This is a genomic window from Streptomyces sp. NPDC047049, from assembly GCF_040643995.1.
GTDB lineage: Bacteria > Actinomycetota > Actinomycetes > Streptomycetales > Streptomycetaceae > Streptomyces > Streptomyces mooreae.
The window spans coordinates 56,949-168,829 of record NZ_JBEYVM010000016.1; the positions used below are offsets into that span (position 1 = coordinate 56,949).

The 111,881-nt window shown below is 71.6% G+C and carries 108 protein-coding genes, 2 pseudogenes and 1 riboswitch (2 of these 111 cut by a window edge); of the genes and pseudogenes, 60 read left to right on the top strand and 50 right to left on the bottom strand.

The features are described 5' to 3' along the window. The 6 genes from ABZ851_RS27855 to ABZ851_RS27880 form a co-directional block, all read left to right on the top strand. Nucleotides 1–110 carry the 3' portion of a TOBE domain-containing protein gene (locus tag ABZ851_RS27855; RefSeq protein ID WP_361132943.1) on the top strand. Its footprint begins 310 nt before the window's first position, so the window shows 110 of its 420 coding nt (coding positions 311–420); the start codon falls outside the window, past its left edge; the stop codon is at nt 108–110. A gap of 722 nt (nt 111–832) precedes the next feature. Further along, complete coding sequence (locus ABZ851_RS27860) at nt 833–1,018, top strand: hypothetical protein (RefSeq protein ID WP_018091704.1); 186 nt, start codon at nt 833–835, stop codon at nt 1,016–1,018. A 16-nt stretch (nt 1,019–1,034) separates the two neighbouring features. Beyond that, nucleotides 1,035–1,745, top strand: coding sequence for a hypothetical protein (locus ABZ851_RS27865; protein ID WP_361132947.1), 711 nt, complete (start codon nt 1,035–1,037; stop codon nt 1,743–1,745). Beyond that, nucleotides 1,742–2,725: a hypothetical protein gene (locus tag ABZ851_RS27870; RefSeq protein ID WP_361132950.1), complete on the top strand. Its 984-nt coding sequence runs from the start codon at nt 1,742–1,744 to the stop codon at nt 2,723–2,725. The genes ABZ851_RS27865 and ABZ851_RS27870 overlap by 4 nt, the downstream gene beginning before the upstream one ends. Further along, complete coding sequence (locus ABZ851_RS27875; protein WP_361132953.1) at nt 2,722–3,645, top strand: hypothetical protein; 924 nt, start codon at nt 2,722–2,724, stop codon at nt 3,643–3,645. Before ABZ851_RS27870 ends, ABZ851_RS27875 begins: the two co-directional genes overlap by 4 nt. Further along, complete coding sequence (locus ABZ851_RS27880) at nt 3,642–4,682, top strand: serine hydrolase domain-containing protein (RefSeq protein ID WP_361132956.1); 1,041 nt, start codon at nt 3,642–3,644, stop codon at nt 4,680–4,682. Before ABZ851_RS27875 ends, ABZ851_RS27880 begins: the two co-directional genes overlap by 4 nt. A 34-nt stretch (nt 4,683–4,716) precedes the next feature. On the opposite strand, the gene ABZ851_RS27885 is transcribed toward ABZ851_RS27880, so the two are convergent. From ABZ851_RS27885 to ABZ851_RS27900, 4 genes are all read right to left on the bottom strand, one after another. Further along, entirely contained in the window at nt 4,717–6,747 is a 2,031-nt protein-coding gene (locus ABZ851_RS27885) for an NB-ARC domain-containing protein (protein WP_361132959.1), read from the bottom strand. 94 nt (nt 6,748–6,841) lie between these two features. After that, nucleotides 6,842–8,668: an alkyl sulfatase dimerization domain-containing protein gene (locus ABZ851_RS27890; protein WP_361132962.1), complete on the bottom strand. Its 1,827-nt coding sequence runs from the start codon at nt 8,666–8,668 to the stop codon at nt 6,842–6,844. A 192-nt stretch (nt 8,669–8,860) separates the two neighbouring features. Continuing rightward, nucleotides 8,861–9,301 carry an SPW repeat protein gene (locus ABZ851_RS27895; protein WP_086719010.1) on the bottom strand — a complete coding sequence of 147 codons (441 nt, stop codon included), beginning with the start codon at nt 9,299–9,301 and terminating at the stop codon, nt 8,861–8,863. Between the two features lie 136 nt (nt 9,302–9,437). Next, on the bottom strand, nt 9,438–10,010 hold the full coding sequence (locus tag ABZ851_RS27900; protein ID WP_361132966.1) for a histidine phosphatase family protein: 573 nt from the start codon (nt 10,008–10,010) through the stop codon (nt 9,438–9,440). Nucleotides 10,011–10,110: 100 nt separating this feature from the next. Further along, a riboswitch (cobalamin riboswitch) is annotated at nt 10,111–10,276 on the top strand. Between the two features lie 43 nt (nt 10,277–10,319). Here ABZ851_RS27900 and ABZ851_RS27905 point away from each other — a divergent pair. Together ABZ851_RS27905 and ABZ851_RS27910 are read left to right on the top strand one after the other, a co-directional pair. Beyond that, the gene (locus tag ABZ851_RS27905; protein WP_088796318.1) at nt 10,320–10,538 is read left to right on the top strand and encodes a CbtB-domain containing protein; all 219 of its coding nucleotides are present in this window, start codon (nt 10,320–10,322) and stop codon (nt 10,536–10,538) included. A gap of 15 nt (nt 10,539–10,553) precedes the next feature. Beyond that, nucleotides 10,554–11,303, top strand: a complete 750-nt coding sequence (locus ABZ851_RS27910) for a CbtA family protein (protein WP_361132969.1) — start codon at nt 10,554–10,556, stop codon at nt 11,301–11,303. A gap of 173 nt (nt 11,304–11,476) precedes the next feature. On the opposite strand, the gene ribA is transcribed toward ABZ851_RS27910, so the two are convergent. After that, on the bottom strand, nt 11,477–12,157 hold the full coding sequence (gene ribA / locus ABZ851_RS27915; protein WP_361133225.1) for a GTP cyclohydrolase II: 681 nt from the start codon (nt 12,155–12,157) through the stop codon (nt 11,477–11,479). A gap of 115 nt (nt 12,158–12,272) precedes the next feature. Here ribA and ABZ851_RS27920 point away from each other — a divergent pair, with 115 nt between their 5' ends. Continuing rightward, a complete protein-coding gene (locus tag ABZ851_RS27920) occupies nt 12,273–13,028 on the top strand; it encodes a creatininase family protein (protein ID WP_361133228.1) in 756 nt (251 codons plus the stop codon). After that, nucleotides 13,021–13,659 (top strand): annotated as a pseudogene (locus ABZ851_RS27925) (RibD family protein); the annotation flags it as partial. The gene ABZ851_RS27920 and the pseudogene ABZ851_RS27925, both read left to right, overlap by 8 nt. Before the next feature lie 102 nt (nt 13,660–13,761). Here ABZ851_RS27925 and ABZ851_RS27930 read toward each other — a convergent pair. The 5 genes from ABZ851_RS27930 to ABZ851_RS27950 all read right to left on the bottom strand — a co-directional run bounded on the left by ABZ851_RS27930 (nt 13,762) and on the right by ABZ851_RS27950 (nt 18,218). Beyond that, a complete protein-coding gene (locus ABZ851_RS27930) occupies nt 13,762–14,769 on the bottom strand; it encodes a lysylphosphatidylglycerol synthase domain-containing protein (protein WP_361132973.1) in 1,008 nt (335 codons plus the stop codon). Continuing rightward, nucleotides 14,766–15,644, bottom strand: coding sequence for a class I SAM-dependent methyltransferase (locus tag ABZ851_RS27935; RefSeq protein ID WP_361132976.1), 879 nt, complete (start codon nt 15,642–15,644; stop codon nt 14,766–14,768). Before ABZ851_RS27935 ends, ABZ851_RS27930 begins: the two co-directional genes overlap by 4 nt. Continuing rightward, nucleotides 15,641–16,762: a glycosyltransferase family 4 protein gene (locus ABZ851_RS27940; RefSeq protein ID WP_361132979.1), complete on the bottom strand. Its 1,122-nt coding sequence runs from the start codon at nt 16,760–16,762 to the stop codon at nt 15,641–15,643. Before ABZ851_RS27940 ends, ABZ851_RS27935 begins: the two co-directional genes overlap by 4 nt. Next, entirely contained in the window at nt 16,759–17,157 is a 399-nt protein-coding gene (locus ABZ851_RS27945) for a 6-carboxytetrahydropterin synthase (protein ID WP_361132982.1), read from the bottom strand. Before ABZ851_RS27945 ends, ABZ851_RS27940 begins: the two co-directional genes overlap by 4 nt. Nucleotides 17,158–17,234: 77 nt before the next feature. Next, nucleotides 17,235–18,218: a zinc-binding alcohol dehydrogenase gene (locus tag ABZ851_RS27950; RefSeq protein ID WP_361132985.1), complete on the bottom strand. Its 984-nt coding sequence runs from the start codon at nt 18,216–18,218 to the stop codon at nt 17,235–17,237. A 166-nt stretch (nt 18,219–18,384) separates the two neighbouring features. On the opposite strand from ABZ851_RS27950, the gene ABZ851_RS27955 reads away from it, so the two are divergent. Continuing rightward, complete coding sequence (locus ABZ851_RS27955; RefSeq protein WP_361133231.1) at nt 18,385–19,122, top strand: CDP-alcohol phosphatidyltransferase family protein; 738 nt, start codon at nt 18,385–18,387, stop codon at nt 19,120–19,122. Here ABZ851_RS27955 and ABZ851_RS27960 read toward each other — a convergent pair. After that, nucleotides 19,091–19,486: a hypothetical protein gene (locus tag ABZ851_RS27960; RefSeq protein WP_088801881.1), complete on the bottom strand. Its 396-nt coding sequence runs from the start codon at nt 19,484–19,486 to the stop codon at nt 19,091–19,093. The genes ABZ851_RS27955 and ABZ851_RS27960 overlap by 32 nt on opposite strands. A gap of 103 nt (nt 19,487–19,589) precedes the next feature. After that, the gene (locus tag ABZ851_RS27965) at nt 19,590–19,970 is read right to left on the bottom strand and encodes a metalloregulator ArsR/SmtB family transcription factor (protein WP_361132987.1); all 381 of its coding nucleotides are present in this window, start codon (nt 19,968–19,970) and stop codon (nt 19,590–19,592) included. Nucleotides 19,971–21,014: 1,044 nt separating this feature from the next. Here ABZ851_RS27965 and ABZ851_RS27970 point away from each other — a divergent pair. Then, a complete protein-coding gene (locus ABZ851_RS27970) occupies nt 21,015–22,121 on the top strand; it encodes a right-handed parallel beta-helix repeat-containing protein (RefSeq protein ID WP_361132990.1) in 1,107 nt (368 codons plus the stop codon). Nucleotides 22,122–22,128: 7 nt separating this feature from the next. Further along, nucleotides 22,129–23,157, top strand: a complete 1,029-nt coding sequence (locus ABZ851_RS27975; protein WP_361132993.1) for a methyltransferase — start codon at nt 22,129–22,131, stop codon at nt 23,155–23,157. A gap of 113 nt (nt 23,158–23,270) precedes the next feature. Here the strand turns inward: ABZ851_RS27975 and ABZ851_RS27980 are convergent, their stop codons facing one another. The 7 genes from ABZ851_RS27980 to ABZ851_RS28010 all read right to left on the bottom strand — a co-directional run bounded on the left by ABZ851_RS27980 (nt 23,271) and on the right by ABZ851_RS28010 (nt 28,569). After that, the gene (locus tag ABZ851_RS27980; RefSeq protein ID WP_311625071.1) at nt 23,271–23,603 is read right to left on the bottom strand and encodes a TcmI family type II polyketide cyclase; all 333 of its coding nucleotides are present in this window, start codon (nt 23,601–23,603) and stop codon (nt 23,271–23,273) included. A 56-nt stretch (nt 23,604–23,659) separates the two neighbouring features. After that, the gene (locus ABZ851_RS27985; RefSeq protein ID WP_088796346.1) at nt 23,660–24,133 is read right to left on the bottom strand and encodes an SRPBCC family protein; all 474 of its coding nucleotides are present in this window, start codon (nt 24,131–24,133) and stop codon (nt 23,660–23,662) included. Between the two features lies 1 nt (nt 24,134). After that, complete coding sequence (locus tag ABZ851_RS27990; protein WP_336050960.1) at nt 24,135–24,422, bottom strand: acyl carrier protein; 288 nt, start codon at nt 24,420–24,422, stop codon at nt 24,135–24,137. Between the two features lie 15 nt (nt 24,423–24,437). Then, entirely contained in the window at nt 24,438–25,688 is a 1,251-nt protein-coding gene (locus ABZ851_RS27995) for a ketosynthase chain-length factor (protein WP_088796350.1), read from the bottom strand. Then, nucleotides 25,685–26,953: a beta-ketoacyl-[acyl-carrier-protein] synthase family protein gene (locus ABZ851_RS28000; protein ID WP_361132999.1), complete on the bottom strand. Its 1,269-nt coding sequence runs from the start codon at nt 26,951–26,953 to the stop codon at nt 25,685–25,687. The genes ABZ851_RS27995 and ABZ851_RS28000 overlap by 4 nt, the downstream gene beginning before the upstream one ends. Beyond that, nucleotides 26,950–27,384, bottom strand: a complete 435-nt coding sequence (locus ABZ851_RS28005) for a cupin domain-containing protein (protein ID WP_361133002.1) — start codon at nt 27,382–27,384, stop codon at nt 26,950–26,952. Before ABZ851_RS28005 ends, ABZ851_RS28000 begins: the two co-directional genes overlap by 4 nt. A gap of 66 nt (nt 27,385–27,450) precedes the next feature. Continuing rightward, on the bottom strand, nt 27,451–28,569 hold the full coding sequence (locus tag ABZ851_RS28010; RefSeq protein WP_361133005.1) for a SchA/CurD-like domain-containing protein: 1,119 nt from the start codon (nt 28,567–28,569) through the stop codon (nt 27,451–27,453). Nucleotides 28,570–28,822: 253 nt separating this feature from the next. Here ABZ851_RS28010 and ABZ851_RS28015 point away from each other — a divergent pair, with 253 nt between their 5' ends. After that, nucleotides 28,823–30,457 carry an FAD-dependent monooxygenase gene (locus ABZ851_RS28015; RefSeq protein ID WP_361133008.1) on the top strand — a complete coding sequence of 545 codons (1,635 nt, stop codon included), beginning with the start codon at nt 28,823–28,825 and terminating at the stop codon, nt 30,455–30,457. Nucleotides 30,458–30,699: 242 nt separating this feature from the next. On the opposite strand, the gene ABZ851_RS28020 is transcribed toward ABZ851_RS28015, so the two are convergent. Continuing rightward, nucleotides 30,700–30,906 carry a hypothetical protein gene (locus ABZ851_RS28020; protein ID WP_361133011.1) on the bottom strand — a complete coding sequence of 69 codons (207 nt, stop codon included), beginning with the start codon at nt 30,904–30,906 and terminating at the stop codon, nt 30,700–30,702. 47 nt (nt 30,907–30,953) lie between these two features. On the opposite strand from ABZ851_RS28020, the gene ABZ851_RS28025 reads away from it, so the two are divergent. Then, entirely contained in the window at nt 30,954–31,442 is a 489-nt protein-coding gene (locus tag ABZ851_RS28025) for a glutathione peroxidase (RefSeq protein WP_361133014.1), read from the top strand. Nucleotides 31,443–31,550: 108 nt separating this feature from the next. Here ABZ851_RS28025 and ABZ851_RS28030 read toward each other — a convergent pair whose 3' ends face one another. Then, a complete protein-coding gene (locus ABZ851_RS28030) occupies nt 31,551–31,976 on the bottom strand; it encodes an STAS domain-containing protein (protein WP_361133018.1) in 426 nt (141 codons plus the stop codon). Between the two features lie 609 nt (nt 31,977–32,585). Here ABZ851_RS28030 and ABZ851_RS28035 point away from each other — a divergent pair. From ABZ851_RS28035 to lnt, 4 genes are all read left to right on the top strand, one after another. Further along, a complete protein-coding gene (locus tag ABZ851_RS28035; RefSeq protein WP_361133021.1) occupies nt 32,586–34,013 on the top strand; it encodes a GAF domain-containing protein in 1,428 nt (475 codons plus the stop codon). Nucleotides 34,014–34,160: 147 nt separating this feature from the next. Then, entirely contained in the window at nt 34,161–36,104 is a 1,944-nt protein-coding gene (locus ABZ851_RS28040) for an ABC transporter ATP-binding protein (RefSeq protein ID WP_361133024.1), read from the top strand. A 61-nt stretch (nt 36,105–36,165) separates the two neighbouring features. Further along, nucleotides 36,166–36,648, top strand: a complete 483-nt coding sequence (locus ABZ851_RS28045; protein ID WP_361133027.1) for a nuclear transport factor 2 family protein — start codon at nt 36,166–36,168, stop codon at nt 36,646–36,648. A 130-nt stretch (nt 36,649–36,778) separates the two neighbouring features. Further along, entirely contained in the window at nt 36,779–38,386 is a 1,608-nt protein-coding gene (gene lnt, locus ABZ851_RS28050; RefSeq protein WP_361133030.1) for an apolipoprotein N-acyltransferase, read from the top strand. Here lnt and ABZ851_RS28055 read toward each other — a convergent pair. From ABZ851_RS28055 to ABZ851_RS28085, 7 genes are all read right to left on the bottom strand, one after another. After that, the gene (locus tag ABZ851_RS28055) at nt 38,355–39,263 is read right to left on the bottom strand and encodes a Gfo/Idh/MocA family oxidoreductase (RefSeq protein ID WP_361133033.1); all 909 of its coding nucleotides are present in this window, start codon (nt 39,261–39,263) and stop codon (nt 38,355–38,357) included. The genes lnt and ABZ851_RS28055 overlap by 32 nt on opposite strands. Before the next feature lie 160 nt (nt 39,264–39,423). Next, nucleotides 39,424–39,960: a hypothetical protein gene (locus tag ABZ851_RS28060; protein WP_361133234.1), complete on the bottom strand. Its 537-nt coding sequence runs from the start codon at nt 39,958–39,960 to the stop codon at nt 39,424–39,426. A gap of 139 nt (nt 39,961–40,099) precedes the next feature. Next, complete coding sequence (locus ABZ851_RS28065; protein ID WP_088801884.1) at nt 40,100–40,768, bottom strand: uracil-DNA glycosylase; 669 nt, start codon at nt 40,766–40,768, stop codon at nt 40,100–40,102. Nucleotides 40,769–41,037: 269 nt separating this feature from the next. Beyond that, nucleotides 41,038–41,808 carry an SDR family oxidoreductase gene (locus ABZ851_RS28070; RefSeq protein ID WP_361133036.1) on the bottom strand — a complete coding sequence of 257 codons (771 nt, stop codon included), beginning with the start codon at nt 41,806–41,808 and terminating at the stop codon, nt 41,038–41,040. 29 nt (nt 41,809–41,837) lie between these two features. Next, on the bottom strand, nt 41,838–42,599 hold the full coding sequence (gene fabG / locus ABZ851_RS28075) for a 3-oxoacyl-ACP reductase FabG (RefSeq protein WP_088796372.1): 762 nt from the start codon (nt 42,597–42,599) through the stop codon (nt 41,838–41,840). Between the two features lie 278 nt (nt 42,600–42,877). Then, complete coding sequence (locus ABZ851_RS28080; RefSeq protein ID WP_361133039.1) at nt 42,878–43,273, bottom strand: DUF3037 domain-containing protein; 396 nt, start codon at nt 43,271–43,273, stop codon at nt 42,878–42,880. Further along, nucleotides 43,270–44,094: a HipA family kinase gene (locus tag ABZ851_RS28085; protein WP_361133042.1), complete on the bottom strand. Its 825-nt coding sequence runs from the start codon at nt 44,092–44,094 to the stop codon at nt 43,270–43,272. Before ABZ851_RS28085 ends, ABZ851_RS28080 begins: the two co-directional genes overlap by 4 nt. Nucleotides 44,095–44,310: 216 nt before the next feature. Between ABZ851_RS28085 and ABZ851_RS28090 the strand changes: the two genes are divergently transcribed. Continuing rightward, entirely contained in the window at nt 44,311–45,051 is a 741-nt protein-coding gene (locus tag ABZ851_RS28090) for an SDR family oxidoreductase (protein WP_361133045.1), read from the top strand. A gap of 130 nt (nt 45,052–45,181) precedes the next feature. On the opposite strand, the gene ABZ851_RS28095 is transcribed toward ABZ851_RS28090, so the two are convergent. After that, nucleotides 45,182–45,886, bottom strand: coding sequence for a DUF4232 domain-containing protein (locus ABZ851_RS28095; RefSeq protein WP_361133048.1), 705 nt, complete (start codon nt 45,884–45,886; stop codon nt 45,182–45,184). A 332-nt stretch (nt 45,887–46,218) separates the two neighbouring features. Here ABZ851_RS28095 and ABZ851_RS28100 point away from each other — a divergent pair, with 332 nt between their 5' ends. From ABZ851_RS28100 to ABZ851_RS28110, 3 genes are read left to right on the top strand one after another with little or no spacing between them, the layout of a single operon-like run. After that, nucleotides 46,219–46,665 carry a hypothetical protein gene (locus tag ABZ851_RS28100; protein ID WP_336054418.1) on the top strand — a complete coding sequence of 149 codons (447 nt, stop codon included), beginning with the start codon at nt 46,219–46,221 and terminating at the stop codon, nt 46,663–46,665. 44 nt (nt 46,666–46,709) lie between these two features. Next, on the top strand, nt 46,710–48,773 hold the full coding sequence (locus tag ABZ851_RS28105; RefSeq protein WP_361133051.1) for an NACHT domain-containing protein: 2,064 nt from the start codon (nt 46,710–46,712) through the stop codon (nt 48,771–48,773). Continuing rightward, complete coding sequence (locus ABZ851_RS28110; protein ID WP_361133054.1) at nt 48,770–49,888, top strand: DUF6801 domain-containing protein; 1,119 nt, start codon at nt 48,770–48,772, stop codon at nt 49,886–49,888. The genes ABZ851_RS28105 and ABZ851_RS28110 overlap by 4 nt, the downstream gene beginning before the upstream one ends. A 53-nt stretch (nt 49,889–49,941) precedes the next feature. Here ABZ851_RS28110 and ABZ851_RS28115 read toward each other — a convergent pair whose 3' ends face one another. Further along, on the bottom strand, nt 49,942–50,817 hold the full coding sequence (locus ABZ851_RS28115; RefSeq protein WP_361133057.1) for an NAD(P)H-binding protein: 876 nt from the start codon (nt 50,815–50,817) through the stop codon (nt 49,942–49,944). A 96-nt stretch (nt 50,818–50,913) separates the two neighbouring features. On the opposite strand from ABZ851_RS28115, the gene ABZ851_RS28120 reads away from it, so the two are divergent. Further along, a complete protein-coding gene (locus tag ABZ851_RS28120; protein WP_361133060.1) occupies nt 50,914–51,135 on the top strand; it encodes a hypothetical protein in 222 nt (73 codons plus the stop codon). A 191-nt stretch (nt 51,136–51,326) separates the two neighbouring features. Here ABZ851_RS28120 and ABZ851_RS28125 read toward each other — a convergent pair whose 3' ends face one another. Continuing rightward, nucleotides 51,327–51,566, bottom strand: a complete 240-nt coding sequence (locus ABZ851_RS28125; RefSeq protein ID WP_361133063.1) for a hypothetical protein — start codon at nt 51,564–51,566, stop codon at nt 51,327–51,329. Beyond that, a complete protein-coding gene (locus ABZ851_RS28130) occupies nt 51,563–51,724 on the bottom strand; it encodes a hypothetical protein (protein WP_361133066.1) in 162 nt (53 codons plus the stop codon). Before ABZ851_RS28130 ends, ABZ851_RS28125 begins: the two co-directional genes overlap by 4 nt. 793 nt (nt 51,725–52,517) lie before the next feature. Here ABZ851_RS28130 and ABZ851_RS28135 point away from each other — a divergent pair. The 11 genes from ABZ851_RS28135 to ABZ851_RS28185 all read left to right on the top strand — a co-directional run bounded on the left by ABZ851_RS28135 (nt 52,518) and on the right by ABZ851_RS28185 (nt 65,099). Then, nucleotides 52,518–53,888 carry an aminotransferase class I/II-fold pyridoxal phosphate-dependent enzyme gene (locus ABZ851_RS28135; RefSeq protein ID WP_361133069.1) on the top strand — a complete coding sequence of 457 codons (1,371 nt, stop codon included), beginning with the start codon at nt 52,518–52,520 and terminating at the stop codon, nt 53,886–53,888. Beyond that, nucleotides 53,882–55,069 (top strand): amidohydrolase family protein, encoded by a 1,188-nt coding sequence (locus ABZ851_RS28140; protein ID WP_361133072.1) that lies wholly within the window; start codon nt 53,882–53,884, stop codon nt 55,067–55,069. The genes ABZ851_RS28135 and ABZ851_RS28140 overlap by 7 nt, the downstream gene beginning before the upstream one ends. A gap of 139 nt (nt 55,070–55,208) precedes the next feature. Further along, nucleotides 55,209–56,447, top strand: a complete 1,239-nt coding sequence (locus tag ABZ851_RS28145; protein WP_361133075.1) for an MFS transporter — start codon at nt 55,209–55,211, stop codon at nt 56,445–56,447. Beyond that, a complete protein-coding gene (locus tag ABZ851_RS28150) occupies nt 56,444–56,902 on the top strand; it encodes a MaoC/PaaZ C-terminal domain-containing protein (protein ID WP_088796419.1) in 459 nt (152 codons plus the stop codon). Before ABZ851_RS28145 ends, ABZ851_RS28150 begins: the two co-directional genes overlap by 4 nt. 135 nt (nt 56,903–57,037) lie before the next feature. Continuing rightward, entirely contained in the window at nt 57,038–57,559 is a 522-nt protein-coding gene (locus ABZ851_RS28155; protein ID WP_361133078.1) for a gamma carbonic anhydrase family protein, read from the top strand. A 102-nt stretch (nt 57,560–57,661) separates the two neighbouring features. Next, on the top strand, nt 57,662–58,192 hold the full coding sequence (locus tag ABZ851_RS28160; protein ID WP_336054429.1) for a winged helix-turn-helix domain-containing protein: 531 nt from the start codon (nt 57,662–57,664) through the stop codon (nt 58,190–58,192). After that, a complete protein-coding gene (locus tag ABZ851_RS28165) occupies nt 58,185–59,735 on the top strand; it encodes an AMP-binding protein (protein ID WP_361133082.1) in 1,551 nt (516 codons plus the stop codon). Before ABZ851_RS28160 ends, ABZ851_RS28165 begins: the two co-directional genes overlap by 8 nt. Continuing rightward, complete coding sequence (locus ABZ851_RS28170; protein ID WP_361133085.1) at nt 59,732–60,991, top strand: acyl-CoA dehydrogenase family protein; 1,260 nt, start codon at nt 59,732–59,734, stop codon at nt 60,989–60,991. Before ABZ851_RS28165 ends, ABZ851_RS28170 begins: the two co-directional genes overlap by 4 nt. Nucleotides 60,992–61,118: 127 nt before the next feature. Beyond that, nucleotides 61,119–62,252, top strand: coding sequence for an acyl-CoA dehydrogenase family protein (locus tag ABZ851_RS28175; RefSeq protein WP_361133088.1), 1,134 nt, complete (start codon nt 61,119–61,121; stop codon nt 62,250–62,252). A 464-nt stretch (nt 62,253–62,716) separates the two neighbouring features. Beyond that, entirely contained in the window at nt 62,717–64,600 is a 1,884-nt protein-coding gene (locus ABZ851_RS28180; protein WP_361133237.1) for an ABC transporter ATP-binding protein, read from the top strand. Nucleotides 64,601–64,718: 118 nt separating this feature from the next. Continuing rightward, nucleotides 64,719–65,099 (top strand): MazG-like family protein, encoded by a 381-nt coding sequence (locus tag ABZ851_RS28185; protein ID WP_361133092.1) that lies wholly within the window; start codon nt 64,719–64,721, stop codon nt 65,097–65,099. A gap of 95 nt (nt 65,100–65,194) precedes the next feature. On the opposite strand, the gene ABZ851_RS28190 is transcribed toward ABZ851_RS28185, so the two are convergent. The 3 genes from ABZ851_RS28190 to ABZ851_RS28200 all read right to left on the bottom strand — a co-directional run bounded on the left by ABZ851_RS28190 (nt 65,195) and on the right by ABZ851_RS28200 (nt 67,218). After that, on the bottom strand, nt 65,195–65,545 hold the full coding sequence (locus tag ABZ851_RS28190; RefSeq protein WP_361133095.1) for a hypothetical protein: 351 nt from the start codon (nt 65,543–65,545) through the stop codon (nt 65,195–65,197). A gap of 351 nt (nt 65,546–65,896) precedes the next feature. Then, complete coding sequence (locus ABZ851_RS28195) at nt 65,897–66,610, bottom strand: VC0807 family protein (protein ID WP_361133098.1); 714 nt, start codon at nt 66,608–66,610, stop codon at nt 65,897–65,899. Beyond that, nucleotides 66,607–67,218, bottom strand: coding sequence for a TetR/AcrR family transcriptional regulator (locus tag ABZ851_RS28200; RefSeq protein ID WP_361133101.1), 612 nt, complete (start codon nt 67,216–67,218; stop codon nt 66,607–66,609). Before ABZ851_RS28200 ends, ABZ851_RS28195 begins: the two co-directional genes overlap by 4 nt. 393 nt (nt 67,219–67,611) lie before the next feature. Between ABZ851_RS28200 and ABZ851_RS28205 the strand changes: the two genes are divergently transcribed. After that, nucleotides 67,612–69,060: a DHA2 family efflux MFS transporter permease subunit gene (locus ABZ851_RS28205; RefSeq protein ID WP_361133104.1), complete on the top strand. Its 1,449-nt coding sequence runs from the start codon at nt 67,612–67,614 to the stop codon at nt 69,058–69,060. Nucleotides 69,061–69,438: 378 nt separating this feature from the next. Then, nucleotides 69,439–69,924: an RICIN domain-containing protein gene (locus ABZ851_RS28210; protein ID WP_361133107.1), complete on the top strand. Its 486-nt coding sequence runs from the start codon at nt 69,439–69,441 to the stop codon at nt 69,922–69,924. Nucleotides 69,925–70,001: 77 nt separating this feature from the next. Here ABZ851_RS28210 and ABZ851_RS28215 read toward each other — a convergent pair whose 3' ends face one another. From ABZ851_RS28215 to ABZ851_RS28225, 3 genes are all read right to left on the bottom strand, one after another. Further along, nucleotides 70,002–70,691: a M24 family metallopeptidase gene (locus ABZ851_RS28215; protein WP_361133109.1), complete on the bottom strand. Its 690-nt coding sequence runs from the start codon at nt 70,689–70,691 to the stop codon at nt 70,002–70,004. Nucleotides 70,692–72,028: 1,337 nt separating this feature from the next. After that, nucleotides 72,029–73,204 (bottom strand): DUF6596 domain-containing protein, encoded by a 1,176-nt coding sequence (locus ABZ851_RS28220; RefSeq protein WP_361133240.1) that lies wholly within the window; start codon nt 73,202–73,204, stop codon nt 72,029–72,031. A gap of 8 nt (nt 73,205–73,212) precedes the next feature. Further along, nucleotides 73,213–73,620 carry a YciI family protein gene (locus ABZ851_RS28225; protein WP_361133112.1) on the bottom strand — a complete coding sequence of 136 codons (408 nt, stop codon included), beginning with the start codon at nt 73,618–73,620 and terminating at the stop codon, nt 73,213–73,215. Between the two features lie 294 nt (nt 73,621–73,914). On the opposite strand from ABZ851_RS28225, the gene ABZ851_RS28230 reads away from it, so the two are divergent. The 4 genes from ABZ851_RS28230 to ABZ851_RS28245 all read left to right on the top strand — a co-directional run bounded on the left by ABZ851_RS28230 (nt 73,915) and on the right by ABZ851_RS28245 (nt 76,898). Further along, nucleotides 73,915–74,286 carry a type VII secretion target gene (locus ABZ851_RS28230; RefSeq protein ID WP_361133115.1) on the top strand — a complete coding sequence of 124 codons (372 nt, stop codon included), beginning with the start codon at nt 73,915–73,917 and terminating at the stop codon, nt 74,284–74,286. A gap of 76 nt (nt 74,287–74,362) precedes the next feature. Then, nucleotides 74,363–75,961, top strand: a complete 1,599-nt coding sequence (locus ABZ851_RS28235) for a peptidoglycan-binding protein (protein WP_361133118.1) — start codon at nt 74,363–74,365, stop codon at nt 75,959–75,961. Between the two features lie 8 nt (nt 75,962–75,969). Further along, the gene (locus ABZ851_RS28240) at nt 75,970–76,467 is read left to right on the top strand and encodes a protease inhibitor I42 family protein (RefSeq protein ID WP_361133121.1); all 498 of its coding nucleotides are present in this window, start codon (nt 75,970–75,972) and stop codon (nt 76,465–76,467) included. Beyond that, nucleotides 76,464–76,898 carry a hypothetical protein gene (locus ABZ851_RS28245; protein ID WP_361133124.1) on the top strand — a complete coding sequence of 145 codons (435 nt, stop codon included), beginning with the start codon at nt 76,464–76,466 and terminating at the stop codon, nt 76,896–76,898. The genes ABZ851_RS28240 and ABZ851_RS28245 overlap by 4 nt, the downstream gene beginning before the upstream one ends. Before the next feature lie 15 nt (nt 76,899–76,913). Here the strand turns inward: ABZ851_RS28245 and ABZ851_RS28250 are convergent, their stop codons facing one another. Continuing rightward, nucleotides 76,914–77,909, bottom strand: a complete 996-nt coding sequence (locus ABZ851_RS28250) for a DMT family transporter (protein WP_361133127.1) — start codon at nt 77,907–77,909, stop codon at nt 76,914–76,916. A gap of 559 nt (nt 77,910–78,468) precedes the next feature. Between ABZ851_RS28250 and ABZ851_RS28255 the strand changes: the two genes are divergently transcribed. Continuing rightward, the gene (locus ABZ851_RS28255) at nt 78,469–79,392 is read left to right on the top strand and encodes a LysR family transcriptional regulator (RefSeq protein ID WP_361133130.1); all 924 of its coding nucleotides are present in this window, start codon (nt 78,469–78,471) and stop codon (nt 79,390–79,392) included. A gap of 17 nt (nt 79,393–79,409) precedes the next feature. Here ABZ851_RS28255 and ABZ851_RS28260 read toward each other — a convergent pair whose 3' ends face one another. Then, on the bottom strand, nt 79,410–80,300 hold the full coding sequence (locus ABZ851_RS28260; protein WP_361133133.1) for an SDR family oxidoreductase: 891 nt from the start codon (nt 80,298–80,300) through the stop codon (nt 79,410–79,412). Between the two features lie 378 nt (nt 80,301–80,678). Between ABZ851_RS28260 and ABZ851_RS28265 the strand changes: the two genes are divergently transcribed. The 6 genes from ABZ851_RS28265 (at nt 80,679) to ABZ851_RS28290 (ending at nt 89,511) form a co-directional block, all read left to right on the top strand. Further along, nucleotides 80,679–82,661 carry a hypothetical protein gene (locus ABZ851_RS28265; RefSeq protein WP_361133136.1) on the top strand — a complete coding sequence of 661 codons (1,983 nt, stop codon included), beginning with the start codon at nt 80,679–80,681 and terminating at the stop codon, nt 82,659–82,661. A gap of 36 nt (nt 82,662–82,697) precedes the next feature. Continuing rightward, nucleotides 82,698–84,245 carry an ABC transporter substrate-binding protein gene (locus ABZ851_RS28270; RefSeq protein ID WP_361133139.1) on the top strand — a complete coding sequence of 516 codons (1,548 nt, stop codon included), beginning with the start codon at nt 82,698–82,700 and terminating at the stop codon, nt 84,243–84,245. Nucleotides 84,246–84,698: 453 nt separating this feature from the next. Further along, complete coding sequence (locus ABZ851_RS28275; RefSeq protein ID WP_361133243.1) at nt 84,699–86,930, top strand: prolyl oligopeptidase family serine peptidase; 2,232 nt, start codon at nt 84,699–84,701, stop codon at nt 86,928–86,930. A 298-nt stretch (nt 86,931–87,228) separates the two neighbouring features. Further along, nucleotides 87,229–87,732 carry a Rieske (2Fe-2S) protein gene (locus tag ABZ851_RS28280; protein ID WP_336054274.1) on the top strand — a complete coding sequence of 168 codons (504 nt, stop codon included), beginning with the start codon at nt 87,229–87,231 and terminating at the stop codon, nt 87,730–87,732. 167 nt (nt 87,733–87,899) lie between these two features. Then, entirely contained in the window at nt 87,900–88,664 is a 765-nt protein-coding gene (locus tag ABZ851_RS28285; RefSeq protein WP_361133142.1) for a DUF2071 domain-containing protein, read from the top strand. Nucleotides 88,665–88,905: 241 nt separating this feature from the next. Further along, on the top strand, nt 88,906–89,511 hold the full coding sequence (locus ABZ851_RS28290) for a hypothetical protein (protein ID WP_361133145.1): 606 nt from the start codon (nt 88,906–88,908) through the stop codon (nt 89,509–89,511). 83 nt (nt 89,512–89,594) lie between these two features. Here the strand turns inward: ABZ851_RS28290 and ABZ851_RS28295 are convergent, their stop codons facing one another. Beyond that, nucleotides 89,595–89,846 carry a hypothetical protein gene (locus ABZ851_RS28295; protein ID WP_361133254.1) on the bottom strand — a complete coding sequence of 84 codons (252 nt, stop codon included), beginning with the start codon at nt 89,844–89,846 and terminating at the stop codon, nt 89,595–89,597. Between the two features lie 415 nt (nt 89,847–90,261). Here ABZ851_RS28295 and ABZ851_RS28300 point away from each other — a divergent pair, with 415 nt between their 5' ends. Next, the gene (locus ABZ851_RS28300; protein ID WP_361133257.1) at nt 90,262–90,453 is read left to right on the top strand and encodes a hypothetical protein; all 192 of its coding nucleotides are present in this window, start codon (nt 90,262–90,264) and stop codon (nt 90,451–90,453) included. Here the strand turns inward: ABZ851_RS28300 and ABZ851_RS28305 are convergent. Then, nucleotides 90,393–90,899, bottom strand: a pseudogene (locus ABZ851_RS28305) (helix-turn-helix domain-containing protein); the annotation flags it as partial. The gene ABZ851_RS28300 and the pseudogene ABZ851_RS28305 overlap by 61 nt on opposite strands. Before the next feature lie 9 nt (nt 90,900–90,908). Here ABZ851_RS28305 and ABZ851_RS28310 point away from each other — a divergent pair. Together ABZ851_RS28310 and ABZ851_RS28315 are read left to right on the top strand one after the other, a co-directional pair. Beyond that, nucleotides 90,909–91,472 carry a GNAT family N-acetyltransferase gene (locus tag ABZ851_RS28310; protein WP_361133148.1) on the top strand — a complete coding sequence of 188 codons (564 nt, stop codon included), beginning with the start codon at nt 90,909–90,911 and terminating at the stop codon, nt 91,470–91,472. Nucleotides 91,473–92,192: 720 nt separating this feature from the next. Next, nucleotides 92,193–93,308, top strand: a complete 1,116-nt coding sequence (locus tag ABZ851_RS28315; RefSeq protein WP_361133151.1) for a hypothetical protein — start codon at nt 92,193–92,195, stop codon at nt 93,306–93,308. Between the two features lie 189 nt (nt 93,309–93,497). Here ABZ851_RS28315 and ABZ851_RS28320 read toward each other — a convergent pair whose 3' ends face one another. After that, a complete protein-coding gene (locus ABZ851_RS28320; protein WP_361133154.1) occupies nt 93,498–94,145 on the bottom strand; it encodes an isochorismatase family protein in 648 nt (215 codons plus the stop codon). Between the two features lie 253 nt (nt 94,146–94,398). Here ABZ851_RS28320 and ABZ851_RS28325 point away from each other — a divergent pair, with 253 nt between their 5' ends. The 3 genes from ABZ851_RS28325 (at nt 94,399) to ABZ851_RS28335 (ending at nt 98,148) form a co-directional block, all read left to right on the top strand. Next, a complete protein-coding gene (locus tag ABZ851_RS28325; RefSeq protein ID WP_361133157.1) occupies nt 94,399–94,863 on the top strand; it encodes a pyridoxamine 5'-phosphate oxidase family protein in 465 nt (154 codons plus the stop codon). A gap of 260 nt (nt 94,864–95,123) precedes the next feature. Next, nucleotides 95,124–96,584 (top strand): acyl-CoA synthetase, encoded by a 1,461-nt coding sequence (locus tag ABZ851_RS28330; RefSeq protein ID WP_361133160.1) that lies wholly within the window; start codon nt 95,124–95,126, stop codon nt 96,582–96,584. A 223-nt stretch (nt 96,585–96,807) separates the two neighbouring features. Then, complete coding sequence (locus tag ABZ851_RS28335) at nt 96,808–98,148, top strand: carboxyl transferase domain-containing protein (RefSeq protein ID WP_361133246.1); 1,341 nt, start codon at nt 96,808–96,810, stop codon at nt 98,146–98,148. 105 nt (nt 98,149–98,253) lie between these two features. Here the strand turns inward: ABZ851_RS28335 and ABZ851_RS28340 are convergent, their stop codons facing one another. Continuing rightward, nucleotides 98,254–99,162: a LysR family transcriptional regulator gene (locus ABZ851_RS28340; RefSeq protein WP_361133163.1), complete on the bottom strand. Its 909-nt coding sequence runs from the start codon at nt 99,160–99,162 to the stop codon at nt 98,254–98,256. A 74-nt stretch (nt 99,163–99,236) separates the two neighbouring features. Here ABZ851_RS28340 and ABZ851_RS28345 point away from each other — a divergent pair, with 74 nt between their 5' ends. After that, nucleotides 99,237–100,328: a DMT family transporter gene (locus ABZ851_RS28345; RefSeq protein ID WP_361133166.1), complete on the top strand. Its 1,092-nt coding sequence runs from the start codon at nt 99,237–99,239 to the stop codon at nt 100,326–100,328. Between the two features lie 205 nt (nt 100,329–100,533). Here ABZ851_RS28345 and ABZ851_RS28350 read toward each other — a convergent pair whose 3' ends face one another. Beyond that, on the bottom strand, nt 100,534–101,865 hold the full coding sequence (locus ABZ851_RS28350) for an aminotransferase class I/II-fold pyridoxal phosphate-dependent enzyme (protein WP_361133249.1): 1,332 nt from the start codon (nt 101,863–101,865) through the stop codon (nt 100,534–100,536). A 35-nt stretch (nt 101,866–101,900) separates the two neighbouring features. Between ABZ851_RS28350 and ABZ851_RS28355 the strand changes: the two genes are divergently transcribed. Continuing rightward, nucleotides 101,901–102,578, top strand: a complete 678-nt coding sequence (locus tag ABZ851_RS28355) for a pyridoxamine 5'-phosphate oxidase family protein (protein WP_361133169.1) — start codon at nt 101,901–101,903, stop codon at nt 102,576–102,578. Nucleotides 102,579–102,587: 9 nt separating this feature from the next. Further along, nucleotides 102,588–103,250, top strand: a complete 663-nt coding sequence (locus ABZ851_RS28360) for an FMN-binding negative transcriptional regulator (protein WP_361133172.1) — start codon at nt 102,588–102,590, stop codon at nt 103,248–103,250. A 31-nt stretch (nt 103,251–103,281) separates the two neighbouring features. On the opposite strand, the gene ABZ851_RS28365 is transcribed toward ABZ851_RS28360, so the two are convergent. Both ABZ851_RS28365 and ABZ851_RS28370 read right to left on the bottom strand, forming a co-directional pair. Continuing rightward, the gene (locus ABZ851_RS28365) at nt 103,282–104,373 is read right to left on the bottom strand and encodes an EamA family transporter (protein ID WP_361133175.1); all 1,092 of its coding nucleotides are present in this window, start codon (nt 104,371–104,373) and stop codon (nt 103,282–103,284) included. A 173-nt stretch (nt 104,374–104,546) separates the two neighbouring features. Next, nucleotides 104,547–105,077 (bottom strand): Clp protease N-terminal domain-containing protein, encoded by a 531-nt coding sequence (locus ABZ851_RS28370; RefSeq protein WP_361133178.1) that lies wholly within the window; start codon nt 105,075–105,077, stop codon nt 104,547–104,549. A gap of 301 nt (nt 105,078–105,378) precedes the next feature. Here ABZ851_RS28370 and ABZ851_RS28375 point away from each other — a divergent pair, with 301 nt between their 5' ends. Continuing rightward, complete coding sequence (locus ABZ851_RS28375) at nt 105,379–105,807, top strand: SRPBCC family protein (protein ID WP_361133181.1); 429 nt, start codon at nt 105,379–105,381, stop codon at nt 105,805–105,807. A 91-nt stretch (nt 105,808–105,898) separates the two neighbouring features. Here the strand turns inward: ABZ851_RS28375 and ABZ851_RS28380 are convergent, their stop codons facing one another. Next, entirely contained in the window at nt 105,899–106,522 is a 624-nt protein-coding gene (locus ABZ851_RS28380) for a PadR family transcriptional regulator (RefSeq protein WP_361133184.1), read from the bottom strand. A gap of 212 nt (nt 106,523–106,734) precedes the next feature. On the opposite strand from ABZ851_RS28380, the gene ABZ851_RS28385 reads away from it, so the two are divergent. Further along, the gene (locus ABZ851_RS28385) at nt 106,735–107,556 is read left to right on the top strand and encodes a PhzF family phenazine biosynthesis protein (protein WP_361133187.1); all 822 of its coding nucleotides are present in this window, start codon (nt 106,735–106,737) and stop codon (nt 107,554–107,556) included. A gap of 120 nt (nt 107,557–107,676) precedes the next feature. Here ABZ851_RS28385 and ABZ851_RS28390 read toward each other — a convergent pair whose 3' ends face one another. Further along, nucleotides 107,677–108,519 carry a CPBP family intramembrane glutamic endopeptidase gene (locus tag ABZ851_RS28390; RefSeq protein ID WP_361133190.1) on the bottom strand — a complete coding sequence of 281 codons (843 nt, stop codon included), beginning with the start codon at nt 108,517–108,519 and terminating at the stop codon, nt 107,677–107,679. 173 nt (nt 108,520–108,692) lie between these two features. Here ABZ851_RS28390 and ABZ851_RS28395 point away from each other — a divergent pair, with 173 nt between their 5' ends. Then, on the top strand, nt 108,693–110,477 hold the full coding sequence (locus ABZ851_RS28395; RefSeq protein WP_361133193.1) for a substrate-binding domain-containing protein: 1,785 nt from the start codon (nt 108,693–108,695) through the stop codon (nt 110,475–110,477). Nucleotides 110,478–110,542: 65 nt separating this feature from the next. On the opposite strand, the gene ABZ851_RS28400 is transcribed toward ABZ851_RS28395, so the two are convergent. Then, a protein-coding gene (locus ABZ851_RS28400; protein WP_361133196.1) for a glutamate-cysteine ligase family protein crosses the window boundary here: on the bottom strand, nt 110,543–111,881 show its 3' portion. It continues 215 nt past the right edge of the window; 1,339 of the gene's 1,554 nt are visible here — the last part of the coding sequence; its start codon lies beyond the right edge, outside the window — the gene reads right to left on this strand; the stop codon is at nt 110,543–110,545.

The following is a 111,881-nucleotide window of genomic DNA, read 5'->3' on the forward strand; positions in this document are numbered from 1 at the left end:
AGCTGACCGCCGCGATCACCAGGGACGCGGCCGAGGACCTGGGCCTGGCCGCCGGTGCCGAGGTCACCGCGCTGATCAAGTCGACCGAGGTCGCGCTCGCCGCGGTCTGACCGCAGCCCCCGCCGAAGTCCCCCGCGCCGCGGGGGACTTCGGCCCCTTGGTCGACGGTTCCCTCTTCTGAAGCCGCTCAGGCGCCCCTGAGGCCGCGGCACAGACTGGGCCGCCGCGCCGGCCGAGCGGTCCGCCGATTCCGGCACCTCTGCCGACGACACCCCAAAGACCCCCGGTGCGGGGCGGGCGCAGACCTGGGGCCTGTCACACCGGGGACCGCTGTGGACGGCGAGGCGGGGCCGGGCCGGGGAGCTTGGGGCTGCCATATTCCGCACACGTACCGAAGGGGACCGACGCCCGCCCTGAAGGGGGCCGACGTCCGCCGAACGGGTCACACCCCCTCGGCCTTGCGCGCCCCGGACCCGGCCGGAGCGAAGTCCTCATCGCCGCCCACGGGCGGCGCTCCGCCGCCCGCCCCGGCACCACCGCGGCCCCCGGCAGCGCCACGGCGGGCACCCGCTCCGCGCCGTGCATCCGAACAGAGCAGTCCGATCCCCCATCGGGGCGGCCCCCGCGCCCTAAGAGCCCTCGCCCGCCGCACCCGCCTGCCGCGTCGGCAGGAACGCCACCATCCGGGCATCACACGGCAGTTGCGGATCACGAGGCCGGTCGCGAGGCATTCACCATCACCCGATGAGTGGCCGTTTGTCAGATTTTTCCCCTTGCGACGCAAATATGCCGATGTGAATCTGGGATCCCATTCGTCGAAGGAGTTGATCGCATGGTTACGGATCGCACAGCGCCGGTCGAGACGGCCGCCCTGGCCGCCGAGGTCGAGGGACTGCTTGAACCCGCCGAGGCCGACGGTGTCTTCCGCGATACCCGCGAGTGCGGGGGTGCGCTGCTGCTGGCCGCGCTGCTCCTGATCTCGCCGCCCACCCCCCGGCCCAAGACCGACGTGCGCTGAGGCTGAGGGGAAAGCGTTGGCTGAACAGACGCCGGGAGCAGTCCCGCTGAGCGCTGTGATCGCTGATGCCGCAACCGGGGTCGCCCTCGCCCTGCGAGGCGAGGGCGGCCCTTATGCGTTGTCGGCCGTTCTGCGGCAGAGCGATGCGCTGGCTCCGGCCGCCCTCCGGGTGCTCGGCGCCGATGCGCTCGCGCCATACGCAATGGACCATCCCGCGCATCCCGCGGCGCCCGTCGGCGGCGACGACGCCGAGGTCGTGCGGCAGGCGCTCTCGGCCTATCCACCGGGCACCGATGCCTCGGACGTGTCGGTGTGGACCTACCGGGGCCTGGTCGAGGCCTCGCACGCGTTCCTGTCCGCAAGCGCACAGCACTGGCCGCCGCCGCCCGAGGCCGCGGCCGGCTGGGTCGAAGCCGACCCTTGGCCGAAGCTTGCGCATCGCGTGTCACAACTCGCCGCGCTCGCGCTGCCCGGGCTGGCGCCCGGTCTCGCCGAGCAGCTGTCGGCACGCACCGACGATCTGGCCCGTGGCTTCGTCCGGGCGGTCCGCCGCCGCGACTGGCTGCAGGCGGCCGGTCTGGGCCGCTGGCTGTCCCGGCTGCCCGACGTACCGCAGACCCTGGGACTCGACAGCGGGCTGGCGTTCGTCCGCCACATGGGTGGTGCCGACCCCCGCGTGACGCTGCACATCGTCGCCGCCCAGCGTTTCTACGGGCGGGGCTGGTGAGCGGCGGCCGGGGCGACCCCGGGCTGCTGGACCGGTTGGTCCACGGCAGCCTGGGGTGGCTGGACCGAGCTCGCGACCAGTTCCGGCTGCCCCCGAACGTCACTACGGACGCCGACCCCAACCTGACCCTCAAACCCCTGGGTGAGCTGGCCGAACTGACCCAGCTGATCGGCATGTTGCACCCGTGTGACGAGATCCGGCAGACCGCCCGCGGGCTGTTCGCGTTCGCCTGGAACGAGACCCGCGACGGCGAGCTGTTCGCCGAGCTGATCCGCGGTGAGCCGTTCGCCACCTATCCGGTCGAGCTGTACGGCGTGTTCGCCCAGGCCGGGCTGCGCCATGCCGAGGCCGACAAGCTGGTGGACCTCACGACCCGGCTGCGGGGCTGGCGGGTGGCCCGCGAGGATCACACCCGGACGCTAGGTGTGCTCAACGCGGAGCGGCGGATCGGGCTGCGCCAGCACGCCGACTTCGGCGCCGTCCTGGCCCTGACCGGCCTCGGCGGGCTGCCGGAGCCCTGGGCGCTGGACCGCAAGGCGGCGTACGGCGTGACCCATGACGTCTTCCACCTCACCGACTGGGGGCGCAACCGGCAGCGGCTCTCCCCCGAGCTCGCCGGCTATCTGCGGCTGTGGCTCCCCTCCTGGCTGGAGAACTGGCTGGAGGAGGAGCTGTGGGACCTGGCCGGCGAGTTGCTGGCCGTGACGGCCTGCCTGCCGCAGGCCCCGTACCCCGCACAGGCCTGGCAGCGGCTGGCCGGCGCCCGGGCGGCCGACGGCAGCGTGCCCGAGATCGGCGCCGCGCCGCCCGCCGACGACCGGGCCGGGGCGTTCACGGCCTGCTACCACTCCACCCTGGTGACCGCGTTCGCCGCCACCCTCGCCCGTATCGCCTCCGACGAGGCCGAGACCGGGCCGCCGGCCGGGGATACGGCGATGGCGGGCGGGCGGACCTCCTGCGAAAGCGAGACAGCCCCGTGACCGTGACGGCCGCATCCCCCGCCTTGCTGCACGGTGTCGGCGACCGGGCCCTGACCTGGCTCGACGATCACCGTGAGCACTTCCGGCTGACCCCCGACGACTTCGCCGGCAACGGCGCGGTCGTCGAACGGCTCAAGCCCATCGGGGAGCTGGCGCTCAATATGCAGGTGCTGTTCCGGGAGGGTGTGGCCGGCTCCCGGCAGAAGGAACGGGCCGGGAAGCTGCTGGACTTCGCCTGGCGGGAGCTGCTGGACGGCGGCAATGTGCTGGCCCGGCTGCAGCACGACGAGCCGCAGTCCCCCGTGCCGCTGGAGGTCTATGCGACCTTCCACGAGCTCGGCCACCGCCACCCGGGGCTGGAGGCCGCCTTGGCGGTCTGCCGGCACACCGCCACCTGGACGGCGCTGGAGATGATGCCCAACCGGCGGCTCGGCGTGCTCAACGCGGAGCGCAAGCTCGGCCTGCCGCCCAGCAGCGACTTCGGCCAGGCCGTGGACCGCACCTGGCTGGGGCAGCTGCCCGAGCCGTGGACGGTCCAGCTGCACATCGCCTACGACCTCACCCACACCGTCTTCCACCTCACCAACTGGGGCGAAGCGCCCGAGCGCATCCCGCCGGCCCTCGCCGACTACCTCGCGCGGTACCTGCCCGCCTGGTCGGATGACTGGGCGGACCTCGAACACTGGGATCTGCTCGGCGAACTCCTGGTCGTCGACGCCTGCCTGCCGCGTCCCACCCTGGACGCGGACCTGTGGGAGCGGTACGCGGCGGCCCAGTCGCCCACCGGCGCGATGCCCATCCAGCGCGGGATGCCGGAGGGTGACCCGGCGCGGGTCTTCGACCTGGTCCATCACCCCACCCTGGTGGCCGCGTTCGCCTCGGCGATGGCCACCTCCCGGGCCCTGTCCGCCGTCGGATGACCGCCACCAGCCCCGGACCGGCGCTCGGTGACCGCCTCGCGGACGCGGTCACCGAGATCGACGCGCCGGACGTCGTGCTGGCGGTGACCCGCCACGGCCGCCGGACCGTGATGACCGGCGGCTCGGCGCTGGCACCGCCCACCCCCCGCCATGCGCTGCGCTACGAACTGGGTTCGCTGTCCAAGACGTTCACCGTGCTGCTGCTCGCGGCGCTGGCCAGGGACGGCGTGCTGTCCCCGGCCGACCGGCTCGTCGACCGTCTGCCCGAGCTGCCCCTGCCGCACCCGCACTCGCGCCGGATCACCCTGTGGCATCTGGCCACCCACACCTCCGGGCTGCCCCGGATCCCCCCGGACCTGATCGCCGGCGCGCTGGTGCACCCGTACGCCAACGGCTACGCCCGCTACGACACCGAGCGGCTGCTGCGCACCTTCGCCCGCACCCGGCCGCGGCACCGTCCCGGCACCCGCTGGCGCTACTCCAACTTCGGGTCGGCGCTGCTGGGTCCGGCCATGTCCGGTGCCGCGGGCGCCGGTTACCCCGCCCTGCTCGCCGACCGGGTGCTGCGCCCCCTCGGGCTGGCGGACACCACGCTGGGCCCCGGCACCACCGGCACCGACGCCGTCGGTCACCGTACGAACGGGGTGACGCCGGTGGGCAGCGCCGACATGGGCGCCTTCGCCGCCGCCGGTTCGGTCCGTGCCACCCCCGGCGACCTGCTCACCTACCTCGAAGCGCACCTCTCCCCCGACGGCACGCCGCTGGCCGGGCCGCTGCGCGACGTCCAGGTACCGCTGCTGCGCCGCGGCTGGCGCAAGCGCCACACCCACACCCTGACGTGGTACCAGCATCCGTCTCCCCAGGGGCCGTTGCTCTTCCACGTCGGGGCCACCTTCGGCCAGCAGGCGTTCCTGGGCTATCACCCGGCGTCGCACACCGGGCTGGTCGCACTGGCCACCCGCCGCGGCCGCACCTGCGGGATGATCAGCACCGCCTACGAGTTGCTGTACACGCTGGCCGGAGATCACTCCGCCTGAGGGGTCCTCGCACTGTGCCCGCCCGGCCCGCCGGTCACAGCTCGCCCGCCAGGATCCGGGCGAGCGCGGCCTGGGGCCGCTCCTCGCTGGCCCGGTGGAAGAGGTCCGCGTACGCCTGGTCGCCGATCGCCGCGCGGGCCCGCCGCTCGCACTCCTCGCGTACCGCGCGCAGCTCGGGGGTGCCGCGCTGCGGATGCCCGACGGTCCGCCAGAGGGCCTGGCCGCTGCCGTAGACCCGGGCGGCGGCCGCACCGTGGCCCTGGGCCGCCACCGCGGCCGCGAGCAGGTCCAGGCCGAGCGCGATACCGAACTTGTCGCCGATGCCCGCTTTGGCCGCGAGCATCGACCGGGCGTGCTCCGCCGATTCCTCCGGCCGGCCCTGGAACAGCGAGATCAGCGAGAGCTGGTAGTCGATATAGGAACGGGTCCAGTATTCGCCGCGCTGCACGCACCCGCGGCGCAGTGCGCCCGCCGCGGCCCGGGCCTCGGTGAGCCTGCCCAGGCCGGTCAGCGCGAAGAGCTGTACGAGGTGGCAGCGCAGCCGTCCGGGAGAGCCGAAGGGGGTGCACCGCGCGGGGCCGAGCGCCTGTTCCGCGACGGAGTGCGCGGACATCGGGCGGCCCGCCATCAGATGGGTGAGACCGGCGAGGTAGCCCGCCTGGAGCTGCGCCTCCGTATCGTCACCCGCCCGTGCCGCGCGTGCGCACTGCAGGCCCAGGTCGTCGGCGAGCGTCAGATCGCCCTGCAGCAGTACGGCCACGCCGAGCGCCCACAGCGCCCGGGTGCGTGCCGGGCCCGGCCCCTGGTGGGCGGCCAGGGCGCGGGCCACGTAGTCCCGGGCCTCGTGGAGGTGGCCGCAGCAGCTCCAGAAGAAGCCGATCGACGCGCTGAGGTCCTGGGCCCGTTCCGGGTCGGTGGCCAGCAGGTGGTCCAGTGCGGTGCACAGGTCGACATGGGCCTCGGCGACCCTGCCGTACCAGCCGACCTGTTCGGGGCCCAGCCAGCCGCGTTCGGCGCGGCGGCCGAAGGAGGCGAAGTGCGCGGCGTGCCGGTCCGCCAGCGCCGTCGTCTCGTCCAGTTCGGCCAGCCACATCCGGCCGTACTCGCGCAGCGTGTCGAGCATGCGGTAGCGCGGACCCTCGCGGGTGAGCACCGACTTGGCGGCAAGTGTCTCCAGTGTGCTGCGCACCTGTGCGGCGGCGAGCGGTCCGCCGGCGCACACGGCGCTCGCGGACTCCTCGTCGAAGGTGCCACGGAAGACGGACAGCCGGGCCCACAGCAGCCGTTCCAACGGTGCGCACAGTTCATGGCTCCAGCCGATGGCGCAGCGCAGCGTCCGGTGCCGTGGCAGCCGCACCGGACCGTCGCCGTCGAGGGTGTCGAGGCGCGAGGTGAGCCGCTCGGCGATCTGCTCGACGGAGCTGTTCGCCAGCTGGGCGCCGGCCAGCTCCAGGGCCAGCGGGATGCCTTCGAGGCGGCGGCAGATGACGGCGGCGGCCGTCGCGTGCGGGGGTGCGGTCAGCCGCAGTCCGGGGGCAGCGGCGGTGGCGCGTGCGGTGAACAGGGCCAGTGCGTCGTTGTCGCCCGTGCAGGGCAGCGGGCCGATCTCGGTGGTTCCTTCGCCGACGAGGCCCAGCGGCTGCCGGCTGGTGGCCAGCACGGTCACGCCGGGGGCGGCGGTCAGCAGGTCGGCGAGCAGGTCGCGGCAGGCGTCGACGAGGTGTTCGCAGGAGTCCAGCACCAGCAGCAGCCGTTTGCGGGCGAGCCCTTCGCACAGCACCGCCACCGGCGTCCGCGCCGTGTGGTCGGCCAGCCCGACGGCATCGCAGACGCTGGCCACCAGCCGCCCCGCGCCGTGCAGGGGCCACAGATCCGCCCAGCAGACCCCGTCGGGATACCGCGCCGCCGCCGCGCGCGCGGCCCGCATCGCGATCCGGGTCTTGCCCACACCGCCGGGGCCGGTCAGAGTGATCAGCCGGTGCTCCGTCAACTCGTCGTCGATCCGGCGCAGTTCGGCTCGCCGGCCGATGAAACTGGTCGGCTCCTCGGGAATGTTGCTCGCCACCGGGCCAGTTTGCCCCAGTCGCGGCGCCGGCCGGAGTCCGGTGCGGCGGTCGGGGGCACGAGGTTGACGGCCGCCGGCCGGACGGCGGCCCTCGTCAGGGCGTGACGACCGGGAAGGTGGGGTCCGGCGTACGGACCAGGCTCAGCAGCCGGTCCAGCGCCCCGGTCTCGCCGTGGGGTACGGCGTCGCCGGGACCGCGGCCGGCGAGCAGGTCGAGCAGCTGGGGCTTGGTGAGGGTGAGCGTGAGGTCCGGGGTGCGTCCGCCGGACGGTGTGGGGGCGCCGGGTGAGCTGAGGTGGGTGAGGGCTCCGTGGGAGAGGGTCAGCTGCCAGGTCCGGTCCTCTTCGGGGAGGTAGAGGTCGAGGGTGAGCGCGGTGGACCACGCCTGGGGGCCGTCGATGCGGATGGCGAGCGTGTCGAGGAGCTGGTCGACGGTCAGGGCCAGGGCGGTCTCGGGGTCGGTGGTGTCCGGGCGGGCCTCGGCCAGGGTGCCGCGCAGTTCCATGGCACCGGTGAGGTAGGAGTTCCGCCAGGTGCCGTTCTCGCAGCCGTGGCCCAGCCGTTCGTACACCAGGGCCAGTTCGCGCCGGGCGCGGAGGTTGTGGGGGGCCGCGAAGACCGCGTGGTTGAGCAGGGTGGCCGCGAACCGCAGATCGCCGTCGGCGGCGTACCGTTTGCCCGCGTCCACCGTGGCCTCGACGCCGCCCATGGTCTCGACATAGCGTCTGGACTGCTCGGCCGGCGGGTGTTCCCACAGGTGGGCGGGGTTGCCGTCGAACCAGCCCAGGTAGCGCTGGTAGATCGCCTTGACGTTGTGGCCGATCGCGCCGTAGTAGCCATGCAGGGACCAGTCCTCCTCCAGGGCCGGCGGCAGCCGTAGCTCCTCGGCGATCTCGGCGCCGGTGAGCCCTTCGTTGAGCAGCCGCACCGTCTGGTCGTGCAGATAGGCGTACAGGTCACGCTGGTGGGCCAGCAGGGTCTTGACGCGCTCCTTGCCCCAGGTGGGCCAGTGGTGGGAGGCGAAGGCGACCTCCGCCTCGTCGCCGAAGAGGGCCAGCGCCTCGCCCAGGTAGCGGGACCAGGCCCGGGCGTCACGGACGGCGCCGCCCCGCAGCGGCAGGACGGTGTGCAGGGTGTGGGTGGCGTTCTCGGCCAGGCACAGCGCCTCGTGCGCCGGGAGGCAGAAGTTCATCTCGGCGGGTGCTTCGGTGCCGGGAGTGAGCTGGAAGACGGTGCGTACGCCGTCGACGATCTCCTCCTGGCCGGTGCGGGTGATGTCCACGGTCGGCGGGATGAACGTCATGGTGCCGGTGGAGCGGGTGGTGCCCAGACCGCAGCCGATCTGGCCGTCGGGGCCCTTGGGCAGCCGTGTTCCGTACATGTAGACGGAACGGCGGGTCAGGGCGGTCGCCGCGTAGGCGTCCTCGCGGACCGCGTGCCGGAGGAAGCCGGCCGGTGCGAGGACGGGGACGGGGTGGTGGTCGTGCGGCAGGACGCCCCGCCCGCCGCCGAAGTGCTCGCCGTGTGAGTGGGTGTAGATCAGGCCGGTGACCGGCCGGTCGCCGCGGTATTTGCGGTAGAGCTCCAGGGCCGCGGCAGCGGTCTCGGCGGAGACCAGCGGATCGATGACGACGACACCGTGGTCGCCCTCGACCAGCGTCATGTTGGACAGGTCCAGGCCGCGGGCCTGGTAGATGCCCTCGGTGACCTCGTAGAGGCCCTGCCGGCACACCAGCCGGCCCTGCCGCCACAGGCTCTCGTGCGCGGTCTCGGGGCAGTTCCCGGCCAGGAACCCGTAGGCCTCGGCGTCCCAGATCACCGTGCCGTCGTCCGCGGTGACCTGGGGCGGGTCGAGCGCGGCGATGAAGCCACGGTCGGCGTCTGCGAAGTCCTGGTGGTCATCCACGGGTGCAGCGGTCACGGAACGCTCCCTCTCCGGGGCGGCGGGCCATATTCGGCGGACCCATGCAACCGATTTAACCGAATTTGCCGGGTTATCGCATGTGTGCAGAGATCGCTTCCCGGCGGGGTGCGCAGCGGTCGGCCGCCGACCGGCTCGCCCCTGTGAAGGGCCTGCGGTCGGCGGCTGTCGCCTGCCCTCGGGGAGGGCGCGTCACGTGCCGCGACGGCTCTTCGACGCTGCGGCGACACACATGGCACCCAGCAGGAACGTCAGGGCACCGATGACGACGTTGTTCCAGATGACACCGGCGTCCGGGCTGCTGCCCACGATCCAGGGCGAGATGATCATCCATACACCGATCGCGCACATCGCGCCGCTCAGGCCGTACATCCGCTCCGGGGTGACCGTGAAGCCGACCGCCAGGAGGGCGATCGCGATACCGAGGATGAGGTTGTGCGTCACGAGCGCCGGCTGTGCGGCGGTGAAGTGGAGGATCCAGGGCGAGACGGCGCAGTACAGACCGACCAGCAACACCGGCCCGTCGACGAGTACCACGTCACGCCCGCCGAGCACCCGCTCGTACCGAGCCTGCATCTCAGAAGCATCGGGGTGACCTGCGAGATCTCCCCTGTGGTGTGAGACGTCGGCCATGCGACTCGCCTCCTTCACTCGCGGTCTGGCCGTTCCGCGTGGCATCGGGCCTCGCACTTTTTATTCTGCGCTTATGTCGCCTTTATGTGTAGATGAAGTGGCAAGCGAATTTTGCCGGACAACGGCCGTACCGCCGTCACCTGCGGTCCGGCGCCCGCCCCAGACCCAGATTCCAGCGCCCGCCGCGGCCGCTCAGCTCGGTCACGGTCAGCGGCGGCACATCCAGCCGCCAGAACGCCTCCACGGGAACCCCGAGCGCGCAGACCGCCGCCGCGCGGACGACATCCGGCTCGACCACGGCCAGCACCCGGCCCGCGGCCGGCGCCATCCGCGTCAGCCAGGCCCCGACCCGGTCGCAGAGCTGCCGCAGCGACTCCCCGCCGTGCCCCGCGAAGTCCGGGTCCGACAGCCAGGCGGACACCGCGAGCGGTTCGGCGTCGGCGACCTCCGCCAGGGTGCGGCCGCGCCAGGTACCCATCGCACAGCCCGCCAGCTCCGGCGCGGGACGGACCGGAAGACCGAGTTCCGCGGCCGTGCTCCGGCACCGGGCGGAGGGCGAGACAACGGTCCGGCCGGCGGCGGCGAGCGTTCCGGCCGCCTCCCGGACGCGGCGCAGCCCGGCCTCGCTCAGCGGGCCGTCGTCGTCGAACCGCACCTCGCGCTGGGCGTCGCCCGCGGCCGGTGAGACCAACATCACCCGAGTTGTCATGACCTCTTCTTTCGCTGTTCACCGGCACCGGCAACGCCGTACCCGCACAAGGGAGTTGCCCGGCCCACGCGCCGCGCCCCGCACCACTCCGCCCCCTCCGCGGCCTTGGCCCGGGGTCGGGTTCGCGGTACGTTCCCGATGATATTGACGACGACATGACGGAAGCCGGTGGGATCCCGGCGCGGTCGCGCCACTGTATGTCCGGTTTTTTCCAGCCCAACAGGGCCGGAACCGGGCGAGCCAGACCCGGCATGTCGTTACGCACTTCCACGAACAGGGACGCGAGTTCCCCGCACAGGAGGTTCCGCCATGGCCCAGACCATCGCACCGCCGGCCACCGGCGCCGTCACCCCGGCCCCGCTCCCCCTCAAAGCCATTGCCCCCTGGGCGCTGTTCTTCGGCGTCCTGATGCTCGTTCTGCTGTACTTCATCGGCGCGGAGCAGGGCGCCACCTCGCTGCTCTCCGGCACGGAGGTCCACGAGTGGGTCCACGACGGGCGCCACCTGCTCGGCTTCCCCTGCCACTGATCGGACGGCGCATCCATGAACTCCGTCACCATCAGAAACCTCCTGGTGCGCGGGATGCTCGCCGGTCTGGCCGCCGGTGTCCTGGCCCTCGTCGTCGCCTATCTGCTGGGCGAACCGCAGGTGGACGCCGCCATCGCGTTCGAGGAAGCACACAGCCACGAACACGAGATGGAGGTCGTCAGCCGCGGTGTGCAGTCCACGGCGGGCCTGGCCACCGGCGTGCTGGTCTACGGCGTGGCACTGGGCGGCATCGCCGCACTCGCCTTCTGCTTCGCCCTCGGGCGGATCGGCAGGTTCGGTGCCCGCGCCACGGCCGCGCTGCTCTCCGGCGCGGCGCTGCTGGCCGTCTACCTCGTCCCGTTCCTGAAGTACCCGGCGAATCCGCCGTCCGTCGGTGACCCCGACACGATCGGCAAACGCACCGCCCTGTACTTCCTGATGATGCTGCTCGGCATCCTGCTGGCCGTCGCCGCCACGATCCTCGGCCGGCGGCTGGCTCCGCAGCTGGGCAACTGGTACGCGGCGGTCGCGGCCGGCGCCGCGTTCGTCGTCGCCATCGGCCTCGCCTATGCGTTCCTGCCGGCCGTCAACGAGGTGCCGCACGACTTCTCGGCCACGCTGCTCTGGCAGTTCCGGCTGTCGGCGATCACCATTCAACTGGTGCTGTGGAGCGCCTTCGGGCTGGTCTTCGGCCACCTCGCGGAGCGGGTCGTGCCGACCCGGTCCCGGGCCACCGCGGCCGAGGCGGCACCCGCCGTCTCCTGATCCCGCGTGACCGAGGAAGGGCCCGCGACGCCGGATGTCGCGGGCCCTTTCCCGTGGTGGGGGTTCCCGTGGTGCGGGTTCCCGTGGCGCGGTTCCCTGTGGTGCGTTTCCCGTGGTGCGGGGCGTGTCCTCAAGCGGCCGCACGCACGGGGCGCCGCGCCTCGTGAGGACCTTCAGGACAGGCCGGGGATGCCGTCCAGATGCGGCAGATCGTGGTCCAGGCGCTCCCGTTTGGCGCGGAGGTAGCGGATGTTCTCCGCACGGGGCGTCATCAGCAGCGGGACCTGTTCGGCGACGGCGATGCCGTGCCGCAGCAGCGCCTCGCGCTTGCGCGGATTGTTCGACAGCAGCCGCACCGACCGGACGCCGAGGTCCAGCAGCATCTCCGCGGCGACGGCGTAGTCACGGGCGTCGACCGGCAGCCCGAGCGCGATGTTCGCCTCGACCGTGTCCAGCCCGCCCTCCTGCAGCTTCATCGCCCGGAGCTTGGCCAACAGGCCGATCCCCCGGCCCTCGTGGCCCTGGAGATAGACCAGAATGCCGCGCCCTTCCGCCACGATCGCCCGTAGCGCGGCGTCCAATTGATCGCCGCATTCACAGTGGCTGGAGGAGAAGACATCACCGGTGAGGCATTCCGAATGCACCCGGGTCAGCACCGTCTCTCCCCCGACCTCACCGTGGACCAGAGCTACTTGCTCGATCCCGGTACGGCGGTCCAGATAGCCGACGGCGAGGAATTCACCATATGTGGTGGGCAGCCTGGCCGTCACCACCTGTTCCACATCGGGTTTGCGGCCGAGGGCATCATCGATTGCGACACGGAGGTCGGGGCGGGCATCGTTGTCGGCGTCCATCATGGCGCGATCGTACCCGCGGCGGGAATGGATCGACGGTAGTCACTCAGAACACAACAAGTATGCTGCGAGAACCATGACTCGGTGGGTCAGCGACGAAAGGCCGCAGCACACGATGACCGCTTCGGGACACCCGACTCCGGCGCCCGGCCTGTTGCCGGCGGACACCACACAGGACGTACGGACACGGCGGCCGACGATGGCCGTGCTGCCCATCGGCAGCTTCGAACAACACGGTGACTTCCTGCCGTTGACCACCGATACCGTCATCGCCTGCACCATCGCCCGGGAGGTGGCCGCCGGCCGTCCCGTGCAGCTGCTGCCGCCGCTGACGGTGTCCTGTTCCCACGAACACGCCGCCTGGCCGGGGACGGTGAGCATTTCGGCGCGCACCCTGCATGCGGTCGTCACGGACATCGCTGATTCGCTCCGCAAGTCCGGTATCGGCACGTTGATTCTCGTGAACGGACACGGTGGAAATTACGTGCTGCGCAATGTCGTTCAGGAATCCGCGGGGCGCGGCATGCGGATGGCGCTCTTCCCCGGATCGGCCGACTGGGACGCCGCGCGCACCCGGGCCGGGGTGCAGACCTCCGGGCACACCGATATGCATGCCGGAGAGGCCGAGACGTCCATTCTGCTGTACGCCCATCCCGAATTGGTCAAGGAAGGCTACGAATCGGCGGATTGCGTCGCCGATGACCGGAAGCACCTGCTCACGCTCGGCATGCCGGCGTATACCGAATCCGGGGTCATCGGGCGCCCGTCGCTGGCCTCCGCCCACAAGGGACGGGAATTGCTGGCCGGCCTGGTCGAGGCATTCGACGAATATGCCGCGCTGTTCGGCGCAGGAACGGAAGACCATGACTGAGGTACTCGACACGGCGGCCGCCTGGGAGCGGCTGCGGGCGGTCCGTACCGCAAAAGCGGCGCGGGCCGCCGGATGGGTGGCCGACGGGGACGGCGGGCCGCGCTGGGACCGGCCCGCCACGCCCGAAGCGGTGGAACTCGCCACGCGCTACCTGCCGTTGTGCCTGGCCGGACCCCGGGTCGCTTTCGCGCAGCTCGGGCAGAGCCTGGACGGCTTCATCGCCACCCGTACCGGCGACGCCGACTATGTCACCGGCCCGGAGGACCGCTGTCATCTGCACCGGCTGCGCGCGCTGGCCGATGCGGTGGTGGTCGGGGCCGGCACCGCGGAGGCGGACGATCCGCGGCTGACCGTGCGTGCCTGTACCGGGGACAATCCGGTGCGGGTCGTACTCGATCCGCGGGGACGGGTGCCGCTGCACAGCGGGCTGTTCACGGACGGCGCCGCGCCGACGCTGTGGGTGGTGGGTCCTGAGGTCACCGCCGTGCCCCGCGGCACCGGTGTCGAGGTGCTGGTCCTGCCGGACACGGACGCCTTCGCCCCGCGGCGCGTGCTGTCGGCGCTGGCGCGGCGTGGTCTGGGCCGGGTACTGATCGAGGGGGGCGGTGTCACCGTGTCGCGTTTCCTGCAGGAGCGGGCGCTGCACCGGCTGTATGTCACCGTCGCGCCGGTTCTGCTCGGCGACGGCGTGCCCGGTCTGCGGTTTCCCGGTAACCCGGTGATGCGGGAGGCGCTACGCCCGCCGCTGCGACGCGCCCTGCTCGGCGAGGACACGCTCTTCGAACTCGAACTGCGGGCGTTCGGTGCGCCGGACGGCGGACCGGCGGACCAGCAGCACCCCGGCGCCCGGGAGGCTCGCCACGAAGGCGAGCACACCGTAGATCACAGCGGTGGTGAGCCCCTGCGCCGCGCCTAGTCCGGCGGCGCCGAACGCCCAGGCGGCGGCGCCCTCCCGCGGGCCCCAGCCGCCGACGTTCAGCGGCAGCGCCATCGCGAGCAGCGCCAGCACCACGAGCGGCACCAGTTCGGCGGTCGGTGCGTCGGCTCCCGCGACCCGGGCGGCCAGCACGAACATCCCGAGGTAGCCCGCCAGGACCGCCGCGGAGGAGAGCAGGACGCCGGGCCAGACACCGCGGGCGAGCAGGCCCTGACGCGCTTCGGTCAGCACGGTGCGCAGGGCGCGTTCGGCCCGCGAGGCGCCCCGCCGCCGGCGCAGCAGAGCGGCGGCCGCCACCAGCAGCACGCCCCCCGCTGCCGCGGTCAGCGCGACGGCGGGTGAGGTGAGGAAGCGGGTGACCGGCGCCAGCACGGGCGAGGGCCGGGCGAGCAGCACCACCGCCCCGGCGACCAGCAGCACGACCTGGCCTGCGGTGCGCTCCAGGACCACCGCCCGCACGCCCCGGCCGAGATCACCGGAGTGCCGGCCGTGGCGTACGGCGCGGTGCACATCGCCCAGGACGCCGCCGGGCAGCGCCGCGTTCAGGAACAGCGCCCGGTAGTAGTCCGCGACGGCGCCGCCGAGCGGCAGCCGCAGGCCGAGACCGCGGGCCACCAGGCACCACCGCCAGGCGCTGAACACCGTGGTGAGCAGGCCGATGGCAAGGGCGGCCAGCAGCGTGGCGGCATCGATCCTGCGCAGTCCGTCCAGGAAGGCGTCGGAGCCCAGATGCCACACCAGCGCCACCAGGATGCCCAGCCCCGCGAGCAGCCTGAGCCATGCCGCCCAGCGGGAGCGGTTCACCCCGCGCTCCCGGCAGCAGCGGGCCCGGGCAGCGCCAGCAGATCCGTGTGGTGGACCACGACGGACAGGTCCCCCGCCGCGCACTCCTCCAGACGCCGGCGCAGATAGGCCACCGCCTCAGGAGCCAGCTCCGGCCGCTGGGCGTGCGCCGCGCCGACCCAGCCGCGCAGCCACTCCGCGGTCAGCGCGGATTCCGCGCAGCCCAGCCGCCAGGGGCTGGGCCGCACCAGCACGGTCGCGCCACGTCGCTCGAACGCCGTGACCGCCGCCGCGATCGCGTCCGGCCCGAGCAGGGCGCGGCCCTGGTCCGTGCGCCGCTGATGGTCGTTGAAGGCCTCGGCGATCTCGGCGTCGAACGGATCGGAGGGGGTCAGCTCGACCCGTCCGGCGACGGAGAGCGCCAGCAGCACCGGGGAGCCCGCGTCCACACAGGCCCCGGCAAGCGCCTCCACCTCCTCGCGGGTGAGCAGGTCGAGCAGCGCGGAGGCGGTCACCAGCGAGGTGCCGGCGAGATCGTCGGCGGTGAGGTCGGCCAGGTCGCCGCGCCGGGTCGTGGTGTCAACGGGCGTGCCGTCGGCAGCGGTGACGGGCAACCGCGCACCGGCGTGCGTGAGCAGCAGCGGGTCGAGATCGTGCAGGATCCAGTGCTGGGGGCCGGGCAGCCGGACGGCGAGCCATCGTCCCATCGAGCCGGTGCCGCAGCCGAGATCGCGGATCACCAGAGGGCCGGTGCGCCCGGAGCCGGCGGCCGCGGGCCGCCCGGACATCCACTGCAGCAGTGGCTGCAGCAGCTCGGGTGCGCGGGCGGCGGCATCGGCGCGCTCGCGCAACTCCAGCCACCGCGGGGCGAATCGGGGCCTCTCGAGCGCGTTCACCGTATGCTCCGGATCTCGTCCCGAAGCATTTCCAGCGCTCCGGCCAGACTGTGCGACGTCATCTCCCACCCCTCCAGCATGGCACGACGTCCGCGTGCCGCGGTCTTCAGCCGATCCCGCAGGCGCGGATCGCCCAGCCAGTCACGCAGCGCCCCGGCGACGGCCGCGGGCCGGCCGGCCGGTACGAGCAGACCGGGCACACTGCCGTCGGGCGCCCGCCCGACCGCTTCCGGTACGCCGTCAACCTCCGTCGCCAGCACCGGAATCCCCCGGGCCAGCGCCTCGGTGACGACCATGCCGTAGGTCTCCGCGTACGAGGTGAGGACCAGCAGGTCGGCCGCGGCGTAGCGGGCTTCCAGGTCGGCGCCCGCCCGCGGTCCGGTGAGGGCGATCCGGTCGTCGAGGCCGGACTCCGTGATCCGGCGCCGCAGTTGGGCGACGTAAGCGGGGTCCCGGTCGAGTCCTCCGACGCAGGCGCAGCGCCAGGGCAGTCCGGTGACGGTGGCAAGGGCCTCCACCAGCAGGTGCTGCCCCTTGCGCGGGGTGACCGCGGCGACGCACAGCAGCCCGGTGCCGTCGTCGGTGCCCGGCGCGAGGGGCGCGGCATCCGCTCCGGGCCTGGCGACCCGGACCCGGGCCGGCAACAGCCCGTGGTGGGCGACGAGCTTGCGGGCCGCCCACTCGCTGGTGGCCACGACGGCCCCCACGGCGTGCAGGGTGCGGCGTTCGAGGGCGTCCAGCTCCGCCGCCACGGCGGGGTCGAGTCCGGTCTCGTCGGCCAGCGGCAGATGGACCAGTACGGCGAGCCGCAGCCGTCCTGCCTCGGGTTCCAGGATGTCGGGGACGCCACAGGCGACCAGGCCGTCGAGGAGGACCACCGCACCGTCCGGCAGCGCCGCCAGGTGCCGCACGAGCCCCGCGCGGGCGGCGGCGTCCGGCCGCGGCCAGCTGCCGGGCGCCGCGTACGGGCGGACCTGCCAGCCCGCCGCCGGGAGGTCGCGGCACACCCGGCGGTCGTACGTGTTGCCGCCGCTGGGCACCGCCGGATCGTCGACGTCACCGGGGAGGACGGCATGCACCACACGCTCCGCCGCTGCGGTGGCGCCGGTCGGGGTCACAGGGTGCGCTCGTACGTCGCCCAGGCGATGTGCGACTCGTGCAGGGTGACCGATATCCCCGCCAGTTCGCGGGCGCCCGTACCGAAGTTGCCCGCCTCGATGCGGCCGGCGAGCCGGTCGGCGATGACCTTGGCCAGGGCCTCGGTCGAGGTGTTGATGCCGGCGAAGTCGGGCTCGTCGTCAAGGTTGCGGTAGTTCAGCTCACCGATCACGGCGCCGAGTTCCTGGGTGGCCAGGCCGATGTCGACCACGATGTTGTCGGCGTCGAGCTCCGCGCGGCGGAAGGTGGCGTCCACGATGAAGGTCGCGCCGTGCAGACGCTGCGCGGGGCCGAAGACCGCGCCACGGAAGCTGTGGGCGACCATGAGGTGATCGCGGACGGTGATGCTGAACAAGGCCGTTCCTCCGGTGTGATGTCGGTCTCAGTGAGGTGTCGTCGGGAAGCGGATTGCGGGCGGTTTCCCGGCGGTTGTCAGCCGTCCGCCGGCCCGTACCGGATGCGGTGGCAGAGCGCCGGGAGGTCGCCGGAGGAGAGCTCGGGCAGCACCCGCGGCAGATCCTCGAAGGCCGACTCACCGGTGATCAGCGCATCGAAGGCGGGGTCGGCGAGCAGGTCGAGGGCGACCGCGAGGCGGTCGGCGAAGGTACGGCGGGGCCGGGCCGGGGAGACCGTGCCCACCTGGCTGCTGCGGACGACCAGCCGACGGGAGTGGAAGGCCTCCCCCAGCGGCAGGCTGACCTGCCGGTCTCCGTACCAGCTCAGCTCGATCACGGTGCCTTCCGGCGCGAGCAGTTCGAGCGAGCGGGCCAGCCCCTGTTCGGTGGCGCTGGCGTGTACGACCAGGTCACAGTCGCCGCGGGCGTCCGCGGGCGGCGCGAAGTCCACCCCCAGTGCCCGGGCGGTGGCGGCGCGCGCGGGGTCGGCGTCGACCAACTGCACCCGGACCCCGGGGAAACGGGCCAGGACCGCGGCGACGCTGCAGCCGACCATGCCCGCGCCGACCACCGCGATCCGGTCGCCGACCAGCGGCGCGGCGTCCCACAGGGCGTTCACCGCGGTCTCCACCGTGCCCGCCAGCACGGCCCGTGCGGCGGGGACGGTGTCCGGTACCGGGGTGACGGCGCTCGCCGGGACGACGAAGTGCGTCTGGTGCGGATACAGGCAGAAGACCGTACGGCCCAGCAGGTCCTGCGGGCCCTCCTCGACGACGCCTACGTTGAGGTAGCCGTACTTGACCGGTGCCGGGAAGTCGCCTTCCTGGAAGGGCGCACGCATCACGGCGTGCTGACTCTCGGGCACGCCGCCACGGAAGACCAGGGTCTCCGTTCCACGGCTCACTCCGGAGCAGACCGAGCGCACCAGGACCTCGCCGGCGGCGGGCTCCGGAAGGGCTTCCGTCCGGATCTCGCCCTGACCTGGAGCGCTTAGCCAAAAAGCACAAGCGGCACGCGGCATCGGGATCCTCCTGGACGCTACGGCGATGGTTCATCGATGCTGGGGATCATGAGGACGCCGTCACCCTACGCGGCGCCCTTCGACTCCGCTACACATCCCGGGAGGCAGGGTGGCCGTACAAGAGCTCTACGACACAAGGCCGTTCGGGCCGGACATTACGGCCGGTATGGGTGTTCAACTGCTGGTTCTGGAAGTCCTGTGCCGGGTGGGCGGTCTGGGCACCGTGGGGTGGTTCACGGGGTGCCTCTTCGCCGTGGCCACCTGGGGCGTGCTCACCGTCGCCCTGCGCCGGACATGGACCACGTCGTTCGGTCCTGCCAACCGCGTCACGCTGGCCCGCACCATCCTCGTCGGCGGGGTGACCGCGCTGGTGGCGGACTCCTTCGCCCGGCACACACCGGTTACCGTGCTGATCGTGTTCGCCGCCGTGGCGCTGGTCCTGGACGCCGTCGACGGACAGGTGGCCCGGCGCACCGGAACGGCGACGCCACTGGGGGCGCGCTTCGACATGGAGGTCGACGCGTTCTTGATCCTGGTGCTCTGTGTCCATGTCGCGATCCCGCTGGGCGCCTGGGTACTGGCCATCGGCCTCATGCGGTACGCCTTCGTCGCGGCGTCCTGGGTGCTGCCGTGGCTGCGCGGTGACCTGCCGCACAGCATGGCCCGCAAGACCGTGGCGGCGCTGCAGGGTGTCGTACTGGTCGTGGCCGGTACGGGGATCCTGCCGCGGACCTCGGCGGCCTGTGCGGTGGCCGTGGCGCTGGGGCTCCTCGTGTGGTCCTTCGGACGCGATGTGGCGTGGCTGTGGCGGACCGGAGCGGGCGAGGCGTCCGCGGTGGGCATCGGCGGCCCTGTGCTCGCCGGCCTCCGTGTCACGTCCCGGCGTGCCGGCCCAGATAGATGACCAGTGCCAGGAAGACCAGCAGCAGATGGGTCACGACGATGGAGAGCAGCACCTGCCGCCACGGGCTGCGCCGTGGAGCCCGGTGGGCGAGCAGTACCGCACCGGGCAGCCGCGCCAGCTGTGTCCCGGGGCGCACCGCGGTGGCACGGGCCCGGCGGACGCCGCAGCGCGGCGGGGGGCGGTGGCGGGCGACGCTCTCCGGGCACGCCCGGCCGTGTCCGCGAGCGGTGCGCAGCGGCCCCCGTCCGGGGGGACGTCCCCGGCAGGGCCGTACGGTCCCCGGCCCGAGGGGCGTGGGTATGCAGGTACGGGAGCGGACCGCCCGCCAGGGCGGCGGTCCCTTACGCCGTGGTGATCCGGACATCCGCTTCACCCTTTTCCGCTGGTGAAGGGGCGGACCTTGCCCGGGCGGCCACCGTCCTCGGGGCGCGGGGTCCGAAGCGGCAGGAGGAGCCGGAAGAGGCGGATCACGAGACCGCCCCCACCCCGCCGGGCGCCGGCAGGGCGCCGGCCTCGGCCTGCCGCAGCTCGGTGAGGAGCGCGTGCTGCCCGGCAAGCACCTCGGTGAGGACCCGACGGGCGGCGCACAGCAGCTCCGCGACATCGCCTCCGGCCAGCTCGTAGACGACGGTGGAGCCGCTGCGGGTGGCCGTCACCATGCCCGAGCGGCGCAGCACAGCGAGTTGCTGGGAGAGCGCGGACGGCTCCACCTCGATCGCGGAGAGCAGCCCCCGCACCGGCATCGGCCCGTTCTGGAGCAGTTCCAGCACCCGGATACGGACCGGATGACCGAGCATCCGGAAGAAGTCGGCCTTGGCCTGACAGCGCGGAACCCAGGCACCGTTCATGCCCGCGCCCCGCTTCCGGGGCCGGGCCCGGACCGCGCCGCGCGCACCCGTATCCGTAGCCGTATCCCTACCGGTTCGGCGAAACCGCCCACGCATATCCTCCGCGTTCAGGCCGACCGGCCGTCGCGTCATCTGTTGAATTGCGGAATTCTGCAACTGTAGACGACGGGGTCGGGCAACTTGAATGGGTGTACCGGACAAACCGGGGGCACGCACGGCGCGGACGCCCCGGCGCCGCCCGCTCCACCGGGCCGACGCCACCCCGGCACCCTCCGTCCCCGTCGGCGCCGGGCCGCGGGTTCCGCCGTCCGCCCGGACCGTGGTGTCAGTCTCCGGACCGGCCGAACTCGACTGCCCACAAGGCAAGTTACCGCACACTCGGGCAGGCCCCCTCGCCGCCGGCACGTCCGGGAAGCCGCCGTCCGTGAGGCCGGACCCTCCGGACGCCGCCCCGTACGTTCCGTGTGGAGCGCAGCGCGGCGGAGCGGGCGGGCTGACTCCGGCGGCCCCCAAGGCCCGGGATGCCCCGGACGGCCCCGGACGCGGTGCTCCCCGGCAGGCTCCGAGCGGCCGCCGCCCCCCCCCGTTCGGCGCCATCTCCCGGGGCCGTTGGGGTGATCAAACGCGCCGGCGGCCCTGAGCGGGTGTCGTCGGGCGGGCCTGACGCGTTGGTCTTCCGTGACCCTTTCCCGCGTCCGTCCATGGTTTCTGCCGACCAGCCTCGCGGCCTTCCTGACCGAGGCATGGCCGGACGGATCGGCTGACGACCCGTCGGACGTCCGGCCCGACGCCCCGTCCGGCACGCCGTCCGATACCCGGTCAGGTGATGCCCCGGCCGGCCGCCGGCCGGGTGCCGGGGCGTCCGATGCTGCCGACGAGGACCGCCAGAAACCCGCTGACCGGCCCTGACCGGCCCTGACCGGCCCTCCGGTGCGGCGCCCGGCAGCGGACTTGACGGCGTGTCGAAAGCTGGCCTCTGCACGCACCGTCATCATCGGGTCACCACATGTGGCGAGCGGAAGTGATCGCCCATAGCTTCGCTTCATGGCGCTACGACAGATGAAATACATGGGCTGCGTCGCCGCGATGCTGGTCGGCGGACTGGGCGCGGCATCGCCGAGCGACGCAACGGAACGAATCGTCGTCCACCCCGGTCAGTCGATCCAACGGGCGGTGGACAGAGCGAAGCCGGGTGACACCGTCATCCTCCGGCCCGGCCTCTACCGGGAGAGCGTGGTCATCCGCAAGTCGCGGCTGCGCCTGGTCGGTGCGGGCCCCAAGACGGTGATCGGCCCGACCGGCAAGCGGGCCGGGAACATGTGCGCGAAGGCCGGCAACGGCATCTGCGTCATCGGCACGGCGGGCCGGCCGCTGCGGGACGTCAGCATCCGTTCGCTGACCGTCAAGGGCTTCAAGAAGACCGGCGTCTGGGCCTCCGGCACCGACCGGCTGGCCGTGCGCCACGTGTACGCACGGAACAACGGCGTGTGGGGCATCGCCCAGGAGAAGTCCGTCCGCGGACTGTTCCGGGACAACGTCGTCACCGGCAACGGCGACTCCGGGATCTTCCTGGCCAACACGGTCAAGGAGGAGGGCGGGGCCACCGACACCCGGGGGGCCGCGGTCACCGAGAACTACCTCGCGAGGAACCGGGTCGGCATCACGGTACGCCGCGTCAGAAACCTGGTGGTCGCGCACAACACCATCACCGGGAACTGCGCCGGCGTCTTCGTCGTCGGCGACGAGTCCCGGCCCCGGGCGGGAGCCCTGGCGGTCCGGAACAACACCGTCGTCAAGAACAACAAGTACTGCCCCGCCAACCCCCGCCTGCCGTTCCTCCAGGGGTCCGGCATCGTCCTCACCGGCGCCGAGAAGACGCTGGTGCGGCGGAACCTGGTCCGCGACAACGTCGGCAAGTCCCCGCTCTCCGGCGGCATCGTGCTCTTCCACAGCTTCGTGAAGGCGACCAACCAGCACAACCTCATCATCGACAACCTCGTGCTGCACAACAAGCCGGTGGACCTCGCCGACCGCGACCCCAAGGGCAAGGGGAACCGGTTCATCGACAACATCTGCCGGACCTCACAGCCGCCCGGTCTGTGCCGACGGCACGAGGCGCACGAGGCGCAGCCCTCTTCAATCGGAGAATAGAGGCGCAATGACCACCGTAAGTCCCACCCCCCAGCCGGCCATGCGGCTCAGGGAGCTCGTCTTCGGCGCCGCCTGTGCGGCGGCCGTACGGGCGGCGGCGCAGCTCCGCGTCGCCGACGCACTGGGCGACCGGCCCACCACCGCGGAGGAACTGGCCGCCGCGGTCAAGACCGAGCCGCGGCCGCTGGACCGGCTGCTGCGCACCCTGTCGTGCTACGGGATCTTCGAGGAGACCGACGACGGCAAGTACGTCCACACCGAGATGTCCCGGCTGCTGCGGGAGGACTCCCCCAACAGCCTGCGGTACATCTCGCTGTGGTGCACCGAGCCGTGGACCTGGGCGGCCTGGCCGCGGCTCGACGACGCGGTGCGCACCGGCCGCAGCGTCTTCGACGACCTGTACGGCAAGAGCTTCTTCGAGTACCTGCACCAGGACGCCGGCGACTCGGCCGAGGTCTTCAACCGCGCGATGACCACGTCCAGCAAGCAGTCGGCGCAGGACCTCGCGGACCTGCTCGACCTGAGCGGTGCGTCGTCGGTGGCGGACATCGGCGGCGGCCAGGGGCATGTGCTCGCCAGTCTGCTGGAGAAGTACCCCGCTCTCGAAGGCACCCTGTTCGACCTGCCCACCGTGGTGGCGAACCCGGACCCCCGGCTGCGCGACGGCGGCCCGCTCGCCCCGCGGGTACGGGTCGTGCCCGGCGACTGCCGCGAGGACATTCCGGTCCGGGCCGATGTCTACATCATCAAGAACATCCTGGAGTGGGACGACGAGAGCACCCGCCGGACGCTGCACAACGTCGTCGCGGCCGCCCGTCCCGGGGCCCGCGTCGTGATCATCGAGAACCTTGTCGACGACAGCCCCTCGATGAAGTTCACCACCGCCATGGACCTGCTGCTGCTGCTCAACGTCGGCGGCGCCAAGCACACCAAGGCGAGCCTGGTCAGCCGGATGACGGAGGCCGGCCTGAAGGTCGGCGAGATCCGGGAGGTCAATCCGTACCTGCACGCGTTCGAGTGCACCGTCCCCGAATGAACATGACCCGGCACGGCAGGCCGCCCGGTGAGGAGCGCTCTCCTCACCGGGCGGCCTTGCCCGTGTCCGGGACGGCGCGGGAACCGGGGGATCGCCTCGGCTCCGCGTACGCGTCAGCCGCTGCCGTCGCGCTGCCAGCTGTAGAACTGCTGGGCCATCGCGTCCTTGGGGCTTCGCCAGGTCTCGGGGTCGTACGCGCTGACGAAGGCGGACAGCTTGTCGCTGACGGCGCGGAACTCGGGGTGTTCCGTCACCTTGGCGATCTCGGGGCCGGGCGGCCGGTCGGATTCGATGAGGTGCAGATACACGTCACCGAACTGGAAGAGGGTACGCCGCGAGACGCCGACCAGATGCGGCAGTTCCGTACGGTCGGAGGCCCGGAAGACCTCGGCGATGTCCGGAGCCGAACCGGGCGCCATACGAGCGACGATCAGAGCGTGGTGCATCAAAAAGATCCCTTCATTGCCGCCGGGCGGCGGTCCGCACGCGGCCTGGCGTGCCGTCAGCTGACGGTGGTGGACCGGAGCTCGCGGTCCCGCTGCTCGATGCGGTCGCGGATGAGCTCCATCTGGATCCGGGAGTTGCGGTTGATGAGCTCGGTCATGCCCTTGTCGTCGACCGGGGCGTCGGGCTTCATCGCGAAGTCCTGGGTCCAGTGCATGGAGGTGCCGCCGGGGATCTCGGCGTACTTCCAGTGGATGTCCATGTGCGCGAACGGGCCGGTCTCCACGCGGCGGGCACGCACGGTGCGGTTTTGCCGGTCGATGACGCGCTCGGAGACCCAGCTCCAGACCGTGCCGTTGTCGTCCGGGTGCATCGTCAGCCGGAAGGTGGTCTTGTCACCCTCCCTGGACAGCACCTCGACCGAGGCGTACTCGCTGAACAGCTGCGGCCAGTTCTCGATGTCGTTGGTGATGTCCCAGACGAGGTCGAGCGGCGCCGCGATGGTGATGTCGTTCTCGGTGTGGCCGGACATGTCAGGCTCCTGTCGTAGACACGTTCTCATGGACGGTGGGGACGGTTTGAGCGGCGTTGACGAGGGCGAGGAAGTCGCGCGGCGTCTTGCAGCGCTCCGCGTCGGTCGGCATCGGCCGGCCCTGCCGGTTCTCCAGCTCGCCGACGATGCCCAGGAGGCCGAGCGAGTCCAGGCCGAACTCGTTGAACGTCGCGTCGGGCCGGTTCGCCAGCTCCTTCGGGTCGACGGTGAGCCCGGCGGCGGACTTCATCAGCGCGGCCAGCTCATTGAGCGTCAGTTGAGCGTTCATGTGCGGTTCTCCTTCTCACGAGGGGGACGGGGAGCCCTTCCGCAGCACCATTGCCGCGTTCGAGCCCATCAGCCCCCGGCTCAGCACCAGCGCCGTCCGCAACTCGGCGGGACGGGCCCGGCCGGTCACCACGTCGAGGTCGTGGCAGACGTCGACGACGTTGGGGGTGGGCGGCACGACGCCCTGTTCCATGGAGAGCACCGCGGCCGCGGTGTCCAGAACGGGGGCGCCGCAGTACGCCCGCCCGGTGCCGGTCTTGGGTGCGGTCACCGGGACCTGCGAGGCGTGCCGGCCCAGGGCGTCCGCGATCGCCAGCGCCTCGGCCCGGTCGGCCGCGGGCACGCCGAGCGCGTCCGCGAAGACCACATCGATCTCCTCCGGGGCGCACCTCGCATCCGCCAGTGCGCCACGGATCGCATGCGCGAGCCCGTCCCGGGACTCCTCCCACAGGGAGGCCCCGGTGAAGGTCGCGGCGTGCCCGGCCAGTACGGCCCGGACGCTCGCCCCACGGCTCACGGCCGCCGCCTCTTCCTCGACGATCAGCATCGCGCCGCCCTCGGCGGGGACGAAACCGCAGGCACCGCTGGTGAACGGGCGGTAGGCCCGGGCCGGATCGTCGAGCTTGCTCAGATCGTCGTAGCCGAGCTGGCAGACGACCGAGTAGGGGGCCAGGGGTGCCTCGGCGGCACCCACGACGACGGCATCGGTGCCGCGCCGGATGGTGCGGCCGGCGTGCGCCAGGGCGTCCAGACCACCCGCCTCGTCGCTGGCCACGACTCCGCACGGCCCCTTGAAGCCGCCGCGGATGGAGATCTGTCCGGTGCTCGCCGCGTAGAACCAGGCGATCGACTGGTACGGGCCGACGTGGCGGGAGCCCTGGCCCCAGAGCCGTTGCAGCTCCCGCTGGCCGAACTCGCCGCCACCGGATCCGGCGGCCGTGACGACGCCCACCGCGAACGGTGAGTCGTTGTAGTCGGCACGGCCGAGCCGGGCGTCGTCCAGCGCGAGGTTGGCCGCCGCCATGGCGAAGTGGGTGAACCGGTCGGTCTGGACGAGGTAGCGCTCCTCGATCAGATCCGCCGGATCGAACCCGCGGACCTCACCGGCAACCTTGAGCGGAAGGTGCTCGCACCCCTCACGGGTCACGCGGTCGAGGACGCTGATGCCCTCGACCGTCGCCTTCCAGAAGGTCTCGGTACTCACCCCGTTGGGGGCGATGACACCGATGCCGGTGACGACGGAACGACGTGTTTTCGGGGAGCTCATGATGCCCTCCCACCCTGTCGGGTCAGTACCACCGCTGACTGGAATCCACCGAAGCCGCTGCCGACCGAGAGCACCGAACGCAGCGGCAGCTCCCGTGCGGTCCTGGGCACGTAGTCGAGATCGCACTCCGGGTCCGGAGTCTCGTAGTTGGCCGTGGGCGGCACCACTTGATGGGTGAGCGCCAGCACACAGGCCACGATCTCGATCGCACCGATGGCCCCGAGCGAGTGGCCGACCATGGATTTGATGGAACTCATCGGGATGTTGCGGGCGTGTGCGCCGAGCGACCGCTTGACCGCGGCCGTCTCGTGCCGGTCGTTCTGCTGGGTGCCCGAGCCGTGCGCGTTGACGTAGTCGACCTGGGTGGCGTCGATCCGGGCGTCGCCCAGGGCCCGGTTGATCGCCTCGGCCATTTCCAGGCCTTCCTGGGTGAGACCGGTCATGTGGTACGCGTTGCCGAAGGTGGCGTAGCCACGGATCTCACAGTGGATCGTCGCACCGCGGGCGCGGGCGTGTTCCAGTTCCTCCAGGACGAGGACGGCGCCGCCCTCCCCCATCACGAATCCGTCGCGGTGGGCGTCGAACGGCTTGGAGGCGTGGGCGGGATCGTCGTTGTTCGCGGACGTCGCCTTGATCGCGTCGAAGCAGGCCACGGTGATCGGGGAGATCGGTGAGTCGGACGCGCCGGCGATGCACACATCGACCCGGCCCTCCTCGATCGAGTGGAAGGCGTACCCGATGGCGTCGAGACCGGAGGTGCAGCCCGTCGAGACGGTCTGCACCGGGCCGTGGGCCCCGATCCGTTCCGCCACCGCGGAGGCGAGCGAACTGGGAGAGAACGCCCGCTCCAGATAGCGGCCGGCCGGCCGGTGGTCGACATCCCACCGCGCACCGTGGTTGCTGACGGCGACATAGTCGTGCTCCAGGCGCGTGGTACCGCCGACCGCGGTGCCCAGGGACACCCCGATACGCCAGGGGTCCTCGGTCTCCGTGTCCAGGCCGGCGCTGCGCAGCGCCTCGTCCGCGGCGACCATCGCGAACTGGATGTACCGGTCGGAGCGGGCCACCTCCTCCTCGCTCAGCCCGTGGGCCGCGGGGTCGAAGTCGCACTCGGCGGCGATACGCGAGCGGAACCCCTCCGGGTCGAAGAGGGTGATGCCACGGGTCGCCGTGCGGCCTGCGGACAGCAGGTCCCAGAAGGCGGGCACACCCACGCCGCCCGGAGCGACGATCCCGACGCCGGTGACCGCCACGCGGCGGGTCATGACACCGGCTCCGTGCGTTCCGGTGGTGCGGCCGGTGTGCTCTCTTCCGTGCCCTCGGTGTCGACGTGGCCGAGCTCCGGGCGCGGGGCCAGCGGGCCGAGATGGAAGACCATCCGGGCCTCCACGTCTCCGACATTGCGGAAGCGGTGCCGCATGTACGGGGGGATCAGCAGCCCCTGGTCAGGGCGGAGCGGGTGCGGTTCCCCGTCGAGGTCCACTTCGAGCGAGCCCTGGACGACGTACACGAACTCCTCGGAATAGGGGTGGTAGTGCTCGCCGATGCGCTCGCCGGGCTGCACGAGTGCCATGCCCATGAAGCCGCTCGTGGCGCCCACCGCGCTGGGTGTCAGCATGGCGCGCAGATCACCTCCGCGCCGGCGGTTGGGCTGGGTCTCGCTGAGGTCCACGATGCGTGGGCGGTACGTGGTCATGGCTGCTTCCTCCAGGGGCTGGGGCCGGGGTGTTTGAGGGGAGAGACCTGCTGCGGCCGGGCCCGTTCAGGCGCCGGGTGCCCGGCGGTCCGTGATGAGGGCCATGTCGGCGCGCTCCAGGAAATGTGCGAGCTCCCGGTCGTTGGACAGACCGCCGGCCACTTCGGTGTCCAGCAGACGCCGCAGCACGGCCGTCTTACGAGGACCGCGCACGCCGAGCGCCAGCACGGGATCGCTCTCGATCGGGATCCGGAGATCGATGAGGCGGACGACCACGTCGTCACGCTGGAAGATGGTGCTGCCGGCGATGGGGCAGGCCGCATCGTCCGCTGCCAGCTCGTCCTGGCGGGCGAGCATCTGGGCCAGCGTCATACCGCAGCCTTCCTTGGCGGGGTAGAACAGCGCATGCCGCTTGATGCCGTCGGGCTGCTGTCCGCCCGAGGCGACGTGGTGCACCGCGGGCAGGGCCGCACGGGTGAAGAACACCCGGGCGGAGTTCGGATCGCTGAGGTCGCGGTCCTGCTCCAGATAGGGGTTGATGGCCTCCTCGACGGCCCGGACCTCGGGCTGCTGGGAGATGTGCCGCAGCGCCGCGACCAGGTCGCCCTGCACCTCGACGGCGCGCACGACGCGGTTGCCGTGCATGAAGAGAGAGGTGCGGCGCAGCCGGGTGGTGTCGTCGACCCGGGCCTCCGGGGAGGTGTACCCGGCGAGGATGTCCGCGACCATCGATTCGCTGCCCGGCTTCACGGTGAAGGTCAGCGCGTGCCGGACCACGCCGTCGCCGACGCGGGGGTTGGCCTGCAGGCGGCCCTTGGGAGGCTCGGGCGCGAGGCGGGCGACGTTCGAGGTCTCGCGCAGGACGCTGAAGCGCAGCGACCGGGTGTCACGGACACAGCCGTGCAGCGGCTGGACCATCTTGACGTGTTCCTCGCTGTTGACCCAGGCCAGGAAGGGCGGTGCGCTTTCCCATTCACTGGTGATGAGCCACTGGGAGGGGTTCTCGATGGACTGGCACAGCTGGTCGGTGATGTGTCCGGGGACGGACGCGACCTGGTTGCGCAGGTGCTCGTAGGCTTCGAGGAAGTCCTGCTGGGCTCCGTCGTGGAGGTCCAGAAGCAGCACGACCCTCAGCCGGGAGCCGTCGAAGGCCGACTGGGATATTCGTTCCGACAGCGTTGTCATCGTCTACGCATCTCCTTCGGGGCCCGATGGCCCCAGTGGTGCGTCGTCAGTTCCGGTGCGATCCGGGGGACTGAGCCGGTGGTGGGGGCGGCCCTTTCCGGGTGTTCCGGGGGACGTCCCGGATTCGATCGTCGCCGCGACCCACGGGTGGCGCGAGATCTGTGAGCCATGCAGGTGAACCGTGATCGAACAGGCTCTGAGCCGGGCATTCGTGCTCCATCTGCCGTAAGCGTCCCTGGAGCTGGAGCACGCAATGAATCCCACCGTCGAAGACCGGGTGCCGGTACTCGTCGTGGGCGGGTCCCTGGTCGGCCTGTCCGCGTCGCTGTTCCTGGGACGCCTGGGCATCAGACATCTGCTGGTCGAGAAGCACGCGGACACCTCCCGCCACCCGCGCGGGCGGGGCAACAACGTCCGCACCATGGAGCTGTTCCGGGTGGCCGGAGCGGAGCAGGGGATCCGCGAGGCCGCGTCGGTCCTGGCCGACAACCACGGGATCCTGCAGGCCCGTTCGCTCACCGGCGACGACCAGGAGTGGCTCTTCAAGGAGATCGACCCGGGCGGCGGGCTGGCCCGCATCAGCCCGTCCGCCTGGTGCCTGTGCAGCCAGAACGACCTGGAGCCCGTACTGGTGCGCTGTGCCCGCGAGCACGGTGGTGACCTGCGGTTCTCCACCGAGCTGAGCTCCTTCGAACAGGACGCGCAGGGGGTGCGGGCGACGCTGAGGAACCGGGAGACCGGCGAGCTGTCCACCGTGCACGCGGACTACCTGATCGCCGCCGACGGGCCCCGCAGTCCGGTCCGCGAGCGGCTGGGCATCGGCCAGACGGGGCCCGGCGACCTGTTCCACAACGTGAGCATCACCTTCCGCGCGCCGCAGCTCGCCGAGGTCGTGGGCGACCGCCGCTTCATCGCCTGCTACTTGACCCACCCCGAGGCCGACGGCGCCCTGCTGCCGGTCGACAACAAGGCGGACTGGGTCTTCCACGCCCCCTGGCACCCCGACGCGGGCGAGACCCTGGAGGACTTCACCGACGAGCGCTGCATCGACCACATCCGCCGGGCAACAGGCGTACCGGACATGGCAGTTGAGATCACCGGGAAGGCCCCCTGGCACGCTGCCGAGCGGGTCGCCGAGCGGTACGCGGACGGCCGGATCTTCCTCGCCGGCGACTCGGCCCACGAGATGTCCCCCACCGGCGCGTTCGGCTCCAACACCGGCATCCAGGACGCCCACAACCTGGCCTGGAAGCTCGCCGCCGTGCTCAACGGCGCGGCGGGCCCGGAGCTGCTGGCGACCTACGAGGCGGAGCGGCAGCCGGTGGCGCGGGAGACCAGCGCCCGCGCCTCGGCACGCTCGGCCGAGCACAGCCACCCGGGGTACGCACCGGCCCCCGGTGCGGCCGGCGGCCGGCAGCGCGGGGTGCTCACCGTCGCCCTGGGGTACTGCTACCCGCAGGGCGCGGTCGTCGGCGCCGACCCCGCGCTGCCGGTGGTACCCGACCAGATGCGGCTCACGGGCGAACCGGGCACCCGCGCCCCGCACATGTGGCTGCGGGCCGGCGGCGAACGGCGCTCGACCCTCGATCTGTACGAGAAGTCCTTCGTCCTGCTGACCGGTAGCGACGGCGAGATGTGGCGCACCGCGGCCAAGGGCGCCAACGAGGAGTTCTCCCTCGGGCTGGACTGCTACCTGATCGGCACCGGTCCGAACGACGACCTGGCTCCCGAGGACGGCGCCGACTGGGCCGAGAAGCACGGGACGACGCCCGAGGGTGCGGTGCTGGTGCGCCCCGACGGGTTCGTGGCGTGGCGGGCCGAGGGGCGGGTGGCCGACCCCGAGGCGGCGCTGCGGGAGGTTCTTGCCGCGCTGCTGTGCCGGAGCTGATCCGCCCGGCGCACCCCCGCCCCGTACCCACAGCGAGGGCCGGGCGGGGCGACGGACAAGACTGTCGTTGACGGAGGGGCCGGTGGAGCGTCCACCGGCCCCTCCGTCACGCGCGAACGTATCTTCTGCCCGTCACCACCGCAGGGGCATCTCGGGACCGCCCCGGCCGCGTCCCGCAACTCGGGGGCCGATTTCCGGTTGAGTCCGGACATGGACGCCAAGAAGCCCGCCGCACACCCCTTTCAGCGGATCTCCCTGCCCCACCAGCCGCCGGCCCTGCCGCCGCCGGCCCTGCCGCCCCCCGCCCCGCAGGCGCGCCGCCCGGCCGCGGAGGAGACACCGATCTTCGACCAGCTGCTCAAGGAGTGGCGCGCGGGGGCGATCCGGCCGGTCGTGTCCTGGCCGGTCGACGATCCGGGGAAGACCGGGACGGGCGGCGTGGTTGGCACGGATGATGGCCGTCCGTATCCGCGGCCCCGTGACGAGGAGCATGCCCGTGAGCCTGTACGACATCCCCCTGCGCACCCTGACCGGTGAGCCCGCTTCGCTCGCCGGCTACCGGGGCAAGGCCCTGCTGGTGGTGAATGTGGCGTCCAAGTGCGGGCTGACCCCGCAGTACTCCGGTCTGGAGCGGCTGCAGCAGCGCTACGCCGACCGTGGTTTCACTGTGCTGGGCTTCCCCAGCAACCAGTTCGCGGGCCAGGAGCCCGGCACCGCCGAGGAGATCGCCACCTTCTGCTCGGCGACGTACGGCGTGAGCTTTCCGCTGTTCGAGAAGACCGACGTCAACGGCGCGGACCGGCACCCGCTGTACACGGCGCTGACCGGCACCGAGGACGCCGAAGGGGCGGCCGGTGACGTCCAGTGGAACTTCGAGAAGTTCCTGATCGATCCCCAGGGCCGGGTCGCGGGCCGCTTCCGGCCGCGCACCGAGCCGGAGGCGGAGGAACTGGTCACCGCCATCGAGGCGGCCCTGCCGGCCTGAGTTCCGGTGCCGCGCCGCCGGGCCGTGGGCGGGGGCGGTCCGTCGGCGCTCTGCGGCATACGGCCCGGCGGCGGCATGGCGTCCGGCGGCCGGGCGGCGAGGCGCGGGTCAGGCGACGGCCGTGCCCGCGGCGTCCGTGGCCGTGTCCGGGATCGCGGCCGTATCCGTGACCGCGGCCGATCCGGAGGGTCCGGCGGCTCCGCCCCCGTCGTCGCCCCCGGTCTCGTCGGACAGGATCTCGAAGCTGCCGGTCAGCCCGGTCATCCGCAGCAGCCGGGCGACGCTGCCGCCGCCGAAGACGCCGGTCAGCCGCAGGCGGCCGCCGCGCTGCCGCGTCCGGTAGCGGGCGCGGCTCAGCAGGGACAGTCCGGCGCAGTCGATGAACGTGACCGCACGGACGTCGACCACGAGGTCGGTGCCCTGCGTACCGGTGATCTCGTCCAGCCGGTCGGACAGCACCGACACGGCGAGAATGTCCAGCTCACCACGGAGTTCCAGCACGGTCGTGCCGCCCGCGGCGCTGCTGGGTCCCACGAGTCTCGGGTAGTACTGACCTGTATCCATCGGCCCGGCCCACTTTCGTGCCGAGGCGCGGGATATGGCCACGCGTCTGCGGCGGAGATGTTCGGAAGGTGTGGGGGGCGCCCGGCGCGATCCGGGCGGTTCGGCCCGTTACCGGGTCGTCGGTGGTGCGGCGGTGTGTTGTCTGAGTCCCTGTGTTTCTGCTGCTGTGCCCGTAGTTGTCTACGGCTTACCCGCGGGCCGCGCCCTCAAAGTCCCGGCGTGCGCCTGAGCTTCAGGTTGTCTCAAAGTCGCCCCCGGCGGGCGTGGCCAAGATAGATGACCACGAGCCGGGCCGCGGGGTCTGACAGGCAGCGCGGGCCGCCGGATCCCGAGCACTCCCTGCACCGCCACCCAGGTGACCGGCCCGCCGACCGCCTTCCCGGCACCCACCCGGGCACGCATCCCGGGAGCCCCCAATAGCACTCTTTCGGGCGAATTACACTGTCCGGACCGCCGGAAAGTGAGAGGTGTGTCCTGAAGCCGCCGGAGCCCGCGGGAGATCTCCCCGACCGCACCGCGCAAAGCCTGCGCGAGCTCGCCGGTGGGCCGGCCTCCCGGCTTCCGCAGCTGCTGGAGGCGATGGCGGCCGTCGGCTCCGACCACGACCTCGGCCGCGCTCTGGGCCGCATCGCCGAGACCGCCGCCTCCCTCACGGGTGCGCGCCACGCCGCCGTCAGCCTCCGCGACGAGGACGGCGACGGGCCCGGCGAGCCGGTCACCCACGGCACACCCCCCGAAGGCGAGCCGCCCGCCGGAGGCTTTCTGGAGGTGCCCGTCCAGGTACAGGGCGAGCTGTTCGGCACGCTGTCCGTCGCGGGGAAGGGCGACGGCGGGCAGTTCAGCGACGCGGATCGGCACCTGGTGCGGATACTGGCCACCGAGGCCGGTATCGCCCTGAGCAATGCCCGGCTGCACTCCGCCGCCCGGCAGCGCCGGCGCTGGATCGACGGCGCGGCATCCATCACCACGGCCCTGCTGGCCGGGCCCGAGACCGGCTCGACGACCGCCAACGCCCTCACGGTCGTCGCGGAGAAGGGCCGGGAGCTGGCCGAGGCGGCGACCGGAGCGGTCCTGCTGCCGCACGCCGAGGGCGGTATGGAGGTCGTGGCGATCTCCACCGCGCTGTCCGAGGCCGTACGGACCGAGGCGTACCGCGGCAGGATTCCGCCACGGAGTCCGGTCGTGCACCAGATACGCGCCGGGCTCGCGGTCTTCTCCGACGACCTCGCCGACGACCCGCGCTCGATCTCCCCGATATCGCGGCACTACGGCCCGACGATGCTGCTGCCACTGCGCAGCAGCGGGCGGGTACTGGGCGCCCTCGCACTGTGCCGGATGTCCGGCGACCGACGCTTCAGCCACACCGAACGGACCCTGGGCACGCAGTTCGCCGCGCAGGCCGCGGTGGCGCTCGTGCTGGCCGACCGGCACCGGGACCGCGAGCGGCTGGCCGTCTTCGAGGACCGCGACCGCATCGCCCGCGATCTGCACGATCTGGTCATCCAGCGGCTGTTCGCCACCGGGATGCTGCTGGAGACCGCCCGGCGCAAGGCGCTGGTGCCGGAGGTACGGGAGGGGGTGGGCCGGGCGGTCGACGAACTGGAAGCCACGATCCAGGAGATCAGAACGGCCATCGTCGCGCTGCAGCAGGGGCCGCCCGAGGCGCCGCCCGGCCTGCGCACCCGCGTGCTGCGGGAGGCCGGCGCGGCCACCGCGGCGCTCGGCACCCGGCCGTCGGTCCGGTTCACCGGTCCGGTCGACACCCGGGTCGACGGCAAGGGCGCCCGTGAGCTGCTGGCGGCACTCCGCGAGGCGCTGGCGGACGTGACGGCCCCGGCCCCGGCCCCGGCCCCGTCACGGGCGCCGGCCCGGGTGGAGATCGCCGTGGACGTCACCGCCTCGCTCCCCGACGGCCGGCCGGGCATCCGGCTGACGGTGACCGGCCCGGACGGCGCCGGCCGGCCCCTGATCTGGGAGCGCCCGCTCCGCGGCGGGTGCGACGCCTGAGCCGCCCCCGGCCCCCTGTACGGCGCGCCCGGCGGGTGAAACCACCGGAATCGCTTGACCTCAACATTGGTTGAGGTCATACGTTCCTCGTATATCGCCGGTCACGCACGGCGATCCCGTGACGACCCGGCACACCGGAGGCCACCCATGGACATGGAAGTCACCGCCTGGCATGCGCTGCACAGCACGATGGCCGCGCAGCAGGGCAGACGCCGCTTCTCCCGCGGCACCCTGCGCCGCATCACGGCCTTCGCCCGGCCGCACCGCCGCCGTCTGCTGTGGTTCCTGGTCCTGAGCACGGTGACCGCGATGCTCGCGGTGGCCACCCCGCTGCTGGCCGGCCGGGTGGTGGACGCGATCGTGGGCGGCGACTCGGCGTCCCTCGTCCTCGGGCTGTCCGGGCTGATCGCCGCGATCGCGGTCGCCGAGGCCGGTCTGGGGCTGGTGACCCGCTGGCTGTCGGCGAGCATCGGAGAGGGGCTGATCCTGGACCTGCGGACGACCGTGTACGACCACGTCCAGCGGATGCCCATCGCCTTCTTCACCCGCACCCGCACCGGAGCGCTGGTCAGCCGCCTGAACAACGATGTGATCGGCGCCCAGCGGGCCTTCAGCGACACCCTGTCCGGGGTCGTCAGCAATATCGTGACGCTGCTGCTCACCCTCGTGGTGATGCTCGGTCTGTCCTGGCAGATCACCCTCATCGCGCTGGTGCTGCTGCCGGTGTTCGTGCTGCCCGCCCGCCGGGTCGGCCGGCGGCTGGCGGCTCTGCGCCGGGAGGGCGCCGACCACAATGCGGCGATGGGCACCCAGATGACGGAGCGGTTCTCCGCGCCGGGCGCCACCCTCGTCAAGCTGATGGGCCGCCCGGACCGGGAGTCCGCCGAATTCGCCACCCGGGCCCGCCGGGTGCGCGACATCGGGGTCCGTTCGGCCATGGTCCAGACGTACTTCGTCACCGCGCTCACCCTGGTCTCCGCCCTGGCACTCGCCGTCGTCTACGGCCTGGGCGGGTACCTCGCGCTGCGCGGACAACTGGAGCCCGGCGCGATCGTCTCCCTGGCCCTGCTGCTCACCCGGCTCTACGCCCCGCTGACCGCGCTGTCCGGCGCCCATATCGAGGTGATGAGCGCGCTGGTCAGCTTCGAGCGGGTCTTCGAGGTGCTGGACCTCAAGCCGCTGATCTCCGAGAAGCCGGATGCCCGCGCGGTCCCCGAGGGCCCGGTGTCCGTGGAGTTCGACTCCGTCCGCTTCGGCTACCCGTCCGCCGACAAGGTCTCGCTGGCCTCCCTGGAGGAGGTCGCCACCCTCGACACCCGGGGCGGCGAGGAGGTCCTGCACGGCATCTCCTTCCGTGCGGAGCCCGGCCAGATGGTCGCCCTGGTCGGCTCCTCGGGCGCCGGCAAGTCGACCGTGGCCCAGTTGCTGCCCCGGCTGTACGACACCGACTCCGGCGCGGTCCGGCTGTCCGGCGTGGACGTCCGCGAACTGACCGCCGCCTCGCTGCGCGACGTCCTGGGTATGGTCACCCAGGACGGGCATCTCTTCCACGACACGATCCGCGCGAACCTGCTGCTGGCCAGGCCGGAGGCGGCCGAGGAGGAGCTGTGGGACGCGCTGCGCCGGGCGCGTCTGGAGGACTTGATCGCCGGACTCCCGGACGGGCTGGACACCGTCGTCGGCGAGCGGGGCTACCGCCTCTCGGGCGGCGAACGGCAGCGGCTGACCATCGCCCGGCTGCTGCTCGCCCACCCCCGGGTGGTGATCCTGGACGAGGCCACCGCCCATCTGGACAACACCTCCGAGGCGGCGGTGCAGGAAGCACTCACCGAGGCCCTTGACGGCCGTACCGCACTGGTCATCGCCCACCGGCTGTCGACCGTACGGGCCGCGGATCTGATCCTGGTCGTCGAGGGCGGACGGATCGTCGAGCGCGGCACGCACGAGACGCTGCTGGCCGCGGACGGGCGCTATGCGGAGCTGTACCGGACGCAGTTCACCGACTCGGAGGAGCGGCGGGAGGCCGCCGGGGAGGCCCGGCGGGCGGATTCCGGTCCGGATGCCGTGCCGGAATCGGCGCTGGTGAACTGACGCCGCGCCGGACGGCCCCCGCCTCTTGGCGGGGGCCTCGCGGATGCCGAAAACTGAGATGATGACGCAGCGCGCGGAACACTCCACTGTCATGGACCGCCTCGCCCTCGATGATCTGATCACCGGGTACGCCATCGCCGTGGACGACGGCGACTGGCCCGGCTACCGGGCCCTGTTCACCCCGGACGGCCGGGCCGACTACCGCTCCGCGGGCGGCATCGAGGGCGGCGTGGACGAGATCGCCGTCTGGCTCGGCGAGATGCTGCAGCACTTCGCCATCCGGCAGCATCTGATCGTCAACCGCCGCATCACCCTCGCCCGCCGGGACGGTGCCTCCGGGGACTCCGCCACCGTCCAGGCCGACTACTTCAACCCGATGCGGCTCGCCGGGCCCGCCACGGAGGGCGGGGGCGGCCCGACCGCCCCCAATTACACCTGCGCCGGCCGCTACGAGTTCACCGCCCGGCGCACCGCCGACGGCTGGCGGCTGACCGGCGTCGTCGTCCACGAGAAGTGGCGTGAGGTATGGGTCGACGGTGAGTGACCGCCCCCGCCGGGAGTCCCCCGGTCCGGCCGTTGCGGCGGCCGCTCTTTCCCCGGTCGGCCCCGCCGCGCACACTGGCCGTCCGACCGGGCAGGACCGGAAGCGGGCCGGCCGCATCCAGGGAGGCCGCATGGACACACCGTCAGGCCGTCCGGCGCGGTGGCTCGGCTCCCCCTGGACCCGGGGCGTGGCCGCCGCGCTCGCCGGTGCGGTGCCGGCCCTCACCTTCCCCGCGCCGTCGTGGTGGTGGCTGGCGTATGTCGCGCTGGTGCCCTGGCTGCTGCTGGTGCGGTCGGCACCGACCCGCCGGCGGGCGGCGCTGGACGGCTGGCTGGGCGGCACCGGCTTCATCCTGGCCGTCCACCATTGGCTGCTGCCCAGCCTGCACATCTTCATCCTCGTGCTCGCCCTGCTGCTCGGTGCGTTCTGGGCCCCCTGGGGAGTGCTGGTGCGCGTGCTGCTGGGGGACGCGCCGGCGGCGGGCGGGGCGGCGCGCGGGGGGCCCGCGCGGACGAGGTCCGGGGAAGCCTCTGCGGCAGGGCGGCTGGCGACGGGCGCACGGTGCACCGCCGCGCTGGTGCTGGTGCCCTCGGGCTGGCTGATGGTGGAACTGGTCCGTTCCTGGGAGTACTTGGGCGGCCCCTGGGGGCTGCTGGGCGCCAGTCAGTGGCAGGTGCCGCCCGCGCTGCGGCTGGCGTCGGTCGGCGGGGTGTGGCTGGTGAGCCTGCTGGTGGTGGCGGTGAACACGGCGGTGGCCGAGCTGATCGCCCGCCCGGCGGCACGGCTGCCCGCCGTCGCCGGGCTGCTGGTGTGCGCGCTGGCGGCCACCGTGGCCTGGTTCTGGGCGCCGGTCCCCCGCATCACCGGCACGGTGCGGGTCGCGGTCGTCCAGCCGAACCGGACCGGCACCCCCGCGGCCCGCCTGGACCGCAGCGAGGCCCTGACCCGGTCGCTGGCGGGCCGCGGGGTGCGCCTGGTCGTCTGGGGCGAGAGCAGCCTCTACACGGACCCGGCGGACCACCCGGCGCTCGCCGCCCGCCTCGCCGCCCTCTCCCGGCGGACCGGCGCCGAGCTGCTGATCAACGCCGACTCCGCGCACGCCGAACGGCCGGGCATCTCCAAGAGCGCGGTCCTGATCGGCCCGGACGGACCCACCGGGGACCGCTACGCCAAGATGCGGCTGGTGCCCTTCGGCGAGTACATACCGTTCCGGTCCGTACTGGGCTGGGCGACGCGGGTCGGCAAGGCGGCCCCCAGCGACCGGCTGCGCGGCACCGGCGAGGTGGTGATGCCGGTCGCCGCCGCGGGCGGGCTGCGCATCGGGCCACTGGTGTGCTTCGAGACCGCCTTTCCCGACATGAGCCGCCATCTGGCGCGCGACGGCGCCCGTGTGCTGGTCGCCCAGTCCTCGACCTCGACCTTCCAGGACAGCTGGGCGCCCGCCCAGCATGCGTCACTGGCCGCGCTGCGGGCCGCGGAGACCTGGCGGCCCATGGTGCACGCCACGCTCACCGGCATCAGTGCGGTGTACGGCCCCCGGGGTGAGCAGATCGGCGAACGCCTGGGCACCGACCGCAGTGCGGCGGCCGTCTACGATCTGCCGCTGGCCGCGGGCACCAGCCCGTACACCCGGTTCGGTGACTGGGCGGTGTACGGGGCGATGGGTGCGCTGGTGCTCGCCGGCGGGTACGTGGGGCTGCGGGCGTTCAGCAGGCGGACTGCGCGAGCGCGTCGGTGATCACCCGTTCGCACAGCTCATGGGTGCGCAGGGCGTCCTCGGCGGACGCCTGCCGGCCGGCCCGGACGTCGTCCAGGAACGCCAGGACGATCTGCTCGATGCCGCGCTGCCGGGCGACCGGCACCCAGTCGCCGCGGCGCCGGATGCTCGGCTGCCCCTTGTGGTCGATGACCTCGGCGAGATTGACGACCTGGCGCTTGGTGTCCTGTCCGGAAACGTCCAGGATCTCCTCGGTGGATCCGCTCAGGCGGTTCATGGTGCCGAGAGCGGTGAAGCCGTCACCGGAGAGCTGCAGCACCACATGCTGCATCAGCCCGTCACGGATCCGGGCCCGCACATCGATGTGGTCGATCTCGCCGGGGACGAGGAACCGCAGGGTGTCCACGACGTGGATGAAGTCGTCCAGCACGAGCGTGCGCGGGTCCTCGGGCAGTCCGATCCGGTTCTTCTGCATCAGGATCAGATCGCGGGCGTGCTCGCGGCACTGGGCGTAAGCGGGAGCGAATCGGCGGTTGAAGCCGACGGTGAGCCCCACTCCACGGGCTTCGGCGAGCGCGACGAGGCGCTGGGAGGTGGCGAGTTCGTAGGAGAGCGGCTTGTCGACATAGGTCGGCACACCTGCTTCGATCAGCCGGTTCACGATCTCGGGGTGGGCGGCGGTGGCGGCGTGCACGAAGGCCGCGTCCAGACCGGTGGCGAGCAGCGAGTCCAGGTCGCCGTGGAGCCGTGCCCCGGGCAGCCGGTGAGCGGCGCCGACGCGTTCGAGGGTGGCCGGGGTGCGGGTGTGCAGATGCAGTTCGAGCCCGGGTTGGGTACTCAGCACGGGGAGGTACGCCTTCTGGGCGATGTCGCCGAGTCCGATGCAGCCGACCTTCACTCGTGCTCCTTGGGTTGCGCCGCGGCCCTGGTGCCTCGCGTGCCGGAAGCATACGTGCCGGCCATGGCCCCTACGGCGTCGCCCGCATCGTCCTGCGAGAAGCCGCCCGCCCCATCCGGCGGCGCCGAGCACGCCGCCTCACCGGGCGTAGACCACGGTTCTACGGGGTGTGGCGCGCGGTGCCGTCGAGCCGTAGCTGGAGCCGGTCGATGGCGTCCCGCAAGCCCTGGCGGTATTCGCCGTCGGCGAGGGCGTTGACCGAGGCCCGGGCGCGCCGCAGCTGCGCCCGCGCATCGGCAGGCCGGTCCAGGGCGGCGTAGTCGGCCGCGATATTGAGGTGCAGCGAGGGGAAGAATGCCCGGAGGGCGACGAGGGGGTGGCGGGGGCCGGGGCCGTCGGCCACCTTCGGCGCTTCCGGCGCGTCGGTGTTCCCGGGCCGTTCGGTGACAAAGCCCTCGGCCGCTTCCAGGGCCCTGAGGTCCCAGTCGAGCTCGTCCCTGGGGTCGTCCTGGGTGTCGGCCATGTAGTGGGCGAGAGTGCAGCGGTGGAAGGCGTCTCCGTGCGGCCCGATCTCGTGCCACAGCGCCGAGAGACGGTTGCGTGCCTCTTCCCGGTCGCCCGCGCGATGCAACATGATCGCCTGGCCGATCCGGGTCAGCATCCCGTCCTCGGGCGTCGCCTCCCGCCGCTTGTCCACCACCGTGCACTCCGTATCCGCTCACCACGGTCACTGCCGTTCCCCCGACGCTAACCGCCGGAGGGGACCTGCGCGCGGTGTGCGCGACGCACCGGGTGGTGGACTCCCCCGCCATGATCGGCCGGACGGGCCGGACGGCTCAGCCCAGGTCAGGGATCCGCCAGTCGATCGGGGTGTGCCCCTGTGCGGCGACCGCCGCATCGATCTGGGTGAAGGGGCGGGAGCCGAAGAACTTCTTCGCCGACAGCGGGGAGGGGTGCGCACCCTGCACCACGGCATGCCGCTCCTCGTCGATCAGCGGCAGCTTCTTCTTGGCGTAATTCCCCCAGAGCACGAAGACCGCCGGGTCGGGCCGGGAGGCCACGGCACGGATGACCGCGTCGGTGACCTTCTCCCATCCCTTGCCCTTGTGCGAATTGGGCTCGGCCTCGCGGACCGTGAGGACGGCGTTCAGCAGCAGCACTCCCTGCTGGGCCCAGGGCATCAGATATCCGTTGTCCGGAACCGGGTGGCCCAGTTCCTCCTTCATCTCCTTGTAGATGTTGCGCAGCGACGGCGGTGTCTTGACGCCGGGCTGCACGGAGAAACACAGTCCGTGCCCCTGGCCGGCGCCGTGGTACGGGTCCTGTCCCAGGATGAGCACCTTCACCTGGTCGTAGGGCGTCGCCTCCAGCGCCGCGAAGACCTGCTCGCGGGGCGGGTAGACGGGACCGGCGGCCCGCTCCTGCTCGACGAAGTCGGTGAGCTCCTTGAAATAGGGCTTCTCCAACTCCTCGCCGAGGACCCCGCGCCAGGATTCGGGCAGCATGTCGGTCACCACGTCAACAACCTCCGGTGTGCATTGCGTTCTCACTCCCAGAACCTACCGGCGACCACTGACAATGCCGTCCGAGGGCCGGTGGCCACGGTACCGGCCGCCCCGGTACCGGCCGCTGTGCCCAGCCGGTCCCCCGGCCATCTCCCCGGCAGGTCCGCCGGCGAACGAACGTGGTGCCGGCTCCCGACGGGGACCGGCACCACGGACGCTGTCTCCTGGAGCGCACACCACGGCAGGGCCTCCGGGCCCGCCCGGTGCCGTCAGACGCCGACGTTCAGGAACAGTCCGCCGTCCACGACCAGGGTCTGGCCGGTGATCCAGCCGGCGGCGTCGGACAGCAGGAAGGCCGCGGCCCCGCCGATGTCCTCCGGGACACCGAGCCGCCCCATCGGGTAGCCGGCCGCCGCCTCCTCCTCACGGTTCTCGTACAGCGCCGCCGCGAACTTCGTCTTGACCACCGCCGGCGCGATCGCGTTGACCCGCACCCCGGGGGCGAACTCGTGGCCGAGCTGCAGCGTCAGGTTGATCATGGCGGCCTTGCTGATCCCGTACGCACCGACGAAGGGCGAGGCATTGAGGCCGGCGATCGAGGCGATGTTGACGATCGCGCCGCCGTTGTCCTTCTGCCAGGCGTGCCAGGTGCGCTGCGCGAAGCCCAGTGCCGAGACGACATTGGTCTCGAACACCTTGCGCGCGACGCCCAGGTCGAGGTCGGCGACAGGGCCGAACACCGGGTTCGTACCGGCGTTGTTGACGAGGTAGTCGACGCGGCCGAAGGTCTCCATCGCGCGCTCGACGGTGACGGCCTGGTGGGCCTCGTCATGCGCCTTGCCGGCGACGCCGATCACCCGGTCCGCGCCCAGCTTCTCGGCGGCCTCCTTGAGGGAGTCCTCGTTGCGGCCGGTGATGACGACCCGGTCACCGCGGGCCACCAGTGCCTCGGCGATGCCGTAGCCGATGCCGCGGCTGCCGCCGGTGACCAGCGCCACCTTGCCGGTGAGCTCGGGGAGCCCGCTGTCCTGCTCGGTCATGTCCTGTACTCCTGGAGTCGGTGGGGCGGTCAGTTGAGCGGGCCGCCGGCGACGTACATGACCTGGCCGGACACGAAGCCGGCCGCCTCACCGGTGAAGAAGGCGATGGCGTTGGCGATGTCCTCGGGGCGGCCGACGCGCTGCACCGGGATCTGGGTGGCGGCCGCGGCCTGGAACTCCTCGAAGCCCATGCCGACGCGCTCGGCGGTGGCGGCGGTCATGTCGGTGACGATGAAACCGGGGGCGACGGCATTGGCGGTGACGCCGAACTTGCCGAGTTCGATGGCGAGGGTCTTGGTGAATCCCTGCAGACCGGCCTTGGCCGCGGAGTAGTTGACCTGGCCGCGGTTGCCGAGCGCCGAGCTGGAGGAGAGGTTCACGATCCGGCCGAACTTGGCGTCCACCATGTGCTTCTGGCAGGCGCGGGACATCAGGAAGGCACCGCGCAGGTGCACGTTCATGACCGTGTCCCAGTCGGTCTCACTCATCTTGAACAGCAGGTTGTCGCGGAGCACACCGGCGTTGTTGACGAGGACCGTCGGGGCGCCGAGCTCGGACGCGACACGGGCGACCGCCGCGTCGACCTGCTCGGCGTCGGAGACGTCACAGCCGACCGCGATGGCCTTGCCGCCGGCCTTGGTGATCGTCTCGACGGTGTCCTTGCACGCCGCCTCGTCGAGGTCCAGTACGGCGACCGCGCGCCCCTCGGCGGCCAGGCGGACGGCGGTGGCCGCGCCGATACCGCGGGCCGCGCCCGTCACGATGGCAACGCGCTGCTCGGTGGTGGACATGCGGGTTCTCCTCACCCTCGAAACCTCGACAAGCGGTCCGCCCCACCGATCCCGTGGGTGAGCAACCGCTTAGTACCCTGAGCAGGGCTGACGCTAGAAGCCCGGCAACCCGCTGTCAACGCCCCACCACCGCGCCGTTGCACACCTCACCTGCAAGGCAGGCCGGAGCCTGGCGCGATCACGTCACCCGACCGCGCCACGCGAAAGGGCGCCCGGTTCCGCACCGGAGACGGAACCGGGCGCCCTGACCGGCGGACCCGCAAGACCTCAGCGCACCCTCAGCGCACCAACAGCTCCATCAGCCGCTCGACCTCGGCAGCGGGATCTGCGGTCAGGCCGGTATGCACCGGGCCCGGCTGGACGATGGTGCTGCGCGGCGCCATCAGCCAGCGGAAACGGCGTCCCGCGTCGTCCCCCGCCGCCTGTCCGGCCCGCTCGCCGCCCCGGCAGATGCCCTCGACGGCACCGAGCGCGGCCCGCACCCCGGCCACGTCGGTCGTGGGGTCCAGGGCCAGCAGCCGGGCCTCGTCCAGATGGGTCCTGGCCTCGACGAAGCGCCGGGCGTGGCAGTACACGACCACACCGGCATTGATCATCTCGCCACGCTCGACCCTGGGTACGACCTTCAGCAGCGCGTACTCGAAGACATCGCGCCCGTTGTGCAGACCGGTCACTTCACTGCCCTCCGTACCAGCCGTGCGGCCAGCCATTCCGGTGCCTGCGAGGGCTTGTCCTCGGTGGGCTCCCCGAGGGTGATCCGTTCGCTGATCGTCCCGGCGCGGGCCAGCAGCGTGCTCACATATGCCTGGCGCAACGCGTCCGGGGAATCGAAGCCGGGCTCGCCGCCCAGCCATTCGTCCGGCACCTCGGCCGCGATCCCGGTCAGCAGCTCCTCGGTGATCAGCGGAACGAACTCCTCGGCAGCCGCCGCGATATCCGGCCCGAAGGTGGCCAGCACATGGTCGGAAGCGTTGTACGGCCGGGCCGAAGCCTTGTGCGCACTCGGCCAGTTGTGGTGCCAGATCATCGCCGCGCCATGGTCGATCAGCCACAGTTCGCCGTGCCAGACCAGCAGATTGGGATTGCGCCAGGACCGGTCGACGTTGTTGATCAGGGCGTCGAACCACACCACCCGGCCCGCCTCGCGCGCACTCACCTCGAAGGCGAGCGGATCGAAGCCCAGCGCCCCGGGGAGGAAGTCCATCCCCAGGTTGAGCCCCCCGCTGGCCTTCAGCAGCTCCTGGACCTCCTGGTCCGGCTCCCCCAGCCCGATGACGGGATCGAGCTGCATCCGCACCAGCTCCGGCACCCGCAGCCCGAGCCGCCGGCCCAGCTCTCCGCAGATCACCTCGGCAACGAGCGTCTTCCGCCCCTGCCCGGCACCGGTGAACTTCATCACGTAGGTACCGAGGTCGTCGGCCTCGACGATCCCCGGAAGCGATCCGCCTTCACGCAACGGCGTGACATAGCGGGTCGCCATGACTTCGGTCAGCATTTTGCCAGGCTATAGGACTGCAGGAGTGCTCGGCCTTTCCATTCGCACCGCCCCCTATGACGCACACGCCCGGAGCCGGCCACGCTCAGCTTTGGGGAGATTCTGGAGAGTTTGCTCCACGGTGACGTCGGGCCCCTGGGCCCGGTGACTGCAGCCGAGTTGCTGCTTGTGATGAGCGATCAGAGTTCAGCTCCTGCCGTGGCAGGATCAGGCGGCATGAGGACAGAACAGGCGGATCGGCCCGTCGCCCTGGTCAGCGGGTCCACGTCGGGGATCGGGGAGGCCGTCGCGCGGCGGCTGGCCAGGGACGGGATGCGGGTCGTCGTGCACTCGCGGCGGAGTGCGGAGGCCGGTCAGGCTCTGGCGGCGGAGCTCGGCGGTGCGTACGTGCAGGCCGACCTGGCGGTGGAGGAGGAGGCCCGCGGGCTGGTCGAGGCGGCGCTCGGCCGGTACGGGCGGCTGGACGTGCTGGTGAACAACGCGGGCATCAGCTGGCCGATCCCGCACGACGACCTGGCCGCGGCGACGCCGGCAGACTGGCGGCAGCTGCTGGAAGTCAATTTGATCGCGCCATGGGTGCTGTGCACGGCGGCACTTCCGGCGCTGCGTACCTCCCCTGCGGGCGGCAGCATAGTGAACATCACCAGCCACGCGGGGGTGCGCCCCAAGGGCTCGTCGGTGCCGTACGCGGCGAGCAAGGCCGCGCTCAATCACGTGACGCGGCTGCTCGCGGCCGCGCTCGGGCCCGAAGTGCGGGTCAACGCGGTGGCTCCGGGGCTGGTGGACACGCCGATGACGAAGGACTGGGCGCACGCGCACGAACTGTGGCGGGACCGCGCGCCCATGCGGCGTCCGGCACAGCCCGCCGACGTGGCCGACCTGGTGGCCTCGGTGATCGACAGCACCTATCTCACCGGCGAGGTCATCGTGATGGATGGCGGGCTGAATCTGACCTGAGGGCCCTGACTGGCTTTACGCATACCAGTTCCCCAGGGGTTGTTCCCGTCCCCAGTGGTTGTTCCCGTCCCCGCGAACGCACTGCGGCCCCGACTCCGGCGTCCGGATCGGGGCCGTGCGGTGTGAGGCGTCAGTTGTCCGTGCCGTCGCCGGGGACCGCGTCGGCGGGGGTGGTGTGCCAGTTGGTGACGATGGGCCTGTCGACCGTGACGGAGCCGGTGGAGACGCTCGCCGGGTTCGGGTCGGAGGTGCCGATGGCGGCGATGAGGAACGTGAACTCGACGCCGTCATTGTTGTTGGTGGTCTTGGGGTTGACCCCGGCGTAGGCGGTCTTGGAGCCGCTGAGCGTGATCGCCGGGCCGACCGCCTGCTCGGCGGGTTGCGCCTCGATGCCCTTGGAGCCGAAGGAGACCGAGGGCAGCCCGCTGGGGATCGTGCAGGTGATGCCGGGCTTGGCGCGGGCGGACAGCAGGATGTAGCCGCCCGCCTGAGTCTCGGAGCGCGCCGAGAACTTCAGATCGTTGGCCCCGCAGGACTGCCCGTAGCCCTTCTTGTCACCGGACGGGCCCGGCTTGGAGCCCGACGAGGACGAACCGTCCTTCGACGACGTGCCCCCGTTCGAAGAAGAACCGGCCTTCTTGCCGCTGCCCGAGCCCTCCTGGGACGCACCGCTCGACGATTCCGCGGTGGCCTTGGCGGATGCCGCGGCGTCGCCGGCCGAGGCCGACCCGCTACCGCCGTCCTTGCCGCAGGCGGTGACGGTCACCGCGAGCGCTACACCGGCAGCCGCGGTGAGCGCGACACGTCGTATGCGGGCGGTGCAGGTGCGGTTCACAGGTACTCCTCGTTGCGTTCAGGGAGAGAGGGGCCGGGCTGAAGCCCCGTCAGCCCCTCGTCGGTGTCCCTATTCTCACTCACGCCACTGCCGGCCCTACGCACGGGTAACACCCGAATCGGCGGGCCGGTCCGCGGTGTTGGCTCCAACGGGGACACGACGGCCGACCGGACTTCTGAAAGCGATCACATGACGGGCGAATTCGATCCTGACGCTCAAAAAGAGAGCGAGTCAGGCATGTTTTCGGACGTCCACGGCCGAACCGCCCCCAAGGGGCGCTCGCATGGCTAGCATCAAGGCCCGAACTCGCTTGCGCGGCAAGAGGATGACCTGTGCTGGACACCACTGCACTGCTCGACCAGATCGTGCCGGCCGCCGAAGCCGCGGCCGCCGCCTACGGCGTGAGCGTGCTGACCAGAACCCGGGATGCGGCCGCCGACGCGACCGTACAGCTGGGGCAGCGCCTCATCCACAGGCTCCTGAACCATGACGCCGACACGGCCCCCGACCCCGCCCCCGTGCGCACCGCGGTCGTACGCCTCGCGGAGGCGGGCGCCGACCCGGACATGCTCGCCCTGCACCGCGCGGAGCTGAGGATCGCGCTGCGCACGGCACTCACGGAGGCACCGGACCTCGCCGCGGAACTCTCGGCTCTGCTCCCCGCCACTCCGCCTCCCCGCGTCGTCCACGCCGAGGGCGAGCGCTCCGTTGCCGTGGGCGGGGATAACTCGGGGCGTATCTCCACCGGCGACGGCGCGGGGGGCGCCCCCCTAGGGTGAGTGACCGGCCCGGTGCGCGAGCGGACGGCGCGCGCTCCGTCGCCGTGGCAGGGGACAACCATGCGAACATCTTCACAGGGGACGGCGTAACGGTCGTCTCCGGGTCGGGCCGTCGCCCGGTCACGCCGGCCGAGAACCTGCACGCCCTCAGGCAGAGGGTCCTCACCGACCTGGGGCAGGACCAGGTTCAGCAGCAGTTGCGGAGCGGGCATCCGCTGCCCGTGCACTGCCGAGCGGCACCCGAGGAGCTGACCGGCCGGAGGAACGGCGCCCGGGAGACCTCGGCGGCGCTGGCGGACGCTTCCCCGCTGGATCTGGCGGGTCCGCTGAGGCACCTCGCGGCTGTCTACAAGGAGGAAAGGCGCCGCCGACTGCTGGTGGTGGGCCGGGCCGGTTCGGGGAAGACCATCCTGGTCCGGCGCTTCGCGCAGGCCTGGCTGGAGGACGCCGACTGGACCGACAAGGCACCAGTGCCGGTGATCTTCAGTCCTGGATCATGGGACCCCACCGCCGTGTCCCTGCGGGACTGGCTGATCGACCGCCTGGAGCGGGATCACCCCTTCCTGGCCAGGCGGGTTCCCCATGGACGGACATGGTCCACGCAACTGATCGTCATGGGCCACGTGCTGGCGATCCTCGACGGGTTCGACGAGATGGCGGAGGACCATTACCAACCCGCGCTGCGGCAACTCGAGGCCTGCAAACTGCCGCTGCTGCTGACGAGCCGTCACGAAGCGCTCGGCGGCATCAAGCCGGGCGAAGGGCTCTTTCCGGGGATCGAACTGACGGACCTCACCTTCGACGACTGCTCCGCCCGCCTCGACGCCTCGGCCGGATGGGCGCCCGTCCTGGACCGGTTGAGCAGCCACACCGGCGGACCGGCAGCGGCCCGGCTCGCCTCCGTACTGGCCACTCCCCTGATGCTCACCATGGCCGAGGCCTTCCACGCCTCCGGCGGCGATCCTCAATGCTTGCTGAAACTCGCGGAGTCCAGCTCCCAGGACGCGCTGGAGAGGCGCCTCCTGGACTCCTTCGTCCCCAGGACGTACGACTCCCTCCTCAACCTGTCCGTCCCGAAGCGCCGACGGTGGAGCGCCGAACGCGCAGGCCACTGGCTCGGCTATCTCGCCACGCACCTGATGAAACAGAAGACGGACGCGCAGCAGCCCGACACCCACATCGGCGCGCAGGACATCGAGTGGTGGCAGCTGGGCACGACCATGAGCCTGCCCGCCCGCATGGCCGTCTCCGGGGTCCTGTGCGGGCTCGTGTCGGGGACCGCGGTGGCACTCGCCTTTGCCCTCACGGGCAATCCCCCGGCGACGCTCCTGGCCATGTTTCCGAACATGCCGGCAATCGGGCTGGCCTTCGGGCTCGTGCACGGATTCGCGTCGAGACTCAAGGTCGGCGGGGCATTCAAGCCGTCCCGCATGCAGATCCGGGTCCGCGGCGAGTCGAGGAAGGTGAGGTCGAGGAGAGTACGGGAGAGCTTCCTCCCCAGAGTCGGTGTCGGGCTGGCCGGCGGACTGATTTTCGGGATCGTCCTGGGTGGCGGATTCGCGGTCCACGCGATGCTCCTGTCCTGTCCCTGGACCGTGGCCGCCCTGCTCTTCGGGAACTGGCTCGTGGCCGGGCCCCTGCTCGGACTGGCGGCCGGGGTCCTCGTCGCGCTGGTGGCGTGGCTCGAGACGGACGCCAAGCCGGAGGAATCAGTCAGCGCGACGGACCTTTTGCGCACCAACCGCACCATCGTGCTCGTCCAAGTGGGCGTGGTGGGGCTGGTCCTCGGGCTCGGATACGGAGCCGTTGTCACGCATTTCAACGGCTTCGCCCTCGGCCTCCCCTCCGGGATCGGCGCCGGACTCGCGGCCGCGGTCGGGGTCGGCACGCTGACCGCGTGGGGCCGGTGGGTGGTCCTGGTCCGCCTCTGGCTGCCCCTGTCAGGACGCCTCCCCTGGCGGGTGAACGCCTTCCTGGACGACGCCCGCGCCCGAGGCGTACTGCGCCAGGCCGGCGCGGTCTACCAGTTCCGCCACGCCCGGCTGCGGGACCGTCTCGCCGAGGCCCACCGGCGACACGAACAGCCGAAGGAAGGCGGGAGCCGGTGAGCGCCGGGCACGGCACCGCCCGCGGCGGCACGCGGACGTACGGCACGCGGACGTACGGCATCGGAGCGGCGGCCCTGGGAGCCGCCGGAGCGATGACGGCCGCACTGGGCGTCGCGGCGACCTGGGGCACCGCGCCCGCCTCCGCGCAACCGGCGTCGATCGAGCTGAGCTACACCTGTGCGTTCACAGGCATCGGCACCGTGCCGGTGACGATGAGGGTCAGCACGGACCTCCCGGGTTCGCTCGAAGCCGGCGACTCCAGCCCGAGAGCCGCCGTGAACGGCGTGGCGACGGTGGACGCGAGCTTCACCGGGCTGGCTCCGCTCGTCGGCGCCAGAACCCTGGAGGGCTCCGTGGACGGGACCGCCGGCGTGTCCGCGCCGCAGGGCGACAGGCGCCTGTCCGTGCCCATGACGATCCCCCGGACCTCCATCCCGGCCTCCGGCGCGTTCGACATGTCCGCCAAGGGCACCGCGCCCGCCGTCACTTTCACCCGGCCGGGCAACGCGAAGGTCACCGTCGGCGACCTCGGCCTGCACCTCGCCCCGAGGGACGCGCACGGCAACCTCACGCAGGTGGGCACGATGAACGCGGCCTGCACGGTGAACCCCGGACAGAACACGGTCCTGCACTCGCTCGTCGTCACGAAGGCGGTGAAGCCGACGGGGACGGTGACGGGACCGGGGCCGGGGCGAGAGACGGGGCCGGGGCCCGGGCCGGGGAGAGGGACGGGGCCGGGGAGAGGGACGGGGACAGGGCCAGGGCCGGGGAGAGGGACGGGGGCCGACGGGAGCGGTTCCGGGACCTCCGGCGGATCCGCCGCGGGCACGCGGGCGGGAGCGGGGACCGCCCGTTCGACATCGCATACGACCACCACACCGAGTCCGTCACCCAGCACGACCGGGTCCGTGCCGCCCCGTTCCCCGTCCCCCTCGCCGGGAGCACCGACAGCCGACACGCCAAGGAACGACCCCACGAGCACGCCGGACGGCAAACACGCTGCCCCGGACCCCAAGCACCTGGTCGCACTGGCGTTGGGCGTCCTTGTGACAGGCACCGCCGCAGCGCTGGTCGGCCTCGGCGCACGCCGGAGAAAACGCCGAGCGGAGGACTGAGAGGGCGCGGCGCCGCGGAAGGGGATACGGGCCCGGGCGGAGCCGGCCGCCCCTCAGCTCACCTCCGCTCGCGGGCAGAGCGCTGTCCGGCGGTCGGCTTGGCCCTGGCCCGGCGGACGGCATGGCGACGACTGGCGGTAGCGACATCCGGCGCTGCCCCTCCGTGGATCAGCCTGCGGACAGTTGCTCGCGCAACACCGTGCCCAGGGTGAGGGGTTCGCGGCCGAGCAGGGAGGCCAGGTCGGGTCGACGGTGGCGAACTCGCCGGCCCGGCCGGCGGCGAAGATGCCGAGCAACTGGTCCGCCACCTCGCTGGGGACGCCTTGGCTCACCAGCTGCTCCCGGAACTGGTCGTCGGGGACGGTGGTTCGCGTCATGGTGCGGCCCGCGAGTTCGGTGGCGAGGGCGGCGATGTCGTCGAAGGAGAGCGACTGTCCCCCCGTGAGCGGCGGCGTAGGGCCGTCGAAGCGGCCTTCGTCGGCCAGGATGGCGGCGGTTGCGTCGGCGAGGTCGGCGTGCGCGGTCCAGGCGACCGGCCCGTCCTCGGGGAGCGCGAACCGGCCGGACTCCACCGCGTTGCCGAGGAAGTGCAGCGCGCTGGTGGTGTAGAAGCCGTTGCGCAGCGAGGTGAAGGGCACACCACAGGCGCGCAGTGCCTCCTCCGTGGCGGCATGGTCGCGGCAGGCCTGGAAGTGCGACGTGGCGCTTGCCCCCATATGACTGGTGTAGAGGATGCGACGGGCGCCCGCGGCGACGGCCGCCTCGATCGCGGTGCGGTGCTGTCTGACGCATTCTTCGCCCATTGTGTCGACGGAGACGATGAGCACCTGCGAGGCACCCTCGAAGGCGTGCGCGAGGCCGGCGGCGTCGGTGAAGCTGCCCTGCCGTACCCGCTCTGCGTTCTCGCCCGGGTGAGGCGGCCGCGGCAAGGGAACGGCTGCGGTGGCCCGGCAGGACATATGTCATCCCCAGGAGATGACTCAAGGATCTACAGGACCGGCTGCCGTCGCTCGTAGGCTCACGGCATGTTCACATCTCACAAAGTCGGACGAGACGACCACTGGGAAGGCGTCGTCACCCATAAGTCCCGGGGCATGCCCGACGGCTCGAACATGTACCACTTCGTCGAAGTCCGCCTTGCGGACGGCGCATCCATGAAGGTCCGGATCGGCCGCCGGCTCTGGAAGTCGATCGAGGTCAACGATCGGATCGTCAAGCGGCCGGGCGCCGACCCGGCCAGGGAGTAGCCCTTCGGGAGCCTGGAGGCGGCACGCCGCCACTGCCGGGCGGGGCTCGCCGCGGGCCCTGGCCGGCCGGGTGCCGCCGGCGTGCGCGCGGGAAGGGGCGCCGGGCGGCGGTGGTGAGCGTGCTGCGGACCTGCCTGGCACCGCCGGCGGGGCATCCTCGCCCTCGGCACGGCCCCCACCAGCGGTGAGTCTCAGGCGCGGTGCTGCTCGAGGAAGTCGGTGATGAGCTTCTGCCATTCCTCGGGGCGTTCCACCATGGGCAGGTGGCCGGTGGGGATCTCCACGAACTGGGCGCCGGAAATGGTGTCGGCGAGGTGCCGGTGCAGGGCGGGCGGTGCCAAGTGGTCGGCGATGGTGGAGATGACCAGGGTGGGGGCGCGTAGAGCGGCGAGGTCGTCACGGACGTCGATCCGGCCGGCGAGCATCTTCACGCTGTGCGGCCGATGGCGGTGCGCAGTTCACCGAAGCGGGCGGGGCGAGTGGCCAGGGTGTGGAGGGTGATGCCGTTCCACTTCTGGCCGAGAACCTCGAACGCGGCGGCGAGATCCGCATCGGCGGTCAGCGGCGCGGGGGTGGTGCGGGCTGCCATCGGTTCTCGGTCCTTGTCCTCACTGGTGGTGCGGTGGCGTCACTGGGGTGCGGTGGTGTCCGGGTAGGCGTCAGATGCTTGACCCCCTACTCGTCCCGCGCTCACCCGCACCGCACGCCGCCGGGCAGGCATACCCGTGCTCACACCCACGCCCCCACCCATGGAGCCGGCCGCCCTGAGCGTCGGGGAGAACCTGGGGAGTCCCGACCGGCCGGCAATTCCTCCTGCCACCGCCACCGGGGCGGGTAAGGATCCGGCCATCCCTGGCACGACGGCGGGCCCGTTTCGGCCGGGTCGAGGCGAGCGCAGTCGTGCCCTCCGTCGCGTTTCAGACACTTCCCACTTTCCGGAGTTCCCCGGAATTTGCCGTCTTCGACCTACTTCATATCGCCATCTCTCAATTCCTCAGGGTACGTTCTTCGATTCACCGCGGTTCATCGTGATTTCACCCGCCCAAAATGGCCGGCGTCCTGGCCCAGCGTGCCGCGGCGGGCCCGGCGACGCGCCGTCCGGGCCGGCCCAGACGCCCGCGCCCGCGACCGGCGGTGTCAGGGGTGAAAGTTCTGTTTGCCCTTGACAGATTCCTGCAAGATTCCCAGTGTTGACCCTCGGCATTCGATTAGCGTCTGCGGCGACCGAGGTACGCGAAGACGACCGGCGTACGCGAAATTCCTGAAGCTCAATTCATCTATACAGAATTCAACCAAGGGTCTGAAGGGGCCATCGCATATTCGGCGCGGTCACGCGCCGGAGGGCAAGGCCGTGCGCACAGGCACGGACGGGGGAGGGAGCCATGAAAGCGAGCAAGGCCGGTGTGTCCGATGCGCCGGAGGCCGGATTATCCCGGTTGGCCGATTTCAACGAGGTGGACCCGGGAGTACTCCGCTCCGGTTCCGGGCTGAAGAAGTGGCGGCAGGTGGCCGCGGGTGTCCTGCCCGCCGGACTGGCCGAGATGGACTTCCCGGTGGCGGAGCCGATACGGGAAGGGCTGCGGCGTTTTCTTGCCGAGGGGATGCTCGGCTATCCGTATTGGCCGGACGGCAGTCCCCTGCGGGAGGCCTTCGCCGAGCGTATGGCGAAGCGTTACGGCTGGCGTCCGCGGCCCGAAGCGGTCAGGGAGTTCGCGACCGTCACGCAGGGCGTCCACCTCGCGCTCCACCTGGGCACCGAGCCCGGTGACGCGGTGGCCGTGCACACTCCCCTCTACGGGCCGTTCCGCGACGGCCTCGCCCGGATGGGGCGGCGGCTGGTCCCGATTCCCCTGCGCGAGAGTCTCCAAGGCTGGGGCTGGGACCCCGACATGCTCGTGCGGGCCGTGGTGGAGAGCGGTTGCCGTGCCCTGGTGCTGGTCAACCCGCACAACCCCACGGGCCGGGTCTTCCGCCGGTCCGAGCTGACGGAACTGGCCGAACTCGCCGAGCGTCACGATCTGCTCGTCATCTCCGATGAGATCCACGCCGATCTGACCCACGCCCCGCACCGCCACATCCCGTTCGCCTCCCTGGGGCCCGAGATCGAGCGCCGCACGGTCACGCTCACCTCCGCGACCAAGGCCTTCAACCTCGCCGGGGCCCGCTGTGCGGTGGGCCACCTGGGCCCGGCCCGGCTGCGCGCGGCGGTGGACGAACAGCCCGTCGAGTTGTACGGCGCCCTCAACGCCCTGGGCGTCCATGCCTCGTTGCTGGCCTGGACGGAGGGAGACGCCTGGCTGACGGCCGTACGGCAGCATCTGGCCGTCGTCCGCGACCGGCTCGCCGCCACACTGGCCGGCCGGCTGCCCCAGATCGGCCACCATCCGCCCGAGGGCTCCTACCTCGCCTGGCTCGACTGCCGTGCGCTGGGGTGGGGCGAGGACCCGGCGGCCCGTTTCCGCGCGCGCGGTGACATCGACCTCAGCCCCGGGCCCGGTTTCGGTCCGGGCGGCGACGGCTTCGTACGCCTCAACTTCGCCACGTCCGGGCCCGTGCTCGATCAGCTTCTCGAGCGCCTGGTGCGCTGCGCGGAAGCCGACGCAGGGACCGTTCCGCCCTTACCCGCCCTGCCGCGCCTGCCCGCTGCCGCGCACCTACCCACTCGTGCGCACTTACCGGCTGCCCCGCACTTACCCGGCGGTCCTCGCGGGAGCGTCGTATCCGGCGCCGTGTCCGAGGAGCTCGCATGCTGATCACGGTGGGCGAGTTGCTGCACGGCCCGGTGGGCGAACGCACCACGGACGCGGCCGTACTGGTCAGGGACGGGAAGATCGCCGCGGCCGGTCCGCGCCCAGCCGTCGAGGCCCAGGCCCCGCCGGACGTGGCACGGCAGGACTTCCCCGGCGCGACGCTGCTGCCGGGCATGATCGACGGCCATGTGCACCTGAGCTTCGACGCCGGCCCCGAACCGTTCACGGCACTGCTGGAGAGCGACGGGCCGACGCTCCTGGACGCCATGGCCGAGCGGGCCGGGCAACTGCTGGGCTGCGGTGTGACCACGGTCCGGGACCTCGGGGACCGTGGGGCCGCCGCGGTGCGGCTGCGTGAGGCCATCACCGTGGGCCGGGTACGCGGCCCACGGATTCTCGCCGCGGGTTCCCCGCTGACCCCGCCGGGCGGCCATTGCTGGTTCCTCGGTGGCGAGGTCGCGGACGAGGCCCAACTGCGGGCGATGGTACGGCGCAACGCCGAGGCCGGAGCCGATGTGATCAAGGTGATGGCCAGCGGCGGACACATCACCGAAGGCGGCGCGGCGATGTGGGAATCCCAGTTCTCCACCGAACAGCTCTCCGTGGCCGTCGAGGAGGCGCGCCGCTACGGACTCCCGGTCGCCGCCCATGCACACGGTGCGGCCGCCATCGCCTCGGCCGTGGCCGCCGGTGTGCACACCGTCGAACACTGCCTGTGGCTGGACGGCCCCGACGGGGTTGACCGCCGCACCGAGGTCGCCGAAACCATGGCCGCACAGGGGATCGCGGTCTGCGGTTCCCTGTGCGGCTACGACTGGCGGACCAAACTGGAGCGGGACGGGGAGGCCGCCACCCGTGCCTTCTACGACCGGCTCAGCTGGCTCGACAGCCTCGGTGTGCCGCTGATCACCGGCACCGACGCGGGCATCCCGCAGGCCGCGTTCCACGACTACCTCAGCATGCTGGAGCTCTATGCCTGGCTCGGCTTCCCGGCCGAGCGCGTGATCGAGCTGGCCACCGTCGGCTCCGCGCGGGCCCTGGGCCTGTCCGGCATCACCGGGCGCATCGCACCGGGACTCGACGCCGACCTCGTGATCGTGGACGGGGATCCGCGCGCCGACCTGTCGGCCCTGCGCGCCGTACGCCTCGTCCTGGCCAGAGGCGAGCCGTACGCCTCGTCGTGACGAGGAGAGCCGCCGTCGCCTCGTCGTGACCAGAGAGGCGAACCGTACGCCGCGCGGGGCCCCGGGAGGGGCGGTCCTGACGCGGCGTCGATCCGGGACCGGAGCCCCGGAGAACCATCCACCACCCAACGGGGGACGTATGAAGAACAAGAGAGACCTGGGGCTGCTCACCGTGGCCCATGGGGTCAACGACATGTACCAGGGCGCGATCCCCGCGTTGCTGCCGTTCCTCCAGGCCGGACGTGGTTACAGCTACACCCTGATCACCGGGATCACGCTGGCCGCCACCGGACTGTCCAGCCTGATACAGCCACTGGTCGGGCTGCTGGCCGACCGTCGGCCGATGGGCTGGCTGGTGCCGGCCGGAATGGTCACCGCGGGAGTCGGGGTGGGCCTGTCCGGCCTGGGCAACGCGTATGTGTGGACGTGGATCGCGGTCGCGCTCGCCGGCATCGGGCTGGCCGCCTTCCACCCGGCGGGCGCGATGGCGGCACGCACCCTCGGCGGCGGCGACGCACGGTCGATGAGCGTCTTCGCCGTCGGCGGCAATATCGGCGTCGCCCTCGCTCCGCTCTTCGTGTCCGTGGTGATCAACGGCGGGGGTGTCTCCAGCACCTGGCTGCTCACCGTGCCCGCCGTCGTGATGGGCGCGGTCTGCCTGGTGGCCCGGCGCTCCTGGCAGGTCACCACCACAACGCCATCGCGCACAAAGGGTGTTGACGGCAAGGCGGCGCAGGCCGGCCACTCGGACAACTGGCGGGCCTTCGGCACGCTCTCCGTCATCTCGGTGTTCTGGTCGATTCCCTACGTCGTCATGGGGTCGCTCGCCGCGCTGTACGTGATCAGCCGATTCGGCGTCTCTGCGGCCACCGGCTCGGCGACCCTCACCGCGTTCACCGCGGGCGGCGTCGTCGGCACGCTGGCAGGCGGGTGGAGCGCCGAGCGCTGGGGCCGCCTGGCCGCCCTGCGCTACGGCTATCTCATCTCCGCCCTCGCCGTCGCCGGCGTGGTGCTCATGCCGCAGATCGCCGGGGTGCTCGTCTGCGCCTTCCTCTACGGCACGGTCCTGTTCGTGCCGTTCGCCGCACAGGTCACGCTGGCACAGGACTACCTGCCCACCCGCATCGGCACGGCGAGCGGACTGACGCTGGGCGTCACCCTCTCGGCGGGCGGGCTCCTGTCGCCGGTGTTCGGCATGCTCGCCGACGCCTGGGGCATCCGCGCCGTGCTCGCCACGCTGATCGGCATCCTCCTCGTGCCGGCCGCCCTGGCCTGGCGTCTGCCCGAACCCCGCACCGCCACCTCCCTGCCCACGCGCAGCTACACAGCGCCTTCTGCCTCTCCGTCATCTCGACACGAAGCACAGGAGACCCGATGACGACCACGGTGCGCGGTCTCGCCGAGGTGGCCGAGCTCGCGGGATCGGACCTGGGCCGCACGCCCTGGGTGCCGGTCCACCAGGAGCATGCGTCGGCCTTCGCCCACGCCACCCACGGGCACACACACGCCGACCACGCCGACGAGGAGGGCTCCGGCCCCCCGCTGGGCGGACCCGTCGCGGACGGGTTCCACACCCTGGGTCTGGTGGGCACGCTCGTCGACCGGCTGCTGGAGTTCCAGGAGATCCGGATGAATGTGATCTACGGCGTGAACCGGGTCCGGCTGCCGAGCCCGGTGCCGGTCGGCGCGCTGGTGCGGCTGCACGCCGAGGTCGGCACGGTGACCGAGGTCCGCGGCGGGGCCATGGAGATGCTGGTGAGCGCCACCGTCGAAGTCGAGGGCGAGCCCAAACCGGCGTGTGTCGCGGAGATCGTGTACCGGATCTACGGCTGACGCGCCGCCACCCGGCGCCTCACCGCACCCTCCCACTCCTCCTCCCCCACTCCCCCACCCCCCACTCTTCCTCCTCCACTCCTCCGTTCGTTCCTCCTCCCTCTCTCGTCCCCGGACAGAAAGGAGCGTTCAAGCATGCCCATTTATGCCCTGGGCGATGTCGAGCCCCGGATCCATCCCGATGCCTATGTCCATCCCGACGCGACGGTGATCGGCGATGTGCGCGTGGGCGCCCACGCGTCCGTATGGCCGCAAGCGGTACTGCGCGGCGACGACGGTCACGTCGAAGTGGGTGCGCGGACCAACATCCAGGACGGCAGCGTCATCCACGCCGCCCCGGAGACGCCCGCCGTCATCGGCGCGGGCACGGTCGTCGGGCACTGTGTGCACATCGAGGGCGCATGGATCGGCGACGGGTGTCTCATCGCCTCCGGCGCGATCGTCCTCAACTCGTCCGTGATCGAGTCGGGCGCGATGGTCGCGGCGGGTGCGGTCATCACCTTCGACGGCCATGTGCCGACGGGCCGGATCGCCCTCGGCGTGCCGGCGAAGAACCGCGAGAACACGATGTTCCCCATGGAGACCGTCGCGGACATCGTCGAGGACTACGTCAAGTCCGCGCAGCGCTTCCGCGCCTCTTTGCGCAGGGTGGTGTAGCCGCATGACGGCGACGGACAAGCCGGTGACGACGCTTTGCACCGCGGTGCCCGAGGGCCACCGCGCCGGTCCCGGACACGCGCAGCAGGCCGAGGGAGAGCGATGTTGAACAATGCCGGCTGCCAACCCTGCGTAAAGATCATCCGCTGGCCACGGGAAGCGCACAAACGGGAGTGGTGGCGGGAATCCGGCCACCTGAGACTGCTGGTCATCGACGACGGCACCGAGGCCCCCGTGTGTGCCGACGTCCGTGAGGACTGGATACGGCTGCCCACCAGGAACGAGGACATCCAGGCACGGATCGCCGCGCTCCAGGCCCGCAACCTCGGTTACTGCGCTCCGCAGGTCGATCCCAACGGCGTCGTCCGCCACGGTTCCCGCACCGTGACCGTCTCACCGACCGAGGCGGAACTGGTCCGGCTGCTGACCGTCAACTTCGGCGAGGTGGTGCCGCGCGAATCCCTCCGGAAGCGGCTGTGCCAAGGCAACCCCCACGCCAGCCGCAACGCCCTCGATCTCCACATCATGAGAATCCGCCGCCGGATCACCCCCTTACGGCTCGAGATCCGCACCGCCTGGGGACGCGGCTACACCCTCACCGCCTGCGGGCACGACGGAGGCACGGATGCGTGACATCGCACTGGAGTCGATGACTGTCGGGGACGTTCTCAGCCTGCGGGCCGAGAGCCACCGCGACGAGACGTTTCTGAGATTCCGCGAGGGCGACCTCAGCTTCGGGCACGTGCACCACATGACCAACCGGGTGGCCCAGGGCCTCGCGGCGCTCGGTGTCAGCCGCGGCGACCATGTCGCGGTGATGCTGCCCAACTGCCCCGAACTCCTCTACACCGTCTTCGCGTTGAGCAGACTCGGCGCGGTGGCGGTCCCGGTGAACACGGCCCTGTGCGGCAACCTCCTGCGCCGCGCCCTCGCCGGTTCCCGCTCCCGCTACCTCGTCATCGACGCCCGGTACGCCGAGGAACTGCCCGCGCTCACACCCTGCCTGCCCAGTCTGGCCCATGTCATCGTGCGGACCCACGACGCCTCCCTGGCACCGTCCGCCGCGCTGGGCAAGCCGGCGGTCGCCCTGTCCGGTCTGCTGTCCTACGGTGCCGACACCCCGCGCGCCGATGTGGCGTTCTGCGACCTCCAGGCGATCATGTACACCTCGGGGACCACGGGCCCGTCCAAGGGCGCCATGGTCTCCCACTCGCTCGCCCTGACCTGTGCCCTGGACTCGCTGGACTTTCTGGACCGCTGGGGCAAGACGGCCTACTGCCCGCTGCCCCTCTTCCACGCCGCGGGCCTGTGGGACGGGGCCCTGTCCGCACTGCTCTCCGGAAGCATCCTCGCCATCGCCGACCGGTTCCACGTGTCGCGGTTCTGGGACGACGTACGGCACTTCGACGCGCAGGTGGCACTGAGCGTCTTCTCCATGATCCCCATGCTGCTCAACCAGGAGCCGACCGAGCACGACAAGAACCATCCGCTGGAAGTCTTCTACATGGGGAAATCGGCGCTCGACAAACCGCTCCACGACAGGTTCGGGGTCCGTTCCGCCGAGTGCTACACCAGCACCGAGGCGGGCATCGCGACCGGCAGCCCGTACGGCCAGTGGCGCCTCGGCTCCTGCGGGCAGGCGCACCACGAGCGCTTCGAGGCCGGCGTCGTGGACGAACTGGACCGGCAGGTCGGCCCCGGAGAGCCGGGCGAACTGGTCCTGCGCCCCAAGCAGCCGTCCATCATCACCAGCGGGTACTACGGCGATCCGGACGCCACCGCCCACACGTTCCGCAACATGTGGTTCCACACCGGTGACCGGGTGTGGCGCGACAGCGACGGCTACTTCTACTTCCTGGACCGGATGAAGGACGCCATCCGCCGCCGCGGCGAGAACATCTCCGCCTTCGACCTGGAGTGCGAGGTCAATCTGCATCCGGCCGTACTCGAGTGCGCGGCCGTCGGCGTGCCGTCGGAGCTGGAGGAGGAGGACGTGAAGCTGTTCGTCGTCGAGCGGGCCGGCTCCGGCCTGGACGCCGACGAACTCGTGGAGTTCTGCCGCAAGCAGCTCCCCCGGCACATGGTGCCCCGCTACGTGGAGTTCCTGGACGAACTGCCGCGCACCCCCACCGACAAGGTCGCCAAACACCTGCTCCGGGAGGGGGTTGCGCAGTGAACTGGGAGGAGACCGCCCGGGAACGGGAATTCCGGCAGGAGGTACGCGCCTTCATCCGGGACCGTTTCCCCGCCGGCTACCGGCCGGACCCGGAGGCCGAACACAGTCTGGAGCCCGAGGACGTCTGGGGGTACGACTGGCCGGCCGACCGGCGCTCCGGGGACCCCGAACGTCGCACCGGCGCCCGCGCCTGGGCGGCCGCCCTCGCCGAACGTGGCTGGATCGCCCCGCACCTGCCCGTCGCGTACGGCGGTGCCGGGTTGGCCCCGATGCAGGAGTTCATCCTCCGGGAGGAGATGATGCGCGCCGAAGTCCCCACCGTGAACGGCATCGGGGCGATGCTGCTCGGTCCGACGCTCGTGGAATACGGCACCGAGGAACAGCTGGACGCGCACCTGCCCGGCATCGCGCGCGGCGAGACGGTGTGGGCCCAGGGCTTCTCGGAGCCCGACGCCGGCTCCGACCTGGCGGCGCTGCGGACGACTGCGGTCCGCGAGCCGGCCGATGGGGGCGAGGGGGCCGACGCCGAGGTGTACCGCGTCAACGGGCAGAAGGTGTGGGCCTCGTCGGCCCAGCACGCCGACTGGCTGTTCGTCCTGGTCCGTACCGACCCGCACGCGCCCCGGCACACGGGCATCAGCTTCCTGCTCATCGACGCGGCCAGCCCCGGCGTCACCATCCGCCCGCTCCGCGACATGCGGGGTGCCGCTCCCTTTGCCGAGATCTACTTCGACGACGTGCGCGTACCGGTGGCCAACCGGGTCGGCGCGGAGAACCGGGGCTGGTACGTGGCGATGGCGGCGCTCGGCTTCGAACGCGCGGGCATCGGCGCCACCGTCAAGTTCGAGCGGGTGCTGCAGGGGCTGATCGACTGCCTGCGCTCGGAGCAGGGACAGGACGTCCGCCGCGCGGACACCGCCGTCCTGCGCCACGAGATCGCCCGACGCCATATCGAGCTGCGCGTCCAGTACGCGGTGGCGCGCCTGACCGTCTCCCGCCAGGCCGCCGGCGCCGTCCCCGGCTACGAGGCATCGGTCAGCCAGTTGCTGGGCGCCGAACTGCACCAACGGCTCGCCCGCACCGGCGCGAAGGCCTTCGGTCCGTACGCGCAACTGTGGCAGCGCGACGGGGCGCCGATGGACGCCGCGTTCGCCCATATGCGCTTCGACGCGGTGGCCGCCACGCTGCTCGGCGGTACCACGGAGATCCAGCGAAGAGTCATCGCGACCCGCGGGCTGGGCCTGCCCCGCTCCTGACCCGGCCCGCACCGGCACAGCCACCGGCTTCGACTCCCGCACCCGCACCGGGCGCGTATCCCTGACACCCCATCACGGCCATCACGCCCCCACCACCCACCCCTGACCCCCTGACATCGGAGAAGCGATGGACCCATCGATGGACCTGCCGTTCACCGAGGACCAGCGGCACATCCGGACGGCGGCAGCCGAGCTGCTGACCGCCCGGCGTATGACGGCCGGTGCGCGGGCGGTGCGCGAGGAGCCCGAAGGCCACTCGACGGCACTGTGGAAGGAGATGACCGAACTCGGCTGGCCCGCGCTCGCACTGCCCGAGGAACACGGCGGCCTGGGCGCCGGCGTCATCGGCCTCTGCCTGCTGTGCGAGGAGCTCGGCCGGCACCAGATACCCAGCCCCCTCCTGCCCACCGTGGCCTGCGCGGCGCTTCCGCTCGCCCGGCACGCCGGCGCGGAGCTGTGCGCCGAGTGGCTGGGCGCGGTGGTGGAGGGCCGCACGCTGACGTACGCCCGCGCGGCCCCGCACGGCCGCTGGGGCACGGCCGGCTCGACTCTTCGCGCGACCCCGGCGGGCCGGGAGGGGTTCCGCCTCGACGGGACCGCTCTGTTCGTCCCGTACGCCGAAACCGCCGACGCGATGCTGGTCATGGCGCAGACCGGCGACCACACAGAACTGACGGCGCTGCTGGTGGAGGCGGCCACCCCGGGCCTGCGCCGGCACCGTCTCGCGGTCGTCGGCAACACCCCTGAATACCGCGTGGACTTCACCGGTGCCGTCGTCCCCGCGGCCCGGGTGGTCGGCGCGGTGGGAGGCGGCGGCGCCGTGGCCGAAACGGCCGCCGCGCTGGGCACCGTGGCGACCTGCGCCGAGATGGCCGGCGGAGCACAGGGCGTGCTCGACATGACGGTGACGTACGCCAAGACCCGCGAGCAGTTCGGCCGCCCCATCGGCAGCTTCCAGGCGATCCAGCAGCACTGCGCGGACATGGCCGTGGACGTCCTCGGCGCACGCGTGAGCGCGTACGAGGCCGCTTGGCGGCTCACCCGGGAACTCCCTGCCGCGCTCGAGGTCTCACAGGCCAAGGCATGGGGCAGCGAGGGCTACGAGCGGGTGTGCGCACTGGCCCACCAGGTCCATGGAGCGATCGGCTTCACGGCCGAACACGACCTCCCCTTCTTCACCCGCCACGCCACGGCGTCGGCCCTGGCGTTCGGCGACGCCGACCATCACACGGGCCGCGTGGCCGAGGCGTTGGGGCTGTAGCCGGGGTGGCGTACCGGCCACGGTCCGGGCGGACCGTGCGCGCCGCGGTCCGCCGGGTGACCGCGGCGAGGGGCCGATCCGGCCGGTACACCCCACACTTCTCGTACTGCCCTTGGAACGACCACGAGCGGTTCCGGGTGAGGCATGGCGTCCGGAACCGAACCCGTTAAGCGCATGCACGGGCCCGCCTGGCCCAGGTCGACCCCGGCGGCCGCCGCCGGCCCCCGCCGGCCCCCGGCGTCGCAATCCTCACGCGCCCCATGCGTTACGGACAGCGGCGATTCGGCCAAGCCCCACCACCTGAGGGCCGCCCCAGCAAGGCGCCCACGCGTTCGAGCCCTTGCCGCGCCAGGGCTCGCACGCGTCCGGAATCGCGCGCGTTCGATTCTCCGTGGGCGTCGTTAGGCCGTGCACTGCCGAACCATCCAGGTGCGGCACCGGCCCCAGGAGGGACGCAGGTGACTGTGACCGACGCCTTGACCGCCCACGAGGAGACGCCTCCCCCGCCACCCCCGGCGGCCATCGAGTTCGAGGGCGAGTTCGGCAAGAACCCGCTGGCGGAGGCCGGTTTCCTCAAGATGGGCAGCCGCCTTCCCGCCGTTCTCGGCGCCACCGTACGGATGGCCTGGGCCGTGGACCGGGCCGCCGTCCTGCTCCTCGTGCTCTGCCAGATCCTCACCGGCGCCGCGGCCGCCGTCCTGCTCGCCTTCACCGCGAAGGCCATGACGCATCTGCTCGCAGCCGCCCCCGTCTCCGCACGCCTGCACGACGCCCTGCCCGCTCTGATCGTGCTGGCCCTCGCGGCCGGCACGGGACGCATCAGCTCAGCCCTCGCCTCCTACGCCTCCAGCCGCATCACCCCCCGGCTGATGACCGAGGCCGATGTGGCGCTGGTCGCCGCCACCTGCCGGGTCGAGGCCGCGGCCTACAGCGAGGACGGATTCTCCGACCGGCAGGAAGCCGCCGAGATCGGCACCGTCCGCACCGCCACCATGGTCGACGACGCGCAGCGGCTCATGGCTGCCGTCGTCCGGATGGTCGCCGCGGGCGGCGTCATCACCGTGCTGCACTGGATGATGCTCCCGGTCCTCCTGCTCGCCGTGCTCCCGGCCGGGACCGGCGCGATCCTGCGGGCCCGCGTGGACTACGAGACGCACTACCTGAACATCGGCGACCGCAACGTACGCGGCATGATGCGCTGGTGGGCCACCCTGCCCCGGCACGGCGACGAGGTCCGCGCCAACGGCATGACCGGCTACCTCCTGTACTGGTACCGGGCCCTGTCCGAGCGCATCGACCAGCGCACCCTGGGCTCCGCCCCACGACGGCTCCGCATCGACCTGACCGCCGGTGCCCTCGGCGGCGTCTTCCTGATGGGCACCTGGGCCACCCTCGCCTGGCTGGCCGCCACCGGCCGCGTCCCCCTTCCGGTCGCCGCCACCGCCCTCGTCGCCGTCCAGACCGCCCTCGCCGCGCTCTCCCAGGTCGTCATCCAGGGCGCCGCCATGTTCCACACCTCGCTCTACCTCTCCGACATGCGCGCCTTCCTCACCATCGCCACCGAGCGCGCCCTCGCGCGGGGTGCGCTGACGATCCCGGAGGAGGTGCACGAGATCCGGCTCGACGACGTCGTCTACCGGTACCCGGGCAAGGAACAGCCCGCCGTCGACGGCGTCTCCCTGCGTCTGCGACGGGGCGAGATCCTGGCCGTCGTCGGAGAGAACGGCTCCGGCAAGTCCACGCTCACCAAGCTCATCACCGGCATCCTCCTCGCCGACAAAGGCCGCGTCCTGTGGGACGGCACCGACCTGGCCCGGGCCGATGCCGACGCCGTGTGGAAGCGGACCGCGCTCGTACCGCAGAACTTCGCCACCTGGCCGCTGCGGGTCCGCGAGAACATCACGCTCGGCCAGCCCAAGACATGGGACGACGACCTGGTGTGGAAGGCCGTCGACGCCGTCGGCATGCGTGACACCATCGAGGAACTGCCGAACCGGCTCGACTCCCTCCTGGCCCGGGAGCTGTACGGAGGCGTGGAACTCTCGGGCGGGCAGTGGCAGCGTCTGGTGTGCGCCCGCGCGCTGTACCGGCAGACTCCGCTGCTGATCCTGGACGAGCCGACCTCACAGATGGACGCCCGCGGTGAGCACCAGATCTTCCTGGAGATCAAGCGGTTGGCCGCCGCGTGCATGACGATCGTCGTGACCCACCAGCTCGAGAACACACGTCTCGCCGACCGGATCATCGTCATGGAGCACGGCCGCGTCATCGAGGACGGCACCTACGACGACCTGCTCCATGCCGGCGGCCTGTTCGCCGAACTGGTAGCCCTGGCCAAGGACCGGTAGGCATCATCGGCCCCGGCTTGCGCCACCGCATGCCGGGGGCCGCAACTCACGGCCGGCGAGGCCGCTCACGCTCCCTGGCCGGCCGCACTCCGACCGTACGAGAGGAATCGAGACACGGATGACCGAGACCTGGCAGCAGATCGCCCACCTTGCCGACCGCCTGGAGGAGCACTCCACGCTCCCTCGCGAACAGCGGATCCTGCTGCAACTGCTGAAGATCCAGGAGGAGGCCGGCGAGGTCGCCGAGGCGGTGATCGGGGCCATGGGACAGAACCCTCGGAAGGGTCACTCACACACCTGGGAGGACGTCGAGGCCGAGGTCTGCGATGTCATCGTCACCGGGATGGTGGCGCTGAGCCGCATGAACCCCGAGGCCGCGACCGTCTTCGCGCGTCATATGGAGGGCGTCGTCGCACGGGACCTCAACAAGACCGGGAAGGCCGAGAAGGCCAAGGAGGCCAAGGAGGCCGAGAAGGCCAAGGAGGCCACCGATTGGTGAACGGGTGCCGCCATCCTGTGAACCGGCTCGCGCTATCGAACAAGGGCCGTCTTGCTCCGGCCAACAGCCGTCTTGGCCGGAGGCGGAGGTCTGCTTCAGTCTCCCTGTGACCACGCAGCTGACGGGAGTGACAAGTAAACGCCGAAGTCCTGGAGTCCGGTCGCAGTCCTGATGTCCTGGTGAAGCCTGTCCACGCGCTCTTGGCGGTTGGCGGCCCGGCTCTCGAACCACTTGGACCTCACCTCGATCACCACGTCCAGACCGCTCCGGTCCCATGGCCCCAGACTCCGGAAGCGGATCTCCACATCGCCGGGCTGCAAGTCCCCGTCGTACGGTTCCTCGGGACACTCCACGGCCTCGGACACCAGGTGCGGCAGCACCGCCCCCAGCTCTCGGAGCTCCGATTCGGCGACACCCGGCGCATAGGTCACTTCCACAAGCGGCATCGGGACATTCTAGGGGCGGCCGTCAAAGTCCCGTCTTCCGACCGGGGTTGGGGGCCGGCACCACTGGAGCATCCGCTCCATCACCGCGAGGGGCAGTGCCGGGTGCGCACGGCACTGCAGAATCTCCCCAAGGGCGGCTGGTCCGCGTGGAATCACACCAGCGACTACTGGTGCCTTTGGACCAAGCCTGGCTACAAGGGCAGCAAGCACCGGCTGAACCCTGGCAAGAAGTTCGGTTTCCAGCCGCCCATCAGGGCTCTTCTGCCGTCGAGCGACTTCCGCTGCTGGGTCGTTGGGGGCACGTTGCGGCCTCGGCGCGGTCGCAGTGGTGGGGCGGCGTCCACGGCTCCCCTACAGCTTCAGGCCGTGCCGGGTGAGGTACCAGTTGTGGAACGTGAACAGCCCGCCGAGCATCACCAGCCAGAGCACGGTGCTGGTGAGCGGGAAGGCGTCCAGCGGGATCGTGTACACCAGCACCACCCGCAGCAGCGCGTCGAGCAGGAAGACCGCCCCCCACACCGCCGTGATCAGTCGCAGGTGGTGACGGAACGCCGGCTCGTCGTCCCATCGCGCCTCCCAGGCGGCCAGTCCGGCCTCGCCCACCTTCGCGATGACGATGCCGCGCGAGGCCGTCATGATGAACGGGCGCCGGGTGAGCAGCGTGCCGAGCACCCAGAGCCCGATCGCGGCGGTCAGCCAGCTGTCCCGGATCATCAGCACCCGCGGACTGCCGGTGATCAGCGACAGCAGCGTTCCGGCCACCACCAGGCTCAGCGTGAACACCGCCATCGCCTCGACGCGCCGCTGCCGCACGATGCCGTAGCCGATCCACGGCAGGAGCAGCACACCGCCGACGACCATCGAGAGCCACTGGCCCGCGCCTGCCGCCCGCAGCCCGTAGTAGGAACCGAGCGGGAGGGCGAGCTCGAAGAAGAGTTGCGCGGCGAGCCGCCGGCGCAGCGCCGCCGTACGGCCTCGGGCGGTCGCCGCGGCGGACGCGTCCGTGCCGGTCTGCGGTGCCTGGTGCGTTGCCATGGTGTCTGCCCCCGTGTCCGCTGTGGTCATGACGTGTTTCTGGTGGCGCGGTCGAACAGGTCCGCCAGCTCGCGGCCGGCGGCCCGCACATCGAGATCGGGATCGTGGGTGGCGCGGCGCACCACGTCGTCGATGGCGGCGCGGATCGCCCGCATCATCACCCACGGGTCGAAGTCGCAGAACTCGCCCGCGCGTTGCGCCTTGCGGATCTGCTCCACCTGGACGGCGAGGTTCGCCTCCGTCGAGTCGAGGAAAGCGACCATGCCGGGGTCGCCGCCGCGGAGGTTGGCAAGGATCTCGACGATCGCCGCGAGGTGGTTCGGGTACTCGGCGAACAGGTCGAGGTTGCCTTCGATCGAGGCGCGCAGGCGGGCCGCATAGCTCTCGTGGGCCTCGATGCGGGGGCGGATGTACCCCTCCGCGAGCCGCATCACCTCGGCGACGACCTCGCGCATCAGGTCGTCCCGCCCGTCGAAGTGGTAGGAGATCATCCCCGTGCTGCTCAGCCCGGCGCGCTCCGCGATCTTCGCGAACGAGGCCCGGTGGTACCCGACTTCGGCGATGACATCGATCGCCGCGGCGACGATCTGAGCGCGGCGGCCCGTCTCGGTGAAGGAAGGCCTGGGCTTGCGTGCCACATTTTGCTTGGATGCGCTATTTCTTGCTTGCATGAGCAAGAAGGTAGCGGGGTTTGCTCACCCGAGCAAGATGGTGGTGGCGCGGCTGTCCGCGGTACGGGCATGGGCGGTGCAGGGAAAGGCAGGGCGGCAGCGCGGGCACCTGCGCCGGGCGATGGAGAGCGGGCGCCTGCGCCGAGCAAGGGAGAGTGGCCGCACGCCCAGCTCTCGCCCGCCAGGCACTTGGCCGCCGCCCCCCCGTGAGAGGAATCCCCCGGACGGCATACGACACCCCGGACGACGCGCGACGCCGCCCTACTCGTCAAAGGCGGACGGCCGGGTGCCGCACTCAGGGTTCTCCCGCACCGGCAGACCCCGCAGCAGACTGTCCAGGTACCGAAAGGAGGGAGTGCCGTGTCCGTACGCACGGAAAAAGACGCGCGCCCCCGCCGGGAAACGACCAGGCGCCCCGCCAGAACCGCCGCACCCCCCGGACTGCTCCTGGTACTCGCCTGCGGCGCGATGTTCCTGGTCGTTCTCGACGCCACGATCGTCTCCGTCGCCCTGCCCGCGGTCGGCTCCGAACTCGACTTCGGCGGTGCGGGACTGGGCTGGGTGGTGAACGCCTACACGCTGACCTTCGCCGGTTTCCTGCTGCTCGGCGGGCGGTTAGCCGACCTCTTCGGCACCCGTCTGCTGCTGGTGACGGGCCTTGTGATCTTCACCCTCGGCAATGCCTGGTCCGGCCTCGCAGGCGGCCCGGCGCAGTTGGTGGCCGCCCGCGCCGTGCAGGGCATCGGCGGGGCGCTGCTGATGCCCGCGACGCTGACCGTCGTGCACCAGGCGTACCGCGACCCCGTACGGCGTGCCCGCGCGCTGAGCCTGTGGAGCATGGGCGGCGCGGTCGGCGCCGCCGCCGGAACGGTGTGGGGCGGGGCTCTCACCGACGCGCTCGGCTGGCGCTCGGTGTTCTGGGTCAAGGTGCCCCTCGGTCTGGCCATCGCCGTGGCCGGATGGCTGGTACTGCCCCGCCGGGCAGCGTCCACCGAACCGGATGGAGTGCGCCGTCACGTCGACGTGCTCGGGGCGCTCCTGGTGACGGCCGGTCTCGCCGCCCTCATCTACGGCGTCGTGACGGTACGCACACCCGGCACGCGCGGTGCGGCATGGGCGGCCCTGGCCGGCGCCGTGACGCTGCTCGCACTCTTCCTCGTCCATCAGGGCCGCTGGGCCCGCGAACCGCTCGTACCGCTGCGCATCTTCACCCACCGCTCGGTCAGCAGCGCCAACGCCGTCGTCTTCGGTCTGGGCGTCGCCTACCTCGCCAGTCCCGTACTGCTCGCGCTCTATCTGCAACAGGTGCTCCACTACAGCCCCACTCGCGCGGGGTTCGGCTTCCTGCCGACCGCCTTCGCCGTGATGATCGGCGCCCACCTGGCCGGACGCCTGACCCCGCGCTGGGGCACCCGCCGCACCGCGGCGGTGGGGACAGCCGTCTCGGCCGCCGGCTTCCTCTGGCTGTCGGGGATCGGAGCCCACAGTGCGTTCGTGCTGGACATCGCGCTGCCCGCGTGGGTGTTCGGCCTCGGCGCCGGCCTGGCATTCACGCCCATCACCGTGGCGGCCACCAGCGGCATCGACCCCTCGATGACCGGCCTCGCCTCGGGCCTGCTCAACACGACCCGGCAGGTGGCCACGGCACTCGGCATCGCCGCGCTCACCACCCTCGCCGAGGCCCGCGGTGGAGCCTCCGGCTTCGCGCTGGCCTTCACGGTGGCCGCGGCGCCGGCCCTCCTCGCCTCCCTCGCCGCCGCGGTGTGGATGCCGCCCCACGTCAAGCCTCCGCGCTCCCCGGCCGCTTGAGCCCGGCAGCTGCCGCAGTCGTGGACGGGGCGGCATCGGCCGGTCTCCGACCCTGCGTCGCGCGGACTACGACCTCGGTCAGCTGCTTCCGGTGCCGGTTCAGGGGACGGTAACTTCCGGCCTCTTTTGTACGTGTCCGTGCCAATATGCCGGCATGAGGTCTACTCTGCTGCCTGCTCTGCCGCGCTGGGTTGTGGGCGCGCAGCGGCTGGACCCATCAGAACTGGACGTTCCACTCAAGGGCTTGTGAGCCGGGAGCGGTTCCGCGCCGTCCGTGCGTGGGGGCGCCCCGGCCACAGCAGCCGGGTTGGTTGCGTGCCGCCCGACCGGCAGCGCGCAAGACCCTCTTCATCGTCAAGTGGAAAGTGGAGTTGACCCATGTTCCAACGACGCGCTCTGCTCGCGCTCGTCACCGCCGCGCTGACGGTGCCGGTCATCGCTCTGGCCGGCGCACCGGCGCAGGCCGCGGGCTTCAGCACGATGAGTATCTGGAACTCGAGCCACTGCCTCGACAATGCCACCGAGAACGCCGCGAAGCTTCAGATGTGGAGGTGCACTGGCGGGCCTGAGCAGAAGTGGCTCGCGGAGTTCCTCCCGGGCAGCATGTACCGCTTCGTCAATCAGAACACCGGACGGTGCATTACCGGGCCGACCGCCGCGCACCCGGGTCTCTGGATGGACGAGTGCAACCTCCTCCCCGACACCCAGAAGTGGCGTGTCTTCTACGAGGAGCCCAGAGGCCTGTTCAAGGTGTGGCAGAACGTGTCCAACGGACTGTGCATGACGACCAGCAGCGTGGCCGACGGTACCCAGCCGCAGACGACTGCCTGCAACGCCTCCGCCGCCTACCAAAGGTGGCACTAGCATGAGCGGCCTCGGGAGCAAGGGTGCGGCTGGGGGCGAGCGGGGCGTCCGCCGGTGCTCGCCCCGCAGAGGGTGCGTCAGCCGAGATCCAGCAACTGCTCGTAGAAGCCGCCGATTTCCCGTTCCGTGTCGATGAGGTGGATCTCCAGGATCCAGTGGCAGCGCCGGCCGGACTTGTCGGTGCGCCGCATCGGGGTGTCGTTGGCCGGGGTGATGTAGGACTCGGTGTCGGCACCGTCGATCTTCTCGTGCGGGAATTCTCCGACCAGGTGGCCCGCATGCCATCCTCCGAGGGCCCAGCCGGCTTCGACGGCAAGGTCCTGGACGTGGGCGTACAGCTGCTTACCGGTGATGTCCGGGATCGCCTCGAAGGCCTGGCGTCCGGCCGCGAAGATCTTGGGCAGGTCGTCCCGCAGGCGGTGTTTGACGGGGTCGTCGCCCAGGACGTAGGTGCGGCCGAAGTCGGCTTCGTACTCCTCGAAGATCGGGCCGAAGTCGGCGAAGGCGATGTCGTCGGCGCCGATGGTGCGGTCCGGTGGGTTCTCCCGGTACGGCTGGAGGGTGTGGGGTCCGGAGCGGATGATCCGTTTGTGCCAGAAGCGAGTGGTGCCGAACATCTCGTTTGCCAGGTCACGGACGCGGTCGCTGACCGCGCGCTCGCTCTCGCCGGGCGCCACCAGGCCGCGGGCGGCGATCTCGTGGAACAGCGCCTCGGCCTTGGCCTGGGCTTCCAGCAGCCGTGCGGCGCGTACGGATTCATTCGCCATGCGACAAAACCCTAAGGGCTGTGCCGTTGTCCCCGGTGGACCGGCGCACGGCGGCAGACCGCCCTGCGGACGAGCGAAGGCTGCGCATGCCGGGGGTGTTGAACGGGCGTGGGGCGCCCCTGCCGTCACGGGCCGGTGGGGCGCGCAGCCGCACTCGAATACCGCAAAAGGGGGAAGACCACCCTTTCCCTCTCCGATGGTGAGGGTCTTTGCCTGCGCGACGGGCGAGAGCGAGCCGCATCACCCTCATATGGGGGCTGCCGCGAGACCGCCGTAAGTGATCTTGTGGCTTGGAACCAAAGGCGAGCATCCTTTTTGGGTCTACGCATAAGAGGCTTCCGCTGGATGTTGTCTTTGCATGAGCGATTGCACGAACTCCATTCGAACCCCCTTGTGGTCTATGCCACTTTCGATGAGTGACTTGAGCCACATCGCCACCCCGGTCAGTTCGTGAACAGGGAATATCACTGCGCGTACTCAATCCTTCACGGCGATCGACTTAGCGTGCCGCTCGAAATACCCCGTCCGCCAGGGCAAGATGGAGACATTGACCGCTCGGTCGGTGACGTAGATCACTAAATGCCCGGAGTGCTTGCGCTCTCGGGTGGAGCGAAAACCAAGAAGGGCCCTGCCTCCCAGGCGCCAACCCGGCGGAGACAGGACCCGGCTGCAGCGGCCTCGGCTCACCAGCCGAGGCCACACTGCTCAGTGGAGATGCTGAAAGGCTTCCCGCAGGAACTTCAGTGCCGCGAAGAGCGGACCGAACCAGCGAGCCTTCCGAAAATAGCCTTCCCACGTGCAGCGCCTGCAGCAGCAACCATCCGGGCAAGCGCCCATCGGCCACCACCTCCAATCCAGGGCCGGACTGTCGCAGCCCCGCGGGAGCCGCGAGCTGAAGCCCCATGGGCTGGAGGTAAGGCATCACATTAGCCGGGCCCACCGGCACACACCGTCCCCCCTGCCTCTCGGCCGCCGTCAGCGACGCCCCGAATCGGGCACCGAGGGCCGCCAGTTCACCCCGCCGCGCCATACTGGCCGCCCGCTTTGCGGCTCGGACCTGCGGGCCCCCTTCTACCGGCGGGTAGTACCGGGTGCCAGTTCCCCACGCCCAAGTTGTCTAAATCACACGGAAACCGCGCTCCCGTGTCAGGGAGGCGCGGCCGCTGAACGGTGACATCCGGCCACTTCTCCAACGCGCCGCACCTCCGGGCGGCCTTCGCCCCGTATTGCCGGACGGGTGGTCAAGTCGGTGTCCACGGCGGCCGTATGGGCAACCGCCACGCTGCGGACGGCTGTCCCGGTGGGGCGGGCTGTCCCGGTGGGGCGGGCGCGAGCCGTCAGCGGTGCCGGCCGGCGTTGAGCCGGGCGGCCTGGCGCGTCAGGTGGTCGCGCTCGGCGAGGCTGGGTGCCTTGCGGGCCGCCTCGGCGTACAGCCGTGCCGCCGTCTCCAGGTCGCCGTCGCGCTCGTGGAGGTACGCCGCCACCGCGTCGTAACGGGGCACGGGGTCTCCCCTGCCCGGGGAGCTTGGGGCGGAGTCGTCCAGCTCCGCGAGCGCCGCCAGGCCGGCGCGCGGTCCGTCGGCCTCGCCGACGGCCACCGCTCGGTTGAGCCGGACGACCGGGCTGTCGGTCAGGCGCGCGAGCTCGTCGTACCACTCGACGATCTGCACCCAGTCGGTCTCCTCCGCGGTGGGTGCGTCGGCGTGGAGTGCCGCGATGGCGGCCTGGGCCTGGAACTCGCCCAGCCGGTCGCGGGCGAGGGCCGCCTGCAGGATCCCGATGCCCTCGGCGATCAGCCCGGTGTCCCACCGGCCGCGGTCCTGCTCGGCGAGCGGCACCAGGCTGCCGTCGGGCGCGGTCCGTGCGGCGCGCCGGGCGTGGTGGAGCAGCATGAGGGCGAGCAGCCCGGCCACCTCGGGGTGGTCGACCTGGGCCGCGAGCTGACGGGTGAGCCGGATGGCCTCGGCGGCGAGGTCGACGTCGCCGGAGTAGCCCTCGTTGAAGACCAGGTAGAGGACGCGGAGCACGGTGGCGACGTCGCCGGGCCGGTCGAACCGGACGCGGGAGACGGTGCGCTTGGCCCGGCTGATGCGCTGCGCCATGGTGGCCTCGGGCACCAGGTAGGCCCGGGCGACCTGACGGGTGGTCAGTCCGCCGACGGCGCGCAGGGTGAGGGCCACCGCGGATGACGGCGTCAGTGACGGATGGGCGCAGAGGAAGTAGAGCTGGAGTGTGTCGTCCACCGCGGGCGCGGGGCCGGGCGCCGGTTCCTCGTCGACGCGGTCCTCGCGCCGGCGGCGGGCCGCGTCCGCGCGGGTCGCGTCGAGGAACCGGCGCCAGGCCACGGTGACCAGCCAGCCCTTCGGGTCCCGGGGAGGGCCGGCCGGCCAGACGCGGACCGCCTCGACCAGCGCGTCCTGCACGGCGTCCTCGGCCGCCGCGAAGTCGGCTCCGCGGCGGACGAGGATGGCGAGCACGCTCGGTGTGAGGCTCCGGAGCAGGGCCTCGTCCATCGGTGAGGTCACTCCGTGACGGTGGGCGGCGCGGTCAGGAACGGGCGCAGTTCGAGCCACTCATGGATCGGCTTCCCGCCCGCCCCGGGGGCGGCCGACAGCTCTCCTGCCAGCTCGACGGCGCGCTCGTAGCTGTCGACGTCGATCACCATCCAGCCGGCGATGAGGTCCTTGGTCTCGGCGAAGGGTCCGTCGGTGACCGGCGGGCGCCCCTCGCCGTCGTACCGGACCCACGTCCCCTCGGGGGCGAGCGCCTGACCGTCGACGAACTCGCCGGTCTTCTCGAGCCGGGCCGCGAAGTCGTTCATGTACTGCACGTGCGCCGAGATCTCCTCCGGCGTCCACCGGGCCATGGGGACGTCGTTGACCGCGGCCGGGGCGCCTCGGTAGTGCTTGAGCATCAGGTACTTGGCCATCGTGCTTCTCCTCGGTGCGGGTGCGGCCCATTGTGGTCGCGTTCACTGCGGGGACGGAGCCGGTCACGCGTTCTCGACATCACCGGGCGATTTTTTTCGCTCTTGCAGAGGAGCCGGGTCTCGGCCGCGGAGCAACGGTGGAAGGGGATGCCTCACCGGCCGGCGGCTCGGCTGACCGGACTGTCCGGTCTCACGGTTACGATGATCTCCGCTGCGGCGCCATGTCAGGGGCATGCCGCCCCTTCGGCGTGCCACGTCAAGGCGGGCAGCGCGGAACGTACACACGGGGGATCAATGGCCGGCCATTCCGGATACCACGTCCAGCAGAGCGGCATGGACGGCGAGGCGAAGAAGCTCGACTCGGCGGGAGACGATACCGGCGACATCAAGGGCGCCATAGCCGACGCGGTCTGCTTCGACGACGACGTGCTCGGCGGCTCCGATTCCGGCCCGGCCTACCGGTCATTCTCCACCGCCTGGCAGCAGGAAGCGAAGACCCTGGAGAGCGCGCTCCACGAACTCGCCGACAAGGTCCGGGCATCCAAGGGCAACTACGACCAGGCCGATCACGAGGTCATCTCCCAGGTCGGCGGAGCGGCGGGCTCGGGGAACCCGTCATGGACGACCAGGCCGGCCCCCGTGACCGACCGGTCCCCCTTCGGCTGAGCCGGGGCCGCGACGGTCCGCCCGGTCCGCACCCTTCCGCCCGACGACACCGCACACGAAGGTCTTTTCATTCCCGATGGCTGAGCAGGGATCCACCACCGAGCGCCGCGCCGCGCTGGAGGCGTGCTACAAGCAGCTCCTCGACTGCGACGACAAGAACGAGATGATCAACCTGATCAACTCCGCCCTCGCGGTCCCGGCCCCGGTCGGCTCCGCCGGCACGCTGGAGCTGCTGGGCAAGCGCTACCGCACCCAGTCCAAGAACGCCGACGAGGTCGCCCACAAGGTCAACCAGGTGGCGACATCCGGCCTGCCGGAGGTCTGGGTGGGCAAGGCGAGTGTGGGGGCGACCGAGGTCGTCCAGGCCGCCGCCCGGGCGGCCGCGCAGATGGCCGAGGCCCTGCAGAAGGGCGGCAATGCCCTGCTGACCCTGAGCGACGCGGTCGGGGACGCCCAGAAACTGGACGAGACCGGCCGGGGCCAGCTGCAGGAGGCGTTGTCCATCCTCGGTTCCGAGGACGGATTCTTCGACAGCATGGTGGACACCGACGAGGAGGAGGACGCGATCTGGCGGGCCGGCACGGTGGCCACCGCCGGTGTCGAGAAGATGCGCTCCGCGGCCCGGTCCGTCGACGACGCGGCCCGAGCGGCCGCCCGCGACCTCAACAAGTTCGCCTCCGAGGCGCGGTCGGGCAAGATGCACACCAGCGGCCTCTCCGCCGCCGACAAGCTCGTTCTCGCCGACACCGCGGGCGTCTACGGGCCGGCGGAGATGAACGAACTGCTCAGCGCGAACGACCTGGAGCGCTCGGGCCGGTACATGGAGAAGATGAACGCCAAGGACCGCGCCGAGTTCGACAAGATGCTCGCCCAGTCCAAGTCACCGCAGGAGCGCGCCTACTTGGTGAAGGCGCTGGCCGCGGGCTACGACCTGGACGCCGTGTCGGACTTCCGGGAGAAGATCCACGGCAAGGACCCGGGATGGCTCCAGCGGCACCTCACACCGGTGTCGACCGCCGGCGACAGCATGAACGACGAGGGCCGTGCCAAGGACGGCAGGAACAACAACACCGACGACCAGGCCTTCGGCGACGAACGGTGGTCGCAGGACGGGAACACCTGCGTGCCGTCCTCCACGGTGAGCGCCCGGGCCATGGTCGACCCCGTCTACGCCCTGGAGCTGACCGGCGGCCCCTCCGGGCAGGAGGACGACCCCGACGCCTTCCGCGACCGTTTGGGCGCCGAACAGCAGCGGGTGCACGACGAGGGCGACGGGGACTACGACTACGACTTCCCGTTCTCCCGGCACCCGGACGGGATGGACAGCGACGGCAAGACCACCGTGGTCAACAAGGAGATCAGCCCGCACACCGGTGCGTCGTACGACTACCAGGAGACCAGGAGCGCCGATGCCCGGCGCGATGTGCTGCCCGACATCGAGAAGTCCGTGGCCGACGGCAAGCCGGTACCGATCGGCGTCGAGGGGTACAAGGACGGCGACCGCACCGGCCACGCGATGATGATCATCGGCCAGGAGGGCGACAAGCTCCAGGTCTACAACCCCTGGGGCACCACCACCTGGGTCAGTGAGGACGACTTCGTCAACGGCCACATGGACAAGGCCTCCGACAACCGCATGCCCGACGCCTACGCCGTCCACCTGCCCGCCGACTGAAGCGACCCATGATGCGCACACACCTCCCGAACGCCGCCCCGCGCCGGGTACTCGTACCGGCCCTCACCACGCTCACCGCCCTCGCCGCGCTCACCGGATGCGGTCTCTTCGGCCCCGCCACCTATGACCGGGACGAGACCGCCATCGAGGCCGACCCCGGCGAGGAGTTCACCCTGTCCGTGCCCTCCAACGCCTCCCTCGGCGAACGCTGGTACGTGGCCGAGCCGAAGCCCGCCGCCGGTGTGGTGCGTGCGGCAGGCGAGGACCAGGAGAACTCGGGGAGCGACGCGGACGGGGCGGACGGCGGCAGTCAGCTCTTCCGCTTCAAGGCCGTCGGGCGGGGCAGCACCAAGATCCGGCTGATCCACTGCCCCGTGCACGCCTGCATCGACAAGGGCGAGGACTCGGCCACGGCGTCCCCGCCGCCCTCACCGCCCCCCGGCTCCACGGTCGCACCGGCCCCCGTCCGGCCGACTTACCACACCTACACCGTCACCGTGAAGTGACCGACCGCGAGACAGGTATGCATCCCACCCCTCCCCCAGGCAAGACCGACGACGAACTCGCCACGCTCGATGTCACGGCGCTGCTGCGCTACGGCATCGGATTCGGCGGCTCGCACCGCACCGCGCTCTTCGGGGACGGTGCGGTGGGCGCCGCCGTCGTACTCGACCGGCAGGGGGTCCTTCCGCGTGCGGTCGCCTTCCTCGCCCAAGTCGTCCGCACCGGCGGGACCGGCTACGCAGCGGCGCTCCCCGAGCCGGTGCCGGGCGACGCCGCAGCGCAACTGGTGCGTGGCTGGCTGCAGTCGGCCGCTTCCGTGGTGCGTACCGTGGAGGGCGACCAGGACGTCGCCCGGTGGCTGGAGTCCGTCGCCGCCCTCATGGCGCTCCGGCTCACGTACCGGGCCAGGACCGCGGGGCCCGGCACCGGCTGAGCCGGCCACGGCCGCCTACCTTTCGGACTCCGCCGCGGCGACGGGCCGCGCGGGCACTCGGCCCCGTGGCGCGGCTTCCGGGGCCGGGGACGGCGCCCGCCCCCGCAACCGCGACACCGCGACGCCGGACAGGCACAGGAGGCCGCCGCAGAGCGTCAGCAGGCCGGGGACCTCGCCGAGGAACAGCCACGACAGGAAGACGACGAGCACCGGCACCGCGTAGGTCGTGGTGCCCATCTTCCCGACGGTCGTCCGCGACACCGCATAGGCCCATGTGGTGAACGCAAGGGCCGTCGGGAAGACGCCCAGGTACACGATCTGCAGCGTGGCCGCCGCGGGAGCCCGGCCCACCTGCGACACCAACTGCCCGGCGAACGGCAGGCAGGCCACCGCTCCGGAGAGCGCACCGAACGTCGTCACCTGCATCGGTGTGGCGTGCCGCAGCGTCGGCTTCTGCAGCACCACACCCACCGCGTTCGCCAGCGCCGCGCACAAGCACAGCAGTACGCCGATGAGAGACGACTGTCCTCCGCCGGACAGGGACAGTCCGACCACCACGGCCCCGGTGAACGACACCGCCATGCCCGCCATCAGTTTGCGCGGGAAGCCCTCCTTGAGCAGCCACCCGCCCAACAGCGCCATCAGGATCGGCCCGACGTTGATGATCAAGGCAGCCGTTCCGGCATCCACCCGCTGCTCGCCCGCGTTCAACGCCACCATGTACGCGCCGAACCACAGGACTCCCGAGCTGACGATGCCGGGCCAGGCATCGCGCGGCGGGAATCCACCGCCCCGGACCAGCAGGAGGGCGCTCAGCACGACGGACGCCACCAGCAGTCTGCCCAGGGCCAGGGCCCCCGGCCCGAAGTACGCGGCGGAGTTGCGGATCACGATGAACGCCGAGGCCCACAGCAGCACGGTGACCAGGGCCGCGGCGACCGCGCGCCCGTCCGGCCCGCCCGCGGAGCCGGCCCCGCCGTCCGCTGCCGTTGTTCCCGTCTGCCGGCTCACGAGGGTGTCCTTCCGGGGTCGCTTTGTGCGAGGCGCGGCGAGAGGGGCCGTTCGCTCGGTTTCGGGTGGCATCGGATTCCTTCGGGTGGCATCGGCTTCTTCTTACGGCGCAGCATTCCGACCGCGATTCCGACGACGACAAGAGCTGCGGCGCAGAATGTCACCGGGGGTCATGGGCTCACCCTGGAATAACCAGGCGGATGCCAGGCCGAATACCGGGACGAGCAACGAGAAAGGGGCAACGGCCGGCGCGTTTTAAATCCGCCCGAGGCAACGGCCGTGCCGACGACCTGCACCCGCCGGGCGCGCTCCTTCAACAACGCGGCGGCGAACAGCACGGTGAACACCGCCTGGCCCTGGAGGACCAGGGAGGGCGGTTCTGGGGGCAGTCCCGCATGTTCGCACCCCATCCGGCAGCGACTGCCACCGCCAATGCGACGTGTACGGGCTTCATGCCAATTGCTCCTGGGGACGCGCTTCTTCGGGGTGTCCCATCACAACAGCCGACGTACGAAAGGGCCAGCGAAGGTTTCTGAAGGTGGGGTATTAGCATCGCTTCATGTTCGACCTCAATCGTCTGCGTGCGCTGCGTGCCGTGGCCACCCACGGCTCGGTGACGCGTGCCGCGGCCGCGCTGGGCTACACGCCGTCCGCCGTCTCCCAGCAGATCGCCAAGCTGGAGCGCGAGACCGGCTCCGCACTGCTCGACCGGCAGGGCGGCAAGGTCGGACTCACCCCCGCGGCCTGGCTGCTCGCGGAGGCGACCGACGAGGTCACCGCCGTGCTGGAGCGGACCCGTTCGCGGCTGGAGGAACAGCGTGACCAGCCCACCGGGCAGTTGGTGCTCGCCACGTTCCCCACTGCCTGCCGGGGTTTCGTCGCCGCCTCGCTCGCCGACCTCGCCGGGCGCCACCGCGCCCTGGACTGCCGGCTGGTGGAGTGCGACCCCCACCTCGCCATCAGCCTTGTCGTACGGGGTGAGGCGGATGTCGCCGTCGTGCACGACTGGCACAACACCCCGCTGACACTTCCCGCCTCGCTGTCCGTCACCGAACTCGGTGAGGACATCGCCGACATGATCCTTCCCGCCGGGCACCCGCTCGCCGACCGGGACCTGGTGACCCCGTACGACCTGCGAGGGGAGCGCTGGATCGGACACGGCCCCGGTGCCATGTGCCATGAGTGGCTGGTGCGTTCCTTCTCCGATCTCGGCATCGAACCGGACCTCGCCTACAAGGTCCAGGAGTTCGAGTCCCAAATAGCCTTACTGGCGGCGGGGTTGGGCGTCGCCATGCTGCCCCGGCTCGGCCGCGGCACCCTGCCGTCCACCGTCCGTGTCGTCCCGATGGATCCCGCGCCCTCCCGCCGGCTGTCGGCCGTCTGGCGCTCCCAGGCCGACCGCAGACCTGCTGTGCACGCCGCCTTGGCGGCCCTGCGCGGGCGGCGGCCGGGCACGGATGCCAGCCCTGCGCGGGCCTGTTGATCTCACGTCCGCGGTCCTCACGGACGGCGGTGTGCTGCGTCGTCGGCGCGGCCACCGGCACCCAGGAGACCGGTCGCCTCGAAGGGGGTGCGGGCAGCCAGCCGGGGAAGCTCCCGCCGGGCGAGCCGGGTGACGACTGCGGGCAGGGCGGCACGTACCGCCTGTGCCGCACGGAGCCAGGCCGGTACGTAGACGGCGGCGGCACGGCGTTCCACGGCGGTGACCAGCCGGGCGGCGACCCACCCGGCCGGATAGACCCTTCTCGCGGGCGGGGGCATGTGGGCGCGGAGTTCACGCAGTACGGGGTGCCGGTCCGCGTCCCGGATCATGTCGGTGTCGGTCCAGTTCAGATAGGCGATTCCGACGCCCACGCGCTGAGGGGCGAGTTCGGCACGCAGCGAGTGCGCGAGGGATTCCACCCCGGCCTTGGAAGCGCAGTAGGCGCTCATCAGGGGAGCGGCTCCGATGGAGGCCGTCGAGGCGATCTGCAGGAGGTATCCGTGTGTGGCGAGCAGGTCCGGCAGGAAGGAGCGCGCGGTGATCGCACTGCCGGTCAGATTGACCTCGATCACCCGGCGCCAGGTTGCCGGATCGGACTCGGCGAAGGGCCCGCCTTCGGCGATCCCGGCGTTCGCCACGACGACGGACGCCGGCCCCAGGCGGTCGCGGACCTCCTGCGCCACCTGTCGCATGGCGTCATCGTCGGTGACATCGACCGCCCAGCAGCCCGATGCTGCCGGAAGGGACGAGGCCACTTTGCGCAGGGCCGCTTCCTCCCGCCCCAGCAGTGCCACCCGGGCCCCTCGCCGGGCCAGCTCGCGGGCGATTTCCTTCCCCAGGCCGCGTGCGGCTCCGGTCACCACCGCGGTGCGTCCGTGCAGCGCGTGCGGACGCCGCGCGCCGGCCATCGGACGCGGTCGCGGTGAGCGCGCTGGGCGCGGCGGGAAGGGCATCGAGAGCTCCCCACTCCTGACGACAAGCGGTCTGGCTCCTTTCGTTTCACGGTAGGCGCGCCGGGGCGAGGGCGCGCGGCGCGCGGCGGGCCGTCATGGGTGCCGGCCGCCGTCGTCCGTCCGGCGGACCGCTTTTCGGTACCTTGCACGAACGGGTGGCACGTTGTGCGTACGCGTGCCAACCTTCTGTAATCAGTCGGCGGCTGCCGTGGCCGTCGCCGGCGTCACAGCGACTGTCATCCCAGTCGCCGGGTGCACAGTCGCCGCCTGCAGATCCGCTGTCTGCACCGTCGCTGTCGTCACGGGGGGCCGAACAGCGTGAAGGAACGTCCGTTGGGGATACAGGGCATCGAGGCCCTGTACGAGGAGTGCCGCAGCCGGCTGCAGGACGGCAGAACCGCTGCCGGCGGGCGCGGGCTTCCCACCGTCGTCCTCGTCGGACCGCGGGGCAGCGGCAAGACCGCCACTCTGAACTGGCTCGGCTACCTCGGATCACGGCGCCCGCATGCGTACTTCGACTTCGGCTCCGCCACGCCCCGCAGGCCCCATGAGGTCGCCGGCCGTCTGGCGTACGGGCTGTCGCACCGCTTTCCCCGGCAGACCCCCCTGGTCTTCCCGCGGCTGACGCTGGGGCTGGCCGTGGTGGCCCCCGAGCTGTCGCTGGACGCGACGGATCCCGAGCGGGCCAAGAAGCAGTTGCGCCAGGCGCTGCGCGGGCCCCAGGAGCCCAACGCCGCAGGCGACCGGGTCGCCGCGGTGGCCGGGCTGCTGCAGGACCTCAACCTGGTCCGGATCCCCGGCGTCAGCCTGCTGGCCAGCCTCATCCGGCAGCCGCCCAGCATGCCGCTGCGGGTGACCCGGCACACCGGATTCGCCTGGTACGCCGGTCCGCTGGCCGCCCTGGACGCGCTCGTCGAACTCAACCAGCTGAGCAAGAGCGAGGAACCGGCGGACCGGGCCGCGGTGGACCGGCGGCTGTGCGAGGCGTTCCTGGCCGATCTGCGCGGCGAGTACGCGCGCCGCCGGCGCGACCGCAACTGCGTCGTCCTGCTGGACAACATCGATGCTCCCGGCGGACGCGAATTCCTGGACCTGCTCATGGAGCTCCGGGACGCCGGCGGGCAACCGGATCCGCTCCTGGCCGTGGCCGCGGCGTCGAACGTCGGCCGGGTGCCGGCGATGTTCGCGACCGGCCCTGCGGGGGTACGGATCCGCACCCCCGAGCAGGCCTGCTACGCCGACTGGGAAGCGGCCGTCCCGGACCCGCCGCCGGACCGCTCCTGGCGCTGGTACTGCGTCCAGCTGCGCGGCCTGACCGCCGGCGAGACCGCCCAGCTCGGCACGAACATCGCCGCGCGGCTGCCGGAGGCACCGCTGCTCGCCCACCGGTTGACCGACGGCCATCCGTGGAGCGTCCGTCAGCTGCTCACCGCCTCGGCACGGCTCGTGGGCCGCGAGGACCCGGAGAGGCTGCTGCGCGCGGTGCTCTCCGGCACCGCGCCGTCCGCGGAAAGCGGCGACGAGGGGCCGCGGCTGGAAGAGGAGGCGCGGCAGTACCTGCTGCGCGATCTGACCGACGACCAGCACCGTGCACTCGTCGAGTGCTGTGCCGCCCGCGAGTTCGACGCCGCCTGCGACGCGGGACTCCTCGACCGCTTCCAGTTGCACACCCGCGATTCGCTGGCCCGGGTGGTCGCGACCAGACTATGGCTGACCGACCCGGTCCCCCAGGATGCCGAGGCCCGAGGTGGCCGGGGCAGCGGATATCTGGAAGGCATCCATCCGCACCCGTTGCGCGGCAGCTCCGTCCTGCATCCGTGGCTGCGCCTGCTGCTGTTGCAGGAGCTGGCCGCCCGCCCGGACCGCTGGATCGCCGTCCACGGACAGCTGCGCACCTGGCACGCCGACCACGGCCACCCGCTGGAAGTGCTGTACCACTCCCTCGCGCTGCACGAGGTGGATGACGTCGTCGAGCATCTCGCCCGGCGTCTGGTCGAACTCTCCGACACGGACGTCTGGTTGTACGAGCTGTACACGATCACCGCCGCACCACTTCGGGAACCGGTGCGGCCGGAACAGCCCGCCACGCTGCGTCTGGAGCAGCTGGCCGCCGACCTCGCGCCCCGCTCGTTCGCCGCGCACACGCCCCTGACCCTGCTGGTGGTCGGGCTGTGGCTGGCGTCCGACCCCCGCAACCGGCTGCCCGGTACGAATCCCGAGCTCAACCGGACCGTCAACGCGATGCTCCAGGACCTTGCCATGCGCTCCGTCCCCCGCCGGATCGGGCTCATGCACGAGGCCGCGAAGTACGTGTGAGCACCCTGCAGCACCCCTCCCCTAGGAGCCGGCACCATGCATCTGCCCCCGCAACCCGCCGACGCACTCCCCCCGTGGTGGAAGGGGTGGCGAGGAATCGCCGCCCTCGTACTCGCGCTGGCGCTGATAGCCGGCGGGCTCTGGTTCCTGTGGCCGGTGAAGGAGGACACCAGCTGCGCGGCGGACCAGCCGGGGCTGCACTGGGACGGCACCGGCCCGCAGCGGGAGTGCGTCGGCATCACGGACGAGAAGGCCTTCGCTTTCGACCCCGGTCTCAAGGGGATCACCGACCGGATCGCCCAGGAGAACCGACGCGTCCGCGCCCAGTGGGAGCATCCCGCCTCCGGAAAGAGCCGGCTGCCCTACGTCAGGGTCGGCGTCCTGATGCCGATGACGGAGAGCGACACCAGCGCGCTGCCCCTCGCGGAGATCCGCACCAGCCTGGAGGGCGCCTTCATCGCGCAGTGCCGGGCGAACGCCTGCCCCGATCTGTCCACGACCAGCTCCACCGGCATCCAGGGCAAGACACCACTGATCCAGCTCGTGCTGGCCCATGAGGGACGTAACGAGACGCACTGGAAGCCGGTCGTACGGCAGTTGGCCGGCCTGGTCGGCGACGAGCATCCGCTGGTCGCCGTCACCGGCATGGGCGTCAGCATCCCGGAGACCCAGGCAGCGGCCACCGAACTCAGCCGGCTGAAGATCCCCGCGATCGGTGCGGTGCTGACGGCCACCGACCTCAACTCACCCCGCCTGTTCAAGGTGTCGCCCTCCAACGTCGACTACGCCAAGGCGCTCCGCCGGTATCTGGACCACTCTCCGCTGGCGGGGCACCGCGGCTACCTCGTCTTCGACAGCCGGGACGACAACTACGTCAAGACCATGCGCAAGGCGTTCGACGACGAGTTCAGCGACTACATCGGCCGGCGACGTGCCTCCTTCGTCGGCACGACCGGCCACAACCCCGCGGGCATCCCCCGGCTCTTCTACAACGCCGTCAACAACATCTGTCTGACCAAGGCGCAAGTGATCTTCTACGCCGGCCGGGACCGCGATCTCGCCGACCTCATCCGTGCCCTGTCCACCCGCAGCCAGTGCGGTCACGACGCGCCGATCACGGTGATGACCGGGGCCACCGGGGCGTTCGCGCAGGGGCAGCAGGTACGGAGCCTGCTCAGGGACAACAAGATCACCATCCTGAACGTCTCGGCGACGAGTCCGGCCCAGTGGATCCGTGGCGTCCATGCCCCGTCCGGTTTCAAGCCGTTCCACCAAGCCCTGCGGGACCTGCGGTTCCCCGACTCGGTGATGGACGACGGATACGCGATCATGCACCACGACGCCGTGCTGACCGCGATCTGGGCCACCCGCAATGTCACCGGCCAGACCGGCAAGGAAGCGCCCGACGTGCAGGACGTGTACAACGAGATCACCAATCTGCATGACGCGAGCACCGTTCCCGCGGCCGGCGGGGAGCTCAGCTTCGACGACGCCTCCGACGGCTGGCCGCACAACAAACCGGTACCGGTGATCCGGCTGCCCGAACCCCTCAAGGATCCCGGCCCGCCCTATCTGGTGCCGTGACCCGGTCCTGAGCAGGTCAGCGCCGGCGTACTCCGCGGCCTCTTCCGGGTCGTCCCGTTCCACGGCGGCCCGTTGACGTACCAGCGCGGCGATGGCGTCACTCTTGGGCCCCCTGGCCGAGCGGGTGATGCTCTGACCCCGTAGGCAATGCCTTGGACCGGCCGCTCAGTACGGCAAAAAACTTGTCGCGGCCAGGCCTTTTGCGTGGATCGCGGACCTGCCTATGTTCCCTCCGGGGGGAGCGTCGCACCCCGACCATCGCACACCGGATACCGGATACCGGATACCGGATACCGCGGACCGGCCATACCCGCCACCTCAGCATCCCTCCAGGAGGACCGCGCCTTGCACAGCAACACCACCGTGAACTCCACGCAGGCCACCGGCCCCGCACACACAGCGAACTCCACACCAGCCGTGAAATCCGCACACACCACGAGTTCCACTCAGCCCATAAACTCCACACAGGCCATAAACTCCACCGACTCCGCGGATTTCCCCTACCAGTTCGCCCGCAGCCGCCGCTTCTCTCTCGGAGTGCCGCGGCATTTCACGCTCTCCCCCGACGGCAGCCGGGTGCTCTTCGTCCGTACGGTCTCGGGCACCGATCCCGTCGGCCGACTGTGGCAGTACGAGGGCGGGACGGAACGGCTGCTGGCGGATCCGGCGCTCCTGGTCGGAGCCGGCAGCGGGGCGGTCCCCGAGGAGGAGCGGCTGCGCCGGGAGCGCGCCCGTGAGCGGTCCGTGGGCGTGGTGTCCTACGCGACCGACAGCGCCGCCCGTCTCGTGGCGTTCGCGCTGTCCGGAGCGCTGTGGGCGGTGCGCACCGACGGTGGCGCACCGTTCTCCGTCCCGGCGGCAGGCCCGGTGGTCGACCCGCGCCCCTCCCCCGACGGGCGGCACATCGCCTATGTGAGCCGCCGCTGTTTCCACGTCGTCGATCTGAGCGGTACCGACCACCGGCTGGCCGCCGCGGAAGGCCCGGACGTCTCCTACGGACTCGCCGAATACGTGGCCGCCGAGTCCATGCACCGGATGCGCGGCTACTGGTGGGCGCCGGACAGCCGGCACGTCCTGGTGGCCAGGGCCGACACCGGCCCCGTGGAGCGGCGTTACATCGGCGATCCGGCTGATCCGACGAAGCCGCCGCGGGCGATTCCGTATCCGGCGGCCGGTACGCCCAATGCCGAGGTCACCCTGCAGATCCTCTCCCTGGCGGGGCAACGGGTCGACGTGGAGTGGGACCGCACGGCGTACGAGTACCTCGTGGACGCCGGCTGGGACGCACACGGTCCGTACCTCGCCGTCCAGAGCCGCGACCAGCGGGTCGTGCGCACGCTGTCGGTCGATCCGGCGACCGGGGCCACCGCAGTGCTGCATGAGCGGACCGATCCGGCATGGGTGGAACTCGTTGCCGGCACCCCGGCCCGTACGGCATCGGGTGCCCTGGTGCTCCCCGAGGACGACGGCGACACCCGGTATCTGACCGTCGGCGGCCGCCGGGTCACCCCGGAGGGCCTGCAGTTGTGCGCGGTCCTCGGGGTCGAGGGCGAGCGGGTGCTGTTCACGGGGAGCGAGGACCCGTTGGAGACCCATGTGTGGCGCCATGACCCTGGCCACGGCTGCCGCCGGCTGAGCCGCGGCCCCGGCCGGTACACCGGTGTGGCGCGTGGTGGCACGGTCGTCCTTTCGGGAGTGACGCCGCGGGGCAACGAAGTCGGTGTGCTGCGGGGGACGGGGAGAGGGGCGGCCGCAGGGACGGCGTCGGGACCGGAGTCGGGACCGGAGTCGGACACGGGGACGGGTACGGGGGCGGACTCAGGGACTGGGACGGGGATACACGACGACGCGTCCTCGCCCTGTCCGGAGGTCATCGCCTCGCTCGCCGAGGAGCCCTTGGTCACCCCGCGCCCCCGCCATCTCCTCCTCGGCGAACGGCAGTTGCGTGGCGCGCTCTTCCTGCCGTCGTGGCACGAGGAGGGCGCCGGGAAGCTGCCGGTGCTCCTCGACCCGTACGGGGGCCCGGGCGGGCAGCAAGTGGGACGGGACCGCGAGTGGCCCAGCTGCGTTTCGCAGTGGTTCGCCGAGCAGGGGTTCGCGGTGCTGGTGGTCGACGGGCGCGGGACACCGAACCGCGGCCCGGCCTGGGAGAAGGCCGTCCTCGGCGACCAGCTCACGCCCGCGCTGGAGGACCAGGTGGACGCGCTGCGGGCGGCCGGGGCGCGCTTCGACGACCTGGACCTGACACGGGTGGCGATCCGCGGCTGGTCGTTCGGCGGGTTCCTCGCCGCGGCCGCGGTGCTGCATCACCCCGAGGTCTTCCACGCGGCGGTGGCCGGCGCCCCGCCCACCGACCAGCGCCTGTACGACACCCACTGGAAGGAACGGTACCTGGGCGACCCGGAGGAACACCCGGAGAACTATGTGCGCTCCTCGCTGGCCGGCCACGGCCATCTGTTGCGCCGCCGCCTCCTGCTGATTCACGGGCTCGCGGACGACAATGTGGCCGCCGCGCACACCCTGCGCTTCTCGGCGGAACTGCTCGCGGCGGGCAAACCGCACAGTGTGCTCCCGCTCCCCGGCGCCACCCATCTGCCGGCCGACGACACGGTCAACGCACGGCTGCTGCTCTTCCAGCGGGACTTCTTGCTGGACGCGCTGGCGGCGGGCGTGGACGCGGGCTGAGGGGGCCCTTGCGAGCTCGGCTCCGTGGTCGCTCGGCCGGCGGGGTTCGGCTCGGCGGCTCCCCCAGGTACGGGACCTTCGGGCCTCCCCTGGCCCTCGTCCGGCCTCCGTCTCCCCCCTCGGCACCGCGCTTTCGCAAAGGGAGCGTCCCGCATTGAACACGCCGGGCGGCCCCTCCGTATGGACCTGGTGCAACGTCCATGGAGCACGGAGTACCACGCGCACCACAGGCACCACCATGAACCGGAGGCACACGATGGCTCGACAGGCAGCGTCGCAGCAGACGGAGACCGAAGCGATGACCGCGACGGAGGAGACCGGGCAGGCGACGGCAGGTCGCGGGGCGGCGCGGCGAACCGTCGTCGCGGCGGTCGGCGCGGCCGGGCTGACGGCGGCGCTCGCGGCCTGCGGAGGCGGCATGGAGGACGCGGGGAGCGGCGATTCCAAGGCCGAGGGCGGCGGTCAGGCCGGCAGCTCGGGGGCGAGCGGTGGTGACGCCGCCGGTGGGGGCGGCGGCACCATCCTCGCCAAGACATCAGAGATCCCCAAGGGCGGCGGCAAGATCTTCAAAGCCGACAAGGTCGTCGTCACTCAGCCCCAGGACGGCGACATCAAGGCGTTCTCCGCGATCTGCACCCACGCGGGCTGCGTCGTCGGCGAGGTCTCCGGCGGCACCATCAACTGCATGTGCCACGGCAGCAAGTTCGACATCACCGACGGCAGCGTGAAGAAGGGCCCCGCCACCAAGGGGCTGGCACCGGCCAAGGTGAACGTCAAGGGCGGCTCGGTCGCACTCGGCTGACGGCGCGGCCGTGCCACCCGCCCGCCGGGGCTGTAGCCCGGCGGGCGGGTGGCACGAGGATTGTCGTCCCCTGTTCAAGGAGGCATCTCCAACCCCTCGCTTGGCTGGTTGGACTCCAACGAGGAGTGCCCGGGGCAGCGATCGCAGAGGTGTGCGAGGCTGACGTGATGCCGTTCTCCTCTGCCCCCGCGGAGCCGATAACGCCCGACCCCGTGCGCGAGTTTCCGGACACGCTGCTCACGCAGTCCTGGCTCGACCTGGCGTTCCTCCACTGGGCCGCCGATCCTGCGGACGTGGCGCCGCTGCTGCCGACAGGGACCGTGCCGGACACCCACGACGGGCTCACCTACATCGGCCTGGTGGCGTTCCGGATGCATCGGGTGGGCTGGTTCAGGATGCCGGGTATCCCCTACCTCGGCACCTTCCCTGAGACCAACGTGCGGCTCTATTCGGTGGACCGGCACGGCCGACGCGGCGTGGTGTTCCTCTCGTTGGAAGCCTCGCGGCTGCTGCCGGTGGCCGTCGCCCGCAGCGTCTTCCGGCTGCCCTACGTATGGGCCAGGATGGCGATCCACCGCGACGCGGACACCATCAGCTACACCAGCAGCCGACGCTGGCCGGGACCGCGCGGGGCGCGCTGCCGGATCGCGGTACGCATCGGCGAGCGGATCGAGGAGCCGACCGCCCTCGAACACTTCCTGACCGCCCGCTGGGGCATGCACAACGCCTTCTTCGGCCGGCCGGTGTATCTGCCCAATACCCACCCACGCTGGCCACTGCACCGGGCCGAACTCCTGCACTGCGAGGACGATTTGGTGACCGCCGCCGGGCTGCCGTCGCCGGCCGGCCCGCCGGTGAGCGTGCTGTACTCCCCCGGAGTGCCGGTCCGCTTCGGCCGCCCTGCCCGCCCGGGCGGCCTGCCCACCCCCTGAGCCCACGGAGGCAGGTCACACCAGGCTGCGGCTTGTGAACAATGGCACTCCGACGCCGGACCCAGCCCGTACCGCAGACGCGAGACCTTCCCTCTGGGGCCCACCTGGAACCTTCCACGAGAGGGACGCGCCTCACCTCTTTGGGAATCCGGTAGTCCGCCCGCCCTGGCTGCGGCATCGTCGTCTCCCGGCGCCCCTCCCGGGCGCGCTCGGGTGAACGCGAAGCAATCGGAGGGGCGCCATGAGTGAGCGGGAGACATGGACGACGGAGGAGTTCGGTGCCTCGCACGAGGGCGCGGTCGGTGTCCTCCTGGCCGACGGCACCGTTCCGGGCCCGGTCTTCTTCCCCATGAACTCCGGTGGAGGCGGGCCGTCGGTCTCGCAGTGGAGTGTCTACGACGGCCACTTCGCGTACGTACCGCGGGCGGTAGCGCTGCGCGCGGTGTGTTCCTGCGGCTGGACCGGCACGGAGCACCGGCTGGACTGGGACGAGATCGGCGAACAGGAGCTGGCCGAGGCGGGCGCGTCCACAGCGGACGTGTGCCTGCAGGACTGGGATGAGCACACCGTTGAAGTGGAGAAATCGGCTATTTCTCTGCCGGATACGGTCACCGGTCTGCTGACCCGGCTGGAGGAGGAGATCGAGAAACTGGCGAAGTCCTCACCGCTGGCGGCCGTCCGGGCAGCCCGTCGGCTGGAGGTGACCGCTGTACGGGTCGGGTACTGGCCGGCCCACGATGCCCGGCAGGACGCGACCACCGAGCAGGCCGCCGCCGCCCTCGGCCTCAACGAGGACGGGGCGCGGAAGCTGATGGCACGTTTTGGCCGGTGGAGCCCCTACTTCTGAGCGGAGGGTTGGTCGCCTGGCCGCTTGGGCGCTTGGGCACCTGGGCGCTTAGGTATTTGGCGCTCGAAGTCCTTCGGGGTTGATCATGCGGTGAGTCGGGCGGAGGATTCTTCCTGCCGATCGAGTGTGTGCTGGTCGAGCCTAGCCAGCAGATCGTCCAGGTCGGAGGTGGTAAACCTCCACTGGAATGGCTGTGCCGTGGCGTCGTAGCGGTCTTCGAATGCTCGGAGCCGGCCCCGGACCTCGCTGAGGTCCGTGAAGTCGTTGGGCGAGACAACCTTGCGCTGGATGACAGAGAAGAAGATCTCGACCTGGTTCGTCCAGGAGGCGTGCACGGGGTGTGGACCATGACAGCGTTCGGAAACGCCCTGGTCAGGCGATTTACGGCCTTCTTCCCTCGGTGGGAGGAGCCGTTGTCGACGATCCAGAAGACGTGTCTGGCACTGGCGTAGGGCTCGGTGGTCATGACCTGGGTGGCCAGATTCACAAAGGGCCTGATGCCCGTTCTGGGTTCGCAGCGGCCAAAGACACGGGCGCGATGGACGTCGTAGGCGGCCAGGTAGGCCAGCGCGCCGCCGCGGTCGTATTCGTGGTTGACGCGCATCGCCCGGGCCTGCCCTGGTGCCAGTGTCGGGTGGCAGCGGCAACGCGCCTGGATGGAAGTCTTCTCGTCCGCGGAGATCACGTACTCGTCCTCGCCCAGCGGACGCCATCGAAGGTGCGGGCGTACAGATCCAGCACCGTGCGGCCTTGGGCCGGAAGGCGGGGTCGCGCACGGAGATCCAGGACTGGTACTGCCAGGGCTTGAGCGCGTCCTGTTTGAGCCAGCGCCGCACGGTGGAATCGGAGATCGCCCCGGCGATGGACTGGGCGACCACCTCCCGGGCCAGCTCCGGACACGACCAGCGCGACAGCGGCGCGCCGGTCCCGGCGGGTAACTGACAGGCCAGCGCCTTGACCTCGGCAACCTGCAGCGCGGTGAACGAGACCGGCCTGCCCGACCGCTTGCGGTCGGGCAGGGCAGGCAGTCCTCCAGCGGCGAAGCGGCCCCGCCAGGTGCGCACCGTGTCCACGTGCAGCCGCGTCTGCACGGCTATTCGGGCATTGGGACGCCCTCGGGCCGCCAATAGCACGATGGTTGCCCGTTGCCGGGCCTGACGCGGGGTCTTGTGGCCGTAAGCCATCTTCTTCAGCCGATGGCGCTCGGAGGCGGTCAGTACGACGAGCACGGCGGAGGCGAGGGGCACAGGAGGAAAGCGACCGATCCTTCGGGGCAACGGGGAAGGGGTCGGCACCAGGCCGCACCCGTCTCTATATCCTGCGACGTCATGGCAACGCCCCCGAGCTGCCGGGGAAAGCCGTTGGGCTGCCCGACTTGCTTCAGGCATGATCGACTCGTGGACACCTACCTGGAGACCGAGCGCCTGGCCCTGCGCCGCTTCACTGCAGATGATGCGGACCTGCTGATCGAGCTGGACAGCGACCCGGCCGTGATGCGCTACCTGACCGGCGGCAATCCGACCGCGCCGGAGGTGGTCCGCGAGTGCTACCTGCCGAGAATTCTCGCCGGCTACGAGAAGTGGGGCGGCGACCTCGGACTATTCGCCGCGTACGAGAAGGACGGTGGCGCGTTCATCGGCTGGTTCCACCTGCGGCCCGAGCCGGAGGGCCCGTTGGACGAGGCCGAACTCGGCTACCGGCTGCGGCAGGCGGCTTGGGGCAAGGGTTATGCCACCGAGGGCTCCCGGGCCTTGCTGGGCAAGGCGTTCACGGAGCTCGGTGTACGCATGGTCTGGGCTGCGACGATGTCCGTGAACCAGGGTTCGCGCAACATCATGGAGAAGCTCGAAATGACGCTCGCGGACACCATCCCCACTCCCTCCGACATGGAGATGATCGAGGGCTCCGAGCATGGAGGCGTACGGTACGAGATCACCAAGGAGCAGTGGAAGCAGCAGTAGCCACGGCGCGAACGGCCGTCCTGCATCCACGCCCACCGGAACCGGTAGGTGGACGGCAGGAGCGGTACCAGGCTGAACCCGGGGCCTGCCACGGACTGTTGATCACCCCCAACGACACCCCTTACTGGGCGGTCAGCGACTGGGCCGGTAGCAGTAGCGGGGGCGCTGACACGGCGGGCCTACCTTGTCAGCAGCCTCGCTCTGCAACCGAGAATCCCGGACTGGTCTCGCCACAAGTCTGCTCCGAGGTCAACCCCCGAAGTATTTCGAGCGTTGACCACTTAGGTGCTCAGGTGTTTGGCCGCCTGGATGCTTGATCGCGGCGGTTCCGGGATCGGCCGGGCGCCACCGGCGCTCGCCCGGAACGGACCCGGACACTCCCGGACGAATTCCGGCCATCGGGCGGCGGAAACGCCCCACATTACCCCGGGTGCGGTAGGAAAGGTACCGGTCCGTGGAACTCGTCCGTTACCTGCCCTCCCGCGCCGGCTCCTGAAAGTTCATCCGGACCACGGGGGTCTCCTGGAATCCAGAGATGTTCCAGGAAGTCACGGGAATTGACGGCAGGTGCACGGAAATTCAAGCGACGGAAGTTCAAGCGCTCACTGCTCGTTTCACGTGTTCACGTTTCAGATGTTCACGGCACATTCCAGTGCTGACGGGGGACATTCCAGCGTTCTCGAAACGGAGACCATGATGCGAAGACATATCCGTGCCGCGGTGGCAGTTGTCACGGCCGCATTCCTCACGCCCCTGCTGACGGCGAGTCCGGCTCCGGCCGCGTCCGCAGCGTCGGCCCGGCCCGCCGACGGCGCCGCCAGGTCAGCGGCCTGCCGGCCCGCCCTCCAGGTCCTGGCCTCCCTGCCCGGTTCAGGAGGCAGCCAGGTCAAGGGACTCGGGCCGAAGGCCCTGGCGGTGGGGGCATCGCGCGGCCTGCCGGTGTACTGGACCGGTACCCGGGTCCACCGCGTACCGCTGCCCGCCGGATTCACCAGCGGTGAGGTCGCGGCCGTCAACGCGCAGGGGCTGATGGTCGGAACCGTGAACGGGCCGGGCCGTAACGCCGCCTTCAGCTTCCGCTCCGGAGCCCGCACGGTGACCCTGCTGCCCGAAGGGACCCACGCGGCGGACGTCAACGACCGGGGTCTGATCGTCGGCGGCGCGGTCAAGAATGGCGCCCTCATCGGCCTCGAATGGGAGGGCGCCCGGATCCACCGCCGGCTCACACCGCCGGCCGGGTACGCGCTCAGATCGGTGACCGCCATCAACAACGCCGGGCAGATCGCCGGTTCGGGCGAGGCATTCAAGGACGAGGAGTCGTGGTCGGCGGGCCTCTTCTGGCCCGCCCGGCGCGACGCCGCGGCCGTACCGCTCCAGCGGTACTGGCCCTCGGGAGTCCCCTACGACTACTGGTACCCCCGCGACATCGACCGCGCCGGCCGGATCGTGGGCACCCACGACGTCACACGACTGGACACCCGGGCCCCCACCCAGTGGCTTCCGCCGTACGCGACCGAGAACGAACCGGGGCTGCTCGGGGAGCGCACCAGTGGCACCTTCGAGGCCATCAGCCCCACGACCAATGTGAGCGTGGGCACCGCTATGGACAGCCACATAGTCGGTCCGTTCCCGCCGGAGACGGCTCCCCCGGAACAGGCCCAGATATGGCCGGGCACCGGCCCCCTGCTGGCGCTGCCCCGGCTCTCCCCGGAGGGTGCCTCCCAGGCGTACGCCGTCAGCGACGACCAGCGCGTCGGCGGTTCCGCGGCCGACGCCGCGTCGACTTCCCGTGCCGTCGTCTGGACGTGTGCCCTGCGCCAGGCGTACCGGCCCTGAGATCCCGGTGTCGGTCATGACGCCATGGGGCCGGCTCCGGCTTCGGCTCTGACGCTCCGGTGCCAGTTGTGGCCTTCCCTGCCGTGCGCCCCGGGCCCGTTACAGCTGGTCCGCAGGCCAGCAGGTCAACGGGCCAGCGGGCCAGCGGGCCAGCGGGCCAGCGGGCCAGCGGGCCAGCGGGCCAGCGGGTCAACGACCATCCCGCAGTCGTCGCCATATGGCCAGCACGTCATCGGTGGTGGTGACGGTGGCGACCAGAGCGAGGGTGTTGCGGACCATCGCGGTGGTGTAGTCGGCGGGCACCCCCGCGATGGCGTCCGCGGGCACCACGGCCGTGTAGCCAAGATTGACCGCATCGAACACGGCATTGGGGATCGCCACATTCGCCGACACCCCGGTGACGACGAGCGTCCGGCATCCGAAGTTACGCAGTAACGCATCCACTTCGGTGCCGGCGACCGGCGAAAGGCCGTGCAGTCTGCGCACCACCAGATCGTCCTCCGAGACGGGGATCGGGTCGGCGATGCGTACCGCGGTGGATCCGGTGAGCTGCTGGACGGGCAGCCGCTCGGCCGCCCGGAAGAGGCGGGCGTTGTGGCTGGCACCGCGGCCGTCGGGACGTCGTTCGGCCACGGCGTGCAGCACCTGGACGCCGGTGTCGTGGGCGGCCGCCACCAGCCGGGCCACCCGCGCCAGCGCTCCCGATTCACGGGCCGCGTCCGCCAGTTCGGGCAGCGCGCCGTCCGGGCCGACCACGCCACGCTGGCACTCCACGGTGAGCAGCACCGTCGAGGCCGGGTCCAGTTGCTCGATGAGCCGTGCAGCGCCCGAAGACATCGCGTTCCCCTCTGATCGCATTTCCCTCTGACGGACGTGACTCCCTGCCGGCCTGGCGGCGAGCCCGGCCCCTCACTCACCCGGGCCGGGCCGGGCGAGGTACCGGGCATTGCGCACGTCAGGAAGAGCCCGCATGCTTCCTGACACAGTTACTGACGCCTCGTCAGGTTTCAATGAGGCAGGTGCCAGGCAAGCGGAACAGCCAGTTCAGTGCCGCCCCGGGAGGGGGGCACACGACGGAGGGCGATGAAGCATGGCCGACACACAGCGGCGCGGGCGCCGGATCATGATGACGCGGGGCGAGCTCGACGCCTTCCTCGCGGCGCAGCGCACCTGCCGGGTGGCGACGGTCGGTGGCGACGGCGCGCCGCACGTCGGAGCGCTCTGGTTCGTCTGGGACGGTACGGCGCTGTGGCTGTATTCGATCACCCGGAGCAAACGGTGGGCACAACTGCGCAGGGACCCGCGGCTCGCTGTGGTCGTCGACGACGGGCACGAGTACGGCGAACTGCGTGGGGCCGAGCTGACGGGCCGAGCGGACTTCGTCGGCGAAGCGCCGCGCACCGGCGAGCCGTGCCCCGGGCTCGACACCCCGGAACGGCTCTTCGCCAGGAAGTACTTCGGGATGTCCGCGATGCCGCACGACGGCCGCCATGCATGGCTGCGCCTGACACCGGAGTCGGTCGCGTCGTGGGACTTCCGCAAGATCCCGGAGTGAGCCGGTGAGGGCGGGAGTGGGGCAGTACCGAGGTGGGGCAGTACGGAGGTGGGCGGTACGGGGCGGTGGTGCGGGGCGGTGGTGCGGGGCGGCGTGGGGCCGATCACCGGGTACGGAGGGAATCGGCCCCGGGATCTGATCGCGTTGTCAGTGGTCTCTGCGAGAGTGGTAGGGGTCAGCCCGCTTCGGTACCGGCAGGTGCGGGAGCGGGACGGTCCGGCCGCGACGGGCCGGGTGCCGACGAGGACGAAGGAGATCCGGTGAACGTGCTTTTCCCCGCGCTGCGCGACGCTTCGCCCACACCCGCGCTGCGCTTCGGTGACCGCGCCCTCAGCTATCGGCAATTGGCGTCGGTGGCGGGCAAGGTCGCCGAGCGGATCGCCGGCGAGACCCGTATCGCCGTATGGGCGACGCCGACGCTGGAGACCTCGGTCGGTGTGGTAGGCGCGCTGCTCGCCGGAGTGGCCGTGGTGCCGCTGAATCCGAAGGTCGGCGAATACGAGCTGACGCATATCGTGACGGACAGCGCGCCGTCGCTGGTCCTCGCCGAGCCTGGCGCCGATCTGCCGGGCCCGCTCGCCGCGCTGCCCCGTGTCGACATCGAGACAGCCGAGCCGCCGGAGGACGCCGAACCGGGCCCGCTGCCGAACGAACCGGGCGACGAGGCACCGGCCCTGATCGTCTACACCTCCGGGACGACCGGCCCGCCCAAGGGCGTGGTCCTCCCCCGGCGCGCCATTGCGCACACCCTCGATGCCCTGGAGGACGCCTGGCAGTGGACCGCCGACGACGTTCTCGTCCACGCCCTGCCGCTCTTCCATGTCCACGGCCTGATTCTCGGCATCCTCGGACCGCTGCGCCGCGGTGGCTGCGTCCACCACCTGGGGCGTTTCAGCACCGACGCGGTGGCCCGTGAGCTCTCCGCGGACGCCACCATGCTGTTCGGCGTGCCGACGATGTATCACCGCCTGGCCGCCGAGGCCGGCCGCGACCCCGCACTCGCCAAGGCGCTCTCCCGTGCCCGGCTGCTGGTCTCCGGCTCGGCCGCACTGCCGCTGACCGATCATGAGCGGATCGCGGCGGCCTCCGGCCGACGGGTGATCGAGCGCTACGGCATGACGGAAACGCTCATGAACACCAGTGTGCGGGCGGACGGCCCCGATGCCACGGGCACGGTGGGCGTGCCGCTGCCGGGGGTGTATGTCCGGCTCGTCGACGACGCGGGCCGGGCCATCGACGAGAACGACGACGAATCGGTGGGCGAGATCCAGGTCCGTGGCCCGAACCTCTTTGTCGAATACCTCAATCGCCCCGATGCCACCGCCGCCGCGTTCGACGGAGGATGGTTCCGCACCGGCGACATGGCCATCCGGGACCGCGCGGGCAACTACCGCATCGTGGGCCGCAAGGCCACCGACCTGATCAAAAGCGGCGGCTACAAAATCGGCGCGGGCGAGATCGAGAATGCGCTGCTGGCACACCCCGGGGTCGCCGAGGCCGCCGTCACCGGCGCGCCGGACGAAGACCTCGGCGAGCGGATCGTCGCCTGGGTCGTGGCGGAGACCGGGCCGGACGCGGGCCCGGCGCCCTCGGGCCAGGAGCTCGCCGATCATGTCGCCCGCCAGCTCGCGCCGCACAAGCGCCCACGCACCGTGCACTTCCTGGACGCCCTGCCGCGCAACGACATGGGCAAGATCCTGAAGCGTGAGCTCCGTGCGTAACGGCGGACGGGACGGGGCCGGGGCCGGAGACGGACGCCGCGGCGCGGACGACGACCGGGGCACGAGGAGCGCGGGCGCGGATGCGGCCGCGGGCCACGCGGCCGCGGACGACAGCCGGACTCCGGCCACCGCCACTCCAAGCACTCCCACCGCTCCCACGACTCCCACGACTCCCACCACGAAGCCATGCGCCCGGCTGACGGCGCGTCAAGCCATAGCGGCGGTGGCGGATACGTACACCGAGACGACCGCGACCACCGCTCCTGCCGACCGCGAAACGCCGCCGGCGGCATCAGCCTCACCGGACGGGCCGCTCGGCTGGCGTGGTTACGACGACGCCCGGGCCCGTGCGCGCGCACGGACCGGCGAGGAGGAGTCGGTAGTCACCGCCCTGGCCACGATAGGCGGCAGGGAAAGCGTCGTGCTCTCCTTCGAGTTCCGCTATCTGGGCGGCTCCCTGGGCGAGCGCACCGGCGACCGTCTGGAGGCCGCCTACGCGCTCGCCCGCGCACGCGGTCTGCCGGTCGTTTCGCTGATCGCCACAGGCGGCAGCCGCATGCAGGAGGGGATGCGCGCACTGACCCAACTCCAGCGGGTGGCCCGGCAGTCGGCGCTGAACCGCGCCGCGGGGCTGCCGCAGATCGCCGTACTGCGCGATCCGACGACCGGCGGCGGCTGGGCCACCCTCGGCGCGGCTGCCGATGTGATCCTCGCGCTTCCCGGGGCGCAGGTCGGCTTCGCGGGCTCGCGGGTGCGCCCCCCGGACGCCGACCCGTACGCCTACTCCGCCGAGGGGCAGCTCGCCTCCGGTCAGATCGATGCCGTCGTGCCGCCCGACCAGCTGCGGGGCACGCTCCAGCAGTGGATGCACCTGCTGTGGCCGCCCCCTCGGTCCCGCACGGGCCCCGTGGAGCCCGCGCCCGCACCGTACGCACTCGGGGCTCCCGGGCTGCCGGAGACCGGCTGGGGTGCGGTGGTCCGCGCCCGCGAGCCCGGGCGGCCGCGTGCCGAGGCGTATCTGGACGCGTACTTCGACGACCGGAAGGAGATCAGCGGCGACCGCTGCGGCGGCGCCGACCCCGGGATACGGTGCGGTTTCGGCCGTCGCGAGGGGCGCACGATCGCCTTCGCCGCCCAATGCGGCACGGCCACCCGCCCGGCCGGTTTCCGTACCGCCGCGCGTCTGATCCGGCTCGCCGACCGACTGGGCATCCCGGTCCTCACCCTCGTGGACACCCCGGGCGCCGCCAACGATGCCGCGGCCGAGCGGGCCGGTGCCGGCGCGGCCATCGCCGAGGCCTTCGCGGCGCTCGCCACGGCCGAGGTGCCGGTCACCTCCCTGCTCATCGGCGAGGGTGGTTCGGGCGGCGCCCTGGCCCTTGCCGCACCGGGCCGGCTGTGGGCGACCCCGGACAGCTACTTCTCCGTGATCACCCCGGAGCTGGCCGCGGCCATCCTCAAACGCGACGCAACGCAGATCCACGAGACCGCTGACCAACTCCGCATCCGCCCCCAGGACTTGCTGGAACTGCGTGTCATCCAAGGCATCGTCCCACCACCCTGAGCGGGAAGCGGCGGGAGCCAGGAGGCATGGGGCAGGAGGCAGGAGGCGACCGACGGCAGGCGGCAGCAGACGACAGACGGCAGACGGCCGTCGGCAGGCTCCGTCTCAGCGGGCCTCCACGTCCTTCCCGGCCGCGCGGAGCGCCCCCACGGCAGCACGGATCGAGGGCCTGCGGTCAGCGTCGGCGCGCCAGATGGCGTAGACATGACGGCGCATCGTATGACGGACGGGCACCACACTCACCCCCTCCGGCACCGGCCCACGGCCGAGGCGGGGAGCCACCGCGACACCCAGCCCGGACGCGATCAAGGCCAGCTGGGTGTGGTGCTCCTCGGCCATGTGCGCGATACGCGGTTCGATGCCCTTGCTGCGCAGCGTGAACATCAGCCATTCATTGCAGAACTCCCCCTGCGGCCAGGAGATCCACTCATCGTCCGCGAATTCCTCCAGTTCCACGGACCGCCGTCCGGCGAGCGGGTGGGTGGACGGCATCGCCACATCGGCCGGATCGTCCAGGAGCGGGGCCTTCGCCAGCCCTTCGGGCAGCGACAGCGGCCGGTTGTACCAGTCGAGGACGACGGCCAGGTCAATATCGCCGCGCACCACGCCGCGTACCGCTTCGTCCGGTTCCATTTCCGTCAGCCGCGCCCGTAGCTGCGGGTGTTCGGCCCGGAGCGCGACCAGCGCGGCGGGGAAGAGCCCCCGGGCCGCGGTGGGAAACGCGCCCAGCCGCAGGTCACCCACCGCCTGGCCGCGGTGCGCCTCCAGTTCCGCCTGGGCCAGCTCGACCTGGGAGAGGATGCGCGTCGCGTGGTCGGCGAGCAGCCGTCCGGCGTCGGTCAGCCGGACGCCGCGCCCGTTCTTCGCCAGCAGTTGCTGTCCGGTCTCCCGCTCGAGTTTGGCGATCTGCTGCGAGACGGCAGAGGTCGTCACATGCAGTCCGTCGGCGGCCGCGCTCACCGAGCCGTGCCGGGCGACCGCACTCAGCGTCCGCAGGCGATCAAGGTTCAACATATAAGCAATGCTAAGCGATACCTGCCACGAATACTCGCTTGTGCTACGAAGTTGTACGCCGCATCGTGGTCGTCATGAGCACCGCCACCGGCGCAGCCACCGCCTCCTCCGCCACCACGAACCCTTCGACGACGATCACGACCACGACGGCGCCCCCCACTGCCGACGCGTGCACCACGGCAACCGCGACGGCCTCAGCCGGCTCCGGCGGCTCGCCCCGCACCGGCGCCACGGCCCCGAAGTCCCCCGGCCGGGCCTTCGGCTGGCCGCTCCGCTTCGCCGTGCTCTGTCTGGTCTGGGGCTTCAGCTTCCTCTTCATCAAGGTGGGCACCCAGGGCTTCGCCCCGCTGCAGGTCACGCTGGGCCGGGTGGCGTTCGGGGCGCTGGTGCTGCTGATCGTCGTGGCGCTCAAGCGGGAACGGCTCCCCCGCTCCCCCCGCGTCTGGGCCCACCTCACCGTCGCCGCGTTCTTCCTCAACGCACTACCGTTCTCCCTCTTCGCCTACTCCGAGCTGACCATCCCCTCCACACTGGCCGGCATCTGCAACGCCACCTCGCCGCTGTGGGGCATGGCGCTGTCGGTCGTCGCGCTCGCCGAGGACCGCCCCAGCCGGCGGCGGGTCGCGGGGCTCGGCCTCGGATTCCTGGGTGTACTCACCGTGCTCGGCGCCTGGCAGGGCTTCGCCGGTACGGACCTGACGGGCACCGCGATGGCACTGGGCGCCTCGCTCAGCTACGCCATCGGCTGGATCTACGTTCGCCGCACCCTGGCGGGCGTCCCGCACTCCCACCTGTCGATGTCCAGTGCTCAGCTGCTGCTGGCAACCGTCCAGCTGGCAGTGGTGACACCCCTGTTCACCACCGCACCGGCCGGCTTCCCGGTCATCCCGCTGTTCGCCGTCATCGCCCTCGGCGCCCTGGGCACCGGCCTCGCCTTCCTCATCCAGTACGGACTGGTCGCCGAGATCGGTCCCACCACCGCACAGATGGTCACTTACTTCATCCCCGTGATCGCCACCGCGGCCGGAGTGACCCTCCTGCACGAACAGCTGAGCTGGAACACACCCGTCGGCGCCCTTGTCGTCCTGGCCGGCGCCGCCCTCACACAGAGCAAGCCCCGCCCGGGCACCCGCTCACTCCCCCGTCCCGGTTCCACCACCCGCTGACGGCACCGTCCGGGCATCGAGCCCGGGCTCCCGATCTCCCGTACTTCCGCCTCCAACCCTTGGGTCCCCAGCTCTCGCGCCCCAGCCCCAGCCCCCGCACCCGGCGCGGGGGCTCCGGCACCTCCTGACGAGGCCTCCCACCTCTCCGCGCGAGGCCTCCCGCACTTCACACGAGGACGTGGCCTCCTGCCCCGGCCGGACCTCCTCACTCGTACCGCCGCGCCTCCCCCACGCCCCGCGTCGCGGCAACGGCGTCCGCCACGGGAACGATGTCGTCATCCGTCAGGGCGGAGACGGTGATGCGGATGCCGGGCGGGGAGTGCAGCCGGAAGCGGGCACCGGGGGCCACCGCCCAGCCGGAGTGCAGGAGCCGGGCCACCGCACCGGTCTCATCCGGGACCGGTACCCACACGTTCATTCCGCTGCGTCCCCGGGCGAGGACTCCGCGCTCCGCCAGGGCCCGTATCAGCGCATCCCGCCGCCGTCCGTACGCTCCGGCCACCTCCTTCGGGTCGACCGCGGACGTCCGCCAGAGGTGGACGACCACGTCCTGGAGCAGATGGCTGACCCAGCCCGGACCGAGGCCCTGGCGGCCCCGCACCCGGTCGACGGTCAGCGCGTCACCGGTGAGCACCGCCAGGCGCAGATCCGGGCCGTACGCCTTGGCCGTCGAGCGGACCAGGACCCAGTGGTCGGTGACGCCGGAGAGCGGATGAAGCGGGAGTTCGACGATGCCGTGACCATGGTCGTCCTCGATGAGCAGGACGCCCGGGTGGGCGGCCAGGAGGGTGCGGAGTTCGGTCGCGCGGGCGCGGCTGACCGCGGCTCCGGTCGGATTCTGCGCCCGGTCGGTGACGACGACGGCACGGGCGCCGTCCTGGAGTGCACGCGCCAGCTGCTCCGGCAGCGGGCCTTCGTCGTCCACCCCGACCGGGACGGGCCGCAGCCCGAGCGCCGGGACGAGATCCAGCAGGCTGCCCCACCCGGGGTCCTCCACCGCCACGGTGTCACCGGGCCGCAGATGGGCGGCCAGCACCCGCTCGATGGCGTCCAGCGCACCGCTGGTGACGGCCACGGGGCCGGCCGGCACGCCGTCGCCGTCGAAGGCCGCACGGGCGAGGGCCGCGAGGTCGTCGTCGATCGCAGGGGTGCCATAGAGCACGGGGCGCCGCGCGCTGCGCGCCGCGGCCTGCGCCAGCGCCCGTTCGAGCGGGGGCAGCAGGGCCGGATCGGGGTTTCCGTCGGAGGCGTCGCGGACGCCGGGCGGGACCTCCACCCGCAGCGCCTCCCGGGGCGTGCTCGCCGGACGGGGGCGCACCCGGCTGCCCCGCCGGCCCGCGGTTTCGATCACCCCGCGGTCGCGAAGCGTGCGATACGCGGCCGCGACCGTATTCGGATTGACTTCGAGATAGACGGCCAACTCCCGCAGCGGGGGCAGGACTTCGCCCGGTTGGAGCTCACCGGCACCGACGGCTCGCTCGACACTGGCGGCAATCTCCGATGCACGCCGCCCTGCGATCCGATACTCTCCTAGCACAAACATGATTATGCACTAGTGCAATGGAGTTGGCAATGCCCCGAGGCGAGGCGTACGAACCCACCAGCCGCACGACCCCCACCCGAGCCCGTGACCGCGCGGCCTACGACCACGACACGGTGCACGCCATCCTCGACGCGGGATACGTCTGCCATCTGGGCTTCGTCCGCGACGGCTCCCCCGTCGTCCTGCCGACGCTCTACGGCCGCGTCGGCGACCGCCTCTACCTGCACGGATCGTCCGGTTCGCGCCCGCTGCGGATGGCAGGCGAAGCGGCAGGTGAAGCACGGGACCCCGGTCTGGAGGTGTGTGTCACGGTCACCCACGTCGACGGCCTGGTGCTGGCCAGGTCCGCGTTCCACCACTCCGTCAACTACCGCTGCGTGGTGGTCCACGGCACCGCCCACCAGGTCACCGACCCCGAGGAGAAGAAGGCCGCCCTCGACGCGCTCGTCGACCATGTGGTGCCGGGCCGTGCCGCGGACTCCCGGCCGGGCAACGCCAGGGAGCTGGCGGCGACCGCCGTGCTCCGTCTCGACCTGCGCGAGGTCTCCGCCAAGATCCGCACCGGCGGCCCCCACGACGAGCCGGAGGACCTGGCGCTGCCGTACTGGAGCGGTGTCCTCCCCGTGGCACCGGTGTACGGCGCGCCCATACCCTCCGACGATCTCGCGCCCGGCACGCCCGAGCCCGCGTACCTCTCCGCCCGCTGAGGAGCGACCGTGCTGATCCATCCCTGGGACGCCCCCACCGAAGACGCCGAGTGGCAACAGTGGCTCGCAGTACACGACTTCGGCCAGCTGGCCGCCAACGGACGGCCCGGTGAGCCTCCGATGGTGCAACCGCTGCACTTCGCCTACGACCCCGCCCGCTGTGAGGTCCTCACCCATCTCGCCCGCCCCAACCCCCTCTGGGACGCGCTGGAGGACCGGCCGACGGTGCTGCTGAGCGTGGTGGACGACTACACCTTCATCCCCGGCCCCTGGCAGGCGGCCGAGGACCAGCCACCCGAGCACGGCGTCCCCACCAGCTTCTACGCAGCGGTCCAGCTGACCTGCACCGCCCATGTGGTGGACGACCCGGAGGAGAAGGCCGAGCTGCTGCAGCGGCAGACGAGCCACTTCCAGCCGGACGGCGGCTCGGCCCCGGTCACCGCCGGCGCGGCTCCGTACGGGCGGATGCTGTCCGGCATCCGCGGTCTGCGCCTGGAAGTGCACGAGGTCCGCGCCAAGTTCAAGTACGGAGGCAAGCGGAGCGAGGCCGTCCAGCAGCGCATCTCGGAACGCCTCGCCGAACGGGACGGCCCCCGGGACGCGGCGGCCCGTACCCACCAGCAGCGCCGGCTGGCAGCAGCCGGCACGCCCACCGGCCCGCCTCCGTCCTGAACGGCGCCCCTGGCCCGCCGCGCGACAGCCCCTACGAAGCCGAAGACGCCGAGGTCGGGGATGCCGGGGAGCCACCGCTTCCCGGCACGCCGGCCTCCGCCCCGTCCTCCGCGCCCGCGGCCGGCCCGGCACCGGCGCCCGCCACCCGCACGGTCTCCGTCGTCTTCGGCTTGGCCGACTGTGCGATGAAGGCGCCGGCCAGCACCACCACTCCACCGACGATCTGCGGCGCGGAGAGGTGCTCGCCGAGCAGGACCCAGGCGAGGACCGTCGCGATGACCGCCTCCAGGCAGGCGACCACCCCGGCCACCTGCGGCGAGAGCCGGCGGATCGAGACCACTCCGGTGAGGTACGCGGCCACCGTCGCGATCAGCACGATCCAGGCGAGCAGCAGGGCGGCGGGCACCCGGGTGCCGTTCATCTCCGCACCGCCGCCGAGCAACGACCAGTCCATGTCCCAGGGCCGGGCGATCGCGGTGAGGACGACGGCGCCGATCAGCAGGCCGTACGCGATCACGCCGAGCGGGTCCACCGTGTCGTCGCCCTCGGTGCCGTGATCGGAGAGCACGAAGTAGCCGACCTGGCAGCAGGCCGCGCCGAGCGCGAGAGCGAGCCCGAGGGCGTCGAAGCTCAGCCCGGACCAGACCTCGACGACACAGGCCAGTCCGCCGACGGCCAGCACCACGCCGACCGCGGCGGCGCGGGTGACCGGCCGCTTCTGGACGAACCGCACCCAGCCCAGCACCAGGGCGGGCGCCAGGTATTCGATGAGCAGCGCCACCCCGACGGGGATACGGGAGAGCGCGGCGAAGTAACAGGCCTGCACCCCCGCGACGGCGAGCAGTCCGTAGCCCGCGAGCAGTGCGGGGCGGCGGCGCGGCAGGTCCCGGTGGCGCCAGGCGAGGGGCAGCATGACCAGCGCGGCGCCGGCGACCCGCAGCCAGGTGACGTGCAGCGGTTCGAGACCGGCGGATATCAGGGGCTTGGCGGCGACGCCGGAACCGCCGAAGGCCAGGGCGGACAGCAAGGCGATCCCGAGGCCGGCGCCGCGCCCTCGGGACGCTGCGGCACGGCTCGCCCCGAGAGTGGCGGGTGACGAAGGGGTCTCCCAGGACCCGGACATTCCCTGGCCCGGACCGGCCGATGAACCTGCCGGGCTCCCCGATGACGCGTGCATCGGGTCATCATGGCAGCCACCGTCAGCGGTGACACCCCCCGATGCCCCTGTCCTTACCCGTCTTGCCCGCCCAGCCCGTCTTACCCGCCCAGCCCGTCTTGCCCGCCGGGGTGCTCCCCTCAGTCGCAGCCGGCGCGTTCCCCGTCCAGGCGGGCGGCGAGCCGGCCGGTGTCGACGGAGGCGCGGCGCAGCACTTCGACAGCCCGGGACTCGGGATCGTCCACCAACGCGGCGAGCAGGTCGAGGCAGCCCGCGCGGGTGGCGTAGCGGGCATGGGCGCGGTCCAGGGCGCCGTCCATGGCAGCGGCCGCGGCCGGTGACCAGCCGGGGACCCCGCCCTCGGCGACCATGGGGACCGCGCCGGAGTCCTCGATGGTGCCGTGCCACTGGAGTCCGTAGCCGATGCTGCGCTGGACGAGGTAGCCCAGCAGCCGGGCGATCTGCGGGGCGCCGTCGAAGGCGTCGCGTACGGCGGGGTCCGATTCCAGGAGGCCGTGCAGCAGATGCGCGGTGTCGACCTGCCGGTCGCCGTCGCGGGTGGCCCGCCTGCGGGCGGCGGAGACGACCGTCGCGAGCTCGACGGTGAGCAGGCAGTCGAGCTCCTCCTGGGCGGGCCCGTCGCCACCACTGTACGCAGTACGGTTTTGCACACCACCCACCCCACCAGCCCACGAGCGCCGGAACATCCCCGGCGGGAAGCATTTGCGCATCCCACGAAGGTTGGGCACGGCCGCACACCATCTCATCCTTACGGAGGAGATGCGGGGGAATCGTGGAGGCCGGACAGGCAAAGCCCGGGGTGGCCGCCGGTGTCTCGCGGCCGCCCCGGGCGAGCCTTGGCAGCTCTCCTGACGTCCCATCAGCAGGAGGCGTCATCGGTATTGAACCTTCACCCCCGTGCGGTTACCTTCCGCGGCACCAGCCAGGGACCGTCACCGAAGGGGTGATCGCATGGCCGAAGTGACCGCGCAGGCCCGTATCGAAGCGCCGGCCGAGAAGCTCTGGGACCGGCTCACCGACTTCGACTCGTACGGGGAGTGGAACGCCACCCACACCGCCTTCCCCACGGGCGGGCCGGAATCGCTCGCGGTCGGCGCGGGCTACGAGGAGCACATGAAGCTGATGGGCTTCCCCGCCGAGGTCGTCTGGACCGTGCGGGAACTGGAGCCCGGCCGACTCCTCGACATCCAGGGCAAGGGCCCGATGGGTGTCAGCCTGGGGATGCGCTACGAGCTCATTCCGGACGGCGGGGCGACGGCCGTGCGGATCGACGGGGCGTTCACCGGCGCCGCGGTCTCGCTGATGGCCGGCAAACTCAGGGATTCGGCGGGCGCCGCACTGAACGAGTCACTGCGCAGGCTCGCCGGCCTGGTCACCTGACCCTCCGGGAGCCGCCCCCACACTCCGGCCCCCGAAGACTTCCACCCGTGCCACACGCCGCTCAGCCCTCTTCGACTCAGTCCTCCTCAGCTCAGTCCTCCTCGGCGAGGATCAGGTACAGCTCCTTGCGCGCCCTGTTGACCACCGCCATCGCCTTCTCCCGCTGGGCGGGGCTGCCCGTGGCCCACACCTGACGGAAGGCCTCGACCAGGCCACTGCCGGCCTTGCGGATCTCGTTCATCGCCTCCCAGTCGACGCCGCGGCCGGCCTCCTCCCAGGGAGCGTCCGAGCCGCTGTCGGCCTCGGAACGCCCCTCGTCGGTCAGCGAGAACAGCTTCTTGCCGCCCTCGCTCGCGCTGGTGATCAACCCCTCGTCCTCGAGGAGCTGCAGCGTCGGGTAGACCGAGCCGGGGCTGGGCTTCCACGCCCCGCCGCTGCGCTCGGCGATCTCCTGGATCATCTCGTAGCCGTGCATCGGGCGGTCCTTGAGCAGCGCCAGTATCGAGGCGCGCACATCGCCGCGCCGCGCCCGGCCGCGCGGTCCGCCGCGCCCCCGTCCGCCCATGGGCGGCCCACCGAAGGGCGGGCCCCCGAACGGCGGGCCGAACGGGCCGAAGGGGGAACGCCTCCGCTCGCCGCCCGGGAAGTCACCCCGGCCGCCATGCCGGCCGGGACCGCAGCGCTCATGTCCGTGCTCGTGTCCGTGGGAACGCATGATGCGCCCTCCATTCCTCTCGTTGATCGATCGCGATACCTCAACGATATATCGGGACTGTTCGCCGAAGCAAGGATCCGAGTGAAGTCGGCGGAGGTGCGTCCCGTGCAAGCGGGGCGCCACGGGCCGCCATGACCGGCCCCGCTTCCCGTGGCCAATTCCCTCGAATTGGCCTTGGCCTGCGGCTTTGCGGCACCTCTACGCTCGCGGCCATGAGGATTCGTATCGTCGACGCCTTCAGTGCGCGTCCGTTCGCCGGAAACCCCGCGGGAGTCGTGCTCCTCGACTCCGCCGCCTTCCCCGATACGGCCTGGCTGCAGCAGGTCGCCACCGAGGTCAACCTCTCCGAGACCGCCTTTGCGCACCCGCTGCCCGAGGGCGAGGACGCCGACTGGGCGCTGCGCTGGCTCACCCCGGCCGCCGAGGTGAACATGTGCGGGCACGCCACACTGGCCACCGCACACGTGCTGCACACCACCGGGACGGCCACCGGGACGGTCCGCTTCCGCACCCGGAGCGGGGTGCTGACCACTACGGCCGGCACCGACGGAGCGATCACCATGGACTTCCCGACCGCCCCGCTCACACCCGTCGAGGTCCCGCCGCTGGTCGCGGACGCCCTGGGCACCGAGATCCGCTCGGCGTACGACACCGGCCCCGGCGTCGGGGATCTGCTGGTGGAGCTGGCCGACGAGAAGTCCGTACGGGCGCTCGCCCCGGATCTCAGGGCGCTGGCCGGACACGGCGGCCGCGGCGTGATCACCACGGCGCGCGCCGAAGACCCCGGCGGCGGCTATGACTTCTTCTCGCGCTGCTTCTTCCCCGGGGTGGGTATCGACGAGGACCCGGTGACGGGCAGCGCGCACACCGCGCTCGCCCCGTTCTGGTCTCCGCGCCTGGGCCGTGACGCGCTCGTCGGCCTGCAGGGTGCCGCCCGCACCGGCTTCGTACGCACCGAGCTGCGCGGCGACCGTACGCTGCTGACCGGCTCGGCGGTCACGGTCATCGACGGCGAGCTGCTGGTCACCGGCTGAGCCGGACCGGGCAGCAGCAGTCATTGAGGGCTGTCCCGTCATCCCTGGCGGGCGCAGGGGTGACGGGACAGCCCTCAGGGTGCGCGGCCGGCACCGGCGGTGCCCCGCGCCACGTCCGTCTCACGCCGTCGGCAGCCACCTCACATGCCCGGCGAGCACCGCATAGCCGACGAATGCCACGGTGTCGATCAGGGCATGCGCGGCGACCAGCGGCCCGACCCTCCCCCATCGCCGGTAGAGCAGGACGAAGATCACGCCCATCACCATGTTGCCGACGAAGCCGCCGATGCCCTGGTAGAGGTGGTAGGAACCGCGCAGCAGGGAACTGGCCGCGAGCGCCGCCATCGGGGACCAGCCCAACTGCCCCAGCCTGCGCAGCAGATACCCGACGACGATGACCTCCTCCAGGACGGCGTTCTGCACCGCGGAGGCGGTCAGCACCGGGATCTTCCACCACACCGCGGGCAGTGCCTCGGGGACCACCGTCAGATTGAATCCGGCCGCCCGCGCGCCCAGATAGAGCAGCAGTCCGCTGCCGCCGATGACGGCGGCCAGCCCGGCCCCGCGGCTCAGGTCGAAGCCGGGCCGCCGCCGGTCGAAGCCGACCGCCCGCAGCCCCCCGGCCCGTTCGCGCAGCAGGAAATGCGCCACCAGCACCACGGGGACGAGGGCGGTCGCGATACCGAACAGCTGCCAGGCAAGATCCAGCCATGGCCGCCCCGGCGCATGCGAGCCGTTGAGCGTCGCCGCCTGGTGCTTGAGACCGCCGGGCTTCGTCAGCGATCCGATGAAGCTGATCAGCGCCGACACCCCGCTGGCACCCAGCGAAAGGGCCAGGACGATCAGCGTCTCGCTCCGCAGGATGCTCCGGGACGGCTCCTCGGCCACTCCCGTTCCCGGCCCCGTACCGGGCCCTTTACCGGGAACGTCCGCATCAGCCACGGGACTTGTATCCGACTGCACGCTTCCTCCACTTCCGCATTACCGCCTCTTCGCCACCACCGCCCCGCTAGGGTCTCGGCAGCAGGTACGAAGATCGCGCGCGACAGGCCGGGGACGGGCGCCATCCACGTGGCGCGCTTCCCCTCTCCCCATCGAATCCCGATCGAGCTCCGAGAAGGAGAGGCGCTACCGCAATGGGACGACACAGCTTGCCCGACGGCTCCGCACCGGAGCGCACGGGGGCCCGCTCAGGTACCCGCCGGCGCACCCTCGTCCTCTCCACAGCCCTCGTACTGGCCGTCGTCGCGGGCTCGGTGGTGGCGCTGGGCAGCGGTCTGCTCCCGTTCGGGGGCCCGTGTGACGGCGAGTCGGCGCGGCTCGACGTGGCCGCCTCGCCCGATATCGCCCCGGCGCTCGAAGCGGTGGCCAAGACTGCCCGCGAAGACGCGACACGCACCGACGGCAGATGTCTGGACGTCAGGATCACCGCGCGCGCCGCGGGCGACGTCGCCGACGCGTTCGGGCAGCGGCCGGTCAACCCCGAATTCCAAGTATGGATACCGGATTCGAGCCTGTGGGTGGACCGGGTCGACGCGGAGCGCGGCACTCCGCTGACCGCCGCGAGCACCATCGCCTCGTCCCCGATCGCGCTGGGCGCCGTCCCCCGGACCGCCGGCTCGCTGGGCTGGCCCGGGAAGACCTACACCTGGACAGAGCTGATCCGGACCGCGACCTCCGGCGACGCGCCGCGCCTGGGCGTCGCCGACCCGGCGCGCAGTGCCACCGGGCTGCTCGCGCTCGACCGGATCAGCGCCGCCCACGCCAAGGACACCCAGGACAGCGGCGAGGCGGGCACTCGCACCGCCGCGACGGCCAAGCTTCTCCACCAGCGGATCGCGGACGGCGACGGACAGGCCCTGGCCACCCTGCCGCGGGACGACTCCGGTGCGGAGCAGGGCAATCCGCGCCGCAATCAGGCACTGCTGCTGTCGGAACAGGCCGCGTACGCCCACAACGCCGCAGCGGGCGGCGGTCCCCGGCTCGACCTGTTCTATCCCCAGGACGGCACGGCCCGGCTGGACTACCCGTACACCCTGGTCGACGACGTGGAGATGAGCCCCGAGCAGACCCGCGCCGCCAGCCGTTTCATGACGCTGCTGGGCGAGGCCGGCGGACAGCGCACGCTGCGCCGGCACGGCTTCCGGGCCGGCAACGGCGAGGCGGACCCGAAGGTGGTTACCGCGGCCGGCGGGCGCGCCCCGCAGCCGTACGCGGCCGCCCCCGCCGATCCGCCGACCGTCAAGGCACTCCAGGCGGTGATGGGCAGGTGGACGGTCACCGTCCAGAACAGCCGCCTCACCGCGGTCGTGGACGCCACGGCGTCGATGGGCAGCCCTGTCCCGGGCGGCGACGGCCGGTCCCGGATGGCTCTCACCAAACATTCCCTGCTCCAGGCGCTGGCCACCTTCACGCCCGAGGACGAGGTCGGGCTGTGGAAGTTCGCCACCTACCTGGACGGCGACAAGGACTATGTGGAGCTGTCCCCCACCGGCCGCCTCGGCGACCGGGCCCCGGCCGGCGGCACCCACCGCGACGCCCTCACCGCCGCTGTCGAGTCGCTGGCCCCGGCGCCTCGTGCGGCCGGCGGCCTGTACGACACCACGCTCGCCGCGTACCGGGAAGCCTGCGCCACGTATACGAGCGGGAAGCTCAACTCCCTGGTCATCGTCACCGACGGGGCCAACGGCGACACCGGCCTCGGCCTCGACGCCCTGGTGGACAAGGTCAAGGAGCTCGCCGACCCGAAGAGACCGGTGCCGGTGATCGCCCTCGCGATCGGCCCGGCGGCCGACACCGCGGCCCTGGACCGTGTCGTGGCGCCGACCGGCGGATCGGTCCACCGGGTCGGCGACCCGTCGCAGCTCCATCAGGTGCTCCTCAAGGCCCTGATGACGGCGGGCGGCAAGGGGCCGCGCTGACCACCGCGCGCGACGGGCGGGAACCGTCCGCCGCACCGGCACCACCGGGCACGCCCCGCCGCCCGCTACATCCCCTCGGTCGCCGCCTCCTGTGGCTCCCGTACGGCGGGCCGCCGGCCGACCGCCCAGGCGACCGGCCAGGTGTGCACCGGCTCCCCGGTGTGCATCAGCTCGCTGTAGCGCCGGGTCATAGCGGCGAGCGCGGCCTCCCGGTCCAGGCCCTGGCGCCGGGCGTGCCGGCAGGCCGCGGCCTGCCAGGACGCGCCGTTGACCCGGCGCCGGCAACGCTCCTCGATGATGCCGAGGTAGTGGTCACGGTCGGCCGGCTCCACCCCCCAGGCGTCGAGCCCGCGGGCCGCCAGGGGCAGCAGTTCCCGGCGCACCAGCCGTACGGCCGGGATCTCGGCGATCCCCCCGGCCCGTCCGGGGCGGGGCCAGGCAAGGGTGGCGTCGATGCCGTACCGGCAGGCGGCGTCGAAGTTACGGGACGCGGCGGCGAACGGGAGCCGCGACCAGAGGGGGCGCGGCTCCTCGGCCAGCGCCCGTACCAGTCCGTAGTAGAAGGCGGTGTTGGCGATGACGTCGGCGACGGTGGGGCCGGCCGGCAGCACCCGGTTCTCGACCCTGAGATGCGCGACGCCGTCGGCGACCGCGTAGACGGGGCGGTTCCAGCGGTAGATCGTGCCGTTGTGCAGCACCAGTTCGGCCAGGTCGGGGGCCCCGCCCTCGTCGAGGACCCGCAGCGGCTCCTGCGGTCCGCACAACGGCAGCAGCGGCTGGAAATAGCGCAGGTTCTCCTCGAAGAGGTCGTATGCGGAGTCGATCCAGCGCTCGCCGAACCAGGTGCGGGGGCGTACCCCCTGGGCCTGCAGCTCGGGCGCCCGGGTATCGGTGGCCTGCTGGAAGACCGGCGGCCGGGATTCGCGCCACAGCTCACGGCCGAAGAGGAACGGTGAGTTGGCGCCGACGGCCACCTGCACGGCGGCGATGGCCTGTGCCGCGTTCCAGACCGCGGCGAAGCGGCCCGGTGTCACCTGGAGGTGCAGCTGGACCGAGGTGCAGGCGGCCTCCGGTGCGATGGAGGGCGAACGGGAGACCAGATGCTCGACGCCCCGGATGTCGAGTGCGAAGTCCTCGCCGCGGGCCGCCCGCATCTGGTCGTTGAGCAGGGCATAGCGGTCGTTCTCGGAGAGACTGGCGGCCGTGAGGTCGGTGGCGTGCAGGGTGGGCAGGATGCCGATCATCACGATCCGGGCGGCGACCTCGCGTGCCTTCCTTTCGGCATAGGCGAGTCCCGTACGGAGTTCTTCGGCGAGCTGGTCCAGTACCCGGCCGCTCAATCGGTGCGGCAGGATGTTGACCTCGAGATTGCACTGGGCGAGTTCGGTCTGGAAATCACAGCTG

Excerpts from the sequence above, each read along its gene's own strand:
- ABZ851_RS27860 (WP_018091704.1), top strand. The coding sequence starts at position 833 with ATGGTTACGGATCGCACAGCGCCGGTCGAGACGGCCGCCCTGGCCGCC.
- ABZ851_RS27880 (WP_361132956.1), top strand. The coding sequence starts at position 3,642 with ATGACCGCCACCAGCCCCGGACCGGCGCTCGGTGACCGCCTCGCGGAC.
- ABZ851_RS27895 (WP_086719010.1), bottom strand. The coding sequence starts at position 9,301 with ATGGCCGACGTCTCACACCACAGGGGAGATCTCGCAGGTCACCCCGAT.
- ABZ851_RS27900 (WP_361132966.1), bottom strand. The coding sequence starts at position 10,010 with ATGACAACTCGGGTGATGTTGGTCTCACCGGCCGCGGGCGACGCCCAG.
- ABZ851_RS27905 (WP_088796318.1), top strand. The coding sequence starts at position 10,320 with ATGGCCCAGACCATCGCACCGCCGGCCACCGGCGCCGTCACCCCGGCC.
- ABZ851_RS27910 (WP_361132969.1), top strand. The coding sequence starts at position 10,554 with ATGAACTCCGTCACCATCAGAAACCTCCTGGTGCGCGGGATGCTCGCC.
- ribA (WP_361133225.1), bottom strand. The coding sequence starts at position 12,157 with ATGGACGCCGACAACGATGCCCGCCCCGACCTCCGTGTCGCAATCGAT.
- ABZ851_RS27920 (WP_361133228.1), top strand. The coding sequence starts at position 12,273 with ATGACCGCTTCGGGACACCCGACTCCGGCGCCCGGCCTGTTGCCGGCG.
- ABZ851_RS27950 (WP_361132985.1), bottom strand. The coding sequence starts at position 18,218 with ATGCCGCGTGCCGCTTGTGCTTTTTGGCTAAGCGCTCCAGGTCAGGGC.
- ABZ851_RS27955 (WP_361133231.1), top strand. The coding sequence starts at position 18,385 with ATGGGTGTTCAACTGCTGGTTCTGGAAGTCCTGTGCCGGGTGGGCGGT.
- ABZ851_RS27960 (WP_088801881.1), bottom strand. The coding sequence starts at position 19,486 with ATGTCCGGATCACCACGGCGTAAGGGACCGCCGCCCTGGCGGGCGGTC.
- ABZ851_RS27965 (WP_361132987.1), bottom strand. The coding sequence starts at position 19,970 with ATGAACGGTGCCTGGGTTCCGCGCTGTCAGGCCAAGGCCGACTTCTTC.
- ABZ851_RS27970 (WP_361132990.1), top strand. The coding sequence starts at position 21,015 with ATGGCGCTACGACAGATGAAATACATGGGCTGCGTCGCCGCGATGCTG.
- ABZ851_RS27975 (WP_361132993.1), top strand. The coding sequence starts at position 22,129 with ATGACCACCGTAAGTCCCACCCCCCAGCCGGCCATGCGGCTCAGGGAG.
- ABZ851_RS27980 (WP_311625071.1), bottom strand. The coding sequence starts at position 23,603 with ATGCACCACGCTCTGATCGTCGCTCGTATGGCGCCCGGTTCGGCTCCG.
- ABZ851_RS27985 (WP_088796346.1), bottom strand. The coding sequence starts at position 24,133 with ATGTCCGGCCACACCGAGAACGACATCACCATCGCGGCGCCGCTCGAC.
- ABZ851_RS27990 (WP_336050960.1), bottom strand. The coding sequence starts at position 24,422 with ATGAACGCTCAACTGACGCTCAATGAGCTGGCCGCGCTGATGAAGTCC.
- ABZ851_RS27995 (WP_088796350.1), bottom strand. The coding sequence starts at position 25,688 with ATGAGCTCCCCGAAAACACGTCGTTCCGTCGTCACCGGCATCGGTGTC.
- ABZ851_RS28000 (WP_361132999.1), bottom strand. The coding sequence starts at position 26,953 with ATGACCCGCCGCGTGGCGGTCACCGGCGTCGGGATCGTCGCTCCGGGC.
- ABZ851_RS28005 (WP_361133002.1), bottom strand. The coding sequence starts at position 27,384 with ATGACCACGTACCGCCCACGCATCGTGGACCTCAGCGAGACCCAGCCC.
- ABZ851_RS28010 (WP_361133005.1), bottom strand. The coding sequence starts at position 28,569 with ATGACAACGCTGTCGGAACGAATATCCCAGTCGGCCTTCGACGGCTCC.
- ABZ851_RS28015 (WP_361133008.1), top strand. The coding sequence starts at position 28,823 with ATGAATCCCACCGTCGAAGACCGGGTGCCGGTACTCGTCGTGGGCGGG.
- ABZ851_RS28035 (WP_361133021.1), top strand. The coding sequence starts at position 32,586 with ATGGCGGCCGTCGGCTCCGACCACGACCTCGGCCGCGCTCTGGGCCGC.
- ABZ851_RS28040 (WP_361133024.1), top strand. The coding sequence starts at position 34,161 with ATGGACATGGAAGTCACCGCCTGGCATGCGCTGCACAGCACGATGGCC.
- ABZ851_RS28045 (WP_361133027.1), top strand. The coding sequence starts at position 36,166 with ATGACGCAGCGCGCGGAACACTCCACTGTCATGGACCGCCTCGCCCTC.
- lnt (WP_361133030.1), top strand. The coding sequence starts at position 36,779 with ATGGACACACCGTCAGGCCGTCCGGCGCGGTGGCTCGGCTCCCCCTGG.
- ABZ851_RS28065 (WP_088801884.1), bottom strand. The coding sequence starts at position 40,768 with ATGCTGCCCGAATCCTGGCGCGGGGTCCTCGGCGAGGAGTTGGAGAAG.
- ABZ851_RS28070 (WP_361133036.1), bottom strand. The coding sequence starts at position 41,808 with ATGACCGAGCAGGACAGCGGGCTCCCCGAGCTCACCGGCAAGGTGGCG.
- fabG (WP_088796372.1), bottom strand. The coding sequence starts at position 42,599 with ATGTCCACCACCGAGCAGCGCGTTGCCATCGTGACGGGCGCGGCCCGC.
- ABZ851_RS28085 (WP_361133042.1), bottom strand. The coding sequence starts at position 44,094 with ATGCTGACCGAAGTCATGGCGACCCGCTATGTCACGCCGTTGCGTGAA.
- ABZ851_RS28090 (WP_361133045.1), top strand. The coding sequence starts at position 44,311 with ATGAGGACAGAACAGGCGGATCGGCCCGTCGCCCTGGTCAGCGGGTCC.
- ABZ851_RS28120 (WP_361133060.1), top strand. The coding sequence starts at position 50,914 with ATGTTCACATCTCACAAAGTCGGACGAGACGACCACTGGGAAGGCGTC.
- ABZ851_RS28130 (WP_361133066.1), bottom strand. The coding sequence starts at position 51,724 with ATGGCAGCCCGCACCACCCCCGCGCCGCTGACCGCCGATGCGGATCTC.
- ABZ851_RS28135 (WP_361133069.1), top strand. The coding sequence starts at position 52,518 with ATGAAAGCGAGCAAGGCCGGTGTGTCCGATGCGCCGGAGGCCGGATTA.
- ABZ851_RS28140 (WP_361133072.1), top strand. The coding sequence starts at position 53,882 with ATGCTGATCACGGTGGGCGAGTTGCTGCACGGCCCGGTGGGCGAACGC.
- ABZ851_RS28145 (WP_361133075.1), top strand. The coding sequence starts at position 55,209 with ATGAAGAACAAGAGAGACCTGGGGCTGCTCACCGTGGCCCATGGGGTC.
- ABZ851_RS28150 (WP_088796419.1), top strand. The coding sequence starts at position 56,444 with ATGACGACCACGGTGCGCGGTCTCGCCGAGGTGGCCGAGCTCGCGGGA.
- ABZ851_RS28155 (WP_361133078.1), top strand. The coding sequence starts at position 57,038 with ATGCCCATTTATGCCCTGGGCGATGTCGAGCCCCGGATCCATCCCGAT.
- ABZ851_RS28160 (WP_336054429.1), top strand. The coding sequence starts at position 57,662 with ATGTTGAACAATGCCGGCTGCCAACCCTGCGTAAAGATCATCCGCTGG.
- ABZ851_RS28165 (WP_361133082.1), top strand. The coding sequence starts at position 58,185 with ATGCGTGACATCGCACTGGAGTCGATGACTGTCGGGGACGTTCTCAGC.
- ABZ851_RS28175 (WP_361133088.1), top strand. The coding sequence starts at position 61,119 with ATGGACCCATCGATGGACCTGCCGTTCACCGAGGACCAGCGGCACATC.
- ABZ851_RS28185 (WP_361133092.1), top strand. The coding sequence starts at position 64,719 with ATGACCGAGACCTGGCAGCAGATCGCCCACCTTGCCGACCGCCTGGAG.
- ABZ851_RS28190 (WP_361133095.1), bottom strand. The coding sequence starts at position 65,545 with ATGCCGCTTGTGGAAGTGACCTATGCGCCGGGTGTCGCCGAATCGGAG.
- ABZ851_RS28195 (WP_361133098.1), bottom strand. The coding sequence starts at position 66,610 with ATGACCACAGCGGACACGGGGGCAGACACCATGGCAACGCACCAGGCA.
- ABZ851_RS28210 (WP_361133107.1), top strand. The coding sequence starts at position 69,439 with ATGTTCCAACGACGCGCTCTGCTCGCGCTCGTCACCGCCGCGCTGACG.
- ABZ851_RS28215 (WP_361133109.1), bottom strand. The coding sequence starts at position 70,691 with ATGGCGAATGAATCCGTACGCGCCGCACGGCTGCTGGAAGCCCAGGCC.
- ABZ851_RS28220 (WP_361133240.1), bottom strand. The coding sequence starts at position 73,204 with ATGGACGAGGCCCTGCTCCGGAGCCTCACACCGAGCGTGCTCGCCATC.
- ABZ851_RS28225 (WP_361133112.1), bottom strand. The coding sequence starts at position 73,620 with ATGGCCAAGTACCTGATGCTCAAGCACTACCGAGGCGCCCCGGCCGCG.
- ABZ851_RS28230 (WP_361133115.1), top strand. The coding sequence starts at position 73,915 with ATGGCCGGCCATTCCGGATACCACGTCCAGCAGAGCGGCATGGACGGC.
- ABZ851_RS28235 (WP_361133118.1), top strand. The coding sequence starts at position 74,363 with ATGGCTGAGCAGGGATCCACCACCGAGCGCCGCGCCGCGCTGGAGGCG.
- ABZ851_RS28240 (WP_361133121.1), top strand. The coding sequence starts at position 75,970 with ATGATGCGCACACACCTCCCGAACGCCGCCCCGCGCCGGGTACTCGTA.
- ABZ851_RS28255 (WP_361133130.1), top strand. The coding sequence starts at position 78,469 with ATGTTCGACCTCAATCGTCTGCGTGCGCTGCGTGCCGTGGCCACCCAC.
- ABZ851_RS28260 (WP_361133133.1), bottom strand. The coding sequence starts at position 80,300 with ATGGCCGGCGCGCGGCGTCCGCACGCGCTGCACGGACGCACCGCGGTG.
- ABZ851_RS28270 (WP_361133139.1), top strand. The coding sequence starts at position 82,698 with ATGCATCTGCCCCCGCAACCCGCCGACGCACTCCCCCCGTGGTGGAAG.
- ABZ851_RS28280 (WP_336054274.1), top strand. The coding sequence starts at position 87,229 with ATGACCGCGACGGAGGAGACCGGGCAGGCGACGGCAGGTCGCGGGGCG.
- ABZ851_RS28285 (WP_361133142.1), top strand. The coding sequence starts at position 87,900 with ATGCCGTTCTCCTCTGCCCCCGCGGAGCCGATAACGCCCGACCCCGTG.
- ABZ851_RS28290 (WP_361133145.1), top strand. The coding sequence starts at position 88,906 with ATGAGTGAGCGGGAGACATGGACGACGGAGGAGTTCGGTGCCTCGCAC.
- ABZ851_RS28320 (WP_361133154.1), bottom strand. The coding sequence starts at position 94,145 with ATGTCTTCGGGCGCTGCACGGCTCATCGAGCAACTGGACCCGGCCTCG.
- ABZ851_RS28325 (WP_361133157.1), top strand. The coding sequence starts at position 94,399 with ATGGCCGACACACAGCGGCGCGGGCGCCGGATCATGATGACGCGGGGC.
- ABZ851_RS28340 (WP_361133163.1), bottom strand. The coding sequence starts at position 99,162 with ATGTTGAACCTTGATCGCCTGCGGACGCTGAGTGCGGTCGCCCGGCAC.
- ABZ851_RS28345 (WP_361133166.1), top strand. The coding sequence starts at position 99,237 with ATGAGCACCGCCACCGGCGCAGCCACCGCCTCCTCCGCCACCACGAAC.
- ABZ851_RS28355 (WP_361133169.1), top strand. The coding sequence starts at position 101,901 with ATGCCCCGAGGCGAGGCGTACGAACCCACCAGCCGCACGACCCCCACC.
- ABZ851_RS28365 (WP_361133175.1), bottom strand. The coding sequence starts at position 104,373 with ATGTCCGGGTCCTGGGAGACCCCTTCGTCACCCGCCACTCTCGGGGCG.
- ABZ851_RS28375 (WP_361133181.1), top strand. The coding sequence starts at position 105,379 with ATGGCCGAAGTGACCGCGCAGGCCCGTATCGAAGCGCCGGCCGAGAAG.
- ABZ851_RS28380 (WP_361133184.1), bottom strand. The coding sequence starts at position 106,522 with ATGCGTTCCCACGGACACGAGCACGGACATGAGCGCTGCGGTCCCGGC.
- ABZ851_RS28385 (WP_361133187.1), top strand. The coding sequence starts at position 106,735 with ATGAGGATTCGTATCGTCGACGCCTTCAGTGCGCGTCCGTTCGCCGGA.
- ABZ851_RS28395 (WP_361133193.1), top strand. The coding sequence starts at position 108,693 with ATGGGACGACACAGCTTGCCCGACGGCTCCGCACCGGAGCGCACGGGG.